The organism is Bradyrhizobium sp. U531, from assembly GCF_051710265.1.
Classification (GTDB): Bacteria; Pseudomonadota; Alphaproteobacteria; order Rhizobiales; family Xanthobacteraceae; genus Bradyrhizobium.
Genome location: NZ_JASVEN010000003.1, coordinates 566,050 through 681,392, shown reverse-complemented (window position 1 = coordinate 681,392; position 115,343 = coordinate 566,050). Strand labels below are relative to the sequence as shown.

Sequence of the window (115,343 nt, the reverse complement as noted above, 5' to 3'; positions counted from 1 at the left end):
AGGATTGTCAGGAGGGCGGCGAAAATGGCCGCGATCGATCGCGCGCCGGAGGTGCGGCTGCTGAAGGCGAAACTGCGCATTGTTGACCTGCTCGCTCATGTGCCGAGCGCAACAACGTCGGCAGTCCACGCATCAAATACTTCGGTCCATCAAAACATACCATACCACCTTATGACCAGCTCCCCTTCCGCAATCTCATGCCCACTCCGCGAGCAGCCGTCTGGCTATCCCATCACCCCGCCGCGCTTGATCAGCTCTTTACCCACCGCGGCCAGGTGCACCTGGTCCGGTCCGTCGCCGATGCGGATGAAGCGGGCGTAGACATAGGCGCGCGCCAGGAACGTATCCTGCGAGACGCCGGCGGCGCCGTGGATCTGGATGGCGCGGTCGATGACGCGGGCGGCCATGGCGGGCACCACGATCTTGGCGGCGGCGATCAGGTCGCGCGCGGCCTTGTTGCCTTCGCGGTCCATCTTGTCGGCGGCCTGCAGCGTGAGCAGCCGCGCCTGCGCGATCTCGCAGAAGGAGTGCGCGATGTCCTCGCGCACCGAGCCCTGCTCGGCCAGCGGCTTGCCGAAGGCGACGCGTGACACCGAGCGCTGGCACATCAATTCCAGCGCGCGCTGGGCGCAGCCGACCAGCCGCATGCAATGGTGGATGCGGCCGGGACCGAGACGGCCTTGCGCGATCTCGAAGCCGCGGCCTTCGCCCAGCAAAATGTTCTCCGCGGGCACGCGGACGTTCTCGTAAGAAATCTCGGGATGACCGGCCGGCGCGTCGTCATAGCCGTAGGTGAGCATGTCGCGGGCGATGCGCACGCCGGGCGTGTTCCTCGGCACCAGGATCATGGATTGCTGGCGATGGCGGTCGGGATCGTCGGGCGCGGTCTTGCCCATCACGATCAGGATCTCGCAATCCTCGTTCATCGCGCCCGAGGTGAACCACTTCCGTCCGTTGATGACGTAGTCGCTCCCGTCGCGCGTGATGGCGCACTGGATGTTGGTGGCATCGCTGGAAGCGACCTGCGGCTCGGTCATCGAGAAGCCGGAGCGGATGCGGCCCTCCAGCAGCGGCTTCAGCCAGCGCTCCTGCTGCGCCTTGGTGCCGTAGTTGGCCAGCACCTCCATGTTGCCGACATCGGGCGCCGAGCAGTTGAACACCTCGGGCGCCCAGAGGATGCGGCCCATGATCTCCTTCACCGGCGCGTATTCCAGATTGGAGAGCCCCGGTCCGTGCTCGCCTGACAGAAACAGGTTCCAGAGCCCCTGCTCGCGCGCCATCCGCTTCAGGTCCTGCAGGATCTGCGGTGTCTTGTAGCGCGATGCTTCCGGCTTCACCTGCTCGTAATAGAGCTCCTCGGCCGGCTCGACATGCGTCCGCATGAACTGCCGGACGCGCTCCTGCAGCTCGAGCGAACGGACGGAGTGTTGAAAGTCCATGGAGATCTCCTCTTCTTCCCTTCTCCCCTTGTGGGAGAAGGTGGCGCGAAGCGCCGGATGAGGGGTTCTCTCCGCGAACTCAACGAAGAGAATCATTCGCGGAGAGAACCCCTCACCCGGCTGCGCTTCGCGCATCCACCCTCTCTCACAGGGGGAGAGGGTGCACCGTCTCTGCGGCCGCTCTCTTACTTCGCCTCACGTCCCCTTCAAGAGCTCGCTCGCCACCACCCAGTCATTGCCGTCGAACTGCAGCATATAGCCGTCCTTGATCGGGCGGAAATCCTGCGGGGTGGTGTTCAGCGTGATCCCAGGCATCAGCAGCGAGAGCGGCACGTTCTTCAAATTCGCCGCCTGCGCCATGATGTTCTCGCGCGTTAGATTGTCCTTGCACTGCTTGAGCAGCACCACGAGCGCCTCGGCGACGGTGTAGCCGTAGAGGCCGGCGACGTTGTTGACGTCGGCATTGGGCAGGCGCTTCTTCATGAAGTCGATATAGGCCGTCATCGCCGGGTCGTCCTTCGGCTGCTCGACGAACGGCTTGAGCGATCCGAGCGAGAGCACGCCCTTGCCGGCATCGAGGCCCGCCGGCACCATCACGGTCGCCTTGTTGGCGCAGCCGCTGGCGAGGAAGCGGGTCGGCTGCCAGCCGACCTCGTGGGCTTTGCGGATCGCCTGCGCGCAGGCGCGCGGCGTCACCGAATAGATCATGAAGACGTCGGCCTTGGTGTTCGCCAGCGTCAGCACCTGGGAGTCGACGGTGGGATCGGTGACCTCGAAGCTCGAAGCCATCGCGATCGCCTTGTCGGCGTCGCCGCCGAGCGCTTCCTTGACGCCGCGCAGATATTCCTTGCCGGCATCGTCGTTCTGGTAGAGCACCGCAAAGCGCGCGTTCGGGTTCTTGGCCCGGGCATAGGCGACGTCGATCGCCGCCTCGCTGGTGTAGTTCGGCGCCCAGGGCAGCGCCATCGACCACGGCATGTTGGCGGGGTCGTTCCACTTCGAAGCCGAGCTGATCAGGAAGAGCTGCGGCACCTTGTTGCTGTTGAGATATTTCGCGATCGCCGAGCTCGGCGCCGTGCCCATGGTGGCGAAGATGAAGGCAACGCCATCGCCCTCGACGAGGCGCCGCGCGGCCTCCATGGTCTTGGGCGGCGAGAACGCATCGTCCAGCGAGATCAAATTGAGCTTGCGGCCGCCGATGCCGCCCTTCTCGTTGACCTCGTCGAAATAGGCGGAGATCACCTTGCCCGTGATGCTGAGCGGCGAGGCCGGCCCGCTATAGGGCATGGTGTTGCCGATCTTGATCTCGGTGTCGCTGACGCCAGGACCGTAGGATTTTTGCGCGGAGACAGGCGTCGACAGGCAGGCGGCAGCCAGTGCTGCGGCCAGGACCAAAGCGGCTTTCATGGTTTCTCCCCGATGATTGTCGCCGCCCGAAATCGTGGCGCGAAGGCGCGGCGTGCTGCTTTTTTGTCAGCGCGTCAGATCAGCGGAGTTCGGCAAGGTGGTCTTGCGTCGAGTTGCTGATGGCGTTGCGGCATCTCAGCGAGATGGCATCGCCGCTTTCCGCACGTCCAGCACGGCCTGCGCCCATTCGGCCGGCCGCTCCTGCGGCAAATTATGTCCAGCCTTGGCGAAGACGCGCCGTTCGAACACGCCTTCGAACTTGTGCGCATGATGGGCAGTGCCGGGATTGACGCCGTCGCTGTCGCCGTCGATCGCAATCGTCGCGACGCGGATCGGCGGCTGCTCGGCGAGCTTCGCCTCGATGGCCGCATAGGCGGGATCGCCGTCCACCAGCGCGTAGCGGTGGCGGTAGGAGTGGATCACGACGTCGACGAAATCAGGATTGTCGAACGACACCGCGCTCGTCTCGAACGTGGCGTCGTCGAATGTCCATGTCGGCGACCACATCGCCCAGAGCTGGCGCGCAAAGCCGCGCCGGTTGCGCTCCAGCGCGCGGCGGCCGCGCTCGTTGTGGAAGAGGTATTGATACCAGAGCGCCGCCTCCTCAGGCGGCGAGGCCGGCTCCATCGACCGCGCGATGTTCTGGATGTTGTAGGAATTGCCGGAGACGAGGCCGATCACGCGCTCCGGATGCAGCGCCGAGACCACGCAGGCCGCGCGCCCGCCCCAGTCATAGCCGCCGACGATCGCGCGCGCGATGCCGAGCGCATCCATGAAGGCCAGCAGGTCGGCGCCGAGCGCCGCCTGTTCGCCCGAGCGCAGCGTCGCGGCGGAACGGAAACGCGTCGGTCCATAGCCGCGCAGCCAGGGCACGAGCACGCGCGCGCCGGCCGACGCAATGATCGGCGCGGCCTCGGCATAGGCATTCACGTCGTAGGGAAAGCCGTGGCCCATGATGCAGGGCCAGCCGTCGGGCGCACCGTATTCGCGATAGGCGATGTCGAGGATGTCCGTGGTGACGGTTTTTTGTTGCATGGTTTTCTCACGGAGTGGGGAGGCCGTAGCCCGTAGCCCGGATGAGCGCAGCGACATCCGGGAATCTTGCGACGCCCGCCCCGGATATCGCTGCGCTCATCCGGGCTACGGTAACGCGGAGCGCCGCCTATCTCTGCGGTCCCGACAGCGAGATGTCGCGCTCGGCGCGGAACACGTTGCTGTAGAGATTGGCGATCCATTGCCGGCCGATCTCGGTCTTGTTGAGATAGCCGATCTCGGTCTGGATGTGCGGTGCGACGCTATTCCAATAGAATTGTGGATAGCGGTTCACGATGTCGGCCGGCGAGTCGTAACCGAGCTGGCGGTTCATGCCGACCTCTTCGAACTCGTAATACAGCGCGTTGGCCTTGCGCAGATAGTTGGGATCGCCGAGCTGGCCGATGAAATCGGCCGCACGCAGGATCGAGGCCTCGTCGTCATATTCCTGGCCCTCGCGGGCCGGAAAGCGCGTCCCCTCGATGGCGCGGGCAACCCGCTCCGGATCGAGCCCGGGAATATGCCGCAGCCGCCGCGTCACATACAGCTTCGAGCGATCGACGTGATACATCATCAGGCTCGCGTCCGACGAGCCGCGCGGCAGCGAGACCTTGTTGTCGGACGCGTCGATCACGAAGCCGTCGGAATCGTCCTCCTCGAACAGCCCGCGCACATAGCCGATATCGTGGGCGAGGCAGGCGATCAGGACGTGGACGTAATCCTCGGCCGACAGATGGGTGTGAAGGCTGCGGCCGCGCAGGATGGCCTGGGCCGCCAGCGTCACCAGCATCGTATGCTCGATATTATGATAGAGCGCATCGCTGTTGCCGATGCATTCCATCGCGGTGCGCGTCGCGCTCTCGACGATGCTGGCAGAAGTCTCATCGTACCGGCGCCGCATGAATTTCCCGAGGAAGTCCTCGAGGGATTCAGCCGCCAGTCTCGGCAAGGTTATCATGGATGCAGCCCCGTCCGCCGCTGGTATCCCACGCTCTCTCCCGACGCCTGTCTTGTTCTCAACGCAGAAACCAGCATAGCCTAAGTTAGGCCCGGGAACCAAACGCTGGAACGAAGACACGAAAAAATGTTGCGCGTTGTGCTCTGCGACATCACGGTTGCGGAGACGGCTCGATACACCCGGGCGGCGCGGGACGACGACGGCGCAATCACTCCACCAGCAGCACGTCGACGGCGACGCCAAGCTTCTGCTTGGGCGAGCCGACGATGATGCCGTCGACCGGCGAGACGTCGGAAAAGTCGCGCCCGACCGCAAGCACGATATGGTCGTTGCCGATCAAGAGATCGTTGGTCGGGTCGAAATCGACCCAGCCGAGCTCCGCCCCGCACCACAGGGAGACCCAGGCATGGGTGGCATCGGCGCCCTGCAGGCGCGGCTGGCCCGCCGGTGGAATGGTGCGCAAATAGCCGCTGACATAGGCCGCCGGCAGACCGAGCCCGCGCAGCCCCGCGATCATCACATGGGCAAAGTCCTGGCAGACGCCGTGGCGCTTGTCGAACACCTCGCCCAGCGGCGTCGAGATCACCGTCGCCTTGGGATCATAGCGAAACTGGTCGCGGATGCGATGCATCAGATCGACCGCGCCCGCGAGGATGCCGGCACCCGGCGCAAAGCTCTCGGCGGCATAGGCGCTGACCGGGCGCAGCACCGGCACCAGCGGGCTTGCGAAAACATAGCCGACCGGCGAGGCCGGGCCGAGGCTGGTCGCCTCGAAGGCGACGTCGCGAACGCTCTCCCAGGGCGGGCTCGCGGCATCGCGCGACGGCGGCTGGCGCGACACCGAGACGCGCGAGCGCGAATCGATCCGTAGGTTGCGATGCGCGGCCTCGATCACGATGCTCTCGGTGAGCGTGCCGAAAAAATCGCGCCGCTCGGTGCGCTCGGCCGGCCGCGGACGGATCTCGACGCGGTGCGAGATCAGCTCCTGGCCGCTGCCGCTGCGCGGCTCCAGCCGCAGCGTGCAGCGGGCGAAGCTGACCGGATTCTCGTATTCGTAAGTTGTGACGTGACGGATGTCGTAGATCACGCCAGCCCCGTCAGCTTTTCCGGCCGGGCCGCGTTGGGGCCGTGCGGGAAGTAGTGCTGCCCGATCGCCTCGGCGAGGCTGAGCAGGTCCTGCTCCAGCGCAAACAGCGTCTTGACCTCGAGCTTCTCGGCCTCCGCAGTCGCAAGCATCGCTTGCATGGCGACCGCAAGCCGCTGCGGCTTCTCGATCAGCCCGTGCTCCTTCAGGCTCGGGAGCGCGGCGATGTGCTCGTTCAGCGTCGTCACCTGGAACGCTACCGAACGCGGATTGTATGGATCGAGCACCGCGAGGTCGCGCACCGGCGCCAGGATCGGCGCCAAGAGATAACGCGAACGGTAGGTGATCTGGCAATCCACCAGGGTCAGCAGGATGTCGAGGTCCTCGTCGCCGGCCTCGTCATAGGCGAACTGCCGCGTGAAGCGCGTGGTGTTGATGGCGCGCTCGATACGGCGACCGATGTCGAGGAAGCGCCAGCCGGCGGCGCGGTTCATGTTCTCCTGCGCAAGGCCGGCAAGGCTGGCCAGCTCCTGCAAGGTCAGCTCGGCCGCGCTCACCACGCTGTCGTCGCCTTCGACCTCGAAGGCGAGACGCTCGGCCATCTCGGTGATGACCTGCCAGGCGTCGGGCGACAGTCGCTCGCGCAAGGAGGTCGCGGTGCGCTGTGCCGCGCGCACCAGCGACAGTGCCGAGCCGAAACGGTCCGGGCTCTGCAGCGCCTCGGCGACGATGCGTCCCGGCGCGGTACGCGATGTCTGCGAAACCGCGCCCCAGGCCACCAGCAGGCGCTGGATGCGTTCGGCCGATTGCAGCGAGGCCGCCGTGCCCTTGTTGGGTCCGCTCGGCGAGCCCAGGGCGCGCACCAGGCGCAGCGTCGCCTCGGCGCGTTCGAGATAGCGGCCGAGCCATAACAGATTGTCGGCGGCCCGGCTCGGCAGCACGCCGGCGATGCGGCGGATGCGCACCTTGTCGGTCGCCGGCAGCAAGGTCGCGGTCGAGACCTGCTTGCCGGAGACGACCCAGACATCGGCGGCGCGCGCACCATCGCCCATCGATACCGCGCGCGCGTCGGCCTGCTCGGCGATGCGGCAGAAACCGCCGGGCATGATCGCCCAGCCGTCGGGCGTTGCCGCAGCGAACACACGCAGCACGAACGGGCGCGGCGTGATCTGACCCTGCTCCCACACCGGCATGGTCGAGAGCCGCACCACCTCCTGGCCGACATAGTCCATGCCGCGCGCGGCTATGGCCTCGACCAGGCGCTGGCGGTCGGCCGCGTCCAGCTCGCTCGCAAGCACCGGCCCCGCACGGTCGAGCCCGGGCACGCCGCGGCGATAGGCGCCTTCGATCGCGACCTCGTCGAGCCGCGACAGCACCTCGTCGCGCGCCGATTTCTGGCCGCACCACCACGTCGCGATGTGCGGCATCTTCAGCTCTTCGCCGAGCAGGCGGCGGCTCAGCGCCGGCAGGAAGCCGAGCAGCGCACGCGCCTCCAGCACGCCCGAGCCCGGCATGTTGGCGACGACGACGCCGTCCTTGCGCAAGACGTCGATCAGGCCGGGCACTCCGAGATGCGAGGACGCATCGAGCTCGAGCGGATCGAGCGAGTTGGAATCGACCCGGCGCAGCAGCACGTCGAGCCGCTTCAGGCCGGCGACAGTGCGGATGTGGATGCGGTTGTCGCTGACGGCGAGATCGTCACCCTCGACCAGCAGGAAACCGAGATAGCGCGCCAGCGTGGCGTGCTCGAAATAAGTCTCGCTGAAGCTGCCGGGGGTGAGCACGCCGATCCTGGGCTCGTCGCGATCGGCCCGCGCGCGAAGACTGTCGCGGAAGGCCTCGAAGAACGGCGCGACGCGCGGCACGTTCATCGACTTGTAGAGGTCGGAGAAGGCGCGCGAGAGCACGAGGCGATTCTCCAGCGCATAGCCCGCGCCCGATGGCGCCTGGGTGCGGTCGCCAAGCACCCACCAGCGGCCGTCGGGGCCGCGGCCGACGTCGGCGGCATAGAGCGACAGATAGCGCCCGCCGGGCGGCGGCACCCCGCAGACGGGACGGAGGTATTCGGGGCTGCCGGCGATCGCGGCGGCCGGCAGCGCGCCCTCGGCGACCAGCCGGCCCTCGCCGTAGATGTCGCGCAGAACCCGCTCCAAAAGCTCGGCCCGCTGGGTGATGCCGGCGGAAAGCTGCTTCCAGTCGGCCTCGTCGATCAACAGCGGCAGATGGCTGATCGACCAGGGCCGGTCGGCGCTGTCGCCGGGGGCGCGGTAGGTGACGCCGGCCTCGCGGAGGTGGCGATCGGCCATGCCGAAACGCCGCTCGATCTCATCGGGCGCGAGCGCCCCGAAGGCGTCGAAGAAGCGGCTCCAGACCGCGCGCGGGGCGCCGTCAGGGCCCAGAAACTCGTCGGGGATGCCAGGCAGGCGCTTATAGTCGCGAACCCATTGCGCGAAGCGGCGCTGACCTTCGCGCTGGCCTTCGCGTTGGCCTTCGCGTTGACTTGGCGCCCTGCCCGCCCTGTCGTTCTCTTCGGCTGCGCCCTCGGCCATGCGCCTCTCCCTGCCCCACCATCATACTCATTGCAGGAGCGGGGTCCGCAAGTCGAGGGTCAGCGGGAACTCACTTGTGCGTTCCTCGGGGGGTGGCCGGACCGGCCCCGGCGTATGGCCGTGGTCCTGGAAGCGCGCCAACCGCCGCGCCTCGGCCTCATAGGTGTTGACCGGCTTGGTGTCGTAGCTGCGCCCGCCCGGATGGGCGACATGGTAGACGCAGCCGCCAAGCGAGCGGCCGTTCCAGGTGTCGATGAGATCGAAGGTCAGCGGCGCATGGACCGGGATGGTCGGGTGCAGGCCGGAGGCCGGCTGCCAGGCCTTGAAGCGGACGCCGGCCACCGCCTCGCCCGAGCGTCCGGTCGAGGTCATCGGCAGGCGGCGGCCGTTGCAGGTGACGATGTGGCGGCCCTCGACAAAACCCTCCGCCTTGATCTGGAGCCGCTCGACCGATGAGTCGACATAGCGCACGGTGCCACCGGCCGAGCCCTCCTCGCCCAGCACGTGCCATGGCTCCAGCGCCTGGCGCAGCTCCAGCGTCACGCCGCCTTGATGGACACGGCCGAAGGCGGGGAAGCGGAATTCGAGCTGGGCCAGATACCATTCCGGCTCGAACGGATAGCCGAACTCCCTGAGCTCGGAGAGCACGTCCAGGAAATCTTCCCAGATGAAATGCGGCAGCATGAAGCGATCATGCAGCGCGGTGCCCCAGCGCACGAACTTGCCTTGTTGGGGCTCGCGCCACATCTTCGCGATCAGCGCGCGGATCAGGAGCTGCTGGGCCAGCGACATGCGCGGATCGGGCGGCATTTCGAGCGCGCGGAATTCGACGAGGCCGAGGCGGCCCGTGGTCCCATCAGGCGAATAGAGCTTGTCGATGCAGATCTCGGCGCGGTGGGTGTTGCCGGTGATGTCGACGAGCAGATGCCGGAACAGCCGGTCCACCAGCCACAGCGGCGTCTGGTAGCCCGGCGGCGGCACATGCGAGAGCGCGATCTCCAGCTCGTAGATGCTGTCGTGACGGGCTTCGTCGATACGCGGCGCCTGGCTGGTCGGGCCGATGAAGAGACCCGAGAAGAAATAGGACAGCGAGGGATGCCGCTGCCAGTACAGCACGAGGCTCTTCAACAGATCGGGCCGGCGCAGGAACGGCGAATCCTGCGGGCTCGAGCCGCCAATCACGACGTGGTTGCCGCCGCCAGTGCCGGTATGGCGGCCGTCGACCAAAAAGCGGTTGGCGCCGAGGCGTGTCTTGCCGGCATCCTCATAGAGCCCGACGGTGATGTCGACCGCTTCGCGCCAGCTTTTCGCCGGCTGGATGTTGACCTCGATGACACCGGGGTCGGGCGTCACCTTGATCACCTCGATGCGCGGATCGAACGGCGGCGGATAGCCCTCGACGTGGACCTGAATCTGCATCTCCTCGGCAGTCGCTTCGAGGGCCGCGATCATTTCGAGATAATCCTCGATGCGCTCGACCGGCGGCATGAAGGCGCAGAGCACGCCGTTGCGGACTTCGACGGACATCGCGGTGCGGACCGGGACGGACGTGTTGAGATGCTCGGGCTCGACCTTCGGCGGCGATTCCGGACGCGCCGGAAGGCTGAACACCGGCAGCTTGCCGCGGGCCTCCATCGGGTCCTGTTCGACGATGTAGGGATATTGGCTGGGCGGGATATGGCCGAGCGAACCGATCGGCAAGCGCAAACCCAGCGGTGAATCGCCCGGCATCAAGAACAGATGATTGCGCCGGAGTTGCCAGCGCTCGCTGCGCCAGCGCGGCGGCGCGTTCCAGCGCTGCACCGGCAGCACGAAACCGCGCGGCGTATTGAGGCCCTCGTCGAACACGCGCGCCATACGTGCACGGGCTTCTGGATCGGATAATTTGGGGTCGGAGGGATCGACGTCGACGGGAAGCTCAGCCTCCTTATGGAGCCAGTAGGCGGTGTCCTCGTAGGCCGGAATGATGTAGCCGGGATCGAGCCCGAGACGCGCCGCCGTGCCCTCGACAAACGCCTGAGCGTCCTTGACCTCGACGCGCCGCGGATTCTCGATCCTGGCGATCAGATCAGCATTCTTCCAGATCGGCACGCCGTCCTTGCGCCAGTACAGGCCGAAGGCCCAGCGCGGCAGGCTCTCGCCCGGATACCATTTGCCCTGGCCGTAATGCAGCAGGCCGCCGGACGCGAAACGATCGCGCAGACGGCGGATCAGGTCGTCGCCGAGCCCGCGCTTGGTCGGGCCGACGGCTTCCGTATTCCACTCAGCGGCTTCGAGGTCGTCGACCGAGACGAAGGTCGGCTCGCCGCCCATCGTAAGCCGCACGTCCGCGCTCGAAAGATCGCCGTCGACCTGCTCGCCGAGATCATTGAGCCGCGCCCAGGATTCGTCGGAGAACGGTTTTGTGATGCGCGGCGCCTCGCGGATGCGCTTGACGCTCATGTCGAAGGCGAACTCGACCTCGGCAAAACCGGCCCCGCCGGAGATCGGCGCGGCCGAGCGATAATGCGGCGTGGCGGCGACCGGGATATGGCCCTCGCCCGCGAGCATGCCGGAGGTCGCATCGAAGCCGATCCAGCCGGCGCCGGGCAGATAGACCTCGGCCCAGGCGTGTAAATCGGTGAAGTCGTTCTCGACTTCGGGAGGTCCCTCGATCGGATCGATGTCGGGACGGATCTGGATCAAATAGCCGGAGACGAAGCGCGCAGCGAGCCCGAGATGACGGAAGGTCTGGATCAGCAGCCAGGCGGAGTCGCGGCACGATCCGGCCCCGGAGGAGAGCGTCTCCTCCGGCGTCTGCACGCCGGGCTCCATGCGGATAATGTAACGGACGTGCTTCTGAAGCTCGCGATTGAGATCGACCAGGAAGTTGACGGTGTTCGGGGCCTCAGGGGGGATCGTATCGAGAAATTTCGCGAACAGGCGATCGGGCTTGACGGTCTCGAGATACGGCGCGAGCTCGGTCTTCAAATCCTTCGAATACTCGAACGGAAAGCTGTCGGCATAGGGCTCGACGAAGAAGTCGAACGGATTGACCACCGTCATCTGCGCGGTGAAATCGACCTCGATCTTCAGTTCGGTCGTCTTCTCCGGGAAGACGTAGCGGGCGAGCCAGTTGCCTTGCGGATCCTGCTGCCAGTTCACGAAATGATTGGATGGCGAGACCTTGAGCGAATAGCTCAGGATCGGCGTACGCGTATGCGGCGCCGGCCGCAGCCGGATGGTCTGCGGGCCAAGGTCGATCGGGCGGTCGTATTTGTAATGCGTGACGTGGTGTAATGCGACGTAGATCGACACGGTGTGCGGTGCTCCAGCAGCTTTTTTGAGCAGAACACCTGATGTGGGTGCGATCAAGCACTAACAACGGGCAGAGGATGCCTAGGAAGTGTCCGGACTACGCGGGCAGTATCGTAGGGTGGGCAACGCGAAGCGTGGCTTCCATTGCGTGGGCACGGCGCAAGTGCGCCTTTGCCCACCCTGCGATTCCTGCTTCCCCTCTCCCCTTGTGGGAGAGGGTGGCTCGCCGCATAGCGGCGAGACGGGTGAGGGGTATCTCTCCGCGAATTCAAATGAGAGTTTGGCTCGCGCAGAGATACCCCTCATCCGGCGCTTCGCGCCACCTTCTCCCACAAGGGGAGAAGGAAAAGCAGCGCGCTCTTCGCGAAAACCCTACGCCGCCGAGGTCAGTCGCTGCAAAAACTGCGTCACCTCGCGGCGGAGCGTCTCGACTTCGCCGTGGACGCGCTCGGAGGCGCTGTTGACGCGGCTCGCGACGCGGCCGGTGTCGGCGGCTGCTTCGCTGATGCCCGACACGTTGGAGGACACTTGCGAGGTGCCGGCGGAGGCTTCGTGAACGTTGCGCGCGATCTCGCGCGTCGCGGAACCCTGCTGCTCGATCGAGGCCGCGATGCTCGCGGTGATGCCGTCGATCTCGGCGATGGTCTGTGCGATCGCCTCGACCGCCGCGACCGAATTGCTGGTCGATTGCTGCATCTCGCCGACCTTGGCGCTGATCTCCTCGGTCGCCTTCGCGGTCTGGTTGGCGAGGCTCTTGACCTCGGAGGCCACGACCGCAAAGCCGCGACCGGCATCGCCTGCCCGCGCCGCCTCGATCGTGGCGTTGAGCGCCAGCAAATTGGTCTGCGAGGCGATCTCGCTGATCAGCTTGACGACGTCGCCGATCCGCATCGCAGCATCCGCGAGGTTGCGAATTTCATCGCCGGCCCGGTTGGCCTCGTCGACGGCGCGCCCCGTGCTCGTGGTCGAGCCGGCCACCTGACGGCTGATCTCGGCGATCGAGGATGCGAGCTGTTCGGCCGCACTCGCCACCGTCGCAACGTTGCTCGAAGCCTGATCGGATGCGCTGCGCATGCCGGAGGTCTGGCGGTTCGTCATCTCCGCCGCCGCCGCCATCTGGCCGGCGTCGGATTCGAGATCGGTCGCGGCGCTCATGAGGCTGCCCGCGACGCTGTCGAGATGCGTGCCGAACTGCTTTGCAAGGCCCGCGATCTCGACCACGCGGCGGCCGAGGCCGTCGGTGCCGGCATTGATGATGGTCGCCGAGCGGCGGAACGAGCCGGGCAATCCGCGCGCGAGAATCTTGCGGAAATACTTGCCGCGGCTGGCATAGTCCATCGATGCCGAAGCCTCGCGGACGAAGGCATCGGTGATGTCGAGCATGTCGTTGACCGACTTCTGGATGGCGCCGATCCGCCCGGCCTGCCGCTCGCTCAGGATGCGCGCTTCGAGATCGCCGCGCGCCGCCTTGCGGCAGACATCGGCGACCTCATCGACGGCCACCGCCGTACGATGCTGGCACCAGAGGCCGTAGCCGAGCAGCACCATTGTCGCACCGAGCAAAGCGGTAACGGCGACCCCACTCACGCCGAGAAGCGAGAGAACGAAAGCAACGGCGGCAACAGCACACGCGAGCGCGGTCGCTCCCTGCGCCTTAGAGAGAGAGGACAAATTCATCGTAACCGACACCGTTTTGCTTGAGCAGACCGACCATCATGTCGAAGCTCGCACGCATGCCCTCCTTCGCATTGGCATGGCGAGCCTCTTCGGCGCAAAGCGCCTTGTAGATCGGTTTGATTTTCTCGACCGGCGCGGAATCGGGTCTGCGTCGATTGGAATGATAGCCGATGATGTTGCCGTGATCGTCGAGCGTCGGGGTGACGTGGGCGAAGACCCAATAATGGCTGCCGTCCCCCGCGAGATTGACGACGTAGGCGAAGATTTCCTGTTTTGTCTGGAGCGTGTCCCACAGCAGCTTGAAGACGCAGCGTGGCATGTCCGGATGGCGGATCAGGCTGTGGGGCGCGCCCATCAGCTGCTTCCAGGGATATCTCGCCATGCGGAGAAAGACGTCGTTGGCGTAGGTGATGCGGCCTTTGAGATCGGTCTTCGATACGATCAGCTCCTCCTCACCGAGGAGATTTTCCACCCCAGTAGGACGTATAGCTTGCATCGTTTGATCCCTAAACAAAGGTCGGCCCCACCACGCTGTGGAGCCGCATCACACCCTGTCTACGGCAACAGTAGTTAATCAGGTGTAAGCTTGCGAAGCTCGGGGCGAGATGCATGCCTCCGTATCATTACTTAGCGAGAGATCGCTGCATCCGGCGCAACCACACGCATCGCCTATCACTTGATTCAATTGCGACTGCGTTGCGATTGCGCCGTCCCCGCGCGACTACATCGTCGCTCCCAGCACCCACGGCGCGAACTCGGCGCCGCCGAAATCGAAACTCTCGCTCTTGGTCGGCTGGCCCGAAGCCGTCTTGAGGATGAGATCGAAGATGCGCTGGCCGCATTCCTGCACGCTCTCCTCGCCTTCGAGGATGGTGCCGCAATTGACGTCCATGTCCTCTTCCATGCGCTTGTACATCGGCGTGTTGGTGGCGAGCTTGATCGAGGGCGCCGGCTTGCAGCCGAAAACGCTGCCGCGGCCGGTGGTGAAGCAGACGAGATTGGCGCCGCCGGCGACCTGTCCGGTTGCGGCGACCGGGTCGTAGCCGGGCGTGTCCATGAAGACGAAGCCCTTCTTGGTGATGGGCTCGGCGTAGCGCAGCACCTCGACGAGATTGGTGGTACCGGCCTTCGCCATCGCGCCGAGCGACTTCTCCAGGATGGTGGTGAGACCGCCGGCCTTGTTGCCGGGGCTCGGATTTGCGTTCATCTCCGCGCCTTCACGCTCGGTGTATTCGTCCCACCAGCGCATCAGGTCGACCAGCTTCTCACCGACCTCGCGGCTGACCGCGCGGCGTGTCAACAGATGCTCGGCGCCGTAAGTCTCGGGCGTCTCCGACAGGATGACAGTGCCGCCGTGGCGCACGATGAGATCGCTCGCCGCGCCGAGCGCCGGATTGGCGGACACGCCGGAATAGCCGTCCGAGCCGCCGCATTGCAGGGCGACGGTGAGCTCGCTCACCGGCACGGACTCACGCGTCACCTTGTTGGAATCAGCCAGCGCCTCGCGCACGAAAGCGATGCCGGCTTCGACGGTCTTGCGGGTGCCGCCGACCTCCTGGATGTCCATCGCGCGCAGGCGGCCGGCGAGCTTCTGCTCTTCCATCAACCCACCAATCTGGTTCACCTCGCAGCCGAGGCCGAGCACGATGACGTGGGAGAAATTGACGTGCCGCGCATAGCCGCCGAGCGTACGGCGGAGCAGCGCCAGCGGCTCGTTCTGCGTCATGCCGCAGCCGGTCTTGTGGGTCAGCGCGACCACGCCGTCCACGTTCGGGAAGTCGGCGAGCGGATTGTCGCCGGTGAAGGGATTCTTCTTGAAGACGTCGGCGACGAGGCTCGCGACATGTGCGCTGCAATTCACCGAGGTCAGGATGCCGATATAGTTGCGCGTGGCGACGCGGCCGTCGGGGCGCCGGATGCCCTCGAACGTCGCCGGCAGGTCGAAATTCGGTGTCGGCTTGACGTCGGCGCAATAGGCATAGTCCTTGGCGAAATCGCCCATGCCGATGTTCTGCACATGCACGTGCTGCCCCGGCGCGATGGCCTGGGTCGCAAAGCCGATGATCTGACCGTAGCGAATGACGGGCTCGCCCACCGAAAACGGCTTGATCGCGACCTTGTGGCCGGAAGGAATGCGTTCGACCGTCGTAACGCCGTCGGCCACCGCCGTCCCCGGCGGCAGGCTCGCGCGCGCGATCAGCACGCCATCATCGGGATGCAGGCGGATGACGGGGCTGATGGTCATGGGAGTCTCCTGTATCGAAATGATCGTGCCCCGGACGCTGCGCAGCGCGAAGCGGTGCGCTGCAGATCCGGGGCCCAGTTGTTACTTCATGCGCTTCGTTGGCTTTCTGGGTCCCGGCTCTGCGGAGCGGCACTGCGTGCCGCACCGCGTCCGGGACACGAGAGCTCAGGCCTTGCCGCCCGAGTCCTTGCGGGTCGCGTTGACCTGCATCTTGGCGTAGGTGGTCATCAGGCCGACTTCGTTCGAGAGCGTCACCAGCTTGAAGCCCATGTTGACGGCGCGCGCCGCGCCTTCCGCGCCGCTGCAATGGATGCCCGGGTTGAGACCGCGCTTGCCGCACTCCTTGATGATCTTCTCGTAGATCGCGAGGATCTCCGGCTCCGAGCGGTCGAGCTTGGGCTCGAGGCCGTAGGAGAAGCCGAGATCGGACGGGCCGATATAGACGCCGTCGATGCCCTCGACGTCGAGGATCGACTCCATGTTTTCGACCGCGGTCTTGGTCTCCATCATCGGCAGCAGGATGGTGTCGGCATTCGCCGTCTTCTGATAGGAGCCGGCGGTGCCGTACATGCCGGCGCGGATCGGGCCGTTGGAGCGGACGCCCTGCGGCGGGTATTTCGAATAGGAGACGAGGTTCTTGGCCTCCTGCGCCGTGTTGACCATCGGGCAGATCACGCCATAGGCGCCGCCGTCCAGCACCTTGCCGATGATGCCGGGCTCGTTCCAGGGCACGCGGACCATCGGGGTGACCGGATGCTTGTCCATGGCCTGGAAGCACTGCACCATCGAGAGATAGTCTTGCACGCCATGCTGCATGTCGACGGTGACGCTGTCGAAGCCGCATTGCGCGATCATCTCAGCCGAGAAGCCGGAGGGAATTGCGAGCCACGCGTTGACCACGGCCTTGCCCGACTTCCAGATTTCCTTGACCTTGTTCGCCACGTTGCCTTCCTTCTTTGTTGTTTGGACCGTGTTGTTTCGAGCGCGTGATTTGGACCATTCGTCACCACGACGAGCGCCGCGACAGCACGAACCCGCTGTTACCGCGAACCGGGGCGCCGCGCTACGCTCGCAATGGCGCAAGACCTATGCGGTTGCCCTCTGGATGCTGGCTTCGCTGACGCCGACCTCGCGGGCCGTGTTCACTATTGCCGCCCAGGTGTCATCCGGCAAGGGGATGCCGTTCCGGGTCCGATCGGTCCGGGTTTTCCGCTCGGGATCGCCGGGAATCAGCACCTGATCGACCCCGGCCATCGGCTTGGTGGCGCGGATGAAATCGACATAGCGCGACACTTCGCCGTCAAACAAATTGGAGGTATCGACCACCTTGGGATCGACATAGAACGCCAGCATGCCGTTGGCAAAGCGGCGGCCGCCCGACGTGGCGCCGGTTCCGGTCAGCGCGCCGCCCAGGAGCTCGCACATGAAGGCAAGGCCCGATCCCTTGTGCTCGCCGAAAGCGCGGATGGCGCCGGTCCCCTGGGTATGGTCCCGCGGTCCGTCCGGCGTGTAGGGCCCATACAGCACGGCCGGCTCCTCGCTCAAGGTTCCGTCGGCATCGACCAATGCGCCCTTGGGCAGCTTCTTGCCGCCGCGGCTCGCGACCAGCACCTTGCCCTCGGCGACCACCGAGGTCGCAAAATCCAGCACGATCGGGTCCTGTCCCTGGCGCGGGATGCCGACGCAGTAAGGCGCGGTGGACAGCCGCTTCTCGACGCCGCCGAACGGCGCCACCAGCAGCGAGCCCGCGGCATTGACGAAATGCACGGAGATGAGGCCTTCGGCCGCAGCCATCTCGGCCCAGTCGCCGACGCGGCCGATATGACCGGCATTGCGCAGCGCGACCGCGGCAAGCCCGGCCTTTTTGCACTTCTCGATGCCGATACGGACCGCCTGCGGCGTCACGGTCTGGCCGTAGCCGAACTTGCCGTCGACCACCGCGAGCGAGGGCGTGTCCAGCACGATTTCGGCGGTCTGGTTGGGCACCACCGAGCCGGTCTTCTGCCAGCGGATGTAGACGGGCACGCGGATGACGCCGTGGCTGTCATGGCCGGTCAGGTTCGCGGTGGTCAGATAGGTGGCGATGCGCCGTGCTTCCTCCGGCGAGGATTGGGCATGCGCGAAGACGTCAGTGACGAAGTCGATCAGATTCTGAACCTGAATGGTGACCATGGACGTTCGCTTGCCTCCCCTGTTTCAGGCGGAGGCGCGCGCAACGCAGCGTTCTCCATCCCTACGCCGACTTTCACCGATCGGCTTAGGCGACAGTTTGAGCGAACAGGGCGGCTGATGTCCATCGGCGTTGCCGCGCACACGCGCATATCAGCTTTCACTCCTCGGCACTTGCCTCCCCGGCGCTGCCGAGCTCTGCCAGGCTCTGCTCGAGCGCGCCGAGCATCTCCTGCAATTCGGCGAGCTTGCGTGCGCCAAAGCGCCGCGTGATCTCGGCATAGATCGCCTCCGAATTCGGGGCCACCGAGGCCATCAGCTTCACGCCCTCTTTCGAGATCGAGACCATGCTGCGGCGCTGGTCGGATTTCGCGGTCTTGCGCTCGATCAGATGTCGCGCCTCGAGATCGCGCAGGATGCGCGACAGGCTCGGCCCGAGCAGGAACGCGGTGCGCGCCAGCTCCGTGACCTCGACAGCGTCGATCGCCGCCAGCGCGCGCAGGATGCGCCATTGCTGTTCGGTCAGGCCGTGCTCGCGCAGCGAGGGACGAAACTGCCGCATCACCGCCTCGCGGGCCCGCAGCAGCGACATCGGCAGCGAGCGCGAGAAATCGCGCATCGGCACCTGCCGCGCGGCGGGGGCGTTTGCGTTCGCAGGATCAGCCGGTCTCTTCACCATGACGCCCTTTCAAGCCGCGAAACGTTTGCAGTGCAGCAAGCCGAAATTGTGTTTGACGCATTCACTTAACATGTTAAGTATCTCCCGGCACCCCAATTTGTAAGATCACAAATGGCGCTTTCCAACGACGATATCCAAGCTTGCGCGAGGCGTCTGCACCAGGCGGAGAAGACCCGCACGCAGATCCGCCAGCTCTCGCAGGACTTCCCCGACATCACCATCGCCGATGCCTACGCGATTCAGAAGGCCTGGGTCGACGTCAAGATCGCGGAGGGGCGCATCGTCAAAGGCCACAAGATCGGCCTGACCTCGAAGGCGATGCAGAGCGCGCTCAATATCGATGAGCCGGATTCCGGCGTGCTGCTCGACGACATGTTCTTCGCCGATGGCGGCCTGGTCCCGACCGACCGCTTCATCGCAACGAGGGTCGAGGCCGAGCTCGCCTTCGTCATGAGCAAGCGCCTCGCCGGCCCCGACTGCACGCTGTTCGATGTGCTCAATGCCACCGATTTCGTGGTGCCGGCCCTGGAGATCCTGGACACGCGCATCGAGCGAGTCGATCCCAAGACCAAGGCGACGCGCAAGATCTACGACACCATTGCCGACAATGCGGCGAATGCCGGCATCGTGCTCGGCGGACGGCCGATCCGCCCGCTCGATGCAGATTTGCGCTGGATCGGCGCGCTGTGCTTTCGGAACGGCCAGCTGGAAGAGACCGGCCTTGCCGCCGGCGTGCTCAATCATCCAGCCACTGCCGTTGCCTGGCTCGCCAACAAGATCGCGCCGCTCGGCCTTGCGCTCGAGCCGGGGCAAGTGGTGCTCGCGGGCTCCTTCATCCGCCCGATCGAGACCCGCAAGGGCGACACAATTCAGGCCGACTATGGCGCCTACGGCTCGGTGAGCTGCTACTTCGCTTGAGAACAACAAGACGATTCAGGGAGTGAAACCGCGATGCCGCATTTCACCATCGAATATTCGGCCAATCTCGACAGCCGTCTCGATATGAAGCTCGTCTGCGAGGTCGTGCGCAAGGCGGCGGTCGAGACCGGCATCTTCCCGCTCGGCGGCATCCGCGTGCGCGCCATCCGCTGCGAGCATTATGCGGTCGCAGACGCGCGCAACGATTACGGCTTCCTCGACATGGTGCTGCGCATCGGCGAAGGCCGCGACCTTCCCACACGCCAGAAAGCCGGCGAGCACGTCTTCCAGGCGCTGTCAAAACACCTCGATCCCGTCTTCGCCGCCAGCAAGTTCGCGTTGTCGTTCGACATGCAGATCAACGACAAGGACACGAGCTGGAAGCGCAACAACATCCACGACGCCCTGAAAGCGGAAGCCGCCCATGGATAAGCCCACTCCGAAAGCCGATGTGTTCCAGGCCAACCGCGACCGCGTCGCGCCGCTGCTGAAGAAGCTGCAAGCGGACGGCATCGGCCATTTCATCGACGGCAAGACCGTGCCGGCGATCTCCGGCGCCACGTTCGAGACCAAGTCTCCAGTCGATGGCGCGACGCTCGCAAGCGTCGCGCGCGGGAGTGCCGAGGATATCGACCGCGCGGCAACCTCCGCCGCGCTCGCCTTCAAGTCCTGGCGCGACATGGGCCCGGCGATGCGCAAGAAGCTGCTGCATCGCGTCGCCGATGCCATCGAGGACAACGCCGACGACATCGCCGTGCTCGAATGCATCGACACCGGCCAGGCCTATCGCTTCATGGCCAAGGCCGCGATCCGCGCCGCCGAGAACTTCCGCTTCTTCGCCGACAAATGCGGCGAGGCGCGCGACGGCCTCAACACGCCGAGCGACGAACACTGGAACGTCTCGACCCGCGTGCCGATCGGCCCGGTCGGCGTGATCACGCCGTGGAACACGCCGTTCATGCTCTCGACCTGGAAGATCGCCCCGGCGCTGGCCGCCGGCTGCACCGTCGTGCACAAACCGGCCGAATGGTCGCCGGTGACGGCGTCGATCCTGGCGAAGCTGGTCAAGGAGGCCGGCGTGCCCGATGGCGTGCTCAACACCGTCCACGGTTTCGGCGAGGAAGCCGGCAAGGCGCTGACCGAGCATCCCGCCATCAAGGCGATCGGCTTCGTCGGCGAGAGCGCGACCGGCTCGGCCATCATGGTCCAGGGCGCACCGACCTTGAAGCGCGTGCATTTCGAGCTCGGCGGCAAGAATCCCGTGATCGTGTTCGACGACGCAGATCTCGATCGCGCGCTCGATGCCGTCGTGTTCATGATCTACTCGCTCAACGGCGAGCGCTGCACCTCCTCCAGCCGCCTGCTGATCCAGCAGGGCATCGCGGACAAGTTCGTGGAGAAGCTGACCGCGCGCGTGAAGGCGCTGAAGGTCGGCCATCCCCTCGATCCCGTCACCGAGATCGGGCCGCTGATCCACGAACGCCATTTGGCGAAGGTCTGCTCCTATTTCGACGTCGCGCGGCAGGACGGCGCAACCATCGCCGTCGGCGGCAAGGCCCATGATGGCCCCGGCGGCGGGCATTATGTCGAGCCGACACTGGTCACCGGCGCACACGGCAAGATGCGCGTCGCACAGGAGGAGGTGTTCGGCCCCTTCCTCACCGTGCTGCCCTTCAAGGACGAGAAGGATGCGATCGAGATCGCCAACGACATCCGCTATGGCCTCACCGGCTATGTCTGGACCAACGACGTCGGCCGCGCGCTGCGCGTCGCTGATGCGCTGGAGGCCGGCATGATCTGGCTGAACTCGGAGAACGTCCGCCATCTGCCGACGCCGTTCGGCGGCATGAAAGCATCAGGCATCGGCCGCGACGGCGGCGACTATTCGTTCGACTTCTACATGGAAACCAAGCACGTCTCGCTGGCGCGGGGCACGCACAAGATTCAGAAACTGGGAATTTAGCGGCAGTGTCATTCCGGGGCGGCTCGAAGAGCCGAACCCGGAATCCATCGTGCAGCAGAGTTGGTGGATGAATGGATTCCGGGTTCGTGCTTCGCACGCCCCGGAATGACGAAGCCGAGAGAAGGGGAAACGCAATGCCCGTACCGCAACACATCTTCGAGCCGCCGTTCAACATCATCCGCTCCAGCCACGTCGTGCTCGACGTGACCGATCTGAAGCTGAGCCGCGCGTTCTACGAGACCACCGTCGGCCTGCATGTCGAGGATGCCGACGACAACGTCGTCTACCTGCGCGCAGCCGAAGAGCATCAGCATCATTCGCTGGTGCTGCGGAAGGCCGCGGCGCCCGCCTGCAACAGGCTCGGCTTCAAGGTCGGCAACGACGGCGATCTCGACAAGGCTGCAAAATTTCTGTCCGAGAATGGGCTTGGTTACGCCTTCGTCGACCAGCCGTTCCAGGGCCGCACGCTGCAATTCACCGATCCCTTCGGCTTCCAGATCGAGCTCTATGCGACGATGGATCGCCGACCGCATCTCTTGCGCCGCTACGATCTCTACCGGGGCTGCCATCCGCAGCGGCTCGATCATTTCAACGTCTTCGCCGCCGAGGTGCAGGACACCGTCGACTTCTACGCCCGGCTCGGCTTCCGCCTCACCGAATATGCCGAGGAGGACGGGCCGAACGGGCGCATTGCCGCTGCCTGGATGCATCGCAAGGGCAACGTCCACGATTTCGCCATCACCAACGGCAAGGGTCCTCGCCTGCACCATTTCGCCTATTGGACGCCGACGGCGATGAACATCATCCATCTCTGCGACGTCATGGCCTCGCAGGGCTTCGTGAAGAACATCGAGCGCGGCCCCGGGCGCCACGGCATCTCCAACGCGTTCTTCCTCTATGTCCGCGACCCCGATGGACACCGGCTCGAGCTCTACACCAGCGACTATTTCACGGGGGATCACGACCACGAGCCGCTGCGCTGGTCGCTGCGCGATCCGCGCCGCCAGACGCTGTGGGGCGCCCCTGCCCCGCGCTCCTGGTTCGAGCAGGGCTCGCCGTTCAGCGGCCAGGCCGTGCGCGAGCCGAAATTCGTGGCCGACGTGCTGGTGGCGGATTGATGGTCGCGACGAACCCTCGGGCCGTCGTCCCTGCGAAAGCAGGGACCCATAACCACAGGGAGGAGTTTGGCGAAGACGCGTCGTTCGGTACTCCGACCTTATTCAATCGTTAGATCACGCGGTATGGGTCCCTGCTTTCGCAGGGACGACAGCAGAGATTGATTGCCGATGAAGCTCCCCCGCCTCGCCACTTACGCCGTCAAAGGTGACGTCAGCTACGGCGCCGTCCTCGAAGGCGGCATCGTCGATCTCGCCAAGCGCTATGCCAGAGACTATCCGACGCTGCGCGAGGTGATCGCGGCCGGCAAGCTCATCAGCCTTGCCGAAGAGGCCGCCGGCCGTACGCCCGACCATGCGCTCGCCGACATCACCTGGCTGCCGCCGGTGCCCGCGCCGGAAAAGATCATCTGCATCGGCGTCAACTACCCTGATCGTAATGCCGAGTACAAGGACGGCCAGGACGCGCCGAAATATCCGAGCATGTTCATGCGTTCGCCCCGCTCCTTCGTCGGCCACGACACGCCGCTGGTGCGCCCGCGCGCCTCCGCGCAGCTGGACTACGAGGGCGAGATCGTGCTGGTGATCGGCAAGCCCGGCCGCCACATCCCCGAAAGCAGCGCGCTCGACCACATCGCCGCGCTGACGCTGTGCAACGAAGGCTCGGTGCGCGACTGGCTGCGCCACGCCAAGTTCAACGTCACGCAGGGCAAGAATTTCGATTCCAGCGGCAGCCTCGGCCCGTGGCTGGTGCCCTACACCAAGGAATCGCAGATCGCGGACATCCGCCTCACCACGCATGTCAACGGCGAACTGAGGCAGGACGATCGCACCAGCCGGCTGATGTTTCCGTTCCGCTATCTCTTGAACTATATCTCGACCTTCGCAACCCTCGTCCCCGGCGATATCATCGTCACGGGCACGCCGACCGGCGCCGGTGCCCGGTTCGATCCGCCGCGCTATCTGAAGCCCGGCGACGTCGTCGAGGTCGCGGCCGAGGGAATCGGAGCCTTGCGCAACGGCGTCGTCGACGAAGCCTGACCAACAAGCGAATGGAATGAAGCAATGACCACCCTCACCGGCGGCGAAGCGATCGTAAGCGGCCTTGTCGCCCATGGCGTCGACACCGTGTTCGGCCTGCCGGGCGCGCAGGTCTATGGCCTGTTCGACGCCTTCCACCAGGCCCAGCTCAAGGTGATCGGAGCGCGGCACGAGCAGGCCTGCGGCTACATGGCGTTCGGCTATGCGCGCTCCAGCGGCAAGCCCGGCGTGTTCAGCGTGGTGCCCGGCCCCGGCGTGCTCAACGCCAGCGCCGCGCTGCTGACCGCCTTCGGCTGCAACGAGCCGGTGCTGTGCGTCACCGGCCAGGTGCCGACGCAGTTCCTCGGCAAGGGCCGCGGCCATCTGCACGAGATGCCGGACCAGCTTGCAACGCTGCGTACCTATGTGAAATGGGCCGACAGAATCGAATATCCCGCCAACGCGCCGACAATCGTCGCACGCGCCTTCCAGGAGATGATGTCGGGCCGGCGTGGCCCCGCCTCTGTCGAGATGCCCTGGGACGTCTTCACCCAGCGCGCCGCAACGGCGGCGGCCCAGGTGCTGGAGCCGCTGCCCGCCCCGCAACCCGATCCTGAAATGGTCAAGCAGGCGGCGGCGCTGATCAAGGGCAGCAAGGCGCCGATGATCTTCGTCGGCAGCGGTGCGATGGAGGCGGGCGAGGAAATCCTCGAGCTCGCCGAGATGATCGATGCGCCGGTCGTCGCCTTCCGCAGCGGCCGCGGCATCGTCTCCAATGCGCATGAACTCGGCCTCACCATGGCCGCCGCCTACAAGCTGTGGCCGAAGGCCGACCTGATGATCGCAATCGGCACGCGCGCCGAGCTGCCGGCATCCGGCTTCCGCTGGCCCTATCAGCCGAGCGGCCTGAAATCGATCCGCATCGACATCGACCCGACCGAGATGCGCCGGCTCGCCGCCGATGCCGCGATCGTCGCCGACGCCAGGGACGGCACCGCCGATCTCGTCGCCGCCGTGAAAAAGGCCGGCTATGCCAGGAACCACGGCCGGCGCGGCGAGATCCGCGAGGCCGCAGCCGCCGCGCAAGCCGAGATCCAGCGCATCCAGCCGCAGATGGCCTATCTCAACATCCTGCGCGAGGTGCTGCCGGCGAATGCGATCGTCACCGACGAGCTGTCGCAGTTCGGCTTCGCCTCCTGGTACGGCTTTCCCGTCTACGAGCCCCGCACCTTCATCACATCAGGCTATCAGGGCACGCTCGGCTCGGGCTTCCCGACCGCGCTTGGCGCCAAGGTCGCCAATCCCGACAAGTCGGTCGTGGCGATCACCGGCGACGGCGGCTTCATGTTCGGCGTGCAGGAGCTCGCCACCGCCGTGCAGTTCAACATCGGCGTGGTAACGCTGGTGTTCAACAACAATGCCTACGGCAATGTCCGCCGCGACCAGCGCGAGCGCTTCGACGGCCGCGTGGTGGCGTCAGATCTCGTCAATCCGGATTTCGTCAAGCTCGCGGAATCCTTTGGCGTGGCGGCGGCGCGCGTCACCGCGCCGGACCAGTTCAAGGCGGCGATGGAGAAGGCGCTCAGCCATGGCGGGCCGTATCTGATCTCGGTGGAGGTGACGCGGGACTCGGAAGTCAGCCCGTGGGCGTTCATCCACCCGCCGAAGCCTTGATCTGAGCACCGCCGCCCTGTAGCCGCGCCGCCGCGATCACCAGCAGGCCCGCGCCTGCGACCGACCAGCAGGCGACCGGCGCCCAGTGCAGCAACGGTGCGTATTCCGGCATCTTCTGCAGGCCGCCGGCGACGGCCGCCATCCGCGCGAATGTGCCGAGCGCGAGTGCGGAGAACACGAGGCCGGTGACCTTGCCCTCCGCACCGGTCGAGCCGATCGCAAGCGCCGCGGAGATCGCACTCATGAGCATGCAGCCCCAGGCGGCGCCGGCCAGGAACTGCGCGGCGATCAACGTATTGAGGCTGCTGGCAAGCTCGGCCGCGGCGATCGCGACCGCGCCGAGCAGTCCGGCCGCGCCCATCACGATCACCCCGCCGCGGTGCTTGACGACGAGGCTCGCCGGAAACATCGCGATGTTGAATCCGATCCAGAACACCGGCATCAGCCATTGCAGCTCACCGGATGCGGCGAACCGCAGATAGGACGGCGCGCTGTTCATTGCGAAGTGCAACTGGTAACCGAGCGCCAGCGCGACCATCGCGACGATGAAGGCGATCGGGACGAGGCCGAGCGGCTTTGCCGCTTCGTTGGGCCTCGGCGGCGCAGTGTCGCGCGCCACGTCGTGCTCGATCCGCGACAGTCCGAGCGCCGTGAGCAGCAGCACCACGCTGGAGATGACGAAAGGCAGTCGCGCATCGTGCTCGCGCAGCACCACGCCGAGATAGGGCGAGACTGCGCCGGCGATGCCGTAGCCGAGCATCGCCAGCGCCGCGAGGAACGGCACTTGCGGTTTAGCGCGGTATTTGCCGAGCAAGGTCAGCGGCGGCGCGCGCAAGGCCGAGGAGGTGATCGACCACACCACGATCAGGCCGATGAACCAGCCCTGCGCCGCCGCACCCGCCCCGGCGACGAACGGCAGCGCAACGAACGCCGCGCAGGAGATCGCCGTCACGAGGGCGACGAACAGGCCGAGCCGGCCGGCAATCGGCGCCATCTTGTCGGCGGCGATGCCCATGGCGGTGTCGGCAATGGTGAAGATGGCCTGGTCCAGCATCAGGATGAGGATGACGGCCGACGGCGCGATCCCGACCTCGGCGGCGAGCTTCGGCAGGTAGATGACGTAAGTGGTCCAGCCCAGCGTGAACACCAATTGCAGCGCGGCCAGATAAAGGCCGGTGCGATTGGCCGTCCCGGCATCCGCCGTGTGCTCGATGGTCGTCATGTCAGCCGCCTCCCCGGCGCCGAGCTTAGACGAGGGAAGCGGGCGAGGAAACGCGTCAGCGCGTTCTGCGGAAGGTCAAATTGATCCGCTTCCGTCCCAGCATCGCGTGCTCGCCCTCGGCGAGCGGTGCGACGCCATGATAGGAGAGCCTGGAAGGGCCGCCCCACACCACGACGTCGCCATGCACCAGACGAAAGCGACGCGGCTTGTCGGCGCGCGCCAGGCCGCCGAACAGGAAGGTCGCGGGCAGTCCGAGCGAGACCGAGACGATCGGGGCCGAATAGTCCAATTCGTCCTTGTCCTGGTGCAGCGACAACCGTGTGCCGGGCTCGTAGCGGTTGACGAGGCAGGCGTCGGGGCCAAAGTCCCGGAAGCCGCCCTGCTCCGCGGCACGGCGGGCGAGATCACGGAGCACCGGCGGCATCGCGGGCCATGGCGCGTCGGTTCTGGGATCGATGGGATCGTAGCGATAGCCGGTGTGATCGGTGATCCAGCCGCGCTCGCCGCAATTGGTCATCGCGACCGACATCAGATGGCCGCCGGGCGTGGTCATGCGGCGGAACGGCGACTGCGCCACGATGGCGCGGACCGCTTCGATCAACTCGCTCTCGATTGGCCTCACGAAGCCGCGCAGCAGCACGGCGCCGTCGGCGATCTCCTCGCGCGACGGCTGCGCCTCGGCAACGCTGTCGAACAAATCAGCCGTCAATGGCTCCACTCATTTCGCGTCGTGAAAGATCACACCCAGCGTGTGACGCTGGCCGGACCTGATGCGGCTGACGCCGTGACGCAGATTAACCCGATAGGTGCCGCGCGTCCCCTGCACCGGACGGTGATGCACAGCAAAGGCGACCGCATCGCCCTGCGTCAGCGGCACCACCTCGGCGCGCGACTGCATGCGCGGGCGCTGCTCGGTCAGCACGAACTCGCCGCCGCTGAAATCGCGACCCGGTTCGGACAGCAGGATCGCGACCTGGAGCGGGAACACGTGCTCGCCGTAGAGGTCCTGATGCAGGCAGTTGTAATCGCCGTCCCTGTATTGCAGCAGCAACGGCGTCGGCCGCACCTGCCCGGCCTCGTGGCAGCGCTTAAGGAACGCGGCGTGCGCGGCGGGATAGCGGATGTCCATCCCCATCGCCTCGTTCCAGCGATTGGCGACGGCTTGCAGATGCGCGTACAGCGCCGGGCGCAACTGCGCGATCAGGTCGGGCAGCGGATAGGCGAAATATTTGTACTCGCCGCGGCCGAAGCCATGGCGGCCCATCACGATGCGGCTGCGGAAGCCTGTGTCGTTGGGGTAGAGTTCGGCGATGGCGCGGCATTGGTCCGGCGTGAGCAGGTTCTTCAGGACGGCGCAGCCTTGGGTGTCGAGCTCCGCGGTGATCTGGGGCCAGTCGAGGGTATCGACGTGGGTGGAGAGGTCGGGGGCGAGCGAAGGCGGGGATTTGCGTGCGGTCATTGTCATAGCCCACCTTCGCAAGACTATCTCACCCAGCGCCACCCGATTTCCGATGACGATCTCCCCGTCATTGCGAGGAGCCCTTGCGACGAAGCAATCCAGACTGGTTCCATGGAAAGATTCTGGATTGCTTCGCTTCGCTCGCAATGACGTGGAGAGAGATCGGCTCCCGCACCAGCAGCGAGATCTCGTAGGGTAGGCAAAGGCGCGAAGCGCCGTGCCCACGTCCTCGCAAGACGTGGGCACGCTTTCGCTTTGCCCACCCTACGAGACCGTCGCTTGAGGAGCGAGCTAGCCCCGCACCGGCAGCGTCACCACGTCGTAGCCGTGCCTGATCGTGCGCTTCAGCACGGGGTCTTCCAACTCGAAGTCGAACCGCTCTGCCGGACGGATGCCGCCCTTGGCCGCAAACGTGCCGCCGAACATGGCGCAGCCGTCGGGGAATTTTCCGCCTTCGAAGCCGCGCGCGATGAGGTCCTTGACCGGCAGCATCGCATCCAGCGTACCCTCCTGGTACAGCACGCGCTCGCCCTTGATGGTGGCGTAGGAGCGCAGGATCATCTTGTCCCAATGGCCGATGACATCCTCCAGCTCCCACAGCGTGGAGGCGACCGGCTTGTCGCACATCTGCTTGGAGACCGTGACGCTATAGGCCTCGACCTTGCGGTCGGTGTGGTCGGAGCCGCAGCCGACGAAGATGCGCCCCTGCCAGCCGATCAGCACGAATTCGACCTCACCGGAGGAATCGCCGCCGGTGCATTCGATGCTGTCCTCCTGGGTCAGCCGCCGCGCCGCGCCGCGATAGTAGATCGGCGTCGAGGCCGGCGGGGCGATGCCCATCTCCTGCAGCTCCTTGATGTGCTTGTCGCGCGCGACGGGATCGCGGCCGGTCCAGCCGGCGATGACCATCTGGTCGATCGCCAGCGTCAGCGGCGTGGTGGTGTCCTGGGCATCGACGACGAAAGTGAGATCAAACACGAATGACGGCCTCCATGCCGGCAGCAAGTTCAAAGATACGACGGTCCGAGCCGCCTGCCCCCGCGAGCATCAGGCCGACCGGGACGTCGCCCTGGCGATGCGCGGGCAGCGAGATGGCGCAGCCGTCGATCATGTTGATCAGCGTGCAGTTGCGCAGCGCGCGCAGATTTTCCTTGGTGAACGCCTTGTCGTCCGCCAAATCTGAAATCTTCGGCGGCGTGTTGGCGGTGGTCGGCAGCACCAGGGCGTCATAGGGCGCGATGCGGGCGTTGACGCGGGCGATCAGCGAGCGGCGCTCGTTGAGCAGGTCGATATAGTCGGCCGCGCTCTGCGCCTCGCCGCGCATGATGCGGACGGAGACGCGGGGGTCGTAGACGGCGCCCTTCGAGGTGATGAGATAGCGGTGCCAGGCATAGCTCTCGGACGCCGCGAAGCCGCCCTTGGCATTCATCGGGCCGATATCGTGGAATTCGGCCATCTCGATCCTCTCGATGATGGCGCCGTGGTCGGCCAGCGATGTCAACGCGCGCTCGAAGGTCTCGGAGACCTCGGCGTCGAGATCGTCGAGCGCGATCGTGGTCGGCACCGCGAGCCGCATGCCCTTCACCGGGCGCGGCTTCAGCGCCGTGATCGGCTCGCCCGCAAGCACCGCGTCGAGTATGGCACAGCAGTTGACCGATCGCGCCAGCGGCCCGATGCTGTCGAGCGAGGACGACAGCGGCACCGAGCCGTCGAGTGGCACGCGGCGCTGCGTCGGCTTGTAGCCGACGATGCCGTTATAGGCCGCGGGAATGCGGCAGGAGCCGCCGGTGTCGGTGCCGAGTCCGGCATGCGCCATGCCGTCGAGCACGGAGACCGCGGCCCCCGAGGACGAGCCGCCGGGCACATAGCCCTCGGCCCGGTTCCAGGCGCCCTTGGGCGTCCCGTAATGCGGATTGATGCCGATGCCGGAATAGGCGAACTCGGTCATGTTGGTGCGGCCGATGACGACGAAGCCGGCCTTGCGCAGCCGTGCCACCGTGGCGGCGTCCTGCTCGGCCGGCGGGGAATCGTCGAGGGCGCGGGAGCCGGCGCGCGTCACCTGGCCCTTGATGTCGAACAGGTCCTTGATCGAGATCGGGATGCCGGCATAGCGCGACGGCGCCGCCTTGACCTTGCGCAGGCCGTCCATCGCGTCGGCTGCCGCCAGCGCGGCGTCCTTGTCGACATGGATGAAGGTGCGCTGCCCCTCGCCGGCGGGATCGGCGATCCTGGCGATGCACGCCTCGACCAGCTTTCGGGAGGTCGTGCGGCCGCTTTCGAGGTCTTCGGCGAGCTTCGCCAGTGTCGGAAAATCGGGCATGTCTGTCTCACGGAATATTGTCGCGCGCAATCTATAGCGCTGCCTCAGTTCGACACAAGCATTGTGCGCATGATGGCATGCATGCGTATTGCTGGACCGTTGACGCACCATGGTCGATTGTCGCATCAAGATTGAAACAGGCGGGCGTGAAGCCTGCCGTTTGGGAGGGCTTTTCGAGATGGCCGAACCACAGCGCGCGCGTCCCAAGCCGACGCCGGAGACGCAGCATTTCTGGGATGGCGCCAAAGCCGGTGAGTTGCGCCTGCAGCGCTGCGACGCCTGCGCGCATGTCTACTTTCCGCCGCGTCCGTTCTGCCCGACCTGCGCCTCGCGCAAGGTCTCGGTGTTCAAGGCGAGCGGCAAGGGTTTCCTCTACAGCTACGTGATCAACCACCGTCCCGCCGCGCCCGGCTTCACGCCGCCTTATGCGATCGCGGTGGTCGAGCTCGACGAGGGCCCGCGGATGATGAGCAACATCATCGATTGCCCGCAGACACCCGAAGCCCTCGAGCTCGACATGAAGCTCGAGGTCGCCTTCGAGGCGATCGACGACAAGATCACCCTCCCCGTGTTCCGTCCGGCGAAGGGGTAAGGCAATGCGCAGGAACCAGGTTGCCGTCGTCGGCGCGGCCGAGACCACCGAGCTCGGTGTCATCCCCAACGCCTCGCAGCTGCAGCTGCACGCGGATGCCGCGCTCAACGCCATTGCCGATGCCGGCCTGAAGCTCTCCGACATCGACGGCTTTGCGACCGCGGTCGAGACGCCGCAGCAGGTCTGCCACTATCTCGGCATCAAGCCGACCTGGGTAGACGGCACCTCGGTCGGCGGCTGCTCGTTCATGCTGCATGTCCGCCACGCGGCGGCCGCGATCGAGGCCGGGCTGTGCAAGACCGTGCTGATCACCCATGCCGAGAGCGGCAAGTCGATGATCGGCAAGGCGCCGCGCTCGATCCCCGCCGACAGCCTGCAAGGCCAGTTCGAGGCGCCCTACGGCGTCTACGGCCCGCCCAGCATGTTCCCGATCCCCGTGCTGCGCTTCATGAAGACCTACGGCATCACCCACGAGCAGCTTGCCTCGGTCGCCGTCGTGCAGCGGGAATGGGCGGCGAAGAATCCGCGCGCGATGATGAAGGACCCGATCACGGTCGCCGACGTGCTCAACTCGCGCATGATCGCCTATCCGTTTCGCCTGCTGCAATGCTGCCTCGTCACCGACGGCGGCGGCGCGCTGATCCTGACCTCGGCCGACCGCGCCAAGGATTTTCCGCGCAAGCCCGTCTACATCATGGGCACCGGCGAGAGCGTGGAGACGCCGATGGTCAGCCAGATGGAGACGTTCAACTCCTCGCGCGCGTTCAAGACCGCCGGGCCGCTGGCGTTCAAGGAGGCCGGCATCGCGCACAAGGACGTCGACCATCTTATGATTTACGACGCGTTTGCGCATCTGCCGCTGTTCGGCCTCGGCGACCTCGGCTTCATGCCGCATGAGGAGACCGGCAAGTTCATCGCGGACGGCAATACGCGGCCCGGGGGCAAGCTGCCGCTCAACACCAATGGCGGCGGCTTGAGCTACATGCATTCGGGCATGTACGGCATGTACGCGCTGCAGGAGAGCGTGCGCCAGATGCGCGGCATCGCGCCGGCGCAGGTGCCGAACGCGAAGATTTCGGTGTGCCACGGCGTCGGCGGCATGTTCGCCGCGTCGGGCACGATCGTGTTTACGAACGAGAGGTAACGCACCGTCATTCCGGGGCGCGCGCAGCGCGAACCCGGAATCTCGAGATTCCGGGTCTGGTGCTTCGCACCATCCCGGAATGACGGGCAAAACAGGAGGCATGACATGAGCAAATCACTGCAGGACAAGGTCATCATCGTCACCGGCGCAGGCCGCGGCATCGGGCGCGAGATCGCGCTGCTGTGTGCGGCGGAAGGCGCCAAGGTCGTCGTCAACGATCCCGGCGGCGCCGCCGACGGTGCCGGCTCGAACGCCGCTCCGGCCGAAGAGGTGGTCGAGGAGATCAAAAAGCGTGGCGGCACCGCGGTCGCCAATTTCGAAAGCGTCGCGGAGGCAATCCCCGCCAACAAGATCGTCAAGACCGCGACCGATCATTTCGGCCGGCTCGACGGCGTCGTCAACAATGCCGGCATTTTGCGCGACATGATCTTCCACAAGATGAGCGTGGAAGCGTTCGAGGCCGTCATCAAGGTGCACCTGATGGGCTCGTTCTATGTCAGCCACGCCGCGGCGCGCATCTTCCGCGAGCAGGAGAGCGGCTCCTTCGTGCACTTCACCTCGACCTCCGGCCTGATCGGCAATTTCGGCCAGGCCAATTACGCCGCGGCCAAGCTCGGCATCGTCGGCCTCTCCAAGTCGATCGCGCTCGACATGGGCCGCTTCAACGTCCGCTCCAACTGCGTCTCGCCGTTCGCCTGGACGCGCATGATCGGCACGATCCCCACCGAGACCGACGCGGAGAAGGCGCGGGTCGAAAAGATCAAGCAGATGGGCCCGGAAAAGATCGCCCCGCTGTGCGGCTATTTGATCTCCGATTCCGCCAAGGACGTCACCGGGCAGATCTTCGGCGTGCGCATGAACGAGATCTTCCTGTTCAGCCAGAACCGGCCGATCCGCTCGGTGCAGCGGAGCGAGGGCTGGACGCCGCAATCGATCGCCGAACACGGCATGCCGGCGCTGAAGGGCTCGTTCTACAAGCTCGACCGCTCCGCCGACATCTTCACCTGGGACCCCGTCTAGCCGCATTTCCGGCTCTTGCTGCATTGCGATCTCCGGTTGTCCGACCGGAGATCGCCCGCTTTACGCCCGAATGCAGGCGGATGGTTTCCTCCCAACAAAAAAAACGGGAGGCGACCATGACGACACGACTTCCTATCACCACCGGTGCTGGCGAGCCCGTTCTCGCCCGCCGCACCTTGTTGAAAGGCGCCGCCGCAGTCGCGGCGACCGGCATGTCCATCGGCGCCGCCGGCGCAGCGTCCGTCGCGCCCCTCGGCCAGACCGGCGCACCGACGATGTCGACGGCGCCGCTGCCGCTCGGACCGTTGCCCGGCAGCCGCTACCCCGACGCTCACCTGGAATCCGCCAAGAAAGGACCGCCGACGTTCGGCCCTCCCGGCTTCCCCGCCTTCGCCGGCACGATGGCCGTCGAGCGGGTCGCGACCGGCTTCCGCTGGGCCGAGGGCCCGGTCTATTTCGCGGCGGGGCGCTATCTGTTGTTCAGCGACATCCCGAACAACCGCATCATGCGCTTCTCGGAGGATGACGGCCATCTCAGCGTCTACCGGCAGCCGTCGATGAACTCCAACGGCAACACCATCGACCGCGAAGGGCGCCTGATTACCTGCGAGCACAGCGGCCGGCGCGTGACGCGGACCGAGCTCGACGGCTCGATCACCGTCATCGCCGACAAGTTCAACGGCAAGCGGCTGAACTCTCCGAACGATGCGGTCGTCACGGCCGACGGCGCGATCTGGTTCAGCGACCCCGCCTACGGCATCGGCGGATTTTACGAGGGCATCAAGGCCGAGCCCGAGCAGGAGAAGAAGAACGTCTACCGGGTCGATCCGAAGTCCGGCGAGGTCAAGGTCGTCGCCGACGATTTCGTCGAGCCCAACGGCATCACGATCTCGCCCGACGAGAAGAAGCTCTATGTCTGCGAGACCGGCTTCACGGACGGGCCGGACAACCCTTCGCATATCCGCGTGTTCGACCTCGACGTCGCCGGCGGCAAGGTCTCGAACAGCAAGGTCTTCGCGGAGATGCCCAAGCCCAGCATTACCGACGGCATCCGCTGCGACACCGAGGGGCGGGTCTGGTGCTCGGTCGGCTGGGGCGATCCGAACGAGGACGGCGTGCGCTGCTATACGCCGTCGGGCGATCTGCTCGGAAAGATCCACATTCCGGAGACCGTGGCCAATCTCTGCTTTGGCGGCCAGCAGCGTAACAGGCTCTATATCTGCGGCTCGACGTCGCTCTATGCGGTCTACACCAGCGTGCAGGGCGCGATGAAGCCGTGAGACGATGCTGTCATTCCGGGCTGATCCGGAAGGACCAGACCCGGAATCTCGGGATTCCGGGTTCGCGCTTCGCGCGCCCCGGAATGACTGGTTGGGACTATCCCGTATTCCTCAATCCCGCCGAGATCCCGTTGATCGTCAGCTGAATCCCGCGCAGCACCTGCTCGTCCGGGTTCTGCGCGCGATGCTCTCTCAGGAGCTCGACCTGCACGTGGTTGAGCGGATCGAGATAGGGGAAGCGGTGACGCACGGAGCGCTCCAGCAGCGGATTGCCCTGCAGCAAGCGGTCCTGGCCCATGATGTCGAGCAGGCTCTCGATCGAGGCGTGCCATTCGCGGCGGATGCGGCCGAAGATCTTTTCGCGCAAGGCTTCGTCCGGCACCAATTCGGCATAGCGCGAGGCGATCGCGATCGAGCTTTTCGCGAGCACCATGTCCATGTTCGACAGCAGCATGCGGAAGAACGGCCATTCCCTGTACAGCTCTTTGAGGAACGGCATGCCCTGCTCTGGATGGGCGGCGATCCACTGCTCGACCGCGCTGCCGAAGCCGTACCAGCCCGGCAGCATCAGGCGGCACTGCGCCCAGGAGAACACCCAGGGGATCGCGCGCAGATCCTCGATCGCGCGGGTCTTCTTGCGCGAGGCCGGACGGCTCCCGATGTTCAGCGTCGCGATCTCGTTGATGACGGTCGACGACCAGAAATAATCGACGAAGCCTTCGGTCTCGTAGACGAGGCCGCGATAGGCTTTGAAGGCGAGGTTCGACAGCTCGTCCATCGCGGTGAGATATTCGCGGCGCGGCGCGCTCTGGCGCGGATGCAGGAGGCTCGCCTCCAGCGTCGCGGCGGCGAGAATCTCCAGATTGTTGCGGCCGACCTCGGCGTTGGAATATTTCGACGAGATGATCTCGCCCTGCTCGGTGATGCGGATCTGGCCGTTCACCGCCCCGCCCGGCTGGGCGATGATGGCGTCATAGCTCGGACCGCCGCCGCGCCCCACAGAGCCGCCGCGGCCGTGGAACAGGCGCAAGCGCACGTGATGGCGCTCGAACACTTCGACGAGATTGATCTCGGCCTTGTAGAGCTCCCAGCCCGAGGTGACGAAGCCGCCATCCTTGTTCGAGTCGGAATAGCCGAGCATGACCTCCTGCACGCTGCCGCGGCTGTCGACCAGACGACGGTAATCGTGCAGCGACAGCATGCGGTCCATGATGCCACTCGAGGCCTGCAGATCCTCGATGGTTTCGAACAACGGCACGATGTTGATGGCGCTGCGGCCGGAGGGATGAACGAGGCCGACCTCTTTCAAGAGCACCGCGACCTCGAGCATGTCGGACATGCCCTTGCACATCGAGATGATGCATTGGGGAATGGCGTCCGATCCGAACTTGGCATGCGCTTCCGCCGCGGAATGAAACACGTTGAGCTCGCCCATGGTCTCGTCGCTGTATTTGACGAAGGGTGAGACCAGCGCGCGCGTCGAACGCAGCTCGTTGGTGAGCAGCGAGATGCGCGCCTCCTCGCCGAGGGCGAGATAGGACATGCCGGGATTGGCGGCATCCATCAGCTCGGCGATGGTGCGCTCGTGCACCGCCGAGTTCTGGCGGATGTCGAGCCGCGCCAGATGGAAGCCGAAGCAGTCCACTGCGCGCCTGAGCAGCCGCAGCCGGCCACGCGCGATGACGCGGGCATTGTTGGAGATCAGCGAGCGGTGCAGCACGTCGAGATCAGCCTGCAACTCCTTCACGCTCGCGTAAGGCGCGCCCTTGCCGACCGGCCGGCGTGTGATCTCGACCTCGAGCTTCTCGGCCGTCGCGGTCAGGCGGGCATAGATGCCCGACACCGCCAGACGGTAGGGCTCTCCGCTGCGGTGCGGCGAGGTGTCCGGCGAGCGCTCGGCGAGGGTGCGCAGCTCCTCGGAGACGTCGGCCAGATGCGCCGCGATCGACAATTCCGAGCCGAGCACGTGCAGCTCGTTGAGATAGAACTGCATCACCCGGCTCGACTGCAGCCGCAACGTGCCGCGCATCACGTCGGCGGTGACGAAGGGATTGCCGTCGCGGTCGCCGCCGATCCAGCTCCCCATGCGCAGGAACGAGGCGAGCTCGGAAGCCGCCTGCTCGCCGCCCTCCTCCAGCCGGTCTTCCAGCGCGTTGACGAGGCGCGGCACCTCGCGCAGGAAAGTGTAGTCGTAGAACGACAGGCCGTTGGCGACCTCGTCGAGCACGGTCAGCTTGGTCCGGCGCAAGAGGTTGGTCTGCCACAGCGTCAGCACCTCGCGGCGAAGCTGCTCGTCGCTGGCATCGGCCTCCTCCGCGGTGAGCGCGACGCGTTCGCGGCGGTCGAGCAATCCTGCCACCTCCATCTCGCGGTCCATGGTGCTCTTGCGGCGCACCTCGGTCGGGTGCGCGGTGAGCACGGGGCTGACCAGGGCGGTCTTGAAGAAGGCACGGAGCTGATCGGCGCCGATGCCGGCATCCCTGGCATGGGCGAGCGTGTCCGCCAGCACACCGGAGCCGCCGCGCGCCCTGGTCTCCTTGGCGGCGCTGCGGGCGCGCATCTGGCGGATGTTGTTCTGGTCCTCGGCGATGTTGGCGAGGTGGGAGAAATAGCTGAAGGCGCGGACGATCCGCACCGTCTCCGAGGTCGACATGCTGTCGAGGATCTGCTCGAGCTCGCGGCGGGCGAGCCGGTCCTCGTCGCGGTGGAACCGGATCGAGGTCTGGCGGATACGCTCCACCAGGTCGAACAATTCGGCGCCCTCCTGGTCGCGCACGGTGTCGCCGAGGATGCGTCCGAGCAGGCGGATGTCGTCGCGCAGCCGCGCCTCCGCTTCCGTGACCTGGACGTCCTCGGGCCGGTTGGCACGGGATTCGGCGCTATCGGATGATACGGTCTGGAGGGACATGGCTCGCTCCTCTTGCAGAGCTCCCTGTGGCTCCCCGGCCTGTCGAGTGTGCGATATTTTTCTACCGCAGCGCAAGATGAACTTGGGAGCGGCGCACACTGGCGGCCGTCTGTGTCCCGGACGCGCCGCAACGCCTTTTGCGTTGCTGCGCAGAGCCGGGACCCAGGAAGCCACACGGTACATTTGGAGAGATGGGCCCCGGCTCTGCAGCGCACCACGTCGCGAAGGCGCGCCGCGCTGCGCTGCGTCCGGGGCACGAGAGCGGTGTCTCGACGCAAAGGCCTCCACAACGTCATTGCGAGCGCAGCGAAGCAATCCAGACTGCCGCGGCGGAAAGACTCTGGATTGCTTCGCTGCGCTCGCAATGACGGAGCAAGTTGCAATCGCCTTTTTTCCAGCTCGCATCTTCCCTCGCCAAACACACCTTCGCGTCCTCGCGGCGTATTCCGCCCGAGCTTTGCTGTCCGTTTCGCCCTCATCGAGAACAGAGGACGCAGGGAAGGCCGGGCGCCGGCTGGCACCCGAGGTCCGCACGCGACAAGACGCACGCGGGGTTGACCACAGGTGACGCCGGACGCCCGGCCTTCCCTGCGCAATGGTGTTACGGTTTATGGCGCGCTCTCCCCGGGGAGCGATGCACTATTGCCCCCGTCGCCTCGCGGCTGATCGATGCGCGCGCCGGTTGGCCGCCACATCGCCGCAAGCCTTGACGCCAGACTGCGGGCGCCAGGACCACACGCTTTTGCCGACCGCGGACGTCTCGCCCCGGACAATCGGAAGCTCGCGCGTGCTCGCCCCCGATGCCGAAACGAAACGCTGTGACCGCGCCGTGTCGTACCGCGGATCGTGACGGCTCACGGGGACTACCCGCCCTGCCATCCCGTCACGCGCCGGCGCCGCCGCATCCATCGCAACCCGGCCTTCGTATCGTGACGATCGCGAAACGCCCCTTTGACGGGCCGGGATGGAATGCGGTTTAGCCGAAACGGATATTTCGTTCAATCAGAATATTTTGCATCCTGTCCCTTGACCTGCCCATGGCGTGTTTTGCCCGTCGGGCGACGCGAGGGATTGGGTCAATCCGGACGGGTCATGGCATCGCGGCTCTATTCGTCTCGGTGCAACCAGTGGTATACTGTTCTAGACAGGGGCCCGGCTCGACCACGGACGTACGCACGCTGGCATTATTTCAAGAGGCCCTTGACGCTGACACGACCGCTCGCGCGGCGGTCGCCGATGCAAATGCGGTTTAGCAGTTACTCATTCACTGTCGTGCATATTTGAGGATGTTCCGCCATGAAAAGAATTGCTGTCTTTGCTTTGGCCACCGTCTTCCCCGTAGCGATTGGTGTCGCGCAGCCAGCCCCGCTCGGTTGGCCAGAAGTGACCGGCCTACTCGCCAAGGCTCGGACCCAAGCGACCACTTGTGTCGAGGTGCTCAAGTCCAGCGGGGACAAAGCTGCTCTCGCGAGCGCGCGGCTGACCTATGGGATGGCGAAGGGAGAGATGGACGGGGTCATTGCCGGGCTAACGACCGCCCTCGTCGAAGGTGGCAATCCCAACAACCTGCCGACAGTTCGAACCAGCCTCGAGGCGTCGGGAAAGGGCCTCAAAGAGATCTGTGACTCCGCCGTCAAGACGATCACTCCCAACACCAAAGGTGTGTGGGAAGAAGTCGCCAAGAGCTTGGTCGAACCGCTGATGAAGGCGATTTCCGAGGGCGTCGGCGCCCTTTGGACGCGCCATGTCGAAAAGGACAAGCTCGAACTCGAGACGACGAAGGCCCAGTTGGAGGCAGCGAAATGGCCCAATTTCGGAGACATCACCGCGCAATAGCCGTCGCCCTTTGGGCCTTGGCGGTCTCGGTCTTCGCGAGTGTGCCGGCGCAGGGTCAGGTATCGAAGGACGGAACAGATCTCTACGATCGCCCGGTGCTCGCCGTCGATCCCGGCATGCACTCGGCCGCGATTGCGTCGCAAGCCGTCGATGCCGCTGGTCACTTTGCGGTCACAAGCAGCGCTGATCGCACGGTACGGGTCTGGTCGGTCGCCGATGGCAAGCTGTTGCGCACGATCTGGATTCCCAGCGGCCCTGGGAGAGTAGGCAATGTGTCTACGGTGGCGATAAGTGCGGACGGAGCCATGCTCGCGGTGGGCGGCAGAACCGAGAGAACCATTGGTGACAGCCCGGTCTACCTGTTCGATCGCGAATCGGGAAATCTCATTCAGCGGATTAGCGGCGACGTTCCAGCTGATGCCAAACGCCTGCAATTTTCTCCTGACGGTCGTTTCCTTGCCGTCTTGTTTGCCGATACGCAAGGGCTGCGAGTCTTCGACCGCGACAAGCACTGGGGCGAGATCTTCCGCGAGGATCATTATGGAAAGAGCAGCTTTGGGGCATCGTTCACGCGCGACGGCCGCCTCGCAACTTCGAGCAGCGATGGCTTCATACGTTTGTATCGTTATGATCCCGCCGCCGAGCATCCGAATTTTCAACGCGTCGGCGAGCCCGTCCAGGCAGCGAGCGGAACTTACCCCTATGGAATAGGTTTCAGTCCGGACGGCACCCGACTGGCCATCGGCTACTGGGAGGCCGTGGTCGATATCCTGGACGGAAGTACGCTTGAACGCATAGGCGGACACAGCCCCGCAGGCGTCAGGGGATCCTTTTTCGGTTTCACCATGGTTGCGTGGTCCCGCGATGGTCAAACCTTGTTTGCCGGCGGCTCCGTGGTCGATCCCCAAGGGAATGTAGTTCTCCTGGCGTGGGACGGGGGCGGGCTAGCCGACGAACGCCGCATTACGACCCGGTGCTTCGTGACAGCGATGAGTGGCATCAACACCCTGCCGGAGGGACGAGTCATTGTTGCCCTGCAAACACCTTCCCTCTGCCTCTTGGATGCGCAAGAAGAGATAGTGTGGACCGTTACCTCGCCGATCCTGCCCGTAACCGGTCCGGCCGACAGCGTGCGTGTTTCCCGGGATGGCAAGGTCATCGATTTCAGCGCGGCCCGATCGGGAGGGCCCGTCTTGAGATTCGATGCGAGGTCACTGACGTTATCCAGCTCCCCCATCGATGACGGGGTCACCATTGCGCCGTTTCGCAAAGGCTTGGCGATTCTCCACTGGGAGGACGAAAATTACACGACGCTGAACGGCCGCGTACTTCCGATCGCAAATGAGATGGCGCGCAGCCTCGCCATCGCTACGGACGGGAAGCGCTTCTTTCTCGGCACGCACTGGGCGCTCAGGGCGTTCGACGATGCAGGATCCGTCATATGGTCCTACTTTGGTCGAGGCGAAGTTCTCGCAGTGAATGCCAGTGAAGATGGGCGGATCGTCGTTGCGGCTTATACCGACGGAACACTTCGCTGGCATCGCGCCGCCGACGGACACGAAATCCTTGCCTTGCAGGTCCTCCGGAACAAGAGTGATCCCACCAAGTGGGACTGGGTGCTCTGGACTCCCGAAGGCTTCTATGAGGCGACGCCAGATGCCGGGCATGTTCTAAAGTGGATGGTAAACCACGGCCCCGACAACGCCGCGACGTCGCTTCCGGTTTCCGCCATCGCCAGGCTACATCGGCCAAATACGTTGCCTCTCGTCCTGGACCAGCTCGAGACCGCGCGGGCGATCGGCATCGACGAAGTTACGAAGGCGAGATTTGACGTTCAGGCCAAGACCGCAAGCGCCAAGCCGCCGGGCGGGGTACTCCATGTCTTGACGATCGGCATCGACAAGTTCGACGACAAGGCAGGAGACCTGCACCTCGACTACGCCGTCAAGGACGCACACGACGTCGCGACCGCACTTCTCGAAAGTCAGAAAGGCGGCCCCGGCAAGGCCAGTCTCTACGCCGACGTCAGCTTGACATATCTCCCCAACAGCAAGGCTGGCGGCGCGGCCATTCTCGACGCGCTCGACGCCATGGCGCAAGCCGTGGCAAAAGGTGATCCGGGTCAGGACCTTGCCGTCATTCTTATTTCGAGCCACGGCCTGATGATCGACGGGCAGTTCTACATCATCCCGTATGACTTCGATGCGGGATCACGGAACAAGAGCATGAAGAGCGGGGTCTCGGCGAGCGAATTTGCCAAGAAGGTGCAGGCGCTCGCCAATCATGGAAAGGTTCTGCTGTTGCTCGACGCCTGCCATTCCGGCGCGATCGGTGCCCAAGGTTGGGCCACCGACCCCGACGCCAAGGTCCTTCGGGATGCCATGGATCTCGAAAACGTCACCGTTCTGACCTCGTCCAGAAGGAACGAATTGTCGGAAGAGCTCCCGGACTGGAAGCATGGCGCTCTCGCTCAGGCCTTCCTGGACGCACTCGCCGGAGCAGCCGACGCGCAGGGCATCGTCAAGCTTTCAGCACTGACCGACGCGATCGAGAACGAGATCCAGTCGCTGACCAAGGGCCGGCAACACCTCGGCATGCATGTCAATTTCAACGGCGATCTGTTCGTGGCAAAACGATACTGACGGCGGGCCGCCTAGAGGGGATATGCCGCTGGAGCGCAGCGAAACCCATAACGTCGCGTCATCGGCGGACGGGACGATGGGTTTCGCTGCGCTCTACCCATCCTACGAGTTGCTGCGAGTTTGCGGCTGCCGCCCTGTCAAGGGCCGGTTTCCAGATCGGTCGGTTGCTGAAAAGGGCCTGTTTCGACCGGCGAGCTTCCGCTAGTTGAAGGACAAGGGCCAAGGAGTGCCCGTTGAGGAAGCGATCCCGTGAAGACATCGCCGTTCCGGCGGATCATCGACGCACCGGACTTCTGGCGATTGTGGTGGATTGGGCTGATCGTCGCCACCGTGCGCTGGGTCGAGACCGTCGCGGTCGGGATCGTCGTCTACCAGCGCACCGAGTCGGCGTTTCTGGTCGCGATGATGACCATGCTCCGCCTGCTGCCGATGGGTCTGTTCGGCGTGTTTCTCGGCGCGCTCGCCGAGCGGCTTGACCGCGGCCGAATGCTGTTCGTCGTCGTCGCTCTGATGGCCGGCACCTCCGCGATCCTGGCGATCCTGAACGCGACCGGACGGCTCGAGATCTGGCATCTCGCCTTTGCCAGCTTCGTCAACGGCTGCGGCTGGTGCACCGACAACCCGGTACGGCGCGTGATGATCGGCGAGGCCGTCGGCCGCGACAAGATGAGCCTCGCGATGTCGCTCGATGTCGGCGCCAGCAATGCAAGCCGCATGGTCGGCCCGGTGATCGGCGGGACCCTGCTCGCCGGGGCGGGGCTGCAGGGCGTCCTGCTGTTGAGCACGCTGATGTACTGCGCGGCGCTGGCGGCTGTTCTGACGATCCGCGCACGTGCGGCTCACGCTGCGCAGACGGGGCCCGTGCTGACGCGCATCGCCGAGGGTCTCGCCCTGGCTCGCAGCGACAAGCGCATCCGCGGCGTGCTGATCGTGACCATCATCTACAATGTCTTTGCCTGGCCGTTCACCAGCATGATCCCGGTGATCGGGCGCGATCGCCTGCATCTGGGCCCGGAGGGCGTCGGCCTGCTCGCGACCATGGACGGGATCGGCGCTTTCGCAGGCGCACTCGTGCTCGCGCTGTGGCTCACCCCGAAATGGTACGGCCGGGCCTTCGTCGGCGGTGTGCTCTGCTACATGGTCACGGTCGTGACTTTCGCGCTGTCGCAAAGCCCGACGCTGGCGGGTGCGGCCTTGATCGTGACAGGGATCGGCGGCGCCGGCTTTGGAACGATGCAGGCCACGCTGGTCTACCTCGCCTCCCCGCCCGAGATGCGCTCGCGCATCCTCGGCGTCCTCACCGTCTGCATCGGCATCGGTCCGCTCGGCTTCTTCTGGCTGGGCTGGCTTGCCGACCGCATCGGCTCCCACAACGCCACGGCCTTCACCGGCGCATTGGGCCTCCTGGCCATGGCTGCCAGCTGGCATTGGTGGAAGGAGATCTGAGGGCCAAGCAGCGTAGCGCGCAGAATGAGTAGGGCTTAGCGAAACCCATCATGCTCCGTCATCGGAAGACGGGTCGATGGGTTCTGCTCGCGCTCTCCCCACCCCACGAGCTAGATGCCTTCCTCGCAGCGATGCAGCCCCAAAGTCTCCCGTCCGGATGCGACGAAGCGGCCGTCGCGTACGGTGTAATTGCCGGCTTCGTCCCGGTTATAGATCGACCGCAGCGTCCCATCCGCCTGCAAGACAATTCCGTTTTCACGTGTTTTTTGAAAATTGGGAAACTCCGTGTGGAGGATGAGCATGTTGTTTTCGCCTCTCGTCACCTCCACGACCTCGTACCCGCGATCCCTGTCAGCGGGATCCTGCCGGTAGATGAGACGACCTTCCCTCGTGATCTCATAGGCCACGCCGTTATTCGCGCCGCGTTGAACCGGTACGGCGCAGTCGATGGCCCATCTGCCAATCAATCCCCATTTACGGACGATCTCCGCCGGCGTAGCGGCGCCTGCTGATCCAGCCATCAAAGCGAGGATCAACAGAGCAAGGAATTGGCGAAGAAGCGCCATTTGGCTCTCCACTCCCGAGCTTGGAGAGAATGAGAATACAAAATCAGCGACGGACTGCAACAGAGCTCATCATGCATCTGACAGCACACGCAGGATGGGCAGCGCCTTTGCGAAGCCCATCACGCATCGCCATCGGCGAACGGGTCGATGGGTTTCGCTTCGCCCGACCTATCTGACGCGTGCACGCGGGCCACGGGTTACCGCTGGGCACGCGAGCCCTGACGGCCGATCGTGCCGCTCCCCAAGCTTTGAGAGCAATTCTAAAGTGCCTGAGGACGGATGGATTCGCGCCGGAGATATTTCGCGACGCACACGCTGGAAACGATAAGACACTGAATAGAAATGTTTTCTTCGCCCACGCGCGAGTTAGATCGATTCCAAACAAGCATTTCTCGATTTATTCCATTCCAAAGACTGGAAGCCCTGTGACGGCCGACGCCTAGACGCTCGAAAGCGCCTCTGCGTAAGACCGCCGATCACGCGTTGGGGGGCATCCATGTCGAAGGCAAGTTCGAGCACACCATCATATCGGCACATGTCGGCGACGACGATCATGCTGACGAGCGCGATCGCGCTGGGGGTCGGCGGCATGGCGACGACGGCGGGAGCCCAGTCGGCCGCGCCTGGCGCGAACCTGCCTGCCGTGACGGTGACCGCGCCGGACAACAGACCGCGCTCGGTCAATTCGACGTCGCGACGATCGCCGGCGGGCCGCACCCGCAGAGCCCAGGTCGCTCGCAGACCTGACAACGCGCCGGCGGAAAAGCCGACATTCGGCCCGACCCAGGACGCCCGCACCGGCACCGTCGGAGTCTATTCGGACAGCACGGCGACGGCGACCAAGACCAACACCAAGATCGTCAACATTCCGCAGTCGGTCACGGTCCTGACCAAGGACTACATCCGCGACCAATCCTTCCAGACGCTCACCGACGTGACCCGCTACGTCCCCGGCGTGGCGATCCACCAGGGCGAAGGCAATCGCGACGAGCTGGTGATCCGGGGCGTGAACTCCAGCGCGAACTTCTACGTCAACGGCTTCCGCGATGACGTCCAGTATTTCCGCGACCTCTACAACACCCAGAGCATCGAGGTGTTGAAAGGGCCGAGCGCGCTGACGTTCGGACGCGGCGCCGGCGGAGGCCTCGTCAACCGCACCCTGAAGGAAGCCGACGGTCAGCGGATCTACGAAGCGACGATGCAGACCGGCTCCTACAGCAACAAGCGCGTCTCGCTCGACGCGGGACAAGCGGTCAACGAAAACGTCGCGGTGCGGCTCAACACCTTCTACGAGAACAGCGACACGTTCCGCGACTACGGCCACTTCGAACGCTACGGGTTCAACCCCACGGTAACGTTGAAGCCGACCGACGACACCAAGGTGAAGCTGTCTTACGAATTCTACCACGATTTTCGCCTCGCCGATCGCGGCAACCCCTCGCTCGGCGTGCCCGGCGGGGCGACGCGCTTCAATCCCACCGTGCCGTTCGCACCGAACGGCGACCTCACCACCTTCTTCGGCAGCCCGCTCTACAACAGCGCCAGGGTCGAAGTGCAGACCGGCATGGCCGTCGTCGAGCACGATTTCGGCAATGGCCTGACGGTGAAGAATTCGACGCTCTATGCCGACTACAATCGCGGCTACCGCAACGTCTATCCCGGCGGCACCGGCGGCGGCCCGGGTGGCGGCGCGGTGACGCCCGATCTCTCCACCGTGTCGCTCAATGCCTATCAGAACGACACGCCGCGCGAAAACGCCTTCAACCAGACCGATTTCGTCTACAAGACGGCGACCGGGCCGGTGCTCCACACCATCGCGTTCGGCACCGAGTTCGGCCGGCAGACCGGGCTGAGCCGGCGCGATTCAGGCACCTTCCCGAACAATGGCGGCAAGCTTTTTGACACGGTCAATCCGTTCAACCCGACCTATTTCGGGCCGGTCGTGTTCACGCATTTGCCTAGCGACGCCAACAGCAAATACCGGCTGAACATCGCCTCGGGATATGCGCAGGACCAGATCGAACTGACCCGCTGGCTGCAGCTCTTCGTCGGCGCGCGCTATGACAGCTTCGACCTGTCGGCGCTCGATCTCAACAGCAGCATCAGCCGCGGCAGGGTCGACGAGAAAGTCTCGCCGCGGGCCGCGATCATCGTCAAGCCGATCGACGATCTCTCGATCTACACGGCCTGGAGCATTTCATATTTGCCGGCGTCGGGGGACCAGTTCAGCGCGCTGAACCCCGGCACGCTCGTGCTCGAGCCTCAGAAGTTCGCGAACACGGAAGTCGGCGTCAAGTGGAACATCAATCCCAAGCTCTTGTTCACGGCGGCGGCCTTCGAGCTGAACCGAAGCAACGTGCCGATCGCGGACCCAAGCAATCCCGGCTTCTTCTTCCCGAGCGGCGCCCACAAGATCCGCGGCGCCGAGGCGGCCGTGACGGGCTTCGTCACACCGGATTGGCAGACCACCTTCGGCTACGCCTATACCGACGCACGCATCACCAGCGCGACCTCCGCGACGATCGTCCCAGGCAATCGCGTGCAGCTCGTGCCGTACAACCAGTTTGCCTGGTGGAACAAGTACCAGATCGACGCCCGATGGGCCGCCTCGCTCGGCGCGATCTATTTCTCGGATTCCTTCGCATCGTCCGACGACAGCGTCCGTCTTCCCGGCTTCTGGCGGTTCGACGCGGGCCTGTTCGCCAAGATCGACCAGACCTGGAGCGCGCAGCTCAATGTCGAGAACATCTTCAACAAGAGCTATTGGGCGACGGCCGACGGCAACAACAACATCTCGCCGGGCCAGGGCCGGACGGTCCGCGTCAGCGCACGCGCGCGGTTCTGACGGACGATGAATGGAACAGCCGGTCGTGCGCGCCTCAGGCGGGCACGATCACCTTGCCGATCGGCCAGAGCGCGATGCCCGCGAGCTTGAGATGCGCCCAGGCAAAGGGAATACCGATGATGGTGACCGCGAGCACGAGAGCAGTCAGGAGGTGGCCGAGCGCCAGCCACCAGCCGGCGAGCACGAACCAGATGATGTTGCCGATCACCCCGAGCGGGCCGGTGCCGATATCCTCGATCCCCGTGACATCGTAGCGGCTGACCGCGCGCGAGCCGAACGGCAGCAGCGTGTAGATCGCGATGTTGAACGCCGCGCGCGCCCAGGGCAGGCCGATGATGGTGACGGCCATGATGACCGCGGCCACCAGCCAGCCGAACGCCATCCAGGCGCCGCCGATGAGGATCCAGAGGATGTTGAGCAGCATGGAGACGGGGGTCATGGGATGATCCGCAAGTGGATGATCACCCTATATAGGATCGAAATCTGTCTCTGCTAAGACGGCCGCTACGGGCTACGGGGTTACCGCCCCTCGAAATTCGGCTCGCGCTTCTCCATGAACGCCTTCATGCCCTCCGCCATGTCCTGGGTTTTGAACAGCGGCAGCAGCTGGAGATAGACGTGGTGGACGTGGTCGTGGAAATTCTCGTTGAGGCCCATCCGCATCATGCGCTTGGAGGCCTGCACCGCGAGCGGCGCGTTGGCGGCGATTTCACGGGCGACCGCGGTGGCGCGGCTCATCAGCTCGGCATCCGGCACGACCTCGTTGGCGAGGCCCCAGTCCAGGCACTCGCGGGCGCTCAGCGTGCGGCCGGTGAAGATCAGCTCGGAGGCCTTGGCCCAGCCGAGCATGCGCGGCAGCAGCCAGGTGCCGCCGGATTCCGGCACCACGCCGCGCTTGACGAAGGCCGCGGCGAGCTTTGAGGATTCCGCCATGATGCGGATGTCGCAGCCGAGCGCGGTGTCCATGCCATAGCCGGCCGCGCCGCCGTTGACGGCGCAGATGGTCGGCTTGTCCATCGCCTGCAGCACCGTCGGCGGCGTGTTGCGCAAATTGATCGTGGTCGGCGAGGACGCGGCGGACAGGCCGTTGCCGTCGCGCTCCTTGCGCAGGTCGAGCCCGGCGCAGAACGCCCTGCCCTTGCCGGTGAGGATGACGACGCGGACGTTCTTGTCCTCGTTGGCTTCGGTGAGCAGCCGCGCCAGATCGTTCAGCATCGGGCCGGAGATCGTGTTCATCCGCTCCGGCGCGTTCAGCGTGATGGTCGCGATGTGGTCGGCGACGGAGTAGAGGACTTCGTTGGTCTGGTCAGCCGCGTCGCTCATGGGAATCCCCCGCTCTTGTAGCCCGGATGAGCGCAGCGACATCCGGGATCATAACTCACACTGTCCCGGATATCGCTTCGCTCATCCGGGCTACAAACTGTCAAATCTTCCGTCCCGCCTGCTCCCAATAGGGATCGCGCAGGCGGCGCTTGAAGATCTTGCCGGAATCCTCGCGCGGCAATCCCGAGCGGATCTCGATGTGTTTTGGAACTTTGTAGTCGGCGAGATGCGCCTTCAGCGCGGCGCGCACACCGGCGGCATCGAGGGCAACACCCGGCTGCGGCTCCACCACCGCCATCAGCGCCTCGCCGAATTCGGCATCGGGGATGCCGAACACCGCGCAATCATGCACGCCGGGCACGGCATGCAGCACGGATTCGATCTCGGCCGGATAGATGTTGACGCCGCCCGAGATCACCATGTCGCGCTTGCGGTCGCAGATGAAGACGTAGCCGTCCGCATCGATATAGCCGACGTCGCCGGAGGTGATGAAACCGTCGCAGTCGATCTCGGCGCGCTTCTCCGGTTTATTGTGGTAAGTGAAGTCGGCAAGCGCGGCCATGCGGGAATAGATCTCGCCGATTTCGCCGACGCCGAGCACGCGGCCGTCATCGCCGAGGAAGCGCAGCTCCGCGCCGGGCGATATCTTGCCGACGGTGCCGGGCTTCTTCAGCGCATCCTCTGATGTTGCGAAGGTGACGGCGCTGGATTCGGTCGAGCCGTAGAATTCGTAGATCACCGGACCCCACCATTCGATCATGGCGCGCTTGACGTCGGCCGGGCACGGCGCGGCGGCGTGGATGACGTGGCGCAGCGAGGAGACGTCGTATCTCTTGCGCACCGCCTCCGGCAGCTTCATCAGGCGGATGAACATGGTCGGCACCATGAAGATGGTGTCGATCCTGTACCGCTCGATCGCGTCCAGGAATTCCTCAGGCTCGAAGCGCGGCATCAGCACCAAGGCGCCGCCGAGCTTGCCGGCGCGGATGCCGAAGGAATTCGGCGCGGAATGATAGAGCGGGCCCGGCAGGATCGCGCGAGCGCCGGGCTTGAGCCCATAGATCATCGCGCGCATCCGCTCGCCCGCAGCCTGCTGCTCCGGCGTCGGCGCGTTGCGGCGGACGCCCTTGGGATGGCCCGTCGTGCCCGAGGTGTAGATCATGTTCATTGGCTGCGGCACGACCGGGCCGTCATAGGGCTGGAATTGTGCGAGCCAGGGTTCGAAATCGATCGCGAAATCCGGTGTCTTCAGGTGATCCGGATCGATCTTGTAGCTGGACAGGATCTCGGGCGGCGTTGGCACGCTGAGCACGGTGACGCCTGCGGGAATCGCATCGCGCAGGGCGTGCAGCATGTCGGCATGGCCGATCAGCACGGACGTGCCGGTGTCGCCAAGGATGTAATTGATCTCTTCCGGCTTGAAGTGCCAGTTGATCGGCACGCCGTAAGCCCCGAGCCGCATGGCGGCATAGGCCGCCTCGATGAAGGCGATGTCGTTGCGCATCAGCATGCAGACGCAGTCGCCCTGGCGGACGCCGATCTTCGCAAGGCCCGAGGCGATGCGATCGGCGCGGGCTGCGACCTCAGTGTGGGTGCGGCGGCGGTCGCCGGAGACGATGCCGAGGAATTGGGACGTTTCACTCATTGTTGTATTCCGATCTTTCGTCGGGTTGAACACCTTGACCACAATCTCAGCCGTCATTCCGGGATGCGCCGAAGGCGCAGGCCCGGAATCCATAACCACGAGCCGGGGTTATGGATTCCGGGCCCGATGCTACGCATCGCCCCGGAATGACGAACTCAATCCGCATACTTCGCCGCGCGCTTCTCCAGATTGGAGCGCACCGCCTCGGTCTGGTTGGCGCTGCCGATCAGCTTCTGCTGCTCGACCGATTCCGCGAGCAGCGCCGGGCCCGGATCGACCGAAAGATTGTTGAGCAGCCGCTTGGCCGCGCGAATCGCATCGGGGCTCTTGCCGGCGATCTCGCGCGCGACCTCGAGCGCCGCAGCGCGCGGGTCGTCGCAGATGCGCGTGGCGAGGCCGTAAGCCATCGCCTCCTGCGCGGAGAAGATGCGGCCGGTGTAGGTGAGATCGCGCAGGATGTCGTCGCGCACGAGGCTTGCGAGGATCGGCGTGCCCGCCATGTCGGGCACGAGACCCCATTTGATCTCCATGATCGACATCCGCGCATCGGGCGTGAGGAAGCGCATGTCGGCGCCGAGTGCGAGCTGGAAGCCACCGCCGAAGGCAACGCCCTGGATCGCAGCGATCACTGGCACCGGCAATTGGCGCCACCCCCATACCGCCTGCTGCGGGAAGTTCGCCTGGCCATGCGTGCGCTTGGTGAGGTCGCGATTTTCGCCACCCGGAATTCCGTTGCCGCCGCCTTCCTTCATGGCGGCAAAACGCCCCATGTCGAGGCCGGCGCAGAAGGCGCGGCCCTCGCCGGAGAGCACGACGACACGGACGCCTTTTTCCTTCGAAAGCCGGTCGGTTGCGGCGACGAGAGCCTCGAACATAGCCTGATCGAGCGCATTCATCTTGTCCGCGCGCACCAGGCGCACGTCGGCGACGCCTTCCGAGATCGAGATCGAGACGCGCTCTTCCATGGATGAATTCTCCTCAGTTTTTGCCTGTTCTTGTTCGGTGCCGCTTTACAGAAAGACGGCGGCCGGATTTAGTCAATCGACCAATTAACTGACAATCCGTACGGGAGAAACAGCCATGTTCAAGGAAAATCTTCTGGCTGGGCGGCGTATTCTCGTGACCGGCGGCGGCACCGGTCTCGGCAAGTCGATGGCGGCACGCTTCCTCCAGCTCGGCGCCGAAGTGCACATCTGCGGCCGGCGCAAGATCGTCTGCGACGAGACCGCGACCGAGCTGATGGATCTTTATGGCGGCAAGGTCACCAGCCACGGCGTCGACATCCGCAATTCGCTCGCGGTCGAGGAGATGGTCGAGAACATCTTCCGCGACGGCGGCCTCACCGACCTCATCAACAACGCCGCCGGCAATTTCATCTCGCGCACCGAGGAGCTGTCGCCGCGCGGCTTCGACGCGGTCGCCAACATCGTCATGCACGGCACGTTCTACGTGACCCATGCGGTCGGCAAGCGCTGGGTCGCGGCGAAGCAACCCGGCAACGTCGTCTCGATCACCGTGACCTGGGTGCGCAACGGCTCGCCCTACGTGGTGCCGTCGGCGATGAGCAAGTCGGCGATCCACGCCATGACGATGTCGCTCGCGACCGAATGGGGCCGCCACGGCATCCGCCTCAACACCATCGCGCCCGGCGAAATCCCGACCGAGGGCATGAGCAAGCGCATCAAGCCCGGCGATGAGGCCGGCGCCCGCACCAAGGCGATGAACCCGATGGGCCGCGTCGGCACCATGGAGGAGCTGCAGAACCTCGCGACGTTCCTGATCTCCGGCGGCTGCGACTGGATCAACGGCGAGACCATCGCCATGGACGGCGCCCAGGCGCTCGCGATGGGCGGAAATTTCTACCAGCTCCGCGACTGGAGCGACGACGACTGGAAAACCGCGCGCGACAGCATCATGGCGCAGAACGAGAAGGACCGCGCGAAGCGGGGGTAGCACGCTCTCGTGCCCCGGACGCAGCGCAGCACGTAGTGATGCGCTGCTGAGCCGGGGCCCAGAACGCTTCGGATACGGCAATAGAATGGGTCCCGGCTCTGCGCAGCAGCGCTACGCGCTGCAGCGCGTCCGGGACGCGAGACCTCCGTCTGCCCTTTCCACCTTGCCTCCACCCACAGATGCCGCCACACTCCCCTGCATAAAAACAACATCGCCTACGGGAGAAACATGTCCACCACACAGCCATTGGCGAACCTCGCCGACATGGTGCGCGAGCGCGCCAGCAGCCGCGGCAACGCCACCGCCTACGAGTTCGAAGGCCGCGTCACCAGCTTTGCCGAGTTCGACGTTGGGACCAACAAGGTCGCGAACGCGCTTTTGGCGATGGGCCTGAAGAAGGGCGACCGCATCGCCTATCTCGGCAAGAACAGCGATCTCTATTTCGAGCTCCTGATGGGGGCGATGAAGGCCGGCGTCGTCATGGCGCCGGTGAACTGGCGGCTCGCAGGACCGGAGGTCGCCTTCATCGTCGCCGATTGCAAGGCGCCGGTGCTGTTCGTCGGGCCGGAGTTCATTACCCAGGTCCGGCAGATCAAGGACCAGTTGCCCGGCGTGCACACCGTCATCACCACCGAAGGCGGTGCGCCGGAATGGCAGGATTTTACGGCCTGGCGCGATGCGCAGAAGGGCGACGATCCGAAGGTGCCGATTGACACTCGGGATATCGCGATCCAGCTCTACACCTCGGGCACCACGGGCAAGCCGAAGGGTGCGATGCTGAGCCACGCGAACTTCCTCAACCTCGTGCAAACAGGCAATGCCGCGGACAAGCCGGAATGGAACCGTTGGTCCACCGACGACGTCTCGCTGGTGGCGATGCCGATCTTCCACATCGGCGGCTCCGGCTGGGGTGTGATGGGGCTCTATCACGGCGCCCGCGGCGTGATCGCGCGCGAGTTCGATCCGACCAAGGTGCTGGATTTCTTCGAGCAGTCCGGCATCACGAAACTGTTCATGGTGCCGGCGGCGATGCAGTTCGTGGTGCGGCAGCCGCGCGCGAAGACGGTCGATTTCTCCAGGCTGAAATACATGCTGTACGGCGCCTCGCCTATCCCGGCGGCGCTGCTGAAGGAATGCATCGACATCTTCAAGTGCGGCTTCGTGCAGATGTACGGCATGACGGAGACCACGGGCACCATCGTCGCGCTGCCGCCGGAGGACCATGTCGAGGGCCTCGAGCGGATGCGCTCGGCCGGCAAGGCGCTTCCGGGCGTCGAGATCGCCATTCTCGATGCGGACGGCAAGCCGCTGCCGCCGCGCGAGGTCGGCGAGATCGCGACGCGCTCGGGCTCGAACATGGCCGGCTACTGGAACCTGCCGGAAGCGACCGCCTCGACGCTGCGCGGCGATGGCTGGCTGCGCACGGGCGACGCCGGCTACATGGATGAGGACGGCTATCTCTACATCCACGATCGCATCAAGGACATGATCATCTCCGGCGGCGAGAACATCTATCCCGCCGAGGTCGAGAGCGCGCTGTGCGATCATCCTGATGTCGCCGAGGCTGCCGTGATCGGCATTCCCGACGAAAAATGGGGCGAGGCCGTGAAGGCGGTCGTGGTGATGAAGCCGGGCAAGGAAGCGACCGCCACCGACATCATCAACTTCACCCGGACGCGCATCGCCGGCTTCAAGACGCCGAAGAGCGTGGAGTTCCTGCCGGCGCTGCCGCGCAATCCTTCAGGGAAGATCTTGCGGCGGCAACTGCGCGAGCCGTATTGGGCGGGGAAGGACCGACGAGTGAATTGACCGCCGCTGCGCGCAAGCCAGAGTCCCGACAAGGCGACATCTCTGGATTGCTTCGCTACGTTCGCAATGACGGTGTGGAGGCATATGCGCGCCTCTCTCCTCGTCATTGCGAGGAGCTCTCGCGACAAAGCAATCCAGACTGTCTCAACTGACAAGGTGAGGTAGGGTACGCAAAGGGCGCAAAGGCGCCCGTGCTTACCGCGCTACTCGGCCCGATCGGGCAGCAGCTTGAATCGCTTCCTGGACTTGTCCCACTTGTATTGACTGAAGTGATCGCACTCCAGGCAGTGCTGCAATGTAACCGTTCCGTCGTCGGACGCCGATACGACCCCGAACTGATTTTTCCCGCGCAGCTCGACGAGATGCCGAACGATCGGTGGCTTGCCTTCCGGCCAGGCCGCAATCAGGAGGAAAGCACCCCGCTCACCCCTGCAGCTCTCGTAGACGCCGACCAGCGCCGTCTGCTTGGCTTTCGACCCTTCAAAGACTCGGTCAACCGCAAAGGGTGACTGACTGTCACCGAAATAAGCGGCCTCCTCAGCCGGAAACATGTCGCGCCGCAGCTCGTTCACTCTGCACCAGCCGCGGCGCATCTGCGCGGCCGGAATGCCGCGGACATCCGTGCCGGACGGATGATATTCAGTACGGAGCCACCAAGCGTATCCTTCAGGCGTAGGCGATATCACGACGAGCGGCCTCTCCTCGGCACCGCGCACGGCGGAGTTGCCCAGCAGGACAATGACCGCAAAGATCGCGGGCAGAAAGTTTCTCACCCGGCGTTCTCCGTTCAATGCTTCCCCGGCCCCATATAGCCGAACAGGAATCCCGCCACCTTCCGCATCTGGATCTCCTCGCTGCCCTCGGTGATGCGGTAGCGGCGGTGGTGGCGGTAGATATGCTCGAACGGCTTGTGGCGAGAATAGCCCATGCCGCCGTGGACCTGCATGGCGCGGTCGGCGGATTCGCAGCAGAGACGGTTTGCCCAGTAGTTGCACATTGAGACGCGGTCGGAGAGCGTCCGCTCGACCTGCTCCTCGGTGAGCTGGTCCATCTCCCAGGCGGTCTTGCGGATCAACAGGCGCAGCATCTCGGCTTGCGTCGCCAGCTCGACCAGGGGGAACTGGATCGCCTGGTTCTCCGCCAGCGCCCGGCCGAACGGCTTTCGCTCGCGTGCATACTTCACGCTCTCGTTGATGCAGTAGACGGCGGCGCCCAGTGAGCTCGCGGCCTGGCGGATGCGGTTCTGGTGGACAAAGCACTGAGCCAAGGACAGGCCGCGGCCGACTTCGCCGAACAACGCATCCTCAGGCACGAACACGTCCGTGAAGCTGACGCGGGGATGGTCGGTCGGCATGTTGAAGGTCCACATATACTCCTCGACCTTCACACCATCGCTCTTGGCCGGCACCAGGAAGCAGGTGATGCCGCGGGCATCGCCGTCGTTACCGCTCGTGCGCGCGAACAGCGCGCAATGGGTGGCGACGTGCATGCCGGTGGTCCACATCTTCTCGCCGTTGATGATCCAGCCCTTGACGTTGTCGCGGGTCGCGGGCACCGCGCGCGTCTCCATGTGGGTGGCGTCCGAGCCGTGATTGGGCTCGGTGAGGCCGAAGGTGATGCGATACTTGCCCTTGATCGAGCCGTCGATCATCGCCTTCTGGTCGTCGCGGCCGTAGCGGTCGAGCATGGTCACGACCGGGAAATTGCCGACGACGGAGTGCTCGTTCTGGAGGTCGTTGTGGAGGCCGAGGCCCTTCGCCGCGAAATGCTCACGGATCACGGCCATCCAGAGATTGGAGCCGTCCTTGCCGCCATATTGCTTCGACACCGGAAAGCGCAAATGCCCGGCGGCGTCCGCAAGGTCCTTGGCCCTGCGCAGCAGCGCTTCCCATTCGTGGCGCGGCAGGCCGCCATTCTCGAAATCGGTGCGCGCCCATTCGCGGCGGTGATCGAAGAAGCGGATGTTGTCGTCGGCCGCTTCCAGCGGCTTGATCTCGCGTTCGATGAAACGGTCGAGCTCTCCGAGATAGGCGACGAGATCGGCAGGCAATGAGAAATCCACAGGTTCTCTCCCGGATTGATTTTATCGTTTTGCGTTAAGGCGCTAGGCGCATTCTTGCTTCGCACGATTAAGGTGAGAAGAGCGCCGCCAAGTCAAGCAAGGTGAAGCAAGCGCGCCGAGGCGTGACCGCGACGCAAAGCGCACCAGCGCAATTCGATGGTGCTCCGGCACTGGGGCGCGCTACTATGATCGCAATATTCCTTCACGAGAAAATGCGGGGAACGCGCGATGGAGCTGAAGTTTTCGAAGGTGGAACGCAAGGGGCCGATCACGATCGTGACGCTGTCGCGGCCCGAGGTCTACAACGCCTTGCACACCGATGCGCATTTCGAGCTGCAGAAGGTGTTCGACGATTTCTCCGCAGACCCCGAGCAGTGGATCGCGATCGTCACGGGCGCCGGCGACAAGGCGTTCTGCGCCGGCAACGATCTGAAGTGGCAGGCGGCGGGCGGAAAACGCGGCTGGGACAAGGGCGGTTTCGCCGGCCTCACTGCGCGATTCGATTGCGACAAGCCGATCATTGCGGCGGTGAACGGGGTTGCAATGGGCGGCGGCTTCGAAATCGCGCTCGCCTGCGATCTCATCATCGCCTCGGAGAATGCGACCTTCGCCCTGCCCGAGCCGCGCGTCGGCCTTGCCGCGCTCGCTGGCGGCCTGCACCGGCTGCCGCGGCAGATCGGGCTGAAGCGCGCCATGGGCATGATCCTCACCGCGCGCCATGTCAGCGCCAAGGAAGGCCTCGAGCTTGGTTTCGTCAACGAGGTGGTTCCGCAGGGCGAAGCACTCCTGGCCGCACTGCGCTGGGCGGAGATGATCACCAAGAACTCGCCGATGTCGATCCGGGCCTCCAAGCAGGCGATCCAGAAGGGCCTCGGCGTCTCGCTGGAGCAGGCGATCGCGGAGCAGCGCGACTATCCGGCCGTGAAGGCGATGGCGGCCTCGCAGGATTACATCGAGGGCCCGAAGGCATTCTCGGAGAAGCGGCCGCCGAAATGGGTGGGGAAGTAGGAGGCGCTCTCCCCGCTCGTCATTGCGAGGAGCTCTTGCGACGAAGCAATCCAGTCTGCCTCCGCGGAAAGATTCTGGATTGCTTCGCTGCGCTCGCAATGACGGGGAGAGGCCGGATCGCCTCGCCGCGCCGCAGGTGCGTAGGATGGGTAGAGCGCAGCGAAACCCGTCTATGGCGAGGCGAGATGTGAGATGATGGGTTTCGCTGCGCTCTACCCATCCTACGAAGTTCGCCCCTGCTCCCGCTTGTAGGACGCATAGTTCGGCTGATCCACCGCGAGCTTGTCCATCGTGGTCGCCCACAGATGCTCGGCGAGGCCGGGCGTTGCAAGATCGACCTCGCCCTTGGCGATGCGCTCGGCGAGCGCGTGGTTGAGATCCGTTACCGAGCCGTCGATACCGAGCAGCGCACGGAGCCGGTCGACTTCCGCGGCATCGCTCCCCGCCTCCCGCGTCAGCTGGCGCGTAACGAGATCTAGGATGTTGATGGCGACGCGGAGCTTGAAGGCCTGGTGGCCGGAGATCAGCGGGGCGATGTCGCTCCGGAGGAAATCGGCGACGGATTTGGTCAGCTCGATCGGGGTCGGCTCGTCCTGCATGTGTCAGCTCCCGCGCGGCGCCAGCAGCCGCAACAGATCGATCTCGGTCTCGGAGGCGCGGCGGCCGATCATGGCGCGCTCCATGGAATGATCAGGGCCCTCGCGGAACCGCTGCATCATGCCGCCGCACATGATGCCCCAGCGCAGCGTGCCCATCACTTCCCAGAACTTGACGCGCGCCGGATCGACCTTGCGGCCGGCGGCCTCGTAACCGGCGAACAACTCCTCGCGCGAACCAAATCCGCCGACGGGCTTGTCGATCTCGCCGAAGCGCCAGGAGTTGACGCAGACCCAGCCGAGATCCTCCATGGGATCGCCGAGATGGGCGAGCTCCCAGTCGAGCACGGCACGAACGCCATCGGCGCCGATGATGAGATTGCCGTTGCGGAAATCGCCGTGCACCAGCGTGGTCTCGTCCGAGGGGCCGGGATCGTGATCGCGCAGCCAGCGCAGCGCCAGCTCGAACACCGGCTTCGGCCAATTCAGGCTGCGATAGTCGCGATCGAACTCGGCGATCTCCTGCGTCGCGCCGCGGCTGCGCAGCTCGGGCAATTTGTCCTGCGGCAATTTGTGGAGGCCAGCGAGAATGCCGCCGATCTGCCGCGCGAGGCGCGGCCGCGCCGCCGCGAACTCGTCATCGCGCAGGATCTTGCGCGCGATGGTCTCGCCCTCGACCCGCTGCATGATGAAGCCGGTGCCGAGATCGTCCTCCGGCACGAGCACATGCATCACGCGCGGCGACGGCACGCCGGCCTCGAACGCGAGTTGCATCAGCTGCGCTTCGGCGGCAAGGCCCGCCGCGCGCGTCGGCGCGGCGCCATATCCTTTCGGCGAGCGCCGAAGGATCGCGCCGATCACGCCATCGGGATGGGTGATGTCGAAGCGCCAGGTTTCCTGGCTGGCGCCGCCCGACAATTTGGCAGCGCCAGTGACGCCGGTCGCGCCCTTGCACCAGCGCTGCGCGCTGCGGGAAAGCTCGGCCTCGATCATTTGCCTTTGATCATTTGCCGTTGAACTTGGCCGGCCGCTTCTCCAGGAACGCCCCGACGCCCTCGCGGAAGTCCTGGGTGTCGCCGGCGCGGAGCTGGCACTGGAATTCGAGATTGAGCTGATCCTCGAAGGAGTTTTCCGGGCTGTCCCAATAGAGCTTGCGGATCAGCGACAGCGCCACGGTCGGGCCGCTGGCGAGATCGCGCGCGAGCTTCATCGCCTCCTCCATCAGCACGCCGTCGTCATAGACGCGGTTGACGAGGCCCCATTCCAGCGCCTTCTCCGCCGGCAGCCGCTCGCCCATCAGCGACAATTCGATCGAGCGCGCCCGGCCGATCAGGCGCGGCAGCAGCCAGGTCGAGCCGCAATCCGGCACGAGGCCGATACGGCGGAAGGCCTGCAGGAAATAGGACGAGCGCGCGCACAGGATCATGTCGCCGAGCAGCGCGAAGCTCATGCCGGCGCCGGCCGCCGGACCATTCACCGCGGTGATGATGGGGCAATGCAGGTTGCGGATGCGGCGCAGGAAGGGATGGAAGCCGGTCTCCAGCGTCAGGCCGGCCTTGGTCTTCTTCGACTGGTTGTTGCGGCCCTGCAAATTGGCGCCGGTGCAGAAGGCGCGGCCCGCGCCGGTCAGCACGACGCAGCGCACCTCGTCCCTCTTGTCCTCGATCGTGTCGAGCGCTTCGGCAAGGCCGCCCAGCATGTCCACGGAAACGGCGTTCATCACCTCCTGATGGTCGAGCCTGAGGATTGCGACCGAGCCATCGAAATCGAGCGTGACGTGTTTGAACTGCATTGTTTCCTCGTGCGTTGCGGCCCGCGTCAGTTTCGCAGGCCGGAATTCGTCTTGTCGGGGCGCATATTTGATTTTTGGCGCGGTCTTGTCCATGGTGATCAGAGCATAGCAAGCAATCTTGCGCGCAGCGGCTGATGGGCCGCGCCCCAGGATGTCCTGCCAAGAATTGCCAAGAAGTTGCCAAAAACAGGAAACGCGCCATGACCATTTTCGACCTCACCGGCCGCGTCGCGGTAATCACCGGCGGCAACGGCGGCATTGGCCTCGGCATCGCGCAGGCGCTCGCGGGCCAGGGCTGCAACGTCTCGATCTGGGGCCGCAACGCCGACAAGAACAAGGCGGCTGCCGCGAGCATGGCGGGCCTGGCGGGCAAGGTCGATGCCCGCGTCTGCGACGTCACCGATCCGGCTTCGGTCGATGCCGCGATGAAGGCGACGCTCGATACGTTCGGCCGGGTCGACGGCTGCTTCGCCAATGCCGGAATCGGCGGCGGCGGCCGACGCTCCTTCATCGAGCGCACCGAAGAGGAATGGCGCACGATGTTTGCGACCAACCTCGATGGCGTGTTCCACGCGTTCCAGGCCGCCGCGAAGCACATGACCGAGCGCGCCAACGCCGGCGATCCCTTCGGCCGGCTGGTTGCGACCTCGAGCCTCGCCTCGATTTTCGGCACGGCGCGCAACGAGCATTATGCGGCGACCAAGGCCGCGATCAACGCGCTGGTGCGCGCGCTCGGCGTCGAGCTCGCCCGCCACTGCGTCACCGCCAATGCGATCCTGCCCGGCTGGATCAAGAGCGACATGACCGCCGGCATCATGGCCAACGAAAAGTTCGTCGCCAACGTGATGCCGCGCATTCCGATGCGCCGCTTCGGCGAAGCCTCCGATTTCGGTGGCATCGCCGTGTATCTGATGAGCAAGGCGTCGTCGTACCACACGGCCGATACGTTCGTGATCGACGGCGGCTATACCGCGTTTTGAGATCTCGTAGCCCGGATGGAGCGAAGCGCAATCCGGGACTGCCACAAGCAAGCAAGACCCGGATTTCGCTTCGCTCCATCCGGGCTACAAACTGAGGGAATGGGCAAATGTTCTCGCACATCATGATCGGCACCAACGATCTCGACAAGGCCAAGACGTTCTACGACAATCTGCTGAACACGCTCGAGGTGCGGCCGGCCAGGGTCGACGGCCATCGCATCTTCTACATCACCAAGACCGGCGTTTTCTCGGTGTCGAAGCCGATCAACGGCGAACCGGCGACTTGCGCGAATGGCGGCACGATCGGCTTTGCCGCCAACTCGCCAGAGCAGGTCGATGCCTGGCACGCGGCGGGCCTAGCCGCCGGCGGCAAGACGATCGAGGATCCGCCCGGCATCCGCCAGGGCCCCGGCGGCAAGCTCTATCTCGCCTATCTGCGCGACCTCGACGGCAACAAGATCTGCGCGATGCATCGGCTGCCGAACTGAGCCGACGACAACAAGTACGCCACAATCTCCGCTGTCATCGCCCGACTTGATCGGGCGATCCAGTATTCCACCGCCGCCGGCGATTCATAGAAAAGCCGCGGCGTACTGGATTCCCCGCCTTCGCGGGGAATGACAGCGGTGGGCTGCAGACACCATTCAAACAACATTTCAAACGTCCCCGCGAAATTCCATCGCATGGCATGGCTCGCGTGAGAAAATACGCGCTCGCACTTTGGCGGCGCTGCGACTATTCTCCCGGCCAATTCGATCACGATGTCCCCGGGAGGAACAATGACAAAGCACACCTACATTCCCCGCACCACCAACTACACCCTCAATCCCGGCGACGAGCTCAATGACCTCAGGATGTCGGACCAGGTCCGGCCGCTCTACGATCACGTCAGGAAGTTCATCCGCGAGACCGTCGAGCCGATGTCGATCGAATTCGCCAAGGCCGGCGAAGGCAAGCAGGATCGCTGGAGCTTCACCCCGAAGCAGCTCGAGGTGCTGGAGAAGGCCAAGAACAAGGCCAAGCAGGAAGGCCTCTGGAACTTCTTCCTGCCCGATGACGAGACCGGCCAGGGCCTGAAGAATCTCGACTACGCCTATATCGCCTCCGAGCTCGGCAAGAGCCCGCTGGCCTCCGAGACCATGAACTGCTCGGCGCCCGACACCGGCAACATGGAGGTGCTGGAGCGCGTCGGCACCAAGGAGCAGAAGGAGAAGTGGCTGAAGCCGCTGATGAACGGCGAAATCCGCTCGGCCTATGTCATGACCGAGCCGAACGTCGCCTCCTCCGATGCCAAGAACATCTCGACGACGGCAAAACTCGTCGGCGACGAATGGGTCATCAACGGCGAGAAGTACTACATCTCCGGCGTCGGCGATCCCCGCTGCAAGATCCTCATCGCGATGGTGAAGACCAATCCGGACGCGGCGCCGAGCAAGCAGCAGTCGCAGATCCTGGTGCCGCGTGACACGCCCGGCGTCGAGGTGCTCGGGCCCATGTATGTGTTCGGCCAGGACCATGCGCCGCGCGGCCACATGCACATGCGATTCAACAATGTCCGCGTGCCCAAGGAGAACATCCTGCTCGGTGAAGGCCGCGGCTTCGAGATCTCGCAGCTGCGCCTCGGACCCGGCCGCATCCATCACTGCATGCGCACCATCGGCAAGGCCGAGAAGGCGCTCGATTTGATGGTGCAGCGTGGCCTCACCCGCGAGGCCTTCGGCAAGAAGATCGCCCATCTCGGCGGCAACATGCAGATCATCGCGCAGGCACGCTGCGAGATCGAGGCGATGCGGCTGATGGTGCTCAAGGCCGCCAAGGCGATGGACGTGCTCGGCAACAAGGAGGCCCGCGTCTGGGTCTCCATGGTCAAGGCCATGGTGCCCGAGCGCGCCTGCAAGATCATCGACCAGTCCATCCAGATGCACGGCGCCACCGGCATCTCGCACTGGACCCCGCTCGCCGAGATGTACCAGGACGTCCGCCATCTGCGCTTCGCGGACGGTCCGGACGAGGTGCACTGGATGGTGGTGGGACGGCATGAGCTGAGCATGGCGTAAGCCACTCTCTCTTTCCCCTCTCCCCGCGTGCGGGGAGAGGGTCAGGGTGAGGGGGAGTCTCGGCAAGGACGGTGACGGCTGACTCGCGGAGAGTCCCCCTCACCCGCCGCGCTCGGACGATGCTGCGCATCGCCCGGCGCGCGTCGGCCTCTCCCCGCAAGCGGGGAGAGGCGAAGAAGGAAACGGAGCCCCCATGGACTACGCCGCCAGCGACCTGACGCCACGCGAGCGCTACAAGGTACTGACGTCCTTCATCCTGCCGCGACCGATCGCCTGGGTGACCTCGATCGGGCCGACGGGCGTCGTCAACGCTGCGCCATTCAGCTTCTTCAACGCCTTCTGCGAGGATCCGCCGCTGTGCATGTTCGCGGCGAACCGCAAACCGAATGGACAGGACAAGGACACCTTCCTCAACATCCAGCGCACCGGCGAGTTCGTCGTCAACCTCACCGACGAGCCGCTGGCGCGGGCCATGCACGAGAGCAGCGGTGACTTTCCACCCGAGATCGGCGAGCCCGATTATCTCGGCCTGAAGCTTGCGCCCTCAACCAGAATCGCGGTGCCGCGCCTTGCCGACGCGCCCTGGGCGATGGAGTGCAAGCTCTGGAAGCTGATCGACGTCAATGACGATCGCAAGCTGATCATGGGCGAAGGCCTCCACTTCCACATCCGCGACGAATTGTGGGACGACGAGGCGATGCGGGTGCACATGGACCGCTATCACCCGATCGGCCGCATGTTCGCAGACCGCTACTGCCGCACCGATGACCGCGTGGTGTTTCCGGCGGCGGAAGGTGCCAAGACCAAATAGCCGAACCCCCGGGGAGCGAGATGATACCGGAAGCCTTTCGCGACAACGAGGAACGTGAGCGGTTCGAGCTCGACGTGGACGGGCCGATCGCCTTCGTCACCTACCGCAAGACCGAGGGCGCGATCACGCTGGTGCATACCGAGGTGCCACCCGAGCTCGGTGGCCGCGGCATCGGTTCGAAGCTCGGCCGCGCCACGCTGGATGCGGTGCGCGCGCAGGGGCGCACGCTTTCCGTCGAGTGCGACTTCATCCGCAATTTCATGCGCAAGGATCCCGCCTATAACGACCTCCTGGCGGATGACGGCGATGCGCATGCCGAGCCGCAGGCGAGCTATCGCGCCGGCTGCTTCTGTGGCGCGGTCGAAGTCGAGGCCACCGGCAAGCCGATGTTTTCAGGCTATTGCCATTGCGCCGACTGCCAGGCGTGGTCGGCTGCACCGATCAACGCGTTCAGCCTGTGGAAGTCGGACAGCGTGCGCATCGTCAAGGGCGAGGCGGAGCTCGGGACGTTCAACAAGACCGAGCATTCCTATCGGAAGTTCTGCAAGCGCTGCGGCGGCCACGTCATGACCGAGCATCCGCGGATGCGGCTGATCGACGTCTATGCCAATCTGCTGAAGGGATACCAGCACCAGCCGACCCTGCATGCGAACTACGCGAGCAAGATGGTGTCGGTCAGTGACGGCCTGCCGAAATATGCCGACCTGCCGGCAGAGCTCGGCGGCTCCGGCGAGATTTTGCCGGATTGATCGCAGATCGTCGGGCGGATTAGCGAAGCGCAATTCGCCGAACAATCGCGAGGGGATGGCGGATTACGCCTTCGGCTAATCCGCCCTACGCACTGGCCCAGAATTTCCACCATGGACGAATGCCACGATATGGCGGTGAAGAAACGCCTGCCCGAGCTGCTCTCTGCGCCTGCCAATTCTGCTGTCGCTCATCCTCGCTCAGCCAAAAGTTCGTTCCTCGGACACGGTCGAGCTGATCGAGAGGATAGCCGGTAAATGCACGGACAATCTCAAAAACGAGCGGTTCGCCGAGGTCCGCATCGGTCATGTCGTCCGCTTCTGGATATCCTGGATGGCGGTAGAGGGTCACGCCTTCCACTTCGCGTCGGGTCAGGCTGGCAAGGTATGTCTCCTCGGCAGGTAACCGCGCGCCCTCGTCCCGAAGCACCATACCATCGTAGCCATGCTGGTGGCGGATCAGCGCCCCCTGTCGCCAGACCGCAAATCCCCAGCCACCCACGACGCTATGGAGGGTCAGAGCCGCAATCTCCGCTTCCGGAAACCGCCGGACCAGCGCTGCGTGGAAATCGCGGGATTTCTGATCGATCTGATCTTCGAAAAAGCCCCACGCCAATGCCGTGTAGAACACCAGACAATCACCGACAGTACCAATCCAGATACTGCCGGCCCCCGCGTCCGCCCATTCCGTTTCTTCGAGCTTGACCGGGCTCGCGTAGCCAAGATCAGACAGCAGCTTTGCTGGTTCGTCCACGAAAGCACACGGCCGAACCAGTATGGTTTGCGTTTTCCAGCCCACCTATATCCCCATGCAGCCAGTAGTTGCATGAACGAGGTAGCAGGCCGGACACGATCTGTCACGTGCTCGCGGGCGCGACCTTGTCCTGCGTCTTTGTCTCGAAATCGCCGGCGTCGTGGCGCTCGTGGAGCTGGCTGGCGGGATCGCCGGAGACGCGGTTGACCATGCGGCCGCGCTTCACGGCGGGGCGCTGCGCGATCTGGTCGGTCCAGCGCTGCACGTTCTTGTAGTCCTGCACCGACAGGAATTCGCCCGCGCCATAGACCAGCCCCTTGGCGAGCGCGCCGTACCAGGGCCACACCGCCATGTCGGCGATGGTGTACTCCTTGCCCGCGAGATATTCGTTGTCGGCAAGACGCCGGTCGAGCACGTCGAGCTGGCGCTTGACCTCCATCGCGAAACGATCGATGGCGTATTCGATCTTGAACGGCGCATAGGCGTAGAAATGGCCGAAGCCGCCGCCGAGATAGGGTGCGCTGCCCATCTGCCAGAACAGCCAGGACATCGCCTCGGTGCGCGTCTTGATGTCCTTCGGCAGGAAGGCGCCGAACTTCTCGGCGAGGTAGAACAGGATCGAGCCTGACTCGAACACCCGGACCGGCTCCGGACCGGAGCGGTCCATCAGTGCGGGGATCTTCGAGTTCGGGTTGATGTCAACGAAACCGCTGCCGAACTGGTCGCCGTTACCGATCTTGATCAGCCAGGCGTCGTATTCGGCGCCCTTGTGGCCGAGCGCCAGCAGCTCCTCCAGCATCACCGTGACCTTCACCCCATTCGGGGTGGCCAGCGAGTAGAGCTGCAGCGGATGCTTGCCGACCGGCAGCTCCTTGTCGTGGGTCGGGCCGGCGATGGGCCGGTTGATGCTGGCGAACTGCCCGCCATTCTCCTTGTTCCAGGTCCAGACTTTCGGCGGCACGTAGGCGGGGGTGTCGGTCATGCGGGGGCTCCGGCAGAAAGATGCGCCTGCATTAATTAGACCGCAAATGCCGAATGACAAGGGCGCCGGACGCATTTCCGGGCGCGGCAACTCAACGTTTCGTCATGACAAGCCCGCCCCGCCGTCATTCCGGGGCGCCCGCAGGGCGAGCCCGGAATGACGGAGACATTTACGACGCCGCCGCCTGCGGCTGCTCCGCGCGCTCCATCACAAATCCCTCATAGTCCTTCGCCGCGACCTCGTCGCAGATGCGGCGGTAGACGCCGACGCCCCCGATATAAGGCATGAAGATGCGCGGCTTGCCGGGGACGTTGGCGCCCATGTACCAGGAATTGGCCTGCGGATAGAGCGTGCCATGGGCGACCTCGTTGACATGGGCGACCCATTTGTCCTCGGCCTGGCTGCCCGCTTCCATAGTCGCAACACTGCTCTTGCGCATGTGGACGAGGCAATCGGCGATCCAGTCGACATGCTGCTCGATCGACACGATCATGTTCGACAGCACCGATGGGCTGCCGGGACCGGTGATGATGAAGAGGTTCGGAAAGCCCGCGCTCATCAGCCCGAGATAGGTTTTGGGACCTTCCGCCCATTTCCGGTTCAGCGTCTGTCCGCCGCGGCCGTGAATGTCGATCTTCGCGACCGATCCGGTCATGGCATCGAAGCCGGTCGCCATCACCAGCGCGTCGACCTCATGGTCCTTCCCCGCGACGCGCACCGCATTCGCCGTGATCTCCTCGATCGGATTGGTCTTGATGTCCACCAGCGAGACGTTCGCGCGGTTGAAGGTTGCGAAATAGTCGGTGTCGATGCAGATGCGCTTGGTGCCGATGGGGTGGCTGTTCGGCTGCAGCAGCTTGGCCGTCGCGGGATCCTTCACGATCTCGGCGATCTTGCCGCGGACGTAATCGGCAGCCGTGTCGTTCGCGGTGCGGTCGAGGCCGAGATTGTTGTAGGCATACATGAAAGTGAGCCCGCCGCGCTCCCAGCGCGCCGCGTATTTCCCGTTTCTGACGTCGTCGCCGTCGTCAAGCGCGCCACGATCGGGCTGCTCGGCATAGATGCCGTTGCGCGCGACCTCGCGGGCGAAGCGGCGGATTTCCGGATAATTGTTGCGGAACGTATCGCGCTCTTCGGCGGTGAGCACGGCGTTCCGGGCCGGAATCGAGAAGTTTGCGGTGCGCTGAAACACGGTGAGGTGCTTCGCCTGCTCCGCAATGATCGGCGCCGATTGGATGCCGGACGATCCCGTGCCGATCAGGCCGACGCGCAGGCCCGTGAAGTCGACCGCCTCATGCGGCCAGCTGCCGGTGTGGTAGACCGGGCCCTTGAAGTTTTCGAGGCCCTTGATATCGGGCTTGCGCGCATTCGACAGGCAGCCCGTCGCAAGCACGACGAACTGCGCCTGCACCGTCTTGCCGCCGGAGATGGTCACTGACCAGCGCTTCGCCCGCTCGTCGAACACGGCGCGCTCGACGCTGGTGTCGAACTGGATGTCGCGGCGCAGATCGAAACGGTCGGCGACGTGGTTGGCATATTTCAGGATCTCTGCTTGCGGCGCGTAGCGCTCGCTCCAGTCCCACTCCTGCTGGAGCTGTTCGGAGAACGAATAGGAATATTGCATGCTCTCGACGTCGCAGCGCGCGCCGGGATAGCGGTTCCAGTACCAGGTGCCGCCGACACCGCCGCCCCGTTCATACACACGCGCCGAGAAGCCGAGCCCGCGCAGCCGATGCAGCATGTACATGCCGGCGAAGCCCGCACCGACGACGACGACATCGTAGGCTTCCCTGGCCTTGTCCGGACTTGCTTGCGCTGACGACATCGGCTGGCGCTCCCTGGTTGTTTTGCTTTGTTGCCTGTCAGCATTTGCTGGCACCGGCGAAAGCGCAAGTGGCAAATCGGCGGGCCCTGCCCTGCTTATTTTGTGCAGCGGAATGGCCGATCCACCGCACGGCGTCTGCACGCAAGATGCACCGCCGAATCCGGCGTGGCATCGCAGGCAACGATGCGCTAGCGTCGAGCAGCCTTCGCGGGAGCAAGCGACTACAGCGACGAAGGCGGCCGGGAGAGGATCATGAAATCGCCGATCTGCGACATGCTGGGAATCGAGTTCCCGCTGCTCGCCTTCAGCCATTGCCGCGACGTCGTCGCCGCCGTCAGCCGCGCCGGCGGCTTCGGCGTGTTAGGGGCCACCGTGCACACGCCCGACACGCTCGAGCGCGAGCTGAAATGGATCGACGATCACGTCGACGGCAAACCCTACGGCATCGACGTGCTGATCCCCGAGAACATCTCGACATCAGGCGAGAAGGACGTCACCTGGAAGAGTCTCGAAGCGCGCGTGCCGCAGGAGCACCGCTCCTACACGCGCGACCTCCTGCAGAAATACGGCATCGAGCTGACGAGCACCGAGGTCGCAGCCGACCAGCCGCAGCCGTTCGACGCGAAGACGGCGCTGCAGCTGCTCGAGGTCTCGTTCAACCATCCGATCCGCCTGATCGCCAACGCGCTGGGCGTGCCGCCGAAGGCTATGATCGAGATGGGCAAGAAGCATGGCGTGCCGGTCGCAGCCCTCGTCGGTGCCAAGGAGCACGCGCTGCGCCAGGTCGCGGCCGGCGTCGACATTCTCGTGGTGCAGGGCACCGAGGCTGGCGGCCATTGCGGCGAGGTCTCGACCATGGTGCTGGTGCCGGAGGTGATCAAGGCGATCAAGCCGATCCGCGACGTGCCGGTGCTGGCCGCCGGCGGCATCATGACGGGGCGGCAGATGGCGGCCTGCATGGCGATGGGCGCGGCGGGCGCGTGGACCGGCTCGGTGTGGCTGGCGACCGTCGAGTCCGAGACGAGCGAGATCTTCCGCGAGAAGATGATCGCAGCGTCCTCGCGCGACGCGGTGCGCTCGAAGGGGCGCACCGGAAAGCCGGCCCGGCAGCTTCGCTCGGTCTGGACCGATGCCTGGGACCGCGCGCCGGACAGCCCGGGCGCCCTGCCGATGCCGCTGCAGAGCATCATCAGCCGCGACGCCTTCAACTCGATCGATCGCGCCGCGGCGAGCGGCAATGCGCGGGCCCACGATCTCGTCAGCTATTTCGTCGGCCAGGGCGTCGGCCTGATCGACAGCGTCAAGTCGGCCGGCGCCGTGGTCCAGGAATTCAAGGAAGAGTTCGCCGAAGCCGTCGAGCACATGAATGCGCTGGTGGCGGAGTAGTCTCTCATCCCGTCATTGCGAGCGCAGCGAAGCAATCCAGAGTCTCTCCGCGGAGGCAGTCTGGATTGCTTCGCTGCGCTCGCAATGACGAAACAACTAGTACCGTGAATTGAGCCCATGACAGACAAGACAAGCCTTTCCGAAGACCGCATCCCCGTCATCGTCGGCATCGGCGAGATCGTCGATCGCCCGAAAGAGATCACCGAGGGCCTCGAGCCGCTCGACCTGCTCGAACAGGCGCTGCGGCGCGCGGAGGCGGATGCCGGCGCGAAGCTGCTTGGCGAGGTACAGTCGCTCGACGTCGTCAACTTCCTGAGCTGGCGCTATCGCGATCCCGAAAAGCTCCTGGCGCAGCGCCTCGGCGCGGCGCCAGCGCATTGCTATTACGGCCCGGTCGGCGGCGAGAGCCCGATCCGCTACATCCACGAAGCCGCCAAGCGCATCGCGCGCGGCGAATGCACGGTCGCCGCGGTCTGCGGCGCGGAGGCGCAGTCGACCGCGACCAAGGCGGAGCGCGCCGGCGTCAAGCTGCCGTGGACGCCGTTCGCCCATGATGTCGAGGAGCCCAAGCGCGGCGCGGCGTTCCAGAAGCCGCTGGCGGTGACGCTCGGCGTATTCAGGCCCGTCACGGTCTATCCGTTCTACGAGGCCGCCTCCTCCGCGCATTGGGGGCAGACGCCGCGCGAAGCGATGGCGGAATCGGGCACGCTGTGGTCGCGCTATTCGGAGGCCGCCGCGCAGAACCCCAATGCCTGGCTGAAGCGGCGCTATGCGCCGGAGGAGATCACGACGCCGACGGCGGATAATCGCCTGATTGCCTGGCCTTACAACAAGCTGATGGTCGCCAATCCCAGCGTCAACATGGGCGGCGCGCTGCTGCTCACGAGCCTTGCCAAGGCGCGCGCGCTCGGCATCGCGGAGGACAGACTGGTCTATCCGCTCGGCGGCGCCTCGGCGGAAGAGCCGCGCGACTATCTGCTGCGCGATCAGTTCTACGAGAGCCATCCGCAGAACGCCGCGCTCAAGGCCATGATGGATCTCGCCGGCGGCGACGGCAAGAAGTTCGACGCGATCGAGCTCTATAGCTGCTTCCCTTGCGTGCCCAAGATGGCGCGGCGGACGCTCGGGCTCGGCGCCGACGTGCAGCCGACGGTGACGGGCGGCCTCACCTTCTTCGGCGCGCCGCTCAACACCTACATGACGCATGCGGCGTGCGCGATGGTGCGGCAGGTGCGCGACGGCGCCAAGCTCGGCCTGCTGTACGGGCAAGGCGGCTTCGTCACCAAGCACCACGCGCTGGTGGTGTCGAAGACCGCATCGCGCGAAGCGCTGGCGCAAGAGACGAGCGTGCAAGCCGAGGCCGACCGCAACAAGCGCGCGGTGCCGGAGTTCGCAGGCGAGGCTTCCGGCAAGGGCAAGGTCGAGAGTTTTACGGTGCTCTATGGCCGCGGCGGCGATGTCGAGCACGGCGTGGTGATGCTGCGGACGGAAGACGATCGCCGCACGCTTGGGCGGATTCCGGCGAGCGACAGCGCGACGCTGGCGCACCTGTTGAACATGGATCGCACGCCGGTGGGGTCCCTGGGCGAGATCACGATGGCGGCCGATGACGTGCCGGAGTGGCGGGTGGCGTAGCGTGCTCTCGTGTCCCGGACGCGGTGCGGCATGCAATGCCGCTCCGCAGAGCCGGGACCCAGAAAGATACACGGTACAGCGCGGAGAGATGGGCCCCGGCTCAGCAGCGCATCACTCCGGACGATGCTTCGCATCGCCGGGAGTGCTGCGCTGCATCCGGGGCACGAGAGAGCGGCTCAGCCCTTCGGCGCCTGCTTCTCCGACGCGGTGGCCGGCTTGCCCTTGGCGCCGACCACACGCACTGCATCGCCGTCGGAGAGGCCGTCCGGCGGCGCGGTGATGACGCGGTCGTCAGCGGCAATGCCCGAGGCGAGCTCGATGTCGCGGCCGAGGTCGCGGGCGATGGTCACGGGCTTGAACAGCACCTTGTCGTCGGCACCGACGGTGGCGACGCGCAGTCCGTTGCTGTTGAAGATCAGCGCGCTGGCGGGAATGCTGAGCGGCGCGGAATCGCGCTGCAGGCTCAGCTTCACGCTGGCATAGCCGCCGGGCATCAGTTCTCCGCCCGAATTGTCGAGGCCGAGTTGCATGCGCGTGGTGCCGGAGGCAACGTCGACGGCCTGCGATGACGCCTCGACCGTCGCCTGGAAATTCCGGTTCGGATATTCCGGCAGCGTGATGATGGCCTTGGCGCCGATCTTGATCGCCGGCACGTAGTTCTGAGGCACGTTGACGTAGACGCGCAGCTTGGTGATGTCGGAGACCACGAACATCGCCGGGCCCGAACCGCCGCCGGCATTGATCAGCGCACCGACGTCGGTGTCGCGCGCGGTGACGACGCCGTCGAACGGCGCGGTGATTTTCTTGTAGCCGGCCAGCGCCTCCAGCCGCTCGACATTGGCCTGGCCCGAGCGAACAGCCGCGTTCTTGTTGGAGAGATCGGCGGTCCGCTCGTCGATCTCCTGCGCGGAGACGAAGTTGGAGGCGACCAGCGTCTTGCGCCGGTTGAGGGTCGCTTCCGACAGCTTGGCGCTGGATTGCTGGCTGGCGAGGTCGGCCCTGGCCTGCAGCAATTGCTGGTCGAGGTCGGGCGCCTCGATCTCTGCGATCACCTGGCCGGCCTTGACGCGCGCGCCGATGTCGGCGCTCCAGCTCTTGAGATAGCCCGGGACGCGGGCGAAGATCGGCGCGCGGTAATAGGCTTCGAGGCGGCCCGGCAGGTCGATGGTGGCATTGAGCGCCTTGGCGCTCGGCAGCGTCACCGCGACGCTGGGAACGGCTTGGTCGTCGGTCCATTCCTTCAGCTTGGAGCCCTGCTCCTCGCGGGCGCGAATGCCGGTGCCGACGACGAGACCTGCCGCGATCAGCGCCACCACGCCGAAGATGCCCAGTTTCCGGCGCGACACCGGCGAGCGGGGTTCAGTGGGCGACATGCGGGGTCTCCAATGGGGCGGCGGCCGTGGCGCCTTGCTTCTTGTGTACCATACTGAACACCACGGGAACGAACATCAGCGTAGCAAAGGTTGCAAAGATCAGGCCGCCGATCACGGCGCGGCCAAGTGGCGCATTCTGCTCGCCACCCTCGCCCAGTCCCAGAGCCATCGGCGCCATGCCGATGATCATGGCGAGCGCGGTCATCAGCACCGGGCGGAACCGGACGAAGCCGGCTTCGAGCGCTGCGGCGATGGGGTCGCCGAGTTCCGCGTAACGCTCGCGGGCGAAGGAGATCACGAGCACGCTGTTGGCGGTGGCAACGCCCATGCACATGATGGCGCCGGTGAGCGCAGGGACCGACAGCGTGGTTCCGGTCGTGAACAGCATCCAGACGATGCCGGCGAGCGCGGCCGGCAGCGCCGTGATGATCACGAACGGATCGGACCAGGACTGGAAGTTCACGACGATCAGGAAGTAGATCAGCACGACTGCCCCGAGCAGGCCGAACAGCAAGCCCGTGAAGGCGCTGTTCATGGTCTGCACCTGGCCGAGCAGCACCACGGACGAGCCTTTCGGCACCTCCTTGGCGGTGTCGGCGATCACCTGCCGGATATCGGCGGCGACCGCGCCGAGATCGCGGCCCGAGGTCGTCGCGAAGATCTGCACCATCGACTGGATGTCGTATTGCGAGACCACCGCGCTCGAGGCCGAGCGCCTGACGTCGGCGATGCCGCCGAGGATCGGCGATTGCGAATTGCCCGCGGCCGTGATCGGCAGCGTCTGCAGCGCGCTGAGCGAGTCGATCTGATATTGCGGCGTCTGCATCACGATCGAGTAGGACACGCCGTTGTCGGGGTTGAGATAGTAGGTCGGCGCCACCTGCGAGGAGCCGGCGAGATTGACCACGAGGCTGTTGGTGACGTCGCGCTCGGTCAGGCCGACATATTGCGCGCGGGTACGGTCGACATCGATATTGAAGGTCGGCGCGTTCGGCGATTGCTGGATGCGGGCATCGGCAACGCCCGGAATCTTGCGGACCTTGGCCAGCAGGCTGTTCGCGTAGGCGAAGTTGGCGGCAAGGTTGGCACCGCGGATCTGCAGGTCGATCGGCGCCGGCGCGCCGAAATTCAGGATCTGGCTGACGATGTCCGCGGGGAGGAAGGCGAAGCTGACGCCGGGGAACAGGCGCGGCAATTGCTCGCGCAGCAGCTTCACGTGCTCCTCGGTCGGCTTGTGGCCTTCCCTGAGCTTGATCTGGATATCGCCGTCCTGCGGGCCGATCACGCCGGTGTTGTTGTAGGTCATGTTGATGCCGGAGATCGGCATGCCGATGTTGTCGGTCATGGTCTCGATCTCGCCCGGGATCAGCTTGCGGACCGCCTTCTGCACGTCGGCGAGTTGGTTGGCGGTCTCCTCGACACGGGTGCCGACCTGGGTGCGGACATGCATCAGGATGTTGCCGGCATCGACCGCGGGGAAGAAGTTGCGCCCGAGGAACGGCACCAGCGCGAAGGACACGCCGACGACACAAAGGAAGCCGATCACGAACACCGCACGGTGCGCCAGCGCGAGGCCGAGGTAGTCATGGTACCCGCCGCGGATACGCTCGAAGCGCGCCTCGAAGCCGCGCTGGAACCAGATCAGGGGATTGCGCGATTTCGGCGGCCCGCCCTCATGATGGACATGGGCGTGCAGCAGGTAATTCGCCATGGTCGGCACCAGCGTGCGCGACAGGATGAACGACCAGATCATCGCGAACATCACGGCTTCCGCCATCGGCACGAACAGGAAGCGCGCGACGCCCGAGAGGAAGAACATCGGCACGAACACGATGCAGATGCAGAGCAGCGAGACGAAGGCCGGCGTCACGATCTGGTTGGCGCCGTCGAGGATCGACTGCTCGACCGGCTTGCCCTGCTCCAGATGGTAGTTGATGTTCTCGATCGTCACCGTGGCGTCGTCGACGAGGATGCCGACCGCGAGCGCGAGGCCGCCGAGCGTCATGATGTTCAGCGTCTCGCCGATCGCCGAGAGCATGATGATGGCGCCCAGCACGGAGAGCGGGATCGAGACCGCGATGATGATGGTCGAGCGCCAGCTGCCGAGGAACAGCAGGATCATGACGCTGGTGAGCAGCGCCGCGATCACGCCCTCGACCGCGACGCCTTGAATCGCGCCACGAACGAAGACCGACTGATCGCCGATGAAGCCGATCTTCAGCGCGTCGGGCAGCTGGTCCTTGACGTCAATCACCTTCTGCTTGATGCCGGCGATGATATCGAGCGTCGAGGTCGCGCCCGCCTTCAGCACCATCATCAGCACCGAGCGGTTGCCGTCGACATGGACGATGTTGGTCTGCGGCGGATTGCCGTCGCGCACGGTCGCGACGTCGCGCACATAGACCATGGCGCCGTTGACGGTCCGGATCGGCAGATTGCCGAGCTCGTCGATCTTCAACGGCGAGTTGTTGAGCTGGATGTTGTACTCGAACTGGCCGATCTTCTGGGTGCCGACCGGCGTGATCAGGTTTTGCGCGGCGAGCGCGTTGGCGACGTCCTGCCCGGACAGGCCGCGGGCCTGGAGCGCCGTGGGATCGAGATCAATCTGGACCTGGCGCTGCTTGCCGCCGAACGGGTACGGGATCGCGGCACCGGGCACAGTGACCAGCGGGGTGCGGAGCTGGTTGATGCCGATGTCGGCGAGGTTCTGCTCGGTGAGGCCGTCGCCCGACAGCGCCACCTGGATGATCGGTACGGTGGAGGCGGAGTAGTTCAGGATCAAAGGCGGCGTCGCGCCCGGCGGCATCTGCTTGATCAGCGTCTGCGAGATCGCGGTGACCTGGGCGTTGGCGGTGCGGATGTCGACGTTGGGCTGAAAGAAGATCTTGATGATGCCAAAGCCGTTGTAGGAATTGGCCGTGATGTGCTCGATGTCGTTGACCGTCGTCGTCAGCGCACGCTGGAACGGCGTCGTGATGCGGCCCGACATCTGGTCCGGCGGCAGGCCGGTGTACTGCCAGACCACGCCGATCACGGGAATGCGGATGTCCGGGAAGATGTCGGTCGGAGTCCGCAGCGCCGCGAGCGGGCCGATGATCAGCAGCAGAAGCGCGAGCACGACGAAAGTATAGGGCCGGCTCAGGGCAATACGGACCAGAGCAATCATGCGCCAGGCAATTCCAGGTCAAAGCGAGACTACGGAAGCCGCCCCCACGGCGATCCCCATTCCCCTTTACCCGAGCACCGGCTGAAACGCCAATAACCAGAACTATCCTGCATTCAATTCCCTGCTACCGCACTGCGAAATCGACATCGCAGCTATGCGACGGCCTGCGTCATGCGGCGCGGACCGCGTTCAGGAACTTGCTGACCTCGAGCTTAAGGCGGTTGGAATCACGCGACAGCATCTGCGCCGCCGACAGCACCTGCGAGGACGACGCGCCGGTCTCGGCGGCGCCCCGCTCGACCTCGGCCACGTTGGTCGAAGCCTGCTGCGTGCCCTTGGCGGCCTGTTGCACGTTTCGCGTGATCTCCTGCGTCGCGGCCCCCTGCTCCTCCACGGCCGCGGCAATGGCCGCAGCGATCTCGGACAGCCGCGAGATGGTCCCGCCGATGTCACGGATCGCCGTGACGGATTCCTGGGTCGCCGACTGGATGCCGGTGATCTGCTGCGTGATCTCGCCGGTTGCCTTGGCCGTCTGGGCGGCAAGGGCCTTGACCTCGGACGCCACCACCGCGAAGCCGCGACCGGACTCGCCCGCCCGCGCGGCCTCGATCGTTGCATTGAGCGCGAGCAGATTGGTCTGCCCCGCGATCTGGTCGATCAGCTCGATGACGTCGCCGATCTTGCCGACCGCCTTCGACAAACCGTCGATATGCCCGTCGGTCAGCCGCACCTGGCCAACCGCTTCGTTGGCCATTCGTGCCGAATCCTGCACCCGCTGGCTGATCTCGGTGACGGAGGTGGACAATTGCTCGGCCGCGGATGCGACCGACTGGACGTTGGCGGAGGCTTCCTGCGAGCCGTCGGCGACGACGACGGCGAGCTTTTGCGCTTGCGCGGCCGTCGCGTTCATCGCACCGGCGGAGGCTTCCAGCTCGGTCGAGGCCGAGCTCACCGCATCCACGATCTCGCCGACTGCGGTCTCGAACTGGCCGGCAAGCCTGTGCATGTCGTCGCGGCGCTGCTCGGCCGCGATCTTGTCCTGCCTGATCTTGGCGTCCGCAACCTCGTGCGCCTTCTCCTCGGCCTTGACCTTGAACGTCTCCACCGCGTGGGCCATGTCGCCCACCTCGTCCTCGCGGCCGAGTCCGGGCAGAACCACCGCGAAATTGCCGCTCGCCAATTCGTCCATCGCCCCCGTCAGAGCCGAGAGCGGCCGCACGATCCGCGAAATCGCAACCCAGAAGCTCAGCAATACGAGGCCAATGCTCGCGAGCAGGATCGCAACGCTGACGATCAGGTTGGAGGCGCTCGCCTTCGCCTGTTCAGCGGCTTCCGTATCCGCCGCCGCGCCGATGGCGTCCGCCAGCCCGAGAATGGAATTGATCGCCGTTGTCGCGCGGCCGACATAGTCGTGGCCGCTGATCTTGTAATCGCCGGCCGGACCGGCCGCGAGGACCTCTGCCCGCAATGCGCCATACGTCCGGAAATAATCCTCGTTCACCTGCTTGATGGCGCGCGCGAGCGGCGCCGGAATGTCGACGCGGTCGGCAATCGGGGAGACCGTCTCCCAGGCGAGCTCGACGTGGCCACGGAAGGTCGCGATCCTGCCGATGCCGTCCGGGGCAAGCTTCGCGTGCGAGCTGATCAGGCCGCCGAGCATCGCGCGTTCGCGTCCGGCATTCTCGGCCATCTCCGCCGTCAGGTGGCGGAGGCCGACGAGGCGCGCCATCGCCGCCGACGGCGGGCTGGTCAGCGTCTCCAGCGTCAAGCGCAGCTTGTTGGCGGCCACCTCGATCAGGTCGGTGATCGCCGGGGCAAAGGTCTTGATCACTTCAGGGTCCCGCTCGGGTCCGGGCTTGGCGAGATTTGCGTCCACCTTGCGCCGCAGGCTTTCGAAGTTCTGGAATGCCCGCTCCGCTTCCGAGACGCGCTGCTCGGCCCCCTTCATGGCCGGGACGTCGCGCAGGCGTTGCACGGCATCGCGGAAGGCCTGATCGGATGTTGCGCGCACACCGTCGATCTCCGAACGGCGATCGGCCGGAAGCAGCTCGGGCGAATTCAGCGCCGCATTGGTCATGCCGCGCTCCTTTGCCCAATGCCCGGCGCTGCGCAGCAACGATTGCGAAATGCCGTTGAGACCGACGAAGGTCGCTGCCTCCTCACGGTCGTGGTAGGCGTGGATGGCTGTGTAGCCGGTTGCGGCCACCCCCATCAGCGCAAGCGCCGAAATGATGGCTGGCAGGATCGTGCCAATTCTGAAATGCACCGCTGGCTTCCTTCTTGCGAGCGCCGATTCCAATGACGGAACCGGTCGGCCTCACGAGAACTACTCGACGTTCGCAACACGATGTTGTTTCACGTCAAGGTGCCGTCGCAAGGCCCCGGGCTTCAATGCTTATGCTTATCAAAACGTTGTCCGCGAAAACCTGTGCGGTGCAACGCTGGTGAAACGTCCTCCTCACGCCGCGCGAATGGCATTGAGGAATCTGCCGGCCTCGAGCTCGAGGCGATTGGAATTACGGCACGGCATTTGCGCCGCCGCGAGAAAATGCTCGTTGAAATGGCTGGGCTCGTCCGTCAGGTCGGCGCGAGAAACGATCAGCGTCTCGTCGCCGGCTGGATAGTCGACATCGGTGCCCGGAAAATTCTTGCGCATCAGGTCCCCCCAGACCGGATTTAGTAAATCATTCCAATCGGGTCGCTCGTCCGAACCCGCACTCGGCCAAGCCTCGTAAATTCGCTTTAACCATCAATGAAATGCCCCGCCCGTAGCATTACGGGCAATTCATGATGATACTACCTTTGAGCGACATCATGCTACCGGCCAACTAAGAGAGCGGCGCTTTTGGCGCCGCTCTTCGTTTGATCGGATGAAAGCTCAGGCTGCGCGGACGTTGGTCAGGAACTTGCTGACCTCGTTCTTCAGCCGGCCGGAGTCGTTGGACAGCATCTGCGCCGCCGACAGCACCTGCGAGGAAGCCGTGCCGGTCTCGCTCGCGCCGCGCTGCACGTCGGTGATGTTGGAGGAAACCTGCTGGGTGCCTTGCGCCGCCTGCTGAACGTTGCGGGCGATCTCCTGCGTCGCCGCGCCCTGCTCTTCCACCGCGGCGGCAATCGCCGACGAGATTTCCGACAGGCGCTCGATGGTCGATGAGATCTCCTTGATGGCGCCGACCGAGTCGTTGGTCGCCGCCTGGATGCCGGAGATCTGCTGGCCGATCTCGCCGGTGGCCCTTGCGGTCTGCTCGGCGAGCGCCTTCACCTCGGAGGCGACGACTGCGAAGCCGCGGCCGGCTTCACCGGCGCGCGCCGCCTCGATGGTCGCGTTCAGCGCCAGCAAATTGGTCTGGCCGGCGATGGTGTTGATCAGCTCGACGACGTCGCCGATGCGGGCGGCCGCCTTGGACAGCTCGCTGACGCGCTCGGTGGTGGCGCGCGCCTGGCCGACGGCATCGCCCGCCATCCGCGCCGATTCCTGCACCTGACGGCTGATCTCGCCCACGGACGAGGCCATCTCTTCGGTCGCCGAAGCCACCGACTGCACGTTGCCGGACGCCTGATCGGACGCGGCCGAGACGACGGAGGCGAGCTGTTGCGCCCGTTCGGCTGTCGAGCTCAGCGATCCCGCCGAGGTCTCCAGTGCGCCGGATGCGGCCGAGACTGTCTCGACGATGCCGCCCACCTGCGCTTCGAAGCTGTCGGCCAGCTCGTTCATGGTGCGCTTGCGTTCGCGATCGGCAGCGGCCTGGTCCTGGGCGCGCTGCTCGATGCTGCGCTTGATGTCGCCCTGCATCGAGCTCAGCGACGTCGCGAGCCTGCCGACCTCGTCGGCCTGGTCGATCTCGAGCTGCTGGTTGAAATCGCCCTTGGCGATGCCGTCGGCGAAATTGGCGCAATCCTGGATCGGCCGCGCGATCTTGCGGGCAGCGAACGAGATCAGGAAGATCGCGGCGAGCACGATGACGAGGCCGACGCCGAGCTGCCAGAACGTGTTCGACGTCGCACGGGCGCTGAGCGAGGCATCCAGCTGGCGCGCCGACGCCAGCACGACGTCGCGCGGGATCGAGATCACGACCGACCAGGCGTTCTCGGTGAGGCCGAAGCGGATCGGCGCATAGATGTCGATATTGGTGAACTTGGAATCGTCCTGCACCGCGCTCTTGCCGGCCTTGACGATGGCGAGGCTCTCGCTCCAGCGCGGATCGGCTTCGGAAGCATTCTTGCCGATCACGTCCTGATTGGCGCTGTTGGCGACGATCAGTCCGGTATCGTTGAGGATCGCGACCTTGCCCTTGCCCTCGAACAGCGAGCCGTTGATCTTGACGGCGAGCTTCTGCACGAAATCGAGATTGTAGTCGGCGCCGGCAACGCCGCGGAACTTGCCGCCGATTATCACGGGCACCGACATGGTCGCCAGGAAGACGGCCTTGCCCTGCACGATGTAGGGCAGCGGGCCGAGGATGTTCTCCTTACCCGTCGTGCTCGGATTGATGTACCAGGCGCCCTTCACGAGACCGTTGGGATGGCGCTCGCTGCTGTCGTACTCGACCAGCGGCTGAACGGCGATGTCGCCGTTGGCATTGCGCGTCCAATAGGGAAGGAAGCGGCCGGTATTGTCCGATCCGACGTCCTTGCGGCCCTTGAACGCCGCGTCGTCGCCATCCAGCGCGCTAGGCTCCCAGGCCGAATAGGTGCCGTTGAAGGCCGGGTTGAGCTCGAGCACGTGACGCAGCAGCGCATTGAATTGGATCCGCCGCGCCGCGATCGGAGTGCCGGTCTTCTCGTCGGCCAGGGTCGCGAAGGCATGCGCCGTGGTGCGCGCCGCGTCGAAACCCACCTCGAGCTCGGCCTTGATCGCGTTGGCTTCGGTGGAGGCCCGGTTCGTCAGGCTCTCCTTGGTCTGATGATCGACCAGCTGCATGACCTCGTGGGTCACATACTGGTTCATGCTCTGCGTCGAGAACAGGCCGTAGCCGATCAGCACCACGCAGGTGACCGCGAGGCAGAGGCCGGCGATCAGCGCGATCTTCAATTGGATGGAGCGAATGGCGGAAAATGAAAGCAGCTTCACGATTGAATCTCCGAAACACTGCGGAGAAGGTTAAAGTTCCCCAAGTTCGGAATCCGTAAATATTTGGAACCGTACGACCCACGTGAAAAATATGTCAACAGACGCCACTACCTGCGCCAAAAAGCAAAAGAGCGGCGCCGATGGCGCCGCTCTCGCGTAATACGATACCTGTGCGAAAGGCTCAGGCTGCGCGGACGTTGGTCAGGAATTTGCTGACCTCGTTCTTCAGCCGGCCGGAGTCGTTGGACAGCATCTGCGCCGCCGACAGCACCTGCGAGGAGGCCGTGCCGGTCTCGGTCGCGCCGCGCTGCACGTCGGTGATGTTGGAGGATACCTGCTGGGTGCCTTGCGCGGCTTGCTGCACGTTGCGGGCGATCTCCTGCGTCGCCGCGCCCTGCTCTTCCACCGCGGCGGCAATCGCCGACGAGATTTCCGACAGGCGCTCGATGGTCGATGAGATCTCCTTGATGGCGCCGACCGAGTCGTTGGTCGCCGCCTGGATGCCGGAGATCTGCTGGCCGATCTCGCCGGTGGCCTTGGCGGTCTGCTCGGCGAGCGCCTTCACCTCGGAGGCCACCACGGCGAAGCCGCGGCCGGCTTCACCGGCACGTGCCGCTTCGATGGTCGCGTTCAGCGCCAGCAGGTTGGTCTGGCCGGCGATGGTGTTGATCAGCTCGACGACGTCGCCGATGCGGGCGGCCGCTTTGGACAGCTCGCTGACGCGCTCGGTTGTCGCGCGCGCCTGGCCGACCGCATCGCCCGCCATCCGTGCCGATTCCTGCACCTGACGGCTGATCTCGCCGACGGACGAGGCCATCTCTTCGGTCGCCGAAGCCACCGACTGCACGTTGGTCGAAGCTTCCTCCGAAGCGCTGGCCACCGTGGTCGCCAGCCGCTGGGAGCGGTCGGCGGTCGAGGTCAAGGTCGAGGCCGAAGCTTCGAGCTGGGTGGAGGCCGACGACACCGTCTGAACGATCTCGCCGATCATGGTTTCGAAGTCGCGGGTGATGTTGTCGACGCGGCGACCGCGCTCGATCTTGGCTTCGGCATCCGAGGCCGCAGCCTCGTCCGCGGCCTTCTTGGCGATCAGCGCCTCCTTGAAGATCTGGAGCACGTCGGCCATGGCGCCGATCTCCGTCTTCTCGCCGCGATGCGGGACCTCGGCGGAAAGATCGCCCTTGCCCAGCGCCTGCATCGGCTCGATGATCGAGTTGATACCCTTCGAGACGTCCTGAACCAGGTAGAAGCCCACACCGATGCCGGCAATGACGGCGACACCGAGGATGATCGCGACCAGCATGAAGGCGTAGTAGAAGGTATCGGCAGCATCCGCGGCGGCCTGTTCGCCGCCCTTGGTGTTGAGCTCGATGTCCTTGGTCAGGACCTCATCGGCCGCGAGACCGATCTTGTTGACCGTCTTGGAGTTCAACTCCTGCGCGTCGTGCGGGACCTTCCCAGCCTCCTTGCGGGAGATCGCGAAGACGTCTTCGGTTCCCTTCTTGTAGTCGTCCCAGAGCTTGGACCACTGGCTGTAGAGAGCCCGCTCCTCGGGAGAGCTGATCATGGCTTCGTACTTGCTGCGGGTTTTGGCGAGCGCCTCGAGCACCGTCCCTGCGGTCTTTTCGGTCGCGAGCTTGTCCTCGAGAGTCTCGGCCAGCATGTGCTGGCGCACGACGTTCCGATAGGTGATGACCGAGGCGCGGAGGTCGCCGATCACCCGGACGCTCGGCATCCAGTTCGTGGTGATGTCGACGGTGTTGGCGTTGATCGTCCGCATCTTCATGACGGCGAGCAGGCCCATGCCGGACATCGCGACCAGCAGGAACGCCACGACGCTGATGATCTTGGCGCGGATAGAAAGCTTTGCAAACATAATCGGGGCTCGTTGTGCTGGCGCGGGCGCGCGTCGGTAGCTCTAGGAATCAACCAAAGAGGAGCGACGTTAACATCCAGGCAGCAGACCAACTGCGCAGATGTTAGCTGCGACTCCGCATGGCTACGGAAATCCAAAGAGATGAACAGGGGACTAAAAACGCCCTGCGTTCAGCGCATAAGCCTAAGCGCGTCCGAGAAAAACTCGGGTCCGCCGAAGTTTCCGGACTTCAACGCGAGCAGCATTTCGCCGGCTTCGGCACCGACCGCGCGCAGCACCGGGACACCGGCGGCGATCTCCGGGCCGACGAGGAAGCCCGGAATTTGGAGGCGATCGACGACGGCGCCGGAGGTCTCGCCGCCGGCGACGACGAGCCGCCGAACCCCTGTTTTCACGAGGTTTTCTGCGATATCGGCCATCGCCTGCTCGATGGCGTGACCGGCGGCATCACGGCCGTGGCGAGCCTGCAGGGCGGCGACTTGATCCGGCGTCGAGCTCGATGCGATCAGCACCGGGCCTTCGGCCAGCCGCGGCTTCGCCCAGCTCAGCACCCGCTGCACTTCATCCGTCCCCGTAAGAATACGGTCGGGATCGATATGAAGCACCGGCATGACCTTTTCGGCGCTCGCGATCTGACTGAGCGTCGCCTGCGAGCAGCTTCCGGCGAGGCACGCTGCCGGTCCGCCGACGGCGGCTCCGGGCTCGCTGCTCGCGGCCGCGGACTTGACCTTGCCCGTCGACACCAGCGCGCGCGCCAGGCCAAGGCCCATGCCGGAGGCGCCGACCGACAAGCGATGTCCGGCGGCGACGAGGCCGATGGTCTCGAGGTCGCGGTCGAAGACGGCGTCGATGATGGCAGCGCCGATGCCCTTGCCGGCAAGCTCGGCCAGCCGCGCCCGCACCGCATCCGCGCCGCGCGCGACGGTGGCGAGGTCGACGAGGCCGATCTGGGTCCGGCTCTGGCGCGCCAGCACGCGCACCAGGTTGGAATCGTGCATCGGATTGAGCGGATGGTCCTTGAGCGGGCTCTCGTTCAGCGGCACGGCACCGACGAAGAGGTTGCCCTGGTAGATCGTGCGACCGGTTTCCGGGAAGGCCGGCGTCACCAGCACATTCGCCTCGCCGCAATCGGCGCGCAGCGCGTCCATGACGGGACCGATATTGCCGGCGTCGGTGGAATCGAAGGTCGAGCAGATCTTGAACAGCACATGGCTCGCGCCGCGGCTGCGCAGCCATTTGTCCGCCGCGCGCGAGCGCGACACGGCAAGTCCCGCCTCGATCGAGCGGCTCTTCAGCGACACCACGACGGCATCGACCTCGGGCAGCGCGAGGTCGTCGGCGGGAATGCCGATGGTCTGCACGGTGCGCAAGCCGGCGCGCGTCAGCGTGTTGGCGAGATCGGATGCGCCGGTGTAGTCGTCGGCGATGCAGCCCAACGCAAGTGTCACGGCTTCACTCCCGCGTAGGGCTTGAACCAGGCAAGGCCGTCGGTGGTCTTGCCGCGCGGATTGTATTCGCAGCCGACGAAGCCGGCATAGCCGAGCCGGTCGAGCTCTTCGAACAGGAACGGATAGTTCAGCTCCTCGCCGTCGGGCTCGTTGCGCGAGGGGATGCTGGCGATCTGGACGTGGCCGACGATCGGCATCATCTCGCGCAGCCGCATGGTAACGTCGCCATGGATGATCTGGCAGTGATAGATGTCGAACTGCAGCTTGAGGTTCGAAAGCCTCAGCTCCTGGATCAGGTCGCGGGCGAAGCCGAAATCGTTGAGGAAGTAGCCGGGCACATTGCGGGCGTTGATCGGCTCGATCACGATATCGATGCCGTGGGGTGCGAAGAACTCCGCGGCCCATGCCACCGATTTGTAGAACGCCTCGATCGCGACGCGCTCGCCGCGGTTGGCGATGCCCGCCATCAGGTGCAGGCGCTTGACGCCGGTCGCCTTGGCATAAGGCAGCGCCGTCTCCAGGCTCGCCTTGAGATCGGCGAAGCGCGCCGGCAACGCCGCAAAGCCCTTCTCGCCAGCATTCCAGTCGCCCGGCGGCAGGTTGAACAGCGCCTGCGTCAGGCCGTTGCGCTTGAGGCGTTCACCGACCGCTTCGGCGGGATGCTCGTACGGAAAGAGAAATTCGACCGCGGTGAAGCCGGCTTGCGCGGCCGCGTCGAAACGATCGAGGAACGGCACCTCGGTGAACATCATCGAGAGGTTGGCGGCGAAACGGGGCATTGGAGATCCTTTTACTTGTCGCCGGGAAGCTTCACGCCGGTGACCTGCGCATACATGCGCGCGACCGAGGCGTCGTCGTCGCGGCCCATGCCGGCAGCAGCCGTCATCAGGAACATCTGAAGGGCGGCGGCGGAGACCGGCACGGGGAAACGGGCGCTACGCGCCATGTCCTGGATGATGCCGAGATCCTTGACGAAGATCTCGACGGCGCTGCGCGGCGTGTAATCGCCGTCGAGCACGTGCGGCATTCGGTTCTCGAACATCCAGGAATTGCCGGCGGAGGCCGTGATCACCTCATAGACCTTGCGGATGTCGAGGCCCTGCTTGGCCGCGAATGCGATGGCTTCGCTGGCTGCGGCGATGTGCACGCCGGCGAGCAGCTGGTTGATCATCTTGAAGGCGGCGCCCTGGCCGGCGGCATCGCCGAGCTCATAGAGCTTTGCCGCCATGGCATCGAGGGCGGGCCGCGCCTTGGCAAATGCGGCCGGGCTGCCCGAGGCCAGGATCGTCAGCTCGCCCTGCGCGGCGCGCTGCGCGCCGCCGGAGATCGGCGCGTCCAGATAAAGCCGGCCGGTTGCCTCGAGCTGCTTGGCGAGGCGCCGCGCCACGTCGGGGTCCATGGTGGCGGAGGAGACGAACACACTGCCCTTCGGCATGGTCTCGGCGGCGCCGTCCTTGCCGAACAGGATCGCCTCGGTCTGGACGGCATTGACGACCACGCTGACGACGATCTCTGCACCCTTGGCGGCCTCGGCCGGCGTCTTTGCGCCCGCCCCGCCGTCTTTCACGAAACGCGCCACCGCATCAGCCGAAACGTCGCAACCGGTGACCGCGTGGCCGGCGCGCTTCAGCGAGGTCGCCATGCCGTACCCCATCGAGCCGAGCCCGATGACGGCGATGCGCTGATTTTGTGGCGTGGAGGCGGACATGCAACTAACCCTTGCGAACGTTTCCTGGATGGCCGGCCTTCGCGGCGGGCTCGACGAACCGATAACACGGCTTGGCCGCGCTGCCAAAGCGTGAGACAAGCGGGCATGACGGCCATGAGAACCGACACGGGCAACGAAACGAGGCTGCGCGAAGACATCTGCCGCTTCGGACGGTCCCTGTTCGAGCGCGGGCTCACGCCGGGCTCTTCCGGCAATATCAGCGTCCGCCTGGACGGCGGCGGCTGGCTAGTGACGCCGACCAACGCCTCGCTCGGCTTTCTCGATCCCGCAAAACTGTCACGGCTGGACGACCAGGGCCGGCTGCTCTCGGGTGATGCACCGACCAAGGAAGTTCCGCTGCACAACGCGCTTTACGACACGCGCGGTAGTGCGCGCGCGATCGTGCATCTGCACTCCACCCATTCCGTCGCGCTCTCGATGCTGCCCGAGATCGACCCGCGCGCCGCGCTGCCGCCGATGACGGCCTATTATTTGATGAAATGCGGCGCCACCGCGCTCGTGCCGTATTACCGCCCCGGCGATCCCGCGGTGGCCGATGCGATCAAGGGACTGGCGGGGAAATATTCATCGGTGCTGCTCGCCAATCACGGCCCGGTGGTCGCCGGCGACACGCTGGAAGCAGCGGTGTTCGCGACCGAGGAGCTGGAGGAAACGGCGAAGCTGTACCTGCTGCTGCGCGGGATGAACCCGCGGCATCTCTCGCCGGAGCAGGTGGCGGATCTGGTGAAGGTGTTCGGGGTGACGCTGCCGGAGCATGGGCACGGGCATTCGCACGCGTTGGCCGAAGCGACAAAACCGACTGACTCAGAGATCGAAGCAGCGGCCCATGTCCTTGATGAGGCAGGACGCCACCATCATTGGTGGGACAAATCGGTACAACCGTACACCGACCCAATCGCCAAAAGCGAGTTTGAGGGGATTGTCGAACAGATGCTGATAGCCGCATCGAAGTCGCAACCTCGCTAGCGAGCTTGGCCGCCCGCGTCCCACACACTGCCGTCATCCTGAGGTGCGAGCCTTGCGATGCAACGCGTCGCAAGGTGAGCCTCGAAGGATGGGCTACAGGTGTTCGCGGCCCATCCTTCGAGGCGCGCGAAGGGCGCGCACCTCAGGATGACGGCAGAAATTGTGGAACGAGAAGATCGTAGCCCGCATGAACATAGCGACATGCGGGACCACCGGCCCCGGATATCGCTCCGCTCATCCGGGCTACGGCAGCTTCACAGCCCCAGATACGCCTTGCGCACGTCCGGATTGCCCTTGATCTCCGCGGCCGGGCCCTGCATCAGCACGCGGCCAGTCTGCAGGATGTAGGCGCGGTCGGCGATCTCGAGGCACTCGGCCATGCGCTGCTCGACGATCAGGACGGTCATGCCGGAATCGCGAATGAGCTTCACCGCCTGGAAAATCTCGTCGACCAGTTTCGGCATGATGCCTTGCGAGGGCTCGTCCAGCATCAGCAGCCGCGGGCGCGTCATCAGCGCGCGGCCGATCGCGAGCATCTGCTGCTCGCCGCCGGAGAGCGTCTCGGCGCGCTGGTCGAGGCGCTCGGCGAGGCGCGGAAACAGCTTGAAGACGAGATCGAGCGGTGCCTCGCGGTCGGCCTCGCCGCGATAGAGATAGCTGCCGAGGCGAAGATTGTCGCGCACCGACAGGCGCGGAAACAGACGGCGGTTCTCCGGCACGTACGCGATGCCGGCCGCGGTGATGTGGTGCTGCGCCATGCCGTTGATCAGCTTGCCGTCGAACGTCACGCTGCCCGAGCGCGGACGCTCGGCACCGGCGATCGATTTGAGCAGGGTCGACTTGCCGGCGCCATTGGCACCGGCAACGCAGACGATCTCGCCCTTCTGAACCTCGATCGAGACCGCGGAGATCGCGACCAGACCCTGATAGGCGGTCGTGACTTCACGCACCGACAGCATGACGATCTCCCAGATATGCCTTGATCACCTTGGGATCGCGGACGACGTCAGCGGGCTTGCCCTCGACCAGGACCTTGCCGAGGTCGAGCACGATGGCGCGGTCCACCAGCGGCATCACGATCTCCATGACGTGCTCGACCATCAGCACGGTGATGCCGGCATCGCGCACCTTGCGCACCAGGGCAACGCCGGTCTGCGCCTCGGTCGGCGTGAGGCCGGTGAGGACTTCATCGAGCAGCAGCAGCTTCGGTTCGGTCGCGAGTGCACGAGCGACTTCGAGGCGGCGCTTCTCTGCCGGCACGAGGTCGCTTGCCAGCACGTCGGCGCGCGCGGCAAGGCCGGTGAACTCGAGCACCTCACGCGCCTTGCGGCGCGCCTCGCGCATCACGGTGTTGCGCACGAGCGCACCGACGATGACGTTGTCGATGACCGTCATGGTCTCGAAGCTCTTGACGACCTGGAAGGTCCGCCCCACCCCACGCTGGCAGCGCTCGGCCGCCGGCATCTGGGTGACGTCCTCGCCATCGAACAGGATCGAGCCTTGCGTCGGCGGCAAGACGCCGGCGATGAGATTGAACAGCGTCGACTTGCCGGCGCCGTTGGGTCCGATCAGGCCCACGATCTCGCCGCGGCCGACCGAGATCGAGACGTCGCTGTTGGCGACGAGGCCACCGAACCGCTGCCAGACGCCGCGGGTTTCGAGAAGCGCGGTCATCGTGCGGCTCCCGTCTTCTTCGGGCGGGAGAACAGGCTGAGCAGCCCCCGCGGCAAGGCCAGCGAGATCAGGACGATCAGCGTGCCGTAGACGATGAGGTCGACACCGCGCCCCGAGCCGCCGAACTTGAAGCGCGTCAGCTCCGTCAGCGGGATCAGGATGGCGGCCCCCAGCACCGGCCCCCACAGGGTGCCGATGCCGCCGAGCACGGCGGGCAACGCCATCAGCAGCGAGAACTGGAAGCCCATGACGCTTTCGGGATCGATGTAGGACACGAACTGGGCGTAGAAGCTGCCGCCGACGGCGACCAGGAAGGCGGAGACCGCGGCCGCGCCCATCTTGGAGTTGAACACGTCGACACCGAGGCTCTCGGCCGCGTCCGGATTGTCCTTCACCGCGCGCCACCAGAAGCCCCATTTGGAATCTTCCAGCCACCAGGTGACGAACCAGGCGAGGCAGCACAGCGCCAGCGCAAAATAGAAATACGGCAGCTTGGTACGCAGGAACTGGAATTTCAGCCAGCTGTCGCCGCGGATCGGAATGGTGATGCCCATCGCGGCACCCGCCCATTCCCAATTGTGGAACAGCAGCAGGCCGATCTCGGCGATGACGATGGTGGCGATCACGAAGTAATGGCCGCGCAGGCGGAAGAAAGGATAGCCGAGCCCCATCGCGATCAGCGCCGACACCACGCCGCCCGCCAGCATGCCGAACCAGGGCAGCACGCCGAACTTGGTGAACAGCAGCTCGGTGGTGTAGGCCCCGAGGCCGAAATACAGCGCATGGCCGAGCGAGATCTGCCCGCAATAGCCGGACAGGATGTTCCAGCTCTGCGACAGTCCCGCATACATCAGCGTCAGGATCAGGATGTTCTGGACGACGACATCCTTCACGAACAACGGCGTCGCTGCGGCAATCGCGGCGAGCACCGCGGCGATGATGAGGTCGCGGCGGCGCCGCGCTGCAAATTCCTTGTCCATCAGATCGATCCGAACAGGCCGCGCGGGCGGACGAAGACCACCAGCAGATAGACCGCGTAGATGCCGACCGATTTCAGCGACGGCGGCAGTACCAGGGCGGTGGTGGCTTCGACCAGGCCGACGATGATGCCGCCGGCGAAGGCGCCGAACACGCTGCCGAAGCCGCCGAGCGCCACCGTGACATAGGCGATCAGGGCAAAGGACGCGCCGACATCAGGATAGATGTAGAAGAAGCTCGCCATGATCGCGCCGGCGAGGCCGACCAGCGCGGCGCCGAGGCCCCAGCCGAACGCGAACACGCGGTTCTTGTCGATGCCGACCAGCGCGACCGCGCCGGGATCCTCGCGGGTCGCTTCCAGCGCCCGACCGAAATCGGTGCGGTGGATGAAGAAATAGAGGCCGGCGAAGGCGAGGATCGAGACCAGCGCGCCAACCAGCTGCGGCTCCGGCAGGAAGATGCCGGCAATCGAGATGGTCTTGCCGCCCAGCCAGGAATGAGGAATGCTGCGATAGTCCGGCGTGAAGAAGAACTGCGCGAGGCCGCGCATGACGATGGCAAGGCCAAAGGTGGTGAAGATCTGCACCATGCCGGCATTGGCTTTGGCCCGCATGGCGAAGCGAACAATCAGCAGGTAGACCACCGCGCCGAAGATGAAGAGCGCCGCGGCGACAAGCGGTGCCGACAGCAAGGGGTCGATCGCGAAGAACGCGAACAGGAAGAACGACAGGTACATCGCGATCATCAGGAACTCGCCATGGGCGAAGTTCGTGACGTCCATCAGGCCGAAGATCAGCGCGAGGCCGACGGCGATCAGTCCGTAGAGCAGCCCCATGAGCAGGCCGCTCGCGAGACTCTGGATAATGGCTTGGGCTGTCAAAAGTCGTCCCCCGTTCGAAACGTCACCGTTTGCTCCGTCATTGCGAGCGAAGCGAAGCAATCCAGAATGCCTCCGCGGCAATAGCCTGGATTGCTTCGTCGCTTCGCTCCTCGCAATGACGAGGCCCGCGCGACGATCGCGATTTTCTTCGCCGTCCCTAGTCGCTTACTTCATCGGCCAGACCGCTTCCGCGATCGCGGCCTGCGGCGGGAAGATGGTGACGAACTTGCCGCCGATATATTGCAGCAGCACTGGATCGGCGTCGTTGTTCTGGCCCATCTCGTCGAACTTGACGCGCTTCCAGGGCATGATGGTCTGCTCGCCCGGGATGTCGGTCGCTGCCAGCGCGTCGCGGATCTTCTCGCCGTCGGTCGACTTGGCGCGGCTGATGGCGTCGGCGAGGATGATCAGGCCCATGAACTGGCGCGAGGTGAGGTCGTTGAAGTCCTTGCCCGAGCGCGCCTTGAACATGTCGTTGATCTTGCCGACCATCGGGCGCTTCTGCGCGAGGTCGAGCGAGAAGGTGCCGCGCGAGATAACGCCTTCGAGCTTGTCGCCGACGGCGTCATAGAGCGCCTTCTCGGAGAAGCCGGCGTCCTGCGCCACGATCGCATTCGGCTTGTAGCCGAGCTCGGCCATGGTCTTGACCAGCAGGATACCGTCGGTGGTGTAGCTCGAGGGCATCAGCACGTCGGCGTTCGCGGACTTGAGCTGCTGCACCTCGGCCGAGAGCGAGGGCGAGTTGGCGCGATACTTGATGTCGGTGACGATCTTGTAGGCGCGCTCGCCGGCGATCTTGGCCTGGGCGTTGCCGGAATCGGTTCCGAAGATGGTGTCTTCGTGGAACAGCGACAGCGTCTCGATCTTGGTGCCCTTCTTCTTCATGGCATCGAAGAAATCGAACATCGCGGCCGAGTACATCTCGTCATGCGGCGCGGCGCGGAAATAGTACTTGAGGCCGCGGCGATGCAGGCTGGGCGAGGAATTGTCGGCCGAGACGAACGGGACCTGGTAGCGTTCGCAGATCTGGCTGACGGTGACGGCGACCGCGCTCTGATAGGTGCCGATGATGGCGGAGACCTTCTCCTGCGTGATCAGGCGCTCGGCCTCAGCACGGCCCTTCTGCGGATCGGCCTGGTGGTCGGCGAACACGAGACGGACTTTTGCACCGCCGAGGCCGGGAAGGCCTTCGCCCTTGGCCAGCGGCAGATCGAAATCGGTGTCCTTGTTGATGACTTCGAGCGCGGTCTCGTAGGCCTTCTGCGCGTCGACGCCCTGCTGGGCGCTGCCACCGGAGAACGGATAGATCACGCCGATGACGACTTCCGAAGTCTGCGCGCGTGCAGCGAGCGGCACCAGCGCAGCGGTGGCGGTCGCACCCAACAATACGTCGCGGCGAGTGATCGTCATGGCAGAGTCCTTTGTTACTGAATTGCGGCTGATCGAATGAAGCGATTGATGGATGCGGTAAAGCTCGAAGAAGCAGCAGATGCTGCCCACTAAATCACGGCCATGGTCCTGTTCTTGAGATCGGTCACCAGCATCAGGCCGGGCGAATGCGTGATCGCGAACGGCAGCTTGGCGGCGTTGATTACCGATTGCGGCGTCACGCCGCAGGCCCAGAACACCGGGATCTCGTCGTCGGCGACCGGCACGGGATCGCCATAGTCGGGCTTGGCGATGTCCTTGATGCCGATCAGATGGGGATGACCGAGATGCACGGGCGCACCGTGCACGGCCGGATAGCGCGAGGTGATCTGCACCGCGCGGATCGCATCTGCCGGCTTGAACGGGCGCATCGACACCACCATAGGACCGGCGAACGGACCGGACTCGCCGCAGGCGATGTTGGTGCGGTACATCGGCACGCGCACATTGTGCTCGATGTGGCGGATCGGCATGCCCTCGTCGAGCAGCGCTTCCTCGAACGAGAACGAGCAGCCGAGCACGAAGGTCACGAGATCGTCGCGCCAGTGCTTGGTCACGTCGGTCGGCTCGTCCACCACCTCGCCGTCGCGCCAGACACGGTAGCGCGGCACGTCGGTGCGGATGTCGAGATCGGCCCCCAGGGCGGGAATGAAGGGACTGCCGACGTCGGACATGCCGATGATCGGGCACGGCTTGGGATTGAGCTGGCAGAAGCGGTGAAAGGCGCCGGCATATTCGGCCGGCAGGATCGCCAGATTGCCCTGGACGAAGCCGGGGGCGGCGCCGGCGGTGGAAGCGACCAGCCCCTCGCGATAGGCGAGCCGGGCCTTGCGGCTCGGGAGCGTGTCGGGCGTTTCAGTTTGCTGCGCTGCCACCAAAACAGTCATGTGATCGACCTGCCTATAAACTCGACAAAGACAAGCCAACACCAAGCGTGCTATAAAGTCTAATCGTCGTTTCTAATCAATCTCGATAAATCCAATTTATCGGCTGGAAAAATCCTTCCAATGCTGGACTTCAAGTCGATCGAGACGTTCCTGTGGGTTGTGAAGCTCGGCAGCTTCCGCGGCGCCGCGCAACGCCTCAACACCACCCAGCCCGCGATCTCCCAGCGCATCGCGCAGCTCGAGCGCGAGATGGGCGTGAAGCTCCTCAATCGCGATCATCGCGTGGCCTCGCCGACCCCGAGCGGCCGGCAGATGATGGTCTATGCGGAGAAGCTGATCGGCCTGCGTGCGCAGATGATGGCGGAGATCGGCGATCGCTCGGCAATGCGCGGCGTGATGCGGCTCGGCGTTGCCGAGACCATCGTGCACACCTGGCTGCCGCGCCTCGTGAAGAGCGTCAACCAGATCTATCCGAACCTGTCGCTGGAGATCGAGGTCGACATCACGCCAAACCTCACCGCGCGCCTGCTCGCGCAGGAGATCGAGCTCGCCTTCGTGGTCGGACCACTGTCCGCCTCCGGCGTGCACAACCGCGTGCTGGCCGATTATCCGATCGGGTTTCTCGCAAGTCCCTCGCTCGGGCTCGGCAAGGGCCCGGTGACGCCGGCGGAGCTGGCGCGGTTTCCGATCATCACCTTCCCGCGCAAGACCAAACCCTACGAGGTCGTGCGCGAGGTGTTCGACCGGCCCGAGCTGCCTCCGATCCGTCTGCATGCGTCCGCTTCGCTGGCGACCGTCATCCATATGGCGGTCGAAGGGCTCGGTGTCGCCGTGATCCCCGACGCCATCGTCGAGAACGAGCTCGCCGACGGGCGGCTGCAGCTGCTCGACACCGATCTTGCGATCGCGCCGCTGACCTTCACCGCAAGCTGGCTCGCCTCGCCCGACGTCGTGGCCGTGGAGCGCGTCGCCGAGCTTGCACGGCAGATTGCGCAGAGCAGCCTCGCGGTTGACGCGCCCGCGCTGGCGGGTCATTGAAAAAGAGCCGGACAACCTTCAACGTCATTCCGGGGCGATGCGACAGCATCGAACCCGGAATCTCGAGATTTCGGGTTCGGCTCTTCGAGCCGCCCCGGAATGACAGCCAAGATGGACTGACCGAATGAGCCGAGCCGTCACCAACCTGCAAATCGATTCCGCCCGCCTTTGGGGCTCAATCCACGAGACCGCGCAATTCGGCGCGACGGCCAAGGGCGGCGTGCGACGGCTGACGCTGAGCGCTGAGGACAAGCAGGTGCGCGACTGGTTTCGCAAGGCTTGTGAGGACGCCGGCCTCGAGGTGCACACCGACGCGCTCGGATCACAATTCGGCCTGCGCAAGGGCCGCGACATGTCGAAGCTGCCAGTGGGCATCGGCTCGCATCTCGACACCCAGCCAACCGGCGGCAAGTACGACGGCATCCTCGGTACGCTCGGCGCGCTCGAGGTGATCCGCACGCTGAACGATGCCGGCATCGAGACCGACGCACCGATCTGCGTGGTCAACTGGACCAACGAGGAAGGCTCGCGCTTCGCACCCGCGATGATGGCCTCCGCCGCCTATGTCGGCGATTTCACCACCGACGACATTTTGTCGCGCAAGGACATCGAGGGCACCACCGTCGGACAGGCGCTCGACAGCATCGGCTATCGCGGCGACAAGCCGGTCGGCTTCCAGAAGCTCGGCTGCTTCGTCGAGCTTCACATCGAGCAGGGCCCGATCTTGGAGGCCGAGGGCAAGACCATCGGCGTCGTCGATTCCGGCCAGGGCGTGCTGTGGTACGACGGCAAGATTTCCGGCTTCGAGAGCCATGCGGGCTCGACCCCGATGCCGCTGCGGCGCGATGCACTCGCTACACTCTCCGAAATCGTGCTGGCAATGGAAGCCACCGCGAAGAAGCATGGGCCGAAGGCCGTCGGCACCATCGGCGAGGCCGTGATCGCCAATCCCTCGCGCAACGTCATTCCCGGCGAGATCGCCTTCACCGTGGATTGCCGCAGCGCGGACGGCGCCATCATGGATGCGCTGGACCGCGATTTGCGCGCCGCGATTGCCGAGATCTCCGCACGCCGCAAGGTCGAGGTGAAGCTCGATCTGGTCTGGCGCAAGCCGCCGACGCATTTCGATCCCAAGCTCATTGCGGCGGTCGAGAGCGCGGCGACCACGCTCGGCTATTCCTCGCGCCGCATCACCTCCGGCGCCGGCCATGACGCCTGCAACCTCAACACCGTCATTCCTGCCGCGATGGTGTTCGTGCCCTGCAAGGACGGCATCAGCCACAACGAGCTGGAAGACGCGACGCAGGGCGACTGCGCCGCCGGCACCAACGTTCTCATGCATACCGTGCTGGCGATTGCCGGCGTCGCTTCCTGATCGGAGATAGTCCATGCGCGGAGTTTTCGTCGACGCCAACGAAGCCCTCGCCGTGATCATGGAGCGGCTGGAAAAGCCCGGTGATCCCAAGTTGCGGATCAACAGGGATCCCGACATCAAGCCGGAGCAATATCCTGATATTCTCGGCGGCGCCGAGATCGCGATCGTCGACCACACCGCGCTGCCGACCGAGGTCGCAAAGAAGTGCACCGGCCTCAAGCACGTCGTATTTCTCGGCACCGGCGCGCGCAGCTACATGAACCCTGAAGAGCTCGCTGAGCTCGGCATCTCCGTGCATCTGATCAAGGGCTACGGCGACACCGCGGTCGCCGAATCCGCGATCGCCCTGATGTGGGCCTCGGCCCGCGTTATCGCGATGATGGACCGCGAGATGCGCGTCGGCAGCTGGCTGCGCGAAGACGGCATGCAGCTCACCGGCAAGACGCTGGGCCTGATCGGCTTCGGCGGCATTGCGGCCGAGGTCGCGCGCATCGCATCGGGCAGCGGCATGAAGGTGATCGCCTGGAACCGCTCGCCAAAGAGCCATCCGGGCGTCGAGTTTACCGATCTCGACACGCTGCTGGCGAAGAGTGATGTCGTGTCGCTGCATCTTTTGCTCAACGACGAGACGCGCGGCATGATCACGCGCGAGAAGATCGCAAAGATGAAACCGGGCGTCATCTTCGTGAACACCGCCCGCGCTGCGATCGTCGACGAGCAGGCGATGATCGACGCGCTGAAATCGGGCCACATGCGCCACGCCGGCCTCGATGTCTTCAACACCGAGCCTCTGCCCGGCGACCATCCGTTGACCAAAATCCCGAACGTGACGCTGTCGGCGCATTCGGCCTTCCGCACCCCTGAGGCAAGCGAGAACCTGATTGAAGCGGCATTGGTCCACTGCCGCCGGATCGTAAGTTCGTAGGGTGGGTTACGGCTTCGCCTAACCCACCCTACACCCCGCCCCATCGTGAAGGATAAGAGCAACAACAATGGCCGACTATCGCACCATCAAGGCAGAGCCTCTCACCAACGCCATCCGTGCCATCGTCAAGGCCGGCGGCTCCTCGGACCGCGAGGCCGAGCTGGTGTCCACCAATCTGGTCGAGGCCAACCTCAAGGGACATGACTCGCACGGCGTCGGCATGATCCCGCGCTATGCCCAGAGCATCGTCAACGGCGGCCTCGCCGTGAACGCGCACGTCAAGACCGTGCTCGACACCGGCCCGCTTCTCACCCTCGACGGTCTCACCGGCTACGGCCAGGTGATCGGCCATGAGGCGATGGAGCTGGCGGCAGCGCGCGCCAAGCAAAACGGCGTGTGCCTCGTCGGCCTCTCCAACTCACACCACATCGGCCGCATCGGCCATTGGGCCGAGCAGTGCATCGACCACGGGCTGGTCTCGATCCACTTCGTCAACGTGATCTCGCGCCCGATCGTCGCGCCCTGGGGCGGTAGCGATCCGCGCCACGGCACCAACCCGTTCTGCGTCGGCATCCCGCGCAGGGGTAAGGATCCGATCGTGCTCGACTTCGCCACCAGCAGGATCGCGCAAGGCAAGACCCGCGTCGCCCATAACAAGGGCGCCGCGCTCGAGCCCGGCACCATCATCGACAACGAGGGCAAGCCCACGGTCGATCCGCGCTACACCGTGATCCCGCCCTACGGCGCCATCCTGCCGTTCGGCGAGCACAAGGGCTCGGGGCTCGCGCTGGTGTGTGAAATCCTCGGCGGCGCGCTCTCCGGCGGCCAGGTGGTGAAGGGACCGTCCGACGGCAAGCACAACGTCCTCAACGGCATGCTCTCGATCGTCATCGACCCCGGCAAGCTCGGCACCGGCGAGAACCTCGCGCGCGAGGTCGAAAGCTTCGTCGCCTGGCACACCGGCTCGCCGCCCGCGCCCGGCGTCGACAAGGTCAAGATCGCCGGCGAGCCCGAACGCGAGACCAAGAAGAAGCGCCTCGCCGAAGGCGTTCCGGTCGACCCGACCACGTGGCATGAGATCATCGAGGCCGGAAAGAAGTTCGGGCTGGACCAGGCGGCGATCGAGAAGATCGCGGGCTGAACGGAGCGAGGCACGCTCCTCTTCCCTTCTCCCCTTGTGGGAAAAGGTGGCGCGAAGCGCCGGATGAGGGGTTCTCTCCGCGAAGATACGTATAAATTGAGAGGCCTCCTCGCGGAGAGAACCCCTCACCCGTCTCGTCGCTTCGCGACGAGCCACCCTCTCCCACAGGGGGAGAGGGTGAAGAGTCTCAGTCCACCATATCCGCGACCGCCTTGCCGCACGTCGTCGTGTCGGCGTTGCCGCCGAGATCCTTGGTGCGTAGCGTGCGTTCGGCGAGCGTGCGCTCGATCGCCTCGACGATCGAACGACCGGCTTCCTTCTGGCCGAGATGCTCCAGCATCATGGCGCCCGACCAGATCATGCCGATCGGGTTGGCGACGCCCTGCCCCGCGATGTCAGGCGCCGAGCCGTGAACCGGCTCGAACACCGAGGGGAAATCACCTTCCGGATTGATATTGCCCGACGGCGCGATGCCGATGGTGCCGGTGCAGGCCGGGCCGAGATCGGACAGGATGTCGCCGAACAGGTTGGAGCCGACAACGACGTCGAACCAGTCGGGATGCAGCACGAAGTTCGCGGTGAGAATATCGATGTGGTACTTGTCCCACTTCACGCCCGGAAACTTCTTCGCCATCGCCTCCACGCGCTCGTCCCAATAGGGCATGGTGATGGAGATGCCGTTCGACTTGGTCGCCGAGGTCAGGTGCTTCTTCGGACGCGACTGCGCGAGCTCGAAGGCGAACTTCAGGATGCGGTCGACGCCGGTGCGGGTCATCACCGTCTGCTGCGTCACGAATTCGCGGTCGGTGTCCGGGAACATGCGGCCGCCGACCGAGGAATACTCGCCTTCGGTGTTCTCGCGCACCACCCAGAAATCGATGTCACCGGGCTTGCGGCCCGCCAGCGGCGACGGCACGCCTGGCATCAACCGCACCGGGCGCAGATTGACGTACTGGTCGAACTCGCGGCGAAACTTGATCAGCGAGCCCCATAGCGAGACGTGGTCCGGAATCTTGGCCGGCCAGCCGACCGCGCCGAAGTAGATCGCATCGTGCTTGCCGATCTTCTCCTTCCAGTCGTCGGGCATCATCTGGCCGTGCTTCTCGTAATAGTCCCAGGACGAGAAGTCGAAATGGTCGAACTGCAGGGAGATGCCGTGCTTCTTCGCCGCCGTCTCCATGACGCGCAGGCCCTCGGGCATCACTTCCTTGCCGATGCCGTCGCCGGGAATGACCGCGATCCGGTATTGTTTCTTGCTCATCGAGAACGTCCTTGGTTGGTCCGGCAGCCGCCGCCGTTTTGACCGCACTGCAATGGACCAAACGCAGCGGCAGTGCAACGCTGCACTGCAATGTTGACCATGGCGCGGCCGGGCGCCTACTGATTTCATCCTGTTCCTACCTTGCGAGTATTCCCCATGGATCTGCATCTGCGTGGCAAGCGCGTCCTGATCACCGGCGCGTCGAAGGGCATCGGCGCAGCCGCCGCCGAGGCGTTTGCCGAGGAAGGCGCAAACCTCCTGCTTGCCGCCCGCAGCGGCGACCAGCTCAAGGCGCTGGCCGACCGCCTGCGATCCGCGCATCAGATCGATGCCGCGACCAGCATCGTCGACCTGCGCAACGGCGAGGACGTGGCGCGGCTGGCCAGGGAAGCCGCCGACATCGACGTGCTCGTCAACAACGCCGGCGACATTCCCGGCGGCTCCATCGACAAGATCGACGAAGCGACCTGGCGGCACGCCTGGGAATTGAAAGTATTCGGCTACATCAACCTGACGCGGCATATCTACGCGCAGATGAAGGCCAAGGGTGGCGGCGTCATCGTCAACGACATCGGTGCGGCGGGCGAAAAGTTCGACGCCAATTATGTCTGCGGTAGCGCCGGCAATGCCGCGCTGATGGCCTTCACCCGCGCGCTCGGGGGAAAGAGTCTCGCCGACAATATCCGCGTGGTCGGAATCAATCCCGGCCCCGTCGGCACCGATCGCCACGTCACGCTGCTGAAGACGCGCGCCAAGCACCAGTTCGGCGACGAGAGCCGCTACAAGGAATTCCAGAAAAGCCTGCCGCTCGGCAGGCCCGCGCATGCGCGCGAGATCGGCGACCTCATGGCGTTCCTGGCCTCGGACCGCGCCGGCTATACGTCGGGCGTCATCTACACGGTCGACGGCGGCATCAGCGCGGGCTGGGGCTAAGTGCTCCAGAATTTTTAGACACCGTCGTTCCGGGACGATGCAAAGCATCGAACCCGGAACCTCGAGATTCTCAGGTGCGCAATTGCGCACCGTAGTTCGCCCTTCGGGCGCCCCGGAATGACAACCACGAGGTAGGAGTAAAATAATTGTCTCAAGACCTGATCCGCCAAACCGCTTGCGCCGTCGTCGACAAGCTGCGCTCCGGCGACATCTCGCCGCTCGAATTGCTTGACGTCGTCGAAAAGCGCATCAGCGAGGTCGACGGCAAGGTCAATGCGCTACCGATCCTCTGCTTCGATCGCGCGCGGGACAGCGCCAAGGAATTGATGCGGAAACCCGCCGGCGCGCGCGGACTGCTCGCGGGCCTGCCGCTGCCGATCAAGGATCTGACCGACGTCGCTGGCGTGTTGAGCACGCAGGGCTCGCCGATCTTCAGGGACAATGTCCCCGCAAAGTCCGACCTCATGGTCGAGAATCTCGAAGCCAACGGCGCGGTGGTCTACGCCAAATCCAACACGCCGGAGTTCGGCGCCGGCGCCAACACCTTCAACGAGGTGTTCGGCGCGACGCTCAATCCCTGGGATACGACGAAATCGGCTGCCGGCTCTTCCGGCGGCGCCGCGGTGGCGCTCGCGACCGGCATGGCCTGGCTCGCCCAGGGCTCCGACATGGGCGGCAGCTTGCGCAGCCCGGCGGCCTTCTGCGGCATCGTGGGCATGCGGCCGAGCATCGGCCGCGTCGCGCATACTCCCAAATCGGGTATCGACCGCAATCTCGGCGTGGTCGGCCCGATGGCTCGCAACGTCGAGGATCTTGCGCTGCTGCTGGACGCCATGAGCGGCGACTATGCGGACGATCCGCTGTCGCTGCCCGCCCCCGCAACCTCGTTCCTGTCCGCGGCGCAGTCGGGCAGGAAGCCGAAGCGCATCGCCTACTCGCCCGATCTCGGCATCACCCCGGTCGATCCCGAAGTGAAGGCGATCACGCGCAAGGCCGCCGAACGTTTTGCGGAAGCCGGCGCCATCGTCGAGGAGGCGCATCCCGACTGGCGCGAGGCGCATGAGTGTTTCCACGTGCTGCGTGCGTTCGATTTCGCGATGACCAAGGCCAATCTGCTGCGCACCAAGCGCGACCTGCTCAAGCCCGAAGTGATCTGGAACATCGAGGAAGGCCTCAAGCTGACCGTCGAGCAGATCGCGCGCGCCGAGGCTCAACGCGTCGGCATGACCGCGCGTGCGGTCGAGTTCTTCAAGACCTATGATCTCTTGCTGACACCCACCACGATCGTGCCGCCCTTCCCGATCGAGCACCGCTATGTCGCCGAATGCGCCGGCAAGAGGTTCGACAATTACGTCGAGTGGCTCGGCATCGTCTACGCCATCACGCTGGCCTGCTGCCCCTCGCTGTCGCTGCCCTGCGGCTTCACGGCGTCCGGCCTGCCGGTCGGCGTCCAGGTCGTCGGCGCGCCGAGGGGCGATGCGGACGTGCTCGCGGGCGCCAAGGTGCTGGAGGATATTCTGGGCCTGCGCAGCACGACGCCGATCGATCCGAAGGTGAAGAAGTAGCGTTTCTTTGCACAACGAACGCAGCAGCCCCTCTCCCCTTATGGGAGAGGGTGGCTCGCCGCAAGGCGGCGAGACGGGTGAGGGGTATCTCTCCGCAAGCAGAGCGCGACACGTGTTCGTTGAAGCAACCCCTCATCCGGCGCTTCGCGCCACCTTCTCCCACAAGGGGAGAAGGAAGATCACCTCCCGCTCGTCGCCTCGAGGCTGCGGCTGTAGCGTGACATCGCGAAGCAGAACATGAAGTAGATCGCGGCGACGAAGATATAGACTTCGACCGAGAATTGCTGCCAGGCGGGATCGATGATCGCGGTCTTCGCCGTCGTCAGCAGGTCGAAGATGCCGATGATGAGGACGAGGCTGGTGTCCTTGAAGAAGGCGATGAAGGTGTTGACCAGCGGTGGGATGACGTGGCGGATCGCCTGCGGCAGCACGATCAGCCGGTGCTTGCGCCAATAGGACAGCCCTAGCGCGTCGGCCGCCTCGTACTGCCCACGCGGCACGGCCTGCAGGCCGCCGCGGATGACCTCGGCGAGATAGGCGCCCGCGAACAGGATGATCGCGATCTGCGCGCGCAACAGCTTGTCGATGTTGAAGCCGGCGGGCATGAACAGTGGAAACATCACGCTTGCCATGAACAGCAGGCTCACCAGCGGCACGCCGCGGATCAGCTCGACATAGAGCACGCTGAGCGAGCGGATCGCCGGCAGCTTCGAGCGCCGGCCGAGCGCGACGAGGATGCCGAGCGGGAAGCCGAATGCCAAGCCAAACGTCGCCAGGATCAGCGTCACCGGCAGGCCGCCCCAGCGATCCTGCGAGACGAAAGAGAGCCCGAATACCCCGCCCCACATCAGCACGCTGATCAGCGCCAGCGCACCGATCCAGAGGAAGACAAGCTCGCGCCGCCACAAGGCCCGACGGGTCGAGAGAAAGTAGAGCGCGATGAAAAGCGCGACCGACAGCGCCGGCCGCCATTGCTCATCGAATGGATAGGTGCCGAACAGGATGAAGCGGTACTTCTCGGGAATGATCGCCCAGCAGGCGCCGATGCCGCGCACCGCGCGGCAGGCGCTGGAATCGTTCGCGGGCGTCAGCCACACGGCATTGGCAATGCCCCACTGGACGAAGCTGAAGATGCCCTTGGCGAGCACTGCCAGCATCACCACCGAGAGGATGCTGTTCGGGATCGACGAGAACAGGTTCTTGCGCAGCCAGCGCAGCACCGGATTGCCCATTTGCGGGCGGCGGACGGCCCGAGGTGCATCCGGGATATCGGCGATCACAGTCATGCTCAGCGCTCCACCAGCGCGATGCGCGAATTGTACCAGTTCATGAAGAAGCTGATGGACAGGCTGATGGTCAGGAACACCGCCATGATCAGCGCGATCGCCTCGATCGCCTGCCCGGTCTGGTTCAGCGTGGTGTTGGCGATCGAGACCACGTCCTGGTAGCCGATCGCCACCGCGAGCGAGGAATTCTTGGTGAGATTCAGATACTGGCTCGTCATCGGCGGCACGATGACACGCAGCGCCTGCGGCAGGATGATCTGCCGCAGCATGAAACTGCGGCGCAGGCCGAGCGCGTTCGCAGCATCCCACTGCCCGCGCGGCACCGACTGGATGCCGCTGCGCACGATCTCCGCGATGAAGGCCGAGGTATAGGTGACGAGCGCGATCAGCAGCGCGAAATATTCCGGAGCGAGCGTCAGCCCGCCGACGAAATTGAAGCCGCGTAATTGCGGCCATTCGATCGTCCAGGACACGCCGAAGACCAACGAAATGGCCGCCGGCAGCACGACGATGAGGCCGAGTGCAAACGGCCAAGACGGGCGCGGCTTGCCGTCGCGCATCTGCTGCACCACGAGCCCTCGCCTGATGACATAGAACAAGGCACATCCGAGCACGGCGGCGCCAAGCACCCAAAGCTGCAGCGGGCCGATCGGAATGGCCGGCAGGATCAAGCCGCGATTGGACAGGAACACGCCCTCGACCGGCCGCCACGCCGCGCGCGCTGCCGGCAGCGCCTGCATCAGCACGTACCAGAACAGGAGTTGCAGCAGCAACGGGATGTCGCGAAGCGTCTCGACGTAGACTGCGGCGAGGCGCGACAGCAGCCAGTTCGCCGACAGGCGCGAGATTCCGATCAGCGTGCCCAGGATGGTCGCGAGCACGATCCCGATCACGGCGACGCGCAAGGTGTTGCCGACGCCGACGACGAAGGCCCAGAGATAGGTATCGCCAGGATTATAGGCGAGCAGGCTGTCGGCGATGGGCATGCCGGCCTCGCGGCCGAGGAACGCAAAGCCGGTGGTGATGCGACGGGCCGTGAGGTTGGTGACCGTGTTGGACGAGAGGAAGCCGACGACGCCAACGACGATCGCGACCACCAGCACCTGCCAGAACAGGCCCTTCAGCTCGCGGGGTCCCCATGCGCCGAACAAGCTGCGGCGTGGTGGCGGTCTCGGAGTGTCCGTGGTCACAGCACAAAAATCCTTCTTGAAGCAACGATTTCCGGCAGCGGCACGTCAACTGTTGCACCAATCTAAAAAGCGTGCAACAAATGTTTCATGGCCGAGCCCGCGAAATCCTCGCCCTTGAGCGAACTGCGCATTGCATTGCCATCGCTCCCCCTGCGCCTGCAGGAGGTTGGCCGCTTCGTCGCCGCCAATGATTACGACGCCACCACCCGTTCGATGCGCGACCTCGCCGCCGAAGCCGGCGCCGATCCCGCCGCCTTCACGCGCCTCGCCAAAGCGATCGGCTATTCCGGCTGGGACGAATTGCGCGCAGCGCTGACGGAAGCGCGGCGGCCGTCGCAGATTTCGCCCTTCTCAGGCCGCGCCAAGAGCCGCCGCCATGGCCCGAATGCCGATGTCGCGCTCGTCATCGACAAGCTCGAGGCCGAAGCTGCCGGCCTTCCGCGTATCCCGGCGCAGCCGATCGCGGAGGCCGCCCGCGCGCTTCACGACGCCAAGCGGATCTGGATCACGGGCTATCGCAGCTGCCGCAGCGTCGCCGAGCTGTTGAACTACGAGCTGCGGCTGTTCCGCCCCGAGCAGGTGCAGCTCGTCGGCACATCCGGCCCTGATGATCTCGATCTCGGCGCCTTCCGCCCCGGCGAAGCCGTCATCGTGATCGGCTTCCTGCCCTACACTCATGCGAGCGTCCGTGTCGCGCAGGCCGCGCATCGCAGCGGCGCAACCTTGATTGCGATCGCGGACAGCCTCTCGGCGCCGATGGCCGAGGGCGCCGACCACGTGCTGCTGTTCGAGGCGGCCTCCTCGCCCGGCTTCTTCCCGAGTCTCACCGGCGCCATCGCGATCGCGCAGTCGCTGGCTGCGGTGACGTTCTCGCTCGGCGGCACGGCCGCGAAGAAGCGCCTGGAGAATACCGAGGCGCGCCTCACCGCCGCCTCCGTCTACGTCCCAGAGAAAGGTTGACCCATGGCCGCCCGCACCAGCCGCGTGCTGCACCGCTCGCTCCGCGAAACGCCGCCCAAGGCGATCGGCGGCGAAGGCGTCTATCTCTTCGCCGAGGACGGACGGCGCGTGATCGACGCGTCCGGCGGCGCGGCGGTCTCCTGCCTCGGTCACCAGCATCCTCGCGTGATCGCGGCCATGGCGAAGCAGGCCTCGACCCTGGCCTATGCCCACACCGCTTTCTTCTCGTCCGAGCCGGCCGAGGCGCTGGCCGAGCGGCTGGTTGGTCACGAGCCCGGCGGTCTTGCCTACGCCTATTTCGTCAGCGGCGGATCGGAAGCGATCGAGGCCAGCATCAAGCTCGCGCGCCAATATTTCATCGAGCGCGGAGAGCCGCAGCGGCAGCATTTCATCGCGCGCCGGCAGAGCTATCACGGCAACACGCTCGGCGCGCTCGCCGCCGGCGGCAATGCCTGGCGACGCGCACCCTACGCGCCGCTTCTCTCGGCCGCCTTCAGCCACGTGACGCCGGCGTTCGCCTATCATGAGAAGCATGACGGAGAATCGGACGCGCAATTCGTGGCACGGCTGGCGGCCGAGCTCGAGGCCGAGTTCCAGCGGCTCGGTCCGAACACGGTCGCAGCGTTCCTCGCCGAGCCCGTCGTCGGCGCCACCGCAGGCGCCGTGACCGCACCGGACGGCTACTTCAAGGCGGTGCGCGAGATCTGCGACCGGCACGGCGCGCTGCTCATCCTCGACGAGGTCATGTGCGGCATGGGGCGCACCGGCACCACGCACGCCTGGGAGCAGGAAGGCATTGCACCGGATATCCAGGCCATCGCAAAGGGGCTCGGCGGCGGCTACCAGCCGATCGGCGCGATGCTCGCAAGCGGCCGCATCATCGACACCATCCGCGCCGGCTCAGGTGCGTTCCAGCACGGCCATACTTACCTCGCGCATCCCCTCGCCTGCGCAGCCGCGCTCGCGGTGCAGGATGTGATCCGCGAGGATCGCCTGCTCGACCGCGTGAAGGAGCGCGGCAAGCAGCTCGAACAGCGGCTGACCGAGCGTTTCGGCAATCACCGCCATGTCGGCGACATCAGGGGCCGCGGCCTGTTCTGGGCGATCGAGCTGGTCGAGGATCGCGCCAGCCGCGCCTCGTTCGACCCCGCGCTCAAACTGAACCAGAAGATCAAGGCGGAGGCCTTTGCCAACGGGCTCGGCTGCTATCCCGGCGGCGGCACCGTGGACGGCGTTCGCGGCGACCACGTGCTGCTGGCGCCGCCCTACATCGCCTCCGCCGATGAGATCGACCAGATCGTCGGCAAGCTCGGCACGGCCGTCGACAACGTTTTGCGTAGTGTCAATCACTGAGGGGAGTAGCATGATGAGGAAAGTGGTTATCGCAGCGGGCGTGCTCGCTGCATCGACGGTCGTTGCATCCGCCGCGACGCTCGACACGGTGAAGAGCCGCGGCACGCTGGTATGCGGCGTCAGCGCCGGCTTTGCCGGCTTCTCCGCGCCGGACTCGCAAGGCAATTACAAAGGCCTCGACGTCGACTATTGCCGCGCGCTCGCGTCCGGCGTGCTCGGCGACGCCAACAAGGTGCGCTACGTCTCCCTGACGGCGCAGAATCGCTTCACCGCGCTGCAGTCGGGCGAGATCGACGTGCTCTACCGCAACTCGACCCAGACTTACCTGCGCGGCGTCACGCTCGGCCTGCGCCAGGGCCCGATCAATTTCTACGACGGTCAGGGTTTTGTGGTGAAGAAGGACCTCGGCGTGAAGGAGCTGAAGGACCTCAAGGGCGCCACCGTCTGCGTCGCGCAGGGCACCACGCATGAGGTCACGCTCGGCGATTACGGCCGCGCCAACGGCATCGACTGGAAGCCCCTGGTGTTCGACCGCGTCGACACCATGTACCAGACCTTCTTCGGTGGTCGCTGCGATGCCATGACCCAGGACGCTTCCGCGCTCGCCGGTGCGGTCACGACCGCAGCGCCGAACGCGGCCGACTATGTCGTGCTGCCGCAGACCATCAGCAAGGAGCCGCTCGGGCCCTTCACCCGCAACGGCGACGAGGTCTGGAGCGACATCATCACCTGGCTGCATTACGGCCTGATCGAGGCCGAAGAGCTCGGCGTCACGCAAGCCAATGTCGATGAGATGGCGAAGTCGCAGACACCCGCGATCCAGCGCCTGCTGGGAGCCTCCGGCGATCTCGGCTCACGGCTCGGCCTCGACAACAAATGGCTGGTGACGGCGATCAAGGCCACCGGCAATTACGGCGAGATCTACGAGCGCAATGTCGGCAAGGCGAGCCCGCTCAAGCTCGATCGTGGCCTCAACGGCCTCTGGAGCAAGGGCGGCTTGATGTACGCGGTGCCGTTCAAGTAGCGTCTCTCGTGTCCCGGACGCGCTGCAGCATGCAATGCTGCTGCGCAGAGCCGGGACCCAGGAGGCCACGGCTGACCCTCTAAAGGAATGGGCCCCGGCTCTGCAGCGCATCACTTCGTGCTGCGCTGCAGAGCCGGGGCACGAGACCGGGTAACTACATTCAATGACGACGCCCCCACGCATCGCCCTGATCCACGCCCTCAAGCACTCCATCGCTCCGATCGAGGCGGCGTTCGCGCTAGCGTGGCCCGAGGCGCGGCTGATGAACCTGCTCGACGACAGCCTGTCGGCGGACCTTGCGCGGGACGGCAAGCTGAACGACGCCATGACCGTGCGCTTCCTGGCGCTCGGCAAATATGCGGCGGCCACGGGCGCGAACGGCATCCTGTTCACCTGCTCCGCCTTCGGCCCCTGCATCGAGGCGGTCGCGCGGGCGCATGCGCCGATGCCGGTGCTGAAGCCGAACGAAGCCATGATCGAGCGCGCGGTGACGATGGGCAAGCGCATCGGCCTGCTCTCGACCTTCCCGCCGACGCTGGTGTCGATGCCGCCGGAGTTTCCGGCCGCCGTCCAGATCGTGCCGAAGCTTGCCGAAGGCGCCCTGGCGGCGCTCGATCGCGGCGACCGTGCCACGCACGACCGGCTGATCGTCGAAGCGTCCAAGGGCCTCAGCGATTGCGATGTCATCGCGCTGGCGCAATTCAGCATCGCCGCCACTGCCCCGGCGGTCGCGGAAGCCACCGGCCGTCCCGTCGTGACCACACCCGACAGCGCGGTCGACAAGCTGATGAGGCTGCTGAAGGCGAAAGCTTAAGCGCCGGTTTTGTTCCGACGCCGCGCGTCCTTGATCGCAGCCGCGAGTGCGGTCTTCGTCTCGTTGACGAAATCCTCAACCAGCTCCTCGCGCGTGGTCTGCGCGGCCTCTCCGGTGAACAGGCCCTGCTCGGCCAGCATCACCACGCCGTGCAGAGCCGCCCAGATCTTGAGCGCCTGCCGTTCGCGCAAATAGCCGACGGCAGGCACCTCCAGCGCCTCGATCACGAGCGCGAACGTCTCGCGCGTCGCCTCATGGAGCTCGCTGCCCTTGGCGGCGCAGGACACGATGCGGGACGCGAACATCAGGCGATAGATGCCATTGCGGCGCAAGCCGAAGTCCAGCATGGCCTGCGCCAGCCGCGACAGCTTCGACTGCGTTGACGGTTTCGCCATCACCGCCCGAAAGGTTGCACTGAGCTGCCGGAACGCTTCGGCCGTGACTGCCGCGAGCAGTGCCTCCCGATCGGCAAAGTGCCGATAGGGCGCCGGCTGCGAGACGCCGAGCTGTTTTGCCAGCGCCTTAATGCTGATCGCCTCGGCGCCGCCCTGCTCCGCCTCGCGCAGCGCAGCCTTGATCAAAGCATCGCGAAGATCGCCATGGTGGTAGGTGTTCGCAGGCTTGCGGGCGAGTTGTGAGCGCATGTCGCAGTCGAGCCTACAAGTTTGCGCTTGACAGGGAAAGCCCGGCGCGAATGTAATAGCATATAACTTAAAGCCTGCGGCAAATGCCGCGGATAAAATTGACACGAGGAACGCGCCGCCCCTTTCAGGGCCCCGCGCATACGACCAAGGATGCCGCCATGACCGAGCGACTGAGGGTTCACGTCGATCCCGACAAATGCCAGGGCCACGCGCGCTGCAAGGCGCTCGCGCCGGAGCTGTTCGAGCTCGACGAATTCGGCAACGCCCACGAAGCCGGCGACGGCACGGTTCCCCCGGGTCTCGAGGACAAGGCCTGGCTTGCGAAATCCAACTGCCCGGAAATCGCAATCGATGTGATCGAGGAGTAGCGCGGCCTTTGCCCGCGTCCTGTCAGCGAAGACGAGCCAAGGATTCCCCTTCCATGTCCGATGTCAGCCAGCCCGCCGCCCATCCGCCCGTGACCGATTGGGTCCATGATTTCGACCACACCGATCCCCAATGGACGGAGGATCCGTTTCCGATCTGGGACGAGCTGCGGGCGGCGAGCCCGGTGGTGCACACAAAGCGCTTTCTCGGCTGCTACATGCCGACGACCTACGAGGCCGTGCGAGAGATCGCCAACGACACCGAGCATTTCTCCTCGCGCCGCATCATCGTGCGCGACGTCCGGCCGGAGGTTGCGCGGAACGCGGCCCCGCCGATCACCTCCGATCCGCCCGTGCACAAGCCGGCCAAGCAATTGCTGCTGCCCCCCTTCACGCCGGACGCGATGAAAAGGCTCGAACCGCGGATGCGCGCGATCTGCAACGAGCTGATCGACGAGTTCATCGCCGACGGCAAGGTCGATGCCGCCTCGCGCTACGGCAAATACATTCCGGTTCGAGCGATCGCGCACATGCTCGGCATTCCCGAGAGCGACAGCGATCTCTTCATCAACTGGATCCACATGATCCTCGAGCTCGGCATCAAGGACGAGACCAAGCTGCTTCAGGCCGTGCAGGAGATGAGCGCCTATTTCAGGGCGCATATCGAGGAGCGCAAGACAAAACCGACCGGCGATCTCATTTCCTATCTGATGAACGCCAAGGACCGGGAAGGCCAGCCGCTGGAAGAATCCCATGTGCTGGGCTCGCTGCGCCTGCTCCTGATCGCCGGCATCGACACCACCTGGAGCGCGATCGGCTCCTCGCTCTGGCACCTCGCGAGGACGCCGGCCGACCGGGAGCGGCTGATCGCCGAGCCCGGCCTGATCCCGATGGCCGTGGAGGAACTCTTGCGCGCCTATTCGCCGGTGACCATGGCCCGCGAGGTGGTCAAGGACACCGCGATCTCCGGCTGCCCGGTCAAGGCGGGGAACATGGTGCTGCTGTCGTTCCCGGCCGCCAACCGCGATCCCAAGGTGTTTCCGGACGCTGACAAAGTCGTGATCGACCGTCGGGAGAACCGCCACGCCGCCTTCGGCCTCGGCATCCATCGCTGCGTGGGTTCCAATCTCGCGCGCATGGAGATGCAGGTTGCGCTGGAGGAATGGTTGAAGCGCATTCCGGACTTCCGGCTCGATCCGGCAGGCACAGTGACGTGGTCGCAGGGCACGGTGCGGGGGCCCCGGCAGTTGCCATTTCTGCTGGGAAAGGCGATGTAGGCCTTTCCCACAGCGACGAAGGGCCGGACGTGACTGAGCAAGCAACCCACCCGGCCTCCGACCACATCGACCTCGCCGACGCCAGGCGGCGGATCAAGGCGATCTTCATCGGCTCGATCGGCAATCTCGTCGAGTGGTACGATTTTTACGCCTATACGGCGTTCGCGCTCTATTTCGCGCCCGCCTTCTTCCCCGGCAGCGACCCTGTCGTCCAGCAGTTAAACGTTGCCGTCGTCTTCGCGGCGACCTTCCTGATGCGCCCTCTCGGCGGCTGGTTCTTCGGTTATCTCGCCGATCATTTCGGCCGGCGCATCTCGCTGACCCTGTCCGTCGTCTTCATGTGCTTCGGCTCGCTGATCATCGCGCTGACGCCAACCTATGCCACGATCGGCTTTGCCGCGCCGGTGATCCTGGCGCTCGCCCGCGTCATCGAAGGCCTCAGCCTCGGTGGCGAATACGGCGCTAGCGCCACCTATCTCAGCGAGGTCGCCGATCCCAAGCACCGCGGCTTCTATTCGAGCTTCCAGTACGTCACCCTGATCGGCGGCCAGCTCACCGCGATCATCGTGCTTTTGCTCCTGCAGAAGGTTTTCCTCACGCCTGAGGAGCTCAAGGCCTGGGGCTGGCGTATCCCCTTCGCGATCGGCGCGGCGCTCGCGATCTTTGCCGCAGTGATGCGGCGCGGCCTGCACGAGACGGAGGCGTTCGAGGAAGCCAAGAAGGTGGTGAAGCCGACCGGTTCGATCACCAATTTGCTGCGTTATCCGCGCGAACTGCTGCTGGTCGTCGGCCTCACCGCCGGCGGCACCGCGGCCTTCTACACCTTCACGACCTACATGCAGACCTTCGTCAAGCTGTCGGTCGGGCTGACCGAGGACCAGACCACGTTCGTGATCTTCGGAACGCTGATCTTCGCGACCCTCCTGCAGCCGATCTACGGCGCGATCTCCGACAAGATCGGCCGCAAGCCGCTGCTGATCTTCTTCGGTGTCGCAGGCACGCTTGCAACCGTGCCGCTCTTGATGACGCTGAAGGAGACCAAGTCGCCCTTCATGGCGTTCATCCTGATCTGCTGCGCCTGGCTGTTCGTTGCCGGCTACACCTCGATCAATGCCGTGGTGAAGGCCGAGCTGTTCCCGACCAATGTCCGTGCGCTCGGCGTCGGCCTGCCCTATGCGATCACGGTCTCGATCTTCGGCGGCACCGCACCGGCGATCGCGCTCTACTTCAAGACCATCGGGCACGAGGACTGGTTCTACTATTATCTCGCCGGCATCATCTGCCTGTCGCTGATCATCTATTCCACCATGCGCGATACCAAGCACGCTTCCGCCATGCATCGCCACGAGTAGCTCCATGACCGCCGACAACGAGCCGCCCGACAGCAAGCTAACCCGCACCAAGGAGAAATGGGCCCGCGAGGGTCGCTTCCTCACCGGCAAGGTCACGCGGCCCGAAGAGCAGCGCCTGCCGCCCGGCCAGCATCTCACCAAGGACTGGCCGGTGCTCGATCTCGGCGTCATGCCTCCGATTTCGCGCGAGCGCTGGCGGCTCGACGTCTATGGCGCGGTCGACAATCCGGTGTTCTGGACCTTCGCCGAATTCACCGCCCAGAAACATTCCCGGTTCACCTCCGACATCCACTGCGTGACGACCTGGTCGCGCTACGATAACGAATGGGAAGGTCTTGCCACGCGCGAGCTGCTCGCGGCGTGCCAGCCGCGCGAGGATGCGCGCTTCGTGACGCTGCATTCCTATGACGGCTACACCACCAATCTCGCGCTGGAAGACTTCGCCGCCGAGGATGCGCTGCTCGCCCATAGCTGGTCCGGCCAGCCGCTGACGGAGGAGCATGGCGGGCCGGTGCGGCTGGTCGTGCCGCATCTGTATTTCTGGAAGAGCGCGAAATGGCTTCAGGCCATCGAGTTCCTGACCGAGGACGCGCCGGGCTTCTGGGAGGTCCGCGGCTATCACAACCGCGGCGATCCCTGGGCCGAGCAGCGCTATTCAGACGATTAGAGCTCTAGCAACAACGAGGGGGCGTACATGCCGACGGAACGCTTTCAGTTCACCGGCGAAGGCGGCCATCAGCTCGCGGCCGCGCTGGAATTGCCGGACGGCGAGCCCACGGCCTATGCGCTGTTTGCGCACTGCTTCACTTGCGGCAAGGACACGCTGGCGGCCAAGCGCATCTCGGTTGCGCTCGCCGCCAAGGGCATTGCGGTGCTGCGTTTCGACTTCACCGGGCTCGGATCGAGCGAAGGCGATTTCGCCAATTCGACGTTCTCCTCCAACGTCGCCGATCTCGTGCGCGCCGCCGATCATTTGCGCGAGACCCGCAAGGCGCCGTCGCTGTTGATCGGCCACAGCCTCGGTGGCGCCGCGATCCTTGCTGCAGCCGGCAGGATTTCCGAAGCCAAGGCCGTCGTGACCATCGCGGCGCCGTCCGATCCCGCACACGTCACCGGTCTGTTCAGGGAGCATCTGGACAATATCCGCGCGCAGGGTGAGGTCGAGGTCTCGCTTGCGGGCCGTCCGTTCCGGATCAAGCGCGAATTCCTCGACGACGTTGCCGAGCACGAGCTGATGAAGGACATCACCGGTCTGCACAAAGCGCTGCTGGTCATGCAATCCCCCGTCGACGACACCGTCGGAATCGACAATGCAACGAAGATCTTCGTTGCAGCGAAGCACCCAAAGAGCTTCGTCTCGCTCGACCATGCCGACCATTTGCTGACCAAGGCGGCCGATGCCCTCTACGCGGCCGATGTGATCGTGGCCTGGGCCAGCCGCTACATCGACACTGCGAAACCTGCGAAGGCGATGAACCTCCCGGAGGAGCCGCGGAAGGTCGTGGTGCAGGAGACCCGCAAGAGCAAGTTCAACCAGACCATCACCGTCGGCCCGCATCATCTGGTCGCGGACGAGCCGGCTGCGGCCGGCGGTGAGGACGCCGGCCCAGGCCCCTACGATTTCCTGCTGGCCGGCCTCGGCGCCTGCACCTCCATGACCATGCGGCTCTATGCCGACCGCAAGTCGCTGCCGCTCGACCGCGTCACGGTCACGCTGAAGCATTCCAAGATCTACGCCAAGGATTGCGCGGAGTGCGAGACGCGCGATGGCATGCTCGACCAGATCGAGCGCGACATCGCAATCGACGGCGCGCTCGATGCGGATCAGCGCAAGAAGCTGATGGAGATCGCGGACAAATGTCCGGTGCACCGAACCCTGACATCGGAGATCCGCATCGTGACGAAGGCGGTCGACTAGCAGGCTAGAAGCACGATGCCATGGTCCGCAGCGCCGCGCTGATCTCGCTCTCGCGCCACGCGGCAAAGCCGAGCAGCAGGCCGTGATCTCGCGGCTTGCCCAGCGCCAGGCTGGACAGGGCACGTGTCACGACCCCCGCCTCGATGAGCCGCTTGACCGCCGCTCGATCGGCGCGGCCGCGCTTGAGGCGCGCCACAAGCTGGATGCCGCCTGAAGGCACTTCGGCCGTAAGCGCCTCACCGAGGTGACGCTGCAGTCCTTCCGCGAGGTGATCCCGGCGCGCATGATAGAGCCGGCGCACCCGGCGCAGATGCGCGAGGAAATGCCCGTCCGCGATGAATTCGGCCAGCGCTTCCTGGATGTGGCTGGACGCGATCAGTCCGATGTGCCGCTGCGCGATCTCGAACGTGCCAGTCAGCGCCGGCGGTACGACGAGATAGCCGAGGCGGATATCCGAGGTCATCGCCTTCGAAAATGTCCCGACGTAGAACACGCGGCCATGGCCGTCCAAGCCCTGCAAGGCAGGCACGGGCCGGCTGTCATAGTGGAATTCGCCGTCGTAATCGTCCTCGACGATCCAGGTCTTGCCGGGCCGGCTTGCCCTGAGAAACTCGTTGCGGCGCGCCAGCGACATCAATCGTCCCGTCGGGTGCTGATGCGACGGCGTCATGAAGATGAGCTTTGGCGCGGCCGATCCTGACGTCCACCGCATTCCCTGCTCGTCCAGCCTCATGCCGGTCACGCGGGCGCCGGAGGCATGGAACGCGGCTGCCGCGCCGGGATAACCGGGATCCTCGACCCGGACCTCGTCGCCGGGCGCGATAAGCACGGCCGCGATCAATGTCAGCGCGGCCTGCGCGCTGGGCAGGATGAGGATCTGATCGGCCGTGGCACGAACGCCTCTGCTGGTCGCGAGATAGTGCGCCAACGCCTCGCAAAGGCGCGGGCGGTTGACCGGACCGATCTCACGCCGGGCCGCGAGCACGGCACTGCGACGCAGGCAGCGTGCCCAGACTTCGTTCGGGAACTCGCGTGCATCGCCATGCCCCGGACGCAACGGCTTGAACGGCGCCTGATAGGACAGCGGCCAGTCCGCCTGCTTGAGCCGCGTAGCCCAGGGAGAGAGTGTCGGCCTTGCGGAGCGCGCGCCGGATACGGCCACCTCCGCGCCATCACGCTGCGCGCCGCCGTCGACCGTCACTACGGGCCGGCGACCATGCGAGGCCGCGAGATAACCCTCTGCGGCAAGCTGCTCGAACGCATAGGTGACGGTATTGCGGGACACGCCAAGATCGGTTGCGAGCCGGCGGCTCGACGGCAGCACGCGGCCTTTGCCAAGACGGCCGATCGCGATCAGGCTTCGGAGCTGGCTCGTCAGTTGCGCCACCAGCCCCTCGTCGTCGCCGCGGTTCAGATCGATCAGCGCGGAGATCATGCCGTCCGAATCTGGCACCTTATTCCTTTCCAATCTGGCACTTTTTCAGGTGCCAGCCGGGATGCTATCCCGCAGACCGTATTGCTTCAAGGATTCCCGCGATGAATGCCCTCTCCCCGCGCGCTGCCGTCGGCCTGTTCCTGATCGTCGTGCTGGCCTGGGGCGTGAACTGGTCGGTGACGAAGCAGCTCGTCCAGTTTCTGCCGCCGCTGTGGACGTCGGCGATCCGGAGCTGGATCGCGCTGGCCGGATTGTTCGTGATCCTCGGACTGAGCAACAATCTGGTGATCCCGGAGCGGCGCGACATTCCGGTGATCCTCAGCGTGGCGCTGCTCCACATGACGATATTCTCGGTGCTGGTCGCGGCCGGCGTGCGCTTCCTACCCGCGAGCAAGGCCATCGTGCTCGGCTACACCACGCCGCTCTGGGTGGCGATCGCCGCGCCGCTGCTGGGGAAGGAAACGCTGACGGCACCGAAGCTGGCCGGCGCCCTGCTCGGACTGGTCGGGCTTGCGGTGATCCTGAACCCCACCTCGATCGACTGGACCAACAGCAACGTCGTGCTCGGCGCCGGCATGGTGATCCTGGCCGCGATCTCCTGGGCGGCGAACATCATCTATATCCGCGCGCACCGCTGGATCGCCTCGCCGCTCCAGCTCCTGCTGTGGCAATTGCTCGTGGCAACGATCGTGCTGACCGTCGGCGCGCTCCTCGTCGAGGGCCCGCCGCACGCGGAATGGTCGTCGCGGCTGGTGTTGCTGTTCCTGTATTCCGGCCTGATCGGAACGGGATTGGCTTATTGGGCCATGTCGATGGTCAACAAGAGCATCTCGGCGCTGACGACGTCGCTCGGGACCACGGGAACGCCGCTCGTCGGTATTGCGAGCGCTGCGATCCTGCTCGGTGAGCCCATCGACATGAGCCTTGCCATCGCCGCGGTGCTGATCGTCACCGGCATCGGCCTTGCAACCCTGGGAGACCGGCTGCTGCGCGGTCAGGCCGCCGCGAGCGGCTGAACGCGCAAACCTCCGCGCAGGCCGGCCGTCGTGCCGAGCAGAATGCCGGCCAGGGCGACGAACGAGCCCAGCGCGAGCGTCGAGACGCCCGTCAGCCCCTGCCCGATCGAGCAGCCGAACGCCATCACGCCGCCGATCCCCATCAGCGCCGCACCGCCGCCCGAGCGCAGCATGTGGCGCGGCGAGGAATAGCCTTCGAACTTGAATCGGCCCGTGACGAGCGCGGTCAACAGGCTGCCGGCGAACACGCCGGCAACCGTCGCGATCCCGAAGTTCAGCGTCAGGCCGGTGGACAGCATGGCGTATTGCAGCGCGTCCGCAATCGGCGCGATGAAGGTGAGCGAGGTCACCGGGACCGGATTGAAATCGTCGGCGCCGAGATAACCGGTGACGTACCAGCCGGCCGCAACGAGGAGACCGACGATGATCCCCGCGGCGATCTGGCCGGGCGATCGACGGAACGCCGGATGCGCGAAAGCGAACAGGATCAGCGCGACCACGATCGCCGCGGCAGCAAGCGCTCGCGACAGCGCGCCCGCGAGACCGAGCGTCGCCAGCAGGGACGGCAGCGAGTTCGCGTTGACCGTGGTTTGCGAGGCCTGAACCAGGGCAATGCGCGCCGGCGCGATCAGGCCCTTGAGCGTCATCTGCGCAGCGATGGCCAGCACGATCACGACGACGAAGGAACGGAGATTGCCGCGACCGAGCAGCACCAGCGCGCGCGAGCCGCAGCCGTTCGACAGCACCATGCCATAGCCGAACAGCAGGCCGCCGAGGAACAGCACCGGCACCGAGAACGAGGGCTGCAGATAGATCGTCTTGCCGAGGTCGACCATGTCGTTGCCGGCGAGGAGTTGGCTCGCGGCGATCGCAACCGCGATCGCCAGCGCATAGGTCCGCACCAGCCGCCCGTCCCCTTCCGCCAGCCAGCCGCGCATGCTGCTCATCAGGCAGAAGCCGCTGAGCAGGCCCACGGCACCGTAAACGAGGCCGATGCCGAGGCCGGCGAGGATGACGAGTTGGGCGGATTCCATCGATGGTTCTCAGGTCTTTCGACGTTCTCCGTCATTGCGAGCGCAGCGAAGCAATCCAGTCTGATTCCGCGGATGGATGTCTGGATTGCTTCGC

94 protein-coding genes and 1 pseudogene (1 of these 95 running past the window's edge) are annotated in these 115,343 nt (G+C 65.2%); 41 read left to right on the top strand and 54 right to left on the bottom strand.

What is annotated here, in order from left to right; genetic code table 11:
- The 14 genes from QRQ56_RS19355 to hpaR form a co-directional block, all read right to left on the bottom strand.
- A protein-coding gene (locus tag QRQ56_RS19355; protein WP_438742286.1) for an alpha/beta fold hydrolase crosses the window boundary here: on the bottom strand, positions 1-80 show its start. Its footprint begins 883 nt before the window's first position; only the first 80 of its 963 coding nucleotides appear in the window; it begins with the start codon at positions 78-80; the stop codon falls past the left edge of the window.
- A 144-nt stretch (positions 81-224) separates the two neighbouring features.
- The gene (locus QRQ56_RS19350) at positions 225-1,439 is read right to left on the bottom strand and encodes an acyl-CoA dehydrogenase family protein (RefSeq protein ID WP_438742285.1); all 1,215 of its coding nucleotides are present in this window, start codon (positions 1,437-1,439) and stop codon (positions 225-227) included.
- 195 nt (positions 1,440-1,634) lie between these two features.
- A complete protein-coding gene (locus QRQ56_RS19345) occupies positions 1,635-2,846 on the bottom strand; it encodes an ABC transporter substrate-binding protein (RefSeq protein ID WP_438742283.1) in 1,212 nt (403 codons plus the stop codon).
- Positions 2,847-2,981: 135 nt separating this feature from the next.
- On the bottom strand, positions 2,982-3,881 hold the full coding sequence (locus QRQ56_RS19340) for an alpha/beta fold hydrolase (RefSeq protein WP_438742281.1): 900 nt from the start codon (positions 3,879-3,881) through the stop codon (positions 2,982-2,984).
- A 127-nt stretch (positions 3,882-4,008) separates the two neighbouring features.
- Positions 4,009-4,836 (bottom strand): metal-dependent phosphohydrolase, encoded by an 828-nt coding sequence (locus tag QRQ56_RS19335; protein ID WP_438742278.1) that lies wholly within the window; start codon positions 4,834-4,836, stop codon positions 4,009-4,011.
- A 208-nt stretch (positions 4,837-5,044) separates the two neighbouring features.
- Positions 5,045-5,923: a transglutaminase family protein gene (locus QRQ56_RS19330; protein WP_438742277.1), complete on the bottom strand. Its 879-nt coding sequence runs from the start codon at positions 5,921-5,923 to the stop codon at positions 5,045-5,047.
- On the bottom strand, positions 5,920-8,469 hold the full coding sequence (locus QRQ56_RS19325; RefSeq protein WP_438742276.1) for a circularly permuted type 2 ATP-grasp protein: 2,550 nt from the start codon (positions 8,467-8,469) through the stop codon (positions 5,920-5,922). Before QRQ56_RS19325 ends, QRQ56_RS19330 begins: the two co-directional genes overlap by 4 nt.
- 27 nt (positions 8,470-8,496) lie before the next feature.
- The gene (locus QRQ56_RS19320; RefSeq protein ID WP_438742275.1) at positions 8,497-11,766 is read right to left on the bottom strand and encodes a DUF2126 domain-containing protein; all 3,270 of its coding nucleotides are present in this window, start codon (positions 11,764-11,766) and stop codon (positions 8,497-8,499) included.
- Between the two features lie 372 nt (positions 11,767-12,138).
- Positions 12,139-13,443, bottom strand: a complete 1,305-nt coding sequence (locus QRQ56_RS19315; RefSeq protein ID WP_438742274.1) for a methyl-accepting chemotaxis protein — start codon at positions 13,441-13,443, stop codon at positions 12,139-12,141.
- On the bottom strand, positions 13,421-13,939 hold the full coding sequence (locus QRQ56_RS19310) for a PAS domain-containing protein (protein ID WP_438742365.1): 519 nt from the start codon (positions 13,937-13,939) through the stop codon (positions 13,421-13,423). The genes QRQ56_RS19315 and QRQ56_RS19310 overlap by 23 nt, the downstream gene beginning before the upstream one ends.
- A 225-nt stretch (positions 13,940-14,164) precedes the next feature.
- Positions 14,165-15,688: a UxaA family hydrolase gene (locus QRQ56_RS19305; RefSeq protein ID WP_438742272.1), complete on the bottom strand. Its 1,524-nt coding sequence runs from the start codon at positions 15,686-15,688 to the stop codon at positions 14,165-14,167.
- Positions 15,689-15,853: 165 nt separating this feature from the next.
- A complete protein-coding gene (locus QRQ56_RS19300; protein ID WP_438742271.1) occupies positions 15,854-16,630 on the bottom strand; it encodes an HpcH/HpaI aldolase family protein in 777 nt (258 codons plus the stop codon).
- Between the two features lie 144 nt (positions 16,631-16,774).
- The gene (locus QRQ56_RS19295) at positions 16,775-17,860 is read right to left on the bottom strand and encodes a malate/lactate/ureidoglycolate dehydrogenase (protein ID WP_438742269.1); all 1,086 of its coding nucleotides are present in this window, start codon (positions 17,858-17,860) and stop codon (positions 16,775-16,777) included.
- A 157-nt stretch (positions 17,861-18,017) separates the two neighbouring features.
- Positions 18,018-18,536, bottom strand: a complete 519-nt coding sequence (hpaR, locus tag QRQ56_RS19290; RefSeq protein ID WP_438742267.1) for a homoprotocatechuate degradation operon regulator HpaR — start codon at positions 18,534-18,536, stop codon at positions 18,018-18,020.
- 111 nt (positions 18,537-18,647) lie between these two features.
- Here hpaR and hpaH point away from each other — a divergent pair, with 111 nt between their 5' ends.
- The 6 genes from hpaH to QRQ56_RS19260 all read left to right on the top strand — a co-directional run bounded on the left by hpaH (position 18,648) and on the right by QRQ56_RS19260 (position 25,226).
- Positions 18,648-19,454, top strand: coding sequence for a 2-oxo-hept-4-ene-1,7-dioate hydratase (hpaH, locus tag QRQ56_RS19285; RefSeq protein ID WP_438742266.1), 807 nt, complete (start codon positions 18,648-18,650; stop codon positions 19,452-19,454).
- Between the two features lie 33 nt (positions 19,455-19,487).
- Positions 19,488-19,886 carry a 5-carboxymethyl-2-hydroxymuconate Delta-isomerase gene (locus QRQ56_RS19280; protein ID WP_438742265.1) on the top strand — a complete coding sequence of 133 codons (399 nt, stop codon included), beginning with the start codon at positions 19,488-19,490 and terminating at the stop codon, positions 19,884-19,886.
- Positions 19,879-21,417 carry a 5-carboxymethyl-2-hydroxymuconate semialdehyde dehydrogenase gene (hpaE, locus tag QRQ56_RS19275; protein WP_438742263.1) on the top strand — a complete coding sequence of 513 codons (1,539 nt, stop codon included), beginning with the start codon at positions 19,879-19,881 and terminating at the stop codon, positions 21,415-21,417. Before QRQ56_RS19280 ends, hpaE begins: the two co-directional genes overlap by 8 nt.
- A 134-nt stretch (positions 21,418-21,551) precedes the next feature.
- Positions 21,552-22,535 (top strand): 3,4-dihydroxyphenylacetate 2,3-dioxygenase, encoded by a 984-nt coding sequence (gene hpaD / locus QRQ56_RS19270; protein ID WP_438742262.1) that lies wholly within the window; start codon positions 21,552-21,554, stop codon positions 22,533-22,535.
- 168 nt (positions 22,536-22,703) lie between these two features.
- Positions 22,704-23,573 carry a fumarylacetoacetate hydrolase family protein gene (locus QRQ56_RS19265; RefSeq protein ID WP_438742260.1) on the top strand — a complete coding sequence of 290 codons (870 nt, stop codon included), beginning with the start codon at positions 22,704-22,706 and terminating at the stop codon, positions 23,571-23,573.
- A gap of 24 nt (positions 23,574-23,597) precedes the next feature.
- Complete coding sequence (locus QRQ56_RS19260) at positions 23,598-25,226, top strand: thiamine pyrophosphate-dependent enzyme (RefSeq protein WP_438742258.1); 1,629 nt, start codon at positions 23,598-23,600, stop codon at positions 25,224-25,226.
- Here QRQ56_RS19260 and QRQ56_RS19255 read toward each other — a convergent pair.
- The 5 genes from QRQ56_RS19255 to QRQ56_RS19235 all read right to left on the bottom strand — a co-directional run bounded on the left by QRQ56_RS19255 (position 25,204) and on the right by QRQ56_RS19235 (position 30,227).
- Entirely contained in the window at positions 25,204-26,448 is a 1,245-nt protein-coding gene (locus QRQ56_RS19255) for an MFS transporter (protein WP_438742257.1), read from the bottom strand. The genes QRQ56_RS19260 and QRQ56_RS19255 overlap by 23 nt on opposite strands.
- A gap of 55 nt (positions 26,449-26,503) precedes the next feature.
- Positions 26,504-27,157, bottom strand: a complete 654-nt coding sequence (alkB, locus tag QRQ56_RS19250; protein ID WP_438742255.1) for a DNA oxidative demethylase AlkB — start codon at positions 27,155-27,157, stop codon at positions 26,504-26,506.
- Positions 27,158-27,166: 9 nt separating this feature from the next.
- Positions 27,167-27,913, bottom strand: a complete 747-nt coding sequence (locus QRQ56_RS19245; RefSeq protein ID WP_438742254.1) for a 2OG-Fe(II) oxygenase — start codon at positions 27,911-27,913, stop codon at positions 27,167-27,169.
- 285 nt (positions 27,914-28,198) lie between these two features.
- Positions 28,199-28,885, bottom strand: coding sequence for a DUF2848 domain-containing protein (locus QRQ56_RS19240; RefSeq protein WP_438742253.1), 687 nt, complete (start codon positions 28,883-28,885; stop codon positions 28,199-28,201).
- Positions 28,878-30,227 carry an amidase gene (locus QRQ56_RS19235; protein ID WP_438742252.1) on the bottom strand — a complete coding sequence of 450 codons (1,350 nt, stop codon included), beginning with the start codon at positions 30,225-30,227 and terminating at the stop codon, positions 28,878-28,880. The genes QRQ56_RS19240 and QRQ56_RS19235 overlap by 8 nt, the downstream gene beginning before the upstream one ends.
- Positions 30,228-30,405: 178 nt before the next feature.
- On the opposite strand from QRQ56_RS19235, the gene QRQ56_RS19230 reads away from it, so the two are divergent.
- The 4 genes from QRQ56_RS19230 to QRQ56_RS19215 all read left to right on the top strand — a co-directional run bounded on the left by QRQ56_RS19230 (position 30,406) and on the right by QRQ56_RS19215 (position 34,263).
- Positions 30,406-30,819 carry a Zn-ribbon domain-containing OB-fold protein gene (locus QRQ56_RS19230; protein WP_438742250.1) on the top strand — a complete coding sequence of 138 codons (414 nt, stop codon included), beginning with the start codon at positions 30,406-30,408 and terminating at the stop codon, positions 30,817-30,819.
- Between the two features lie 4 nt (positions 30,820-30,823).
- Positions 30,824-31,963 (top strand): thiolase C-terminal domain-containing protein, encoded by a 1,140-nt coding sequence (locus QRQ56_RS19225; protein WP_438742248.1) that lies wholly within the window; start codon positions 30,824-30,826, stop codon positions 31,961-31,963.
- Between the two features lie 105 nt (positions 31,964-32,068).
- Positions 32,069-32,983 carry an SDR family oxidoreductase gene (locus QRQ56_RS19220; protein ID WP_438742246.1) on the top strand — a complete coding sequence of 305 codons (915 nt, stop codon included), beginning with the start codon at positions 32,069-32,071 and terminating at the stop codon, positions 32,981-32,983.
- A gap of 116 nt (positions 32,984-33,099) precedes the next feature.
- The gene (locus tag QRQ56_RS19215) at positions 33,100-34,263 is read left to right on the top strand and encodes an SMP-30/gluconolactonase/LRE family protein (protein WP_438742244.1); all 1,164 of its coding nucleotides are present in this window, start codon (positions 33,100-33,102) and stop codon (positions 34,261-34,263) included.
- A gap of 97 nt (positions 34,264-34,360) precedes the next feature.
- On the opposite strand, the gene ppc is transcribed toward QRQ56_RS19215, so the two are convergent.
- A complete protein-coding gene (gene ppc, locus QRQ56_RS19210; RefSeq protein WP_438742242.1) occupies positions 34,361-37,171 on the bottom strand; it encodes a phosphoenolpyruvate carboxylase in 2,811 nt (936 codons plus the stop codon).
- 1,296 nt (positions 37,172-38,467) lie between these two features.
- Between ppc and QRQ56_RS19205 the strand changes: the two genes are divergently transcribed.
- The 3 genes from QRQ56_RS19205 to QRQ56_RS19195 all read left to right on the top strand — a co-directional run bounded on the left by QRQ56_RS19205 (position 38,468) and on the right by QRQ56_RS19195 (position 43,095).
- Complete coding sequence (locus tag QRQ56_RS19205) at positions 38,468-39,007, top strand: hypothetical protein (RefSeq protein WP_438742241.1); 540 nt, start codon at positions 38,468-38,470, stop codon at positions 39,005-39,007.
- The gene (locus QRQ56_RS19200) at positions 38,974-41,649 is read left to right on the top strand and encodes a hypothetical protein (RefSeq protein WP_438742239.1); all 2,676 of its coding nucleotides are present in this window, start codon (positions 38,974-38,976) and stop codon (positions 41,647-41,649) included. Before QRQ56_RS19205 ends, QRQ56_RS19200 begins: the two co-directional genes overlap by 34 nt.
- Positions 41,650-41,898: 249 nt before the next feature.
- Positions 41,899-43,095, top strand: a complete 1,197-nt coding sequence (locus QRQ56_RS19195; RefSeq protein ID WP_438742237.1) for an MFS transporter — start codon at positions 41,899-41,901, stop codon at positions 43,093-43,095.
- Positions 43,096-43,205: 110 nt separating this feature from the next.
- Here the strand turns inward: QRQ56_RS19195 and QRQ56_RS19190 are convergent, their stop codons facing one another.
- The gene (locus QRQ56_RS19190; protein ID WP_438742236.1) at positions 43,206-43,661 is read right to left on the bottom strand and encodes a hypothetical protein; all 456 of its coding nucleotides are present in this window, start codon (positions 43,659-43,661) and stop codon (positions 43,206-43,208) included.
- Between the two features lie 496 nt (positions 43,662-44,157).
- Here QRQ56_RS19190 and QRQ56_RS19185 point away from each other — a divergent pair, with 496 nt between their 5' ends.
- Positions 44,158-46,506: a TonB-dependent receptor gene (locus QRQ56_RS19185; RefSeq protein ID WP_438742234.1), complete on the top strand. Its 2,349-nt coding sequence runs from the start codon at positions 44,158-44,160 to the stop codon at positions 46,504-46,506.
- A gap of 34 nt (positions 46,507-46,540) precedes the next feature.
- Here the strand turns inward: QRQ56_RS19185 and QRQ56_RS19180 are convergent, their stop codons facing one another.
- The 4 genes from QRQ56_RS19180 to QRQ56_RS19165 all read right to left on the bottom strand — a co-directional run bounded on the left by QRQ56_RS19180 (position 46,541) and on the right by QRQ56_RS19165 (position 50,439).
- Positions 46,541-46,945: a YccF domain-containing protein gene (locus tag QRQ56_RS19180; RefSeq protein WP_438742232.1), complete on the bottom strand. Its 405-nt coding sequence runs from the start codon at positions 46,943-46,945 to the stop codon at positions 46,541-46,543.
- Positions 46,946-47,025: 80 nt separating this feature from the next.
- Positions 47,026-47,829, bottom strand: a complete 804-nt coding sequence (locus QRQ56_RS19175) for an enoyl-CoA hydratase/isomerase family protein (protein ID WP_438742229.1) — start codon at positions 47,827-47,829, stop codon at positions 47,026-47,028.
- Between the two features lie 100 nt (positions 47,830-47,929).
- Positions 47,930-49,474, bottom strand: coding sequence for an acyl-CoA synthetase (locus QRQ56_RS19170; protein WP_438742227.1), 1,545 nt, complete (start codon positions 49,472-49,474; stop codon positions 47,930-47,932).
- Between the two features lie 155 nt (positions 49,475-49,629).
- Positions 49,630-50,439, bottom strand: coding sequence for a crotonase/enoyl-CoA hydratase family protein (locus QRQ56_RS19165; RefSeq protein WP_438742225.1), 810 nt, complete (start codon positions 50,437-50,439; stop codon positions 49,630-49,632).
- Between the two features lie 115 nt (positions 50,440-50,554).
- Between QRQ56_RS19165 and QRQ56_RS19160 the strand changes: the two genes are divergently transcribed.
- Together QRQ56_RS19160 and QRQ56_RS19155 are read left to right on the top strand one after the other, a co-directional pair.
- The gene (locus QRQ56_RS19160) at positions 50,555-51,427 is read left to right on the top strand and encodes an SDR family oxidoreductase (RefSeq protein WP_438742223.1); all 873 of its coding nucleotides are present in this window, start codon (positions 50,555-50,557) and stop codon (positions 51,425-51,427) included.
- Positions 51,428-51,655: 228 nt separating this feature from the next.
- Positions 51,656-53,236, top strand: coding sequence for a fatty acid--CoA ligase (locus tag QRQ56_RS19155; protein WP_438742221.1), 1,581 nt, complete (start codon positions 51,656-51,658; stop codon positions 53,234-53,236).
- Between the two features lie 203 nt (positions 53,237-53,439).
- Here the strand turns inward: QRQ56_RS19155 and QRQ56_RS19150 are convergent, their stop codons facing one another.
- Positions 53,440-54,009 carry a hypothetical protein gene (locus QRQ56_RS19150; protein ID WP_438742219.1) on the bottom strand — a complete coding sequence of 190 codons (570 nt, stop codon included), beginning with the start codon at positions 54,007-54,009 and terminating at the stop codon, positions 53,440-53,442.
- Between the two features lie 14 nt (positions 54,010-54,023).
- On the bottom strand, positions 54,024-55,298 hold the full coding sequence (locus tag QRQ56_RS19145) for an acyl-CoA dehydrogenase family protein (RefSeq protein ID WP_438742216.1): 1,275 nt from the start codon (positions 55,296-55,298) through the stop codon (positions 54,024-54,026).
- A gap of 228 nt (positions 55,299-55,526) precedes the next feature.
- Between QRQ56_RS19145 and QRQ56_RS19140 the strand changes: the two genes are divergently transcribed.
- Entirely contained in the window at positions 55,527-56,306 is a 780-nt protein-coding gene (locus tag QRQ56_RS19140; protein ID WP_438742214.1) for an enoyl-CoA hydratase-related protein, read from the top strand.
- A 221-nt stretch (positions 56,307-56,527) separates the two neighbouring features.
- On the opposite strand, the gene QRQ56_RS19135 is transcribed toward QRQ56_RS19140, so the two are convergent.
- From QRQ56_RS19135 to QRQ56_RS19125, 3 genes are read right to left on the bottom strand one after another with little or no spacing between them, the layout of a single operon-like run.
- Positions 56,528-56,905, bottom strand: coding sequence for a DUF6285 domain-containing protein (locus QRQ56_RS19135; RefSeq protein ID WP_438742213.1), 378 nt, complete (start codon positions 56,903-56,905; stop codon positions 56,528-56,530).
- Between the two features lie 3 nt (positions 56,906-56,908).
- Complete coding sequence (locus QRQ56_RS19130; RefSeq protein ID WP_438742210.1) at positions 56,909-57,895, bottom strand: phosphotransferase family protein; 987 nt, start codon at positions 57,893-57,895, stop codon at positions 56,909-56,911.
- Between the two features lie 10 nt (positions 57,896-57,905).
- A complete protein-coding gene (locus tag QRQ56_RS19125) occupies positions 57,906-58,694 on the bottom strand; it encodes an enoyl-CoA hydratase/isomerase (protein ID WP_438742208.1) in 789 nt (262 codons plus the stop codon).
- A 200-nt stretch (positions 58,695-58,894) separates the two neighbouring features.
- Here QRQ56_RS19125 and QRQ56_RS19120 point away from each other — a divergent pair, with 200 nt between their 5' ends.
- From QRQ56_RS19120 to QRQ56_RS19100, 5 genes are all read left to right on the top strand, one after another.
- Entirely contained in the window at positions 58,895-59,674 is a 780-nt protein-coding gene (locus tag QRQ56_RS19120; protein WP_438742207.1) for an SDR family NAD(P)-dependent oxidoreductase, read from the top strand.
- Between the two features lie 107 nt (positions 59,675-59,781).
- Positions 59,782-60,162: a VOC family protein gene (locus QRQ56_RS19115; protein WP_438742204.1), complete on the top strand. Its 381-nt coding sequence runs from the start codon at positions 59,782-59,784 to the stop codon at positions 60,160-60,162.
- Positions 60,163-60,453: 291 nt separating this feature from the next.
- Entirely contained in the window at positions 60,454-61,731 is a 1,278-nt protein-coding gene (locus QRQ56_RS19110) for an acyl-CoA dehydrogenase family protein (RefSeq protein WP_438742202.1), read from the top strand.
- A 193-nt stretch (positions 61,732-61,924) separates the two neighbouring features.
- Positions 61,925-62,542 (top strand): flavin reductase family protein, encoded by a 618-nt coding sequence (locus QRQ56_RS19105; protein WP_438742201.1) that lies wholly within the window; start codon positions 61,925-61,927, stop codon positions 62,540-62,542.
- Positions 62,543-62,562: 20 nt separating this feature from the next.
- Entirely contained in the window at positions 62,563-63,291 is a 729-nt protein-coding gene (locus tag QRQ56_RS19100; RefSeq protein WP_438742199.1) for an N-acetyltransferase, read from the top strand.
- An 85-nt stretch (positions 63,292-63,376) separates the two neighbouring features.
- On the opposite strand, the gene QRQ56_RS19095 is transcribed toward QRQ56_RS19100, so the two are convergent.
- From QRQ56_RS19095 to QRQ56_RS19085, 3 genes are all read right to left on the bottom strand, one after another.
- A complete protein-coding gene (locus QRQ56_RS19095; RefSeq protein ID WP_438742198.1) occupies positions 63,377-64,042 on the bottom strand; it encodes a DUF6928 family protein in 666 nt (221 codons plus the stop codon).
- A 103-nt stretch (positions 64,043-64,145) separates the two neighbouring features.
- Positions 64,146-65,024, bottom strand: a complete 879-nt coding sequence (gene yghU, locus QRQ56_RS19090) for a glutathione-dependent disulfide-bond oxidoreductase (protein ID WP_438742197.1) — start codon at positions 65,022-65,024, stop codon at positions 64,146-64,148.
- A gap of 169 nt (positions 65,025-65,193) precedes the next feature.
- Positions 65,194-66,849, bottom strand: a complete 1,656-nt coding sequence (locus tag QRQ56_RS19085) for a flavin-containing monooxygenase (RefSeq protein WP_438742195.1) — start codon at positions 66,847-66,849, stop codon at positions 65,194-65,196.
- A 252-nt stretch (positions 66,850-67,101) separates the two neighbouring features.
- Between QRQ56_RS19085 and QRQ56_RS19080 the strand changes: the two genes are divergently transcribed.
- Positions 67,102-68,235 (top strand): nitronate monooxygenase, encoded by a 1,134-nt coding sequence (locus tag QRQ56_RS19080; RefSeq protein WP_438742194.1) that lies wholly within the window; start codon positions 67,102-67,104, stop codon positions 68,233-68,235.
- Between the two features lie 117 nt (positions 68,236-68,352).
- A complete protein-coding gene (locus QRQ56_RS19075; RefSeq protein WP_438742193.1) occupies positions 68,353-69,870 on the top strand; it encodes an acetyl-CoA acetyltransferase in 1,518 nt (505 codons plus the stop codon).
- A 176-nt stretch (positions 69,871-70,046) separates the two neighbouring features.
- Here QRQ56_RS19075 and QRQ56_RS19070 read toward each other — a convergent pair whose 3' ends face one another.
- The 9 genes from QRQ56_RS19070 to ltnD all read right to left on the bottom strand — a co-directional run bounded on the left by QRQ56_RS19070 (position 70,047) and on the right by ltnD (position 84,509).
- The gene (locus tag QRQ56_RS19070) at positions 70,047-71,243 is read right to left on the bottom strand and encodes an efflux RND transporter periplasmic adaptor subunit (RefSeq protein WP_438742192.1); all 1,197 of its coding nucleotides are present in this window, start codon (positions 71,241-71,243) and stop codon (positions 70,047-70,049) included.
- Positions 71,230-74,409 (bottom strand): efflux RND transporter permease subunit, encoded by a 3,180-nt coding sequence (locus QRQ56_RS19065; RefSeq protein WP_438742191.1) that lies wholly within the window; start codon positions 74,407-74,409, stop codon positions 71,230-71,232. The genes QRQ56_RS19070 and QRQ56_RS19065 overlap by 14 nt, the downstream gene beginning before the upstream one ends.
- Positions 74,410-74,578: 169 nt before the next feature.
- On the bottom strand, positions 74,579-76,675 hold the full coding sequence (locus tag QRQ56_RS19060; protein ID WP_438742190.1) for a methyl-accepting chemotaxis protein: 2,097 nt from the start codon (positions 76,673-76,675) through the stop codon (positions 74,579-74,581).
- 192 nt (positions 76,676-76,867) lie between these two features.
- A complete protein-coding gene (locus tag QRQ56_RS19055) occupies positions 76,868-77,065 on the bottom strand; it encodes a hypothetical protein (RefSeq protein ID WP_438742188.1) in 198 nt (65 codons plus the stop codon).
- A 222-nt stretch (positions 77,066-77,287) separates the two neighbouring features.
- Positions 77,288-79,480, bottom strand: a complete 2,193-nt coding sequence (locus tag QRQ56_RS19050; protein WP_438742187.1) for a methyl-accepting chemotaxis protein — start codon at positions 79,478-79,480, stop codon at positions 77,288-77,290.
- Positions 79,481-79,661: 181 nt separating this feature from the next.
- The gene (locus QRQ56_RS19045) at positions 79,662-81,353 is read right to left on the bottom strand and encodes a methyl-accepting chemotaxis protein (RefSeq protein WP_438742186.1); all 1,692 of its coding nucleotides are present in this window, start codon (positions 81,351-81,353) and stop codon (positions 79,662-79,664) included.
- Positions 81,354-81,523: 170 nt separating this feature from the next.
- Positions 81,524-82,801: a 3-oxo-tetronate kinase gene (gene otnK, locus QRQ56_RS19040; protein WP_438742184.1), complete on the bottom strand. Its 1,278-nt coding sequence runs from the start codon at positions 82,799-82,801 to the stop codon at positions 81,524-81,526.
- Positions 82,798-83,580, bottom strand: a complete 783-nt coding sequence (gene otnI, locus QRQ56_RS19035; protein ID WP_438742181.1) for a 2-oxo-tetronate isomerase — start codon at positions 83,578-83,580, stop codon at positions 82,798-82,800. Before otnI ends, otnK begins: the two co-directional genes overlap by 4 nt.
- 11 nt (positions 83,581-83,591) lie before the next feature.
- The gene (gene ltnD / locus QRQ56_RS19030; protein WP_438742179.1) at positions 83,592-84,509 is read right to left on the bottom strand and encodes an L-threonate dehydrogenase; all 918 of its coding nucleotides are present in this window, start codon (positions 84,507-84,509) and stop codon (positions 83,592-83,594) included.
- Between the two features lie 105 nt (positions 84,510-84,614).
- Here ltnD and otnC point away from each other — a divergent pair.
- Positions 84,615-85,298 (top strand): annotated as a pseudogene (otnC, locus tag QRQ56_RS19025) (3-oxo-tetronate 4-phosphate decarboxylase); the annotation flags it as partial.
- Between the two features lie 452 nt (positions 85,299-85,750).
- On the opposite strand, the gene QRQ56_RS19020 reads toward otnC, so the two are convergent.
- The 6 genes from QRQ56_RS19020 to QRQ56_RS18995 all read right to left on the bottom strand — a co-directional run bounded on the left by QRQ56_RS19020 (position 85,751) and on the right by QRQ56_RS18995 (position 91,343).
- The gene (locus QRQ56_RS19020; protein WP_438742178.1) at positions 85,751-86,455 is read right to left on the bottom strand and encodes an ABC transporter ATP-binding protein; all 705 of its coding nucleotides are present in this window, start codon (positions 86,453-86,455) and stop codon (positions 85,751-85,753) included.
- Positions 86,439-87,170, bottom strand: a complete 732-nt coding sequence (locus QRQ56_RS19015) for an ABC transporter ATP-binding protein (RefSeq protein ID WP_438742176.1) — start codon at positions 87,168-87,170, stop codon at positions 86,439-86,441. The genes QRQ56_RS19020 and QRQ56_RS19015 overlap by 17 nt, the downstream gene beginning before the upstream one ends.
- Complete coding sequence (locus QRQ56_RS19010) at positions 87,167-88,150, bottom strand: branched-chain amino acid ABC transporter permease (RefSeq protein WP_438742174.1); 984 nt, start codon at positions 88,148-88,150, stop codon at positions 87,167-87,169. Before QRQ56_RS19010 ends, QRQ56_RS19015 begins: the two co-directional genes overlap by 4 nt.
- Positions 88,150-89,028, bottom strand: a complete 879-nt coding sequence (locus QRQ56_RS19005; protein WP_438742172.1) for a branched-chain amino acid ABC transporter permease — start codon at positions 89,026-89,028, stop codon at positions 88,150-88,152. The genes QRQ56_RS19010 and QRQ56_RS19005 overlap by 1 nt, the downstream gene beginning before the upstream one ends.
- 165 nt (positions 89,029-89,193) lie before the next feature.
- A complete protein-coding gene (locus QRQ56_RS19000; protein WP_438742170.1) occupies positions 89,194-90,438 on the bottom strand; it encodes an ABC transporter substrate-binding protein in 1,245 nt (414 codons plus the stop codon).
- A gap of 89 nt (positions 90,439-90,527) precedes the next feature.
- Positions 90,528-91,343, bottom strand: a complete 816-nt coding sequence (locus QRQ56_RS18995) for a putative hydro-lyase (RefSeq protein WP_438742169.1) — start codon at positions 91,341-91,343, stop codon at positions 90,528-90,530.
- Positions 91,344-91,463: 120 nt separating this feature from the next.
- Between QRQ56_RS18995 and QRQ56_RS18990 the strand changes: the two genes are divergently transcribed.
- The 4 genes from QRQ56_RS18990 to QRQ56_RS18975 all read left to right on the top strand — a co-directional run bounded on the left by QRQ56_RS18990 (position 91,464) and on the right by QRQ56_RS18975 (position 95,822).
- A complete protein-coding gene (locus QRQ56_RS18990) occupies positions 91,464-92,381 on the top strand; it encodes a LysR family transcriptional regulator (RefSeq protein WP_438742168.1) in 918 nt (305 codons plus the stop codon).
- A gap of 124 nt (positions 92,382-92,505) precedes the next feature.
- Positions 92,506-93,756: a Zn-dependent hydrolase gene (locus QRQ56_RS18985; protein WP_438742166.1), complete on the top strand. Its 1,251-nt coding sequence runs from the start codon at positions 92,506-92,508 to the stop codon at positions 93,754-93,756.
- Positions 93,757-93,769: 13 nt separating this feature from the next.
- Positions 93,770-94,681 carry an NAD(P)-dependent oxidoreductase gene (locus QRQ56_RS18980; protein ID WP_438742164.1) on the top strand — a complete coding sequence of 304 codons (912 nt, stop codon included), beginning with the start codon at positions 93,770-93,772 and terminating at the stop codon, positions 94,679-94,681.
- Positions 94,682-94,748: 67 nt separating this feature from the next.
- Positions 94,749-95,822: a malate/lactate/ureidoglycolate dehydrogenase gene (locus QRQ56_RS18975; protein WP_438742163.1), complete on the top strand. Its 1,074-nt coding sequence runs from the start codon at positions 94,749-94,751 to the stop codon at positions 95,820-95,822.
- A 187-nt stretch (positions 95,823-96,009) separates the two neighbouring features.
- On the opposite strand, the gene QRQ56_RS18970 is transcribed toward QRQ56_RS18975, so the two are convergent.
- Entirely contained in the window at positions 96,010-97,083 is a 1,074-nt protein-coding gene (locus QRQ56_RS18970; RefSeq protein ID WP_438742161.1) for a tartrate dehydrogenase, read from the bottom strand.
- A 156-nt stretch (positions 97,084-97,239) separates the two neighbouring features.
- On the opposite strand from QRQ56_RS18970, the gene QRQ56_RS18965 reads away from it, so the two are divergent.
- Both QRQ56_RS18965 and QRQ56_RS18960 read left to right on the top strand, forming a co-directional pair.
- Positions 97,240-98,016, top strand: a complete 777-nt coding sequence (locus tag QRQ56_RS18965) for an SDR family oxidoreductase (RefSeq protein WP_438742160.1) — start codon at positions 97,240-97,242, stop codon at positions 98,014-98,016.
- 146 nt (positions 98,017-98,162) lie between these two features.
- Positions 98,163-99,581, top strand: a complete 1,419-nt coding sequence (locus tag QRQ56_RS18960; RefSeq protein WP_438742158.1) for an amidase — start codon at positions 98,163-98,165, stop codon at positions 99,579-99,581.
- A 179-nt stretch (positions 99,582-99,760) separates the two neighbouring features.
- Here QRQ56_RS18960 and QRQ56_RS18955 read toward each other — a convergent pair whose 3' ends face one another.
- A complete protein-coding gene (locus QRQ56_RS18955; RefSeq protein ID WP_438742157.1) occupies positions 99,761-100,867 on the bottom strand; it encodes an amino acid ABC transporter permease in 1,107 nt (368 codons plus the stop codon).
- Between the two features lie 2 nt (positions 100,868-100,869).
- A complete protein-coding gene (locus tag QRQ56_RS18950) occupies positions 100,870-102,057 on the bottom strand; it encodes an amino acid ABC transporter permease (RefSeq protein ID WP_438742155.1) in 1,188 nt (395 codons plus the stop codon).
- A gap of 87 nt (positions 102,058-102,144) precedes the next feature.
- Between QRQ56_RS18950 and QRQ56_RS18945 the strand changes: the two genes are divergently transcribed.
- From QRQ56_RS18945 to QRQ56_RS18930, 4 genes are all read left to right on the top strand, one after another.
- On the top strand, positions 102,145-103,017 hold the full coding sequence (locus tag QRQ56_RS18945; RefSeq protein WP_438742153.1) for a MurR/RpiR family transcriptional regulator: 873 nt from the start codon (positions 102,145-102,147) through the stop codon (positions 103,015-103,017).
- Positions 103,018-103,020: 3 nt separating this feature from the next.
- Entirely contained in the window at positions 103,021-104,370 is a 1,350-nt protein-coding gene (locus QRQ56_RS18940; protein ID WP_438742151.1) for an aspartate aminotransferase family protein, read from the top strand.
- Positions 104,371-104,380: 10 nt separating this feature from the next.
- Entirely contained in the window at positions 104,381-105,394 is a 1,014-nt protein-coding gene (locus tag QRQ56_RS18935) for an amino acid ABC transporter substrate-binding protein (protein ID WP_438742150.1), read from the top strand.
- Between the two features lie 163 nt (positions 105,395-105,557).
- A complete protein-coding gene (locus tag QRQ56_RS18930) occupies positions 105,558-106,208 on the top strand; it encodes an aspartate/glutamate racemase family protein (protein WP_438742148.1) in 651 nt (216 codons plus the stop codon).
- On the opposite strand, the gene QRQ56_RS18925 is transcribed toward QRQ56_RS18930, so the two are convergent.
- Positions 106,205-106,852 (bottom strand): TetR/AcrR family transcriptional regulator, encoded by a 648-nt coding sequence (locus tag QRQ56_RS18925; protein WP_438742146.1) that lies wholly within the window; start codon positions 106,850-106,852, stop codon positions 106,205-106,207. The two genes, QRQ56_RS18930 and QRQ56_RS18925, sit on opposite strands and share 4 nt — an antisense overlap.
- A 158-nt stretch (positions 106,853-107,010) precedes the next feature.
- On the opposite strand from QRQ56_RS18925, the gene QRQ56_RS18920 reads away from it, so the two are divergent.
- From QRQ56_RS18920 to QRQ56_RS18900, 5 genes are read left to right on the top strand one after another with little or no spacing between them, the layout of a single operon-like run.
- Positions 107,011-107,220, top strand: a complete 210-nt coding sequence (locus QRQ56_RS18920; RefSeq protein ID WP_100181354.1) for a ferredoxin — start codon at positions 107,011-107,013, stop codon at positions 107,218-107,220.
- Between the two features lie 53 nt (positions 107,221-107,273).
- Positions 107,274-108,494 carry a cytochrome P450 gene (locus QRQ56_RS18915; RefSeq protein WP_438742145.1) on the top strand — a complete coding sequence of 407 codons (1,221 nt, stop codon included), beginning with the start codon at positions 107,274-107,276 and terminating at the stop codon, positions 108,492-108,494.
- A gap of 29 nt (positions 108,495-108,523) precedes the next feature.
- A complete protein-coding gene (locus tag QRQ56_RS18910; RefSeq protein WP_438742144.1) occupies positions 108,524-109,846 on the top strand; it encodes an MFS transporter in 1,323 nt (440 codons plus the stop codon).
- A gap of 4 nt (positions 109,847-109,850) precedes the next feature.
- Positions 109,851-110,513: a sulfite oxidase-like oxidoreductase gene (locus tag QRQ56_RS18905; RefSeq protein ID WP_438742142.1), complete on the top strand. Its 663-nt coding sequence runs from the start codon at positions 109,851-109,853 to the stop codon at positions 110,511-110,513.
- Positions 110,514-110,540: 27 nt separating this feature from the next.
- Positions 110,541-111,764 (top strand): bifunctional alpha/beta hydrolase/OsmC family protein, encoded by a 1,224-nt coding sequence (locus tag QRQ56_RS18900; protein WP_438742141.1) that lies wholly within the window; start codon positions 110,541-110,543, stop codon positions 111,762-111,764.
- A 4-nt stretch (positions 111,765-111,768) separates the two neighbouring features.
- On the opposite strand, the gene QRQ56_RS18895 is transcribed toward QRQ56_RS18900, so the two are convergent.
- A complete protein-coding gene (locus QRQ56_RS18895) occupies positions 111,769-113,199 on the bottom strand; it encodes a PLP-dependent aminotransferase family protein (RefSeq protein WP_438742363.1) in 1,431 nt (476 codons plus the stop codon).
- Between the two features lie 101 nt (positions 113,200-113,300).
- Between QRQ56_RS18895 and QRQ56_RS18890 the strand changes: the two genes are divergently transcribed.
- Positions 113,301-114,215, top strand: coding sequence for a DMT family transporter (locus QRQ56_RS18890; RefSeq protein WP_438742140.1), 915 nt, complete (start codon positions 113,301-113,303; stop codon positions 114,213-114,215).
- Here the strand turns inward: QRQ56_RS18890 and QRQ56_RS18885 are convergent.
- Positions 114,194-115,249 carry a YeeE/YedE family protein gene (locus QRQ56_RS18885; RefSeq protein WP_438742139.1) on the bottom strand — a complete coding sequence of 352 codons (1,056 nt, stop codon included), beginning with the start codon at positions 115,247-115,249 and terminating at the stop codon, positions 114,194-114,196. The genes QRQ56_RS18890 and QRQ56_RS18885 overlap by 22 nt on opposite strands.
- Positions 115,250-115,343: the final 94 nt, after the last annotated feature.

Coding starts and splice junctions, on each gene's coding strand:
- QRQ56_RS19350 (WP_438742285.1), bottom strand. CDS start 1,439: ATGGACTTTCAACACTCCGTCCGTTCGCTCGAGCTGCAGGAGCGCGTC.
- QRQ56_RS19345 (WP_438742283.1), bottom strand. CDS start 2,846: ATGAAAGCCGCTTTGGTCCTGGCCGCAGCACTGGCTGCCGCCTGCCTG.
- QRQ56_RS19340 (WP_438742281.1), bottom strand. CDS start 3,881: ATGCAACAAAAAACCGTCACCACGGACATCCTCGACATCGCCTATCGC.
- QRQ56_RS19335 (WP_438742278.1), bottom strand. CDS start 4,836: ATGATAACCTTGCCGAGACTGGCGGCTGAATCCCTCGAGGACTTCCTC.
- QRQ56_RS19325 (WP_438742276.1), bottom strand. CDS start 8,469: ATGGCCGAGGGCGCAGCCGAAGAGAACGACAGGGCGGGCAGGGCGCCA.
- QRQ56_RS19315 (WP_438742274.1), bottom strand. CDS start 13,443: ATGAATTTGTCCTCTCTCTCTAAGGCGCAGGGAGCGACCGCGCTCGCG.
- QRQ56_RS19310 (WP_438742365.1), bottom strand. CDS start 13,939: ATGCAAGCTATACGTCCTACTGGGGTGGAAAATCTCCTCGGTGAGGAG.
- QRQ56_RS19305 (WP_438742272.1), bottom strand. CDS start 15,688: ATGACCATCAGCCCCGTCATCCGCCTGCATCCCGATGATGGCGTGCTG.
- QRQ56_RS19295 (WP_438742269.1), bottom strand. CDS start 17,860: ATGGTCACCATTCAGGTTCAGAATCTGATCGACTTCGTCACTGACGTC.
- hpaR (WP_438742267.1), bottom strand. CDS start 18,536: ATGGTGAAGAGACCGGCTGATCCTGCGAACGCAAACGCCCCCGCCGCG.
- hpaH (WP_438742266.1), top strand. CDS start 18,648: ATGGCGCTTTCCAACGACGATATCCAAGCTTGCGCGAGGCGTCTGCAC.
- QRQ56_RS19280 (WP_438742265.1), top strand. CDS start 19,488: ATGCCGCATTTCACCATCGAATATTCGGCCAATCTCGACAGCCGTCTC.
- hpaE (WP_438742263.1), top strand. CDS start 19,879: ATGGATAAGCCCACTCCGAAAGCCGATGTGTTCCAGGCCAACCGCGAC.
- hpaD (WP_438742262.1), top strand. CDS start 21,552: ATGCCCGTACCGCAACACATCTTCGAGCCGCCGTTCAACATCATCCGC.
- QRQ56_RS19265 (WP_438742260.1), top strand. CDS start 22,704: ATGAAGCTCCCCCGCCTCGCCACTTACGCCGTCAAAGGTGACGTCAGC.
- QRQ56_RS19260 (WP_438742258.1), top strand. CDS start 23,598: ATGACCACCCTCACCGGCGGCGAAGCGATCGTAAGCGGCCTTGTCGCC.
- QRQ56_RS19255 (WP_438742257.1), bottom strand. CDS start 26,448: ATGACGACCATCGAGCACACGGCGGATGCCGGGACGGCCAATCGCACC.
- QRQ56_RS19245 (WP_438742254.1), bottom strand. CDS start 27,913: ATGACAATGACCGCACGCAAATCCCCGCCTTCGCTCGCCCCCGACCTC.
- QRQ56_RS19235 (WP_438742252.1), bottom strand. CDS start 30,227: ATGCCCGATTTTCCGACACTGGCGAAGCTCGCCGAAGACCTCGAAAGC.
- QRQ56_RS19230 (WP_438742250.1), top strand. CDS start 30,406: ATGGCCGAACCACAGCGCGCGCGTCCCAAGCCGACGCCGGAGACGCAG.
- QRQ56_RS19225 (WP_438742248.1), top strand. CDS start 30,824: ATGCGCAGGAACCAGGTTGCCGTCGTCGGCGCGGCCGAGACCACCGAG.
- QRQ56_RS19220 (WP_438742246.1), top strand. CDS start 32,069: ATGAGCAAATCACTGCAGGACAAGGTCATCATCGTCACCGGCGCAGGC.
- QRQ56_RS19215 (WP_438742244.1), top strand. CDS start 33,100: ATGACGACACGACTTCCTATCACCACCGGTGCTGGCGAGCCCGTTCTC.
- ppc (WP_438742242.1), bottom strand. CDS start 37,171: ATGTCCCTCCAGACCGTATCATCCGATAGCGCCGAATCCCGTGCCAAC.
- QRQ56_RS19205 (WP_438742241.1), top strand. CDS start 38,468: ATGAAAAGAATTGCTGTCTTTGCTTTGGCCACCGTCTTCCCCGTAGCG.
- QRQ56_RS19200 (WP_438742239.1), top strand. CDS start 38,974: ATGGCCCAATTTCGGAGACATCACCGCGCAATAGCCGTCGCCCTTTGG.
- QRQ56_RS19190 (WP_438742236.1), bottom strand. CDS start 43,661: ATGGCGCTTCTTCGCCAATTCCTTGCTCTGTTGATCCTCGCTTTGATG.
- QRQ56_RS19185 (WP_438742234.1), top strand. CDS start 44,158: ATGTCGAAGGCAAGTTCGAGCACACCATCATATCGGCACATGTCGGCG.
- QRQ56_RS19180 (WP_438742232.1), bottom strand. CDS start 46,945: ATGACCCCCGTCTCCATGCTGCTCAACATCCTCTGGATCCTCATCGGC.
- QRQ56_RS19175 (WP_438742229.1), bottom strand. CDS start 47,829: ATGAGCGACGCGGCTGACCAGACCAACGAAGTCCTCTACTCCGTCGCC.
- QRQ56_RS19170 (WP_438742227.1), bottom strand. CDS start 49,474: ATGAGTGAAACGTCCCAATTCCTCGGCATCGTCTCCGGCGACCGCCGC.
- QRQ56_RS19165 (WP_438742225.1), bottom strand. CDS start 50,439: ATGGAAGAGCGCGTCTCGATCTCGATCTCGGAAGGCGTCGCCGACGTG.
- QRQ56_RS19160 (WP_438742223.1), top strand. CDS start 50,555: ATGTTCAAGGAAAATCTTCTGGCTGGGCGGCGTATTCTCGTGACCGGC.
- QRQ56_RS19155 (WP_438742221.1), top strand. CDS start 51,656: ATGTCCACCACACAGCCATTGGCGAACCTCGCCGACATGGTGCGCGAG.
- QRQ56_RS19140 (WP_438742214.1), top strand. CDS start 55,527: ATGGAGCTGAAGTTTTCGAAGGTGGAACGCAAGGGGCCGATCACGATC.
- QRQ56_RS19135 (WP_438742213.1), bottom strand. CDS start 56,905: ATGCAGGACGAGCCGACCCCGATCGAGCTGACCAAATCCGTCGCCGAT.
- QRQ56_RS19130 (WP_438742210.1), bottom strand. CDS start 57,895: ATGATCGAGGCCGAGCTTTCCCGCAGCGCGCAGCGCTGGTGCAAGGGC.
- QRQ56_RS19125 (WP_438742208.1), bottom strand. CDS start 58,694: ATGCAGTTCAAACACGTCACGCTCGATTTCGATGGCTCGGTCGCAATC.
- QRQ56_RS19120 (WP_438742207.1), top strand. CDS start 58,895: ATGACCATTTTCGACCTCACCGGCCGCGTCGCGGTAATCACCGGCGGC.
- QRQ56_RS19115 (WP_438742204.1), top strand. CDS start 59,782: ATGTTCTCGCACATCATGATCGGCACCAACGATCTCGACAAGGCCAAG.
- QRQ56_RS19110 (WP_438742202.1), top strand. CDS start 60,454: ATGACAAAGCACACCTACATTCCCCGCACCACCAACTACACCCTCAAT.
- QRQ56_RS19105 (WP_438742201.1), top strand. CDS start 61,925: ATGGACTACGCCGCCAGCGACCTGACGCCACGCGAGCGCTACAAGGTA.
- QRQ56_RS19100 (WP_438742199.1), top strand. CDS start 62,563: ATGATACCGGAAGCCTTTCGCGACAACGAGGAACGTGAGCGGTTCGAG.
- yghU (WP_438742197.1), bottom strand. CDS start 65,024: ATGACCGACACCCCCGCCTACGTGCCGCCGAAAGTCTGGACCTGGAAC.
- QRQ56_RS19085 (WP_438742195.1), bottom strand. CDS start 66,849: ATGTCGTCAGCGCAAGCAAGTCCGGACAAGGCCAGGGAAGCCTACGAT.
- QRQ56_RS19080 (WP_438742194.1), top strand. CDS start 67,102: ATGAAATCGCCGATCTGCGACATGCTGGGAATCGAGTTCCCGCTGCTC.
- QRQ56_RS19075 (WP_438742193.1), top strand. CDS start 68,353: ATGACAGACAAGACAAGCCTTTCCGAAGACCGCATCCCCGTCATCGTC.
- QRQ56_RS19070 (WP_438742192.1), bottom strand. CDS start 71,243: ATGTCGCCCACTGAACCCCGCTCGCCGGTGTCGCGCCGGAAACTGGGC.
- QRQ56_RS19065 (WP_438742191.1), bottom strand. CDS start 74,409: ATGATTGCTCTGGTCCGTATTGCCCTGAGCCGGCCCTATACTTTCGTC.
- QRQ56_RS19055 (WP_438742188.1), bottom strand. CDS start 77,065: ATGCGCAAGAATTTTCCGGGCACCGATGTCGACTATCCAGCCGGCGAC.
- QRQ56_RS19045 (WP_438742186.1), bottom strand. CDS start 81,353: ATGTTTGCAAAGCTTTCTATCCGCGCCAAGATCATCAGCGTCGTGGCG.
- otnI (WP_438742181.1), bottom strand. CDS start 83,580: ATGCCCCGTTTCGCCGCCAACCTCTCGATGATGTTCACCGAGGTGCCG.
- ltnD (WP_438742179.1), bottom strand. CDS start 84,509: ATGTCCGCCTCCACGCCACAAAATCAGCGCATCGCCGTCATCGGGCTC.
- QRQ56_RS19020 (WP_438742178.1), bottom strand. CDS start 86,455: ATGCTGTCGGTGCGTGAAGTCACGACCGCCTATCAGGGTCTGGTCGCG.
- QRQ56_RS19015 (WP_438742176.1), bottom strand. CDS start 87,170: ATGACCGCGCTTCTCGAAACCCGCGGCGTCTGGCAGCGGTTCGGTGGC.
- QRQ56_RS19010 (WP_438742174.1), bottom strand. CDS start 88,150: ATGGACAAGGAATTTGCAGCGCGGCGCCGCCGCGACCTCATCATCGCC.
- QRQ56_RS19000 (WP_438742170.1), bottom strand. CDS start 90,438: ATGACGATCACTCGCCGCGACGTATTGTTGGGTGCGACCGCCACCGCT.
- QRQ56_RS18995 (WP_438742169.1), bottom strand. CDS start 91,343: ATGACTGTTTTGGTGGCAGCGCAGCAAACTGAAACGCCCGACACGCTC.
- QRQ56_RS18990 (WP_438742168.1), top strand. CDS start 91,464: ATGCTGGACTTCAAGTCGATCGAGACGTTCCTGTGGGTTGTGAAGCTC.
- QRQ56_RS18985 (WP_438742166.1), top strand. CDS start 92,506: ATGAGCCGAGCCGTCACCAACCTGCAAATCGATTCCGCCCGCCTTTGG.
- QRQ56_RS18980 (WP_438742164.1), top strand. CDS start 93,770: ATGCGCGGAGTTTTCGTCGACGCCAACGAAGCCCTCGCCGTGATCATG.
- QRQ56_RS18975 (WP_438742163.1), top strand. CDS start 94,749: ATGGCCGACTATCGCACCATCAAGGCAGAGCCTCTCACCAACGCCATC.
- QRQ56_RS18970 (WP_438742161.1), bottom strand. CDS start 97,083: ATGAGCAAGAAACAATACCGGATCGCGGTCATTCCCGGCGACGGCATC.
- QRQ56_RS18965 (WP_438742160.1), top strand. CDS start 97,240: ATGGATCTGCATCTGCGTGGCAAGCGCGTCCTGATCACCGGCGCGTCG.
- QRQ56_RS18955 (WP_438742157.1), bottom strand. CDS start 100,867: ATGACTGTGATCGCCGATATCCCGGATGCACCTCGGGCCGTCCGCCGC.
- QRQ56_RS18945 (WP_438742153.1), top strand. CDS start 102,145: ATGGCCGAGCCCGCGAAATCCTCGCCCTTGAGCGAACTGCGCATTGCA.
- QRQ56_RS18940 (WP_438742151.1), top strand. CDS start 103,021: ATGGCCGCCCGCACCAGCCGCGTGCTGCACCGCTCGCTCCGCGAAACG.
- QRQ56_RS18935 (WP_438742150.1), top strand. CDS start 104,381: ATGATGAGGAAAGTGGTTATCGCAGCGGGCGTGCTCGCTGCATCGACG.
- QRQ56_RS18930 (WP_438742148.1), top strand. CDS start 105,558: ATGACGACGCCCCCACGCATCGCCCTGATCCACGCCCTCAAGCACTCC.
- QRQ56_RS18925 (WP_438742146.1), bottom strand. CDS start 106,852: ATGCGCTCACAACTCGCCCGCAAGCCTGCGAACACCTACCACCATGGC.
- QRQ56_RS18920 (WP_100181354.1), top strand. CDS start 107,011: ATGACCGAGCGACTGAGGGTTCACGTCGATCCCGACAAATGCCAGGGC.
- QRQ56_RS18915 (WP_438742145.1), top strand. CDS start 107,274: ATGTCCGATGTCAGCCAGCCCGCCGCCCATCCGCCCGTGACCGATTGG.
- QRQ56_RS18905 (WP_438742142.1), top strand. CDS start 109,851: ATGACCGCCGACAACGAGCCGCCCGACAGCAAGCTAACCCGCACCAAG.
- QRQ56_RS18900 (WP_438742141.1), top strand. CDS start 110,541: ATGCCGACGGAACGCTTTCAGTTCACCGGCGAAGGCGGCCATCAGCTC.
- QRQ56_RS18895 (WP_438742363.1), bottom strand. CDS start 113,199: ATGATCTCCGCGCTGATCGATCTGAACCGCGGCGACGACGAGGGGCTG.
- QRQ56_RS18890 (WP_438742140.1), top strand. CDS start 113,301: ATGAATGCCCTCTCCCCGCGCGCTGCCGTCGGCCTGTTCCTGATCGTC.
- QRQ56_RS18885 (WP_438742139.1), bottom strand. CDS start 115,249: ATGGAATCCGCCCAACTCGTCATCCTCGCCGGCCTCGGCATCGGCCTC.